The following is a 107,450-nucleotide window of genomic DNA, read 5'->3' as shown; positions in this document are numbered from 1 at the left end:
CGCCCGACTTCGCCAGCGTCATCGTGATCGCCGCCGTCAGCGTCGTCTTCCCATGGTCCACGTGACCAATCGTGCCGATGTTGCAATGCGGCTTCGTGCGTTCGAACTTTTCCTTGGCCATCGGGATCCTGCCGGCTTGGGGTCTCTAGAGGATTGGAGCGGGTAGCGGGAATCGAACCCGCATCCTCAGCTTGGAAGGCTGCTGCACTACCATTGTGCTATACCCGCCGAAGATGCGCGGGGCTCGCGCTGGTCTCCTAAAAAAGTCGTCTCGCTCCGGCGCGTGGTGGGGGAAGCAGGACTCGAACCTGCGAAGGCTGACGCCAGCGGATTTACAGTCCGCCCCCTTTGCCGCTCGGGACATTCCCCCAGCGCGCTCGGAGCCGCATCGGAGCCTGGACGGGCCGATCGCTTTGCGCGAAGAACCCTGCCGGCCCCAATTTGGAGCGCGTCTTATAGTGTCCTCCCCTCGCGAACGCAACGCGCCCTGGAAAGGCGGAAAAAAGGGGGCTCATGGCCACCTCAACCGTAAGGCCCACAAGGGGTCGGACGATTGGCTGTGGGGATGGCACGCAGTCAGCGCGGCCTTGGCGAACCCGGCGCGCGAGGCGCCGCAGCGGCTGCTCGCCACCTCCGAGCGCGCCCAGGAGATCGAGGCGCGATTCGGCCGCCTCCGGGCCCTGGAGATCGCCGAGGCGGGCCTGATCGCGCAGAACCTGCCGGCCGGCGCGGTGCATCAGGGCGTCGCCCTACGCATCCCGCCGCTCCCCGAATGGGGGCTCGACGCCTTCCGTCCCAGACCGGGCGCGGTGCTGCTGATGCTCGACCAGGTCACCGATCCGCAGAACGTCGGGGCGATCCTCCGCTCGGCCGCGGCCTTCGGCGCCGCGGGCGTCGTCCTGCAGGACCGGCATGCGCCGAAGCTGACCGGGGCGCTCGCCAAGGCCGCGGCCGGCGCCGTCGACCAGATCCCCACCGCCCGGGTGGTGAACCTCTCCCGCGCCCTCGAGGAGCTGACCGAAGCCGGATGGCGGGCGGTCGGCCTGGACGGCGGGGCGCAGAGCGACCTTGCCGAAGCGCTGGACGGCGGCCCGACCGTGCTGGTCCTGGGTTCGGAAGGCGAAGGCCTGCGCCGCCTGGTGGCCGAACATTGCGACGAACTGGCGAAGATCCCGATGCCCGGCGGCTTTGAAAGCCTGAACGTCTCCGCGGCGGCGGCGGTCGCGCTCTACGAAGCGGCCCGCCCCCGACTCTCGGCGCTTGGCGCCGGGGAAAAATAGGTTAACGATCCGGCCCGCGGATCGGAGGATCGAGCATGCCCCTGGGCTTCGCGGCGGCCGCCCTGCTGATGTTGGCGGCGATCGGCTTGTTCGCCCTGAAATCTTTGGAAGCGGCGCGCCGACGGGGGGCGACGGCGGCGAAACGCGACGAAGGGCTCGCCTGAGGTCCGCATGGCGGTTGCGGTCGCGCCCGCGGTAGAGCATTCAGGGCGCGATGTTTGAAGATCTTTTCACCGCCGGCGCGCTGGCCGCATTCTTTCAAGTCTTGATGATCGATCTGGTCCTGGCCGGCGACAACGCCGTGGCCGTGGGCCTCGCCGCCGCCGGGCTTCCGGTCGAGCAGCGACGCAAGGCCATTCTTTGGGGGCTGATCGCGGCGGTCACCATGCGGATCGGCTTTGCGCTGATCACCACCCAGCTCCTCGGGATCGTCGGCCTGCTGCTGGCGGGCGGCCTGCTGCTGCTCTGGGTGTGCTGGAAGATGTGGCGCGAGCTGCGCGACCAGGCCGAGCCTGAAGAGGCCGCGGCCGAAGCGGTCATGGACGGGGATCCGACCACCCATCCCCCGCAGGAGATCGCCGCCCGCCAGCCCAAGACGTTCCGCTCGGCCTTCATCCAGATCCTGATCGCCGACCTGTCCATGTCGCTGGACAACGTGCTGGCCGTGGCCGGGGCGGCGCGCGAGCATCCGGCGATCCTGGTCTTCGGCCTCCTGCTCTCCATCGCCCTCATGGGCGTGGCCGCCACCTATATCGCCCGGCTGCTGCACAAGTACCGGTGGATCGGTTATGTCGGCCTGCTGATCGTGCTCTACGTCGCGCTCCACATGATCTGGCAGGGCCACCAGGACGTCGTCCGCGACCTGGGCTGGGCCGCGCAGTACAACGCGATCACGCCCGATTTCCTCGACATGCCCCTGGAGAAGTACGCCCCGGCGCACTGACCGCCATGACCGCTGCTGGCGCAGAGGCCTACGAACGAAACGCCGCCGCCGAGGCCGCAGCCTGGCGGGCCCAGGTTCTGAAGCCCGCGGGCGCGCTGTCGGGCGCGGCCCGCGCCCTGCAGCAGCGTATCAACCGGGCGATCCCGGAACGCGTCCACAAGGTCGTCACCGCCGCGATCGAACAGATGACGCGGGCGATCCTGACCGGATCGGGTCTGATCAATCCCTCTCCGATCGCGGGCGCGAGCCTGCAGGCGCGCGAGGCCCGCGCCCGCGAGCGCATCGCCTTCTACCGAACCGCCGCGGCGGCCGAGGGCGGCGTCACCGGGGCGGGCGGATTCCTGATGGCGGCGGCGGATTTCCCGGCCTTCATGGCCATCAAGGTCAAGATGCTGTTCGAGCTGGCGGCGATCTACGGGCATCCGACCGCGGACTTCGGCGAACGGCTCTACATCCTGCACATCTTCCAGCTCACCTTCTCCAGCCCCGAGCACCGCCGGGACGTCCTGGGAGAGATGACGGATTGGGACGCGCGGCCCCACCCTCAGGGCGTGGCGGAGATCGACTGGCGGAGGTTCCAGCAGGAGTACCGGGACTATATCGACCTGGCCAAGCTTGCTCAGCTGCTGCCCGTGGTCGGGGCGCCGGTCGGCGCGGTGGTCAATTTCCGCCTGACGGATCGGCTGGGAGAGACGGCGATGAACGCCTACCGCCTGCGCTGGTTTGCGGGGCGCGGCTGAGCTTCAGGCGGCCGGCGCCTGGGCGCGCCCGAGAAGTACGAGCACGGCCTCGACGTAGAGCTTGGCGTTGGCCTTGGCGGCCGGAATTCCGGAAATGCCTTCGCGCTCCAGGGCCTCGAAACCGCCCCCGACGGCGAAGAGGGCCCGGAAGGCCTCCTTCTCGATAAGGGCGGTGGGCAGCATCTCCATCCGGTGCTCCCGAAGCTGATCGACCACCAGCTTCAGGGAACGCGTCCGCAAGGCGGCCGGAACGCGGGTCAGCAGCGCCCGATGCAGCGGGGCCTGGCCGCCGTGGCGGCCGAACTGGCCGACGATCTCGCTGGCCTTGATCGCCTGGAGGGCCTCGAGCTGCGAGGCCGCCAGAGGAGTCAGGATCAGATGAGGATGCAGCGAACGGAACACCATCGCGCCGCGGATCGAACCTTCCGTGTCCAGGATCATCCAGTCGGGGTTCTTCCGCGCGGCCTCACGCACCGCATCGCGGATGTCGAACTCCGTCGGCGCGGCATGGACCGAGATGCGGTCGGGCCGCCCAGGCAGGCTCGCCCAATGCACCATCGGCTTGTTGGGATCGGAATCGATGATCGCCACCCGCTGGCCCCGCTCGCATAGTCCGAGCGCGAGCAGAAGCGCGGCGGTGGTCTTCCCCGCCCCGCCCTTCGGGCTGACGAAAGCAACGGTCGGCAAGCCTGGTCCTCGCGTTCCCGGGGCCGGCCGCCCCCTTCTCACGCCGACAGTAGAATAGTTGACGCGCCTTAGGGTAGGCGCCCTGTCAGCCGGCGGACCATCCGCCGCGCATACATTGTCACTTTGCCAATCGGCTATTTCATGCCAAGCCTATGGACATGACCGCCTATCGCTTCGTCACGCTCGACGTGTTCACGCAAACCCGCTTCGGCGGCAACCCCCTTGCTGTCTTCCCGGACGCCCGCGGCCTGACCGACGCGCAGATGCAGGCCCTGGCGGCGGAGTTCAACCTCTCGGAGACGACCTTCGTCCTGCCGCCGCAGGATTCCGCCAACACGGCGCGCGTGCGAATCTTCAACACCACGGCCGAAATGCCCTTTGCGGGGCATCCGACCATCGGCACGGGCTGGGTCCTGGCGCGTGAGGGCTTCGGAAAGGACGGGCTGCTGCGGCTGGAGGTCCCGGCCGGGGTGGTGGAAGTCCGCGCCGATGCGGACGGCGCCATGATCGCCGCGCCGAAGCCGCTGTCCACAGGCCCCGACATCGCCGCCGAAGTCGTCGCCGCTTGTGCAGGCCTGCAGCCGTCCGACGTGCGCACCGATCGCCACGTCCCGACCTTCGCCTCGGTGGGCAACCCCTTCGTGATCGCCGAGGTGAGCGGCGAGGCCCTCGGCCGAGCCTCGCCGGACCTGGCGGCCTTCCGCGCCGCCACCGCCCACGACGAGGACCTGCGCCAGCGCTTCTCCATCTATCTCTACGCGCGGGAGGGCGAGAACGTGCGCGCCCGCATGTTCGCGCCGCTCTCGGGAACCTACGAGGACCCGGCCACCGGCAGCGCCGCCACGCCGCTCGCCGCCCTGCTCCTGTCGCTGACAGACGCCACCGAAGGCCGGTGGGACATCGTCCAGGGGGTCGAGATGGGCCGCCCCAGCCTGTTACGCGCCGGAGCCCGCCGCACGCCGGACGGCATCTTCGCCACCGTGGCGGGGGCCTGCGTGGCGGTTCTGCGGGGCGAGGCCGAGGTCTAGGTCTTTAGAAGAACCGCGCAAGGTTCCGCCGAATCCGCTCCAGCGGCGGCTCGCCCGAGGCCGGGAGTTCGAACTGTTCGCCGGTGATGGTTTCGCTGGCTTGGATGTAGACCGCCGCGGTCTGCAGGATCATCTCGGCGGGAATCTCCGGGATCGGATCGCAATAGGGATCGCAGCGCTCCGCCACCCAGGCGCGGACGAAATCCTTGTCGAAGCTTTCCGGCCGCTGGCCGGCCGCGAACCGCTCCGGATAGCTTTCGGCGAACCAGTAGCGGCTGGAATCGGGGGTATGGATCTCGTCGGCCAGGACGATCCGCCCCTCCGCATCCGTTCCGAACTCGTACTTGGTGTCGGCCAGGATGAGCCCGCGCTCCGCCGCCATCGCCTGCCCGCGCGTGAAAAGGGCGAGCGCGTAGCGCGACAGCGTCTCCCACTGCTGCGCGGTCAGCAGGCCCTGGGAGAGAATCTGGTCGGGGGTCAGCGGCTCGTCATGACCGCCGTCGAAGGCCTTGGATGTGGGGGTGATGATCGGCGCCGGCAGCTTCTCGTTGTCGGCCATACCGTCAGGCAGCCGATGGCCGTACATCTCCCGCTCGCCCCGTTTGTAAAGGGTCAGGATCGAGGTGCCGGTGGTCCCGGCCAGATAGCCGCGGACGACGATCTCCACCGGCAGGATGTCGAGGCGTCGGGCCACCACCACGCTCGGATCGGGGTATTCCAGCACGTGGTTGGGACAGATGTCCGCGGTCCGCTCGAACCAGAACCGCGCGGTCTGGGTCAGCACCTGGCCCTTGAATGGGATCGCCGCCAGGATCCGGTCGAAGGCCGAGATGCGGTCGCTGGCGATGATGATCCGCCGCCCGTCGGGCAGGTCGTAATTGTCCCGCACCTTGCCGTGATAGGGGTTCGGGAGCTCCGGGATCGCGGCGTCGGAGAGGACGTGGGCGGCGTAGGGTCGAAGGGCGGCGAAGTCCATGGGCGCAAGCTTATCGGCCGTGTTCCCGCCTCGGCGCAAGCGCCTAGCCGCCGCCGAACCCGCCATTTGAGAAGGCCTGGCTGAAGCGGAAGATGGCCGGCAGCAGCAGCACCCCGATCAGGCAGGGGAAGATGAACAGGATCAACGGCACGGTCAGCTTCACCGGCAGGGCCAGCGCCTTCTCCTCGGCCCGGAGCATCCGCTTCTGGCGCATGTCGGTGGAGAAGACCGTCAGGGTCTCGCCGAGGCTGGTCCCCATGTCCTCGGCCTGGCGCAGCATGGTGGCCAACGCCCGGGCGTCATCGATGCCGAGGCGGTCGGCGAAGGCGGCCCAGGCCTCCTTGCGCGACTTGCCGGCGCGCAGCTCGAGCGTCAGCAGGCGCAGGTGGATGGTCAGCCGGGGATAGCGCCGGGACAGCTCGTCGCAGACGCGGGCGACGGCGGCGTCGAGGCTCAGGCCGGCCTCCACCGAAGCCACCAGCAGGTCGAGGAGGTCGGGGAAGCCGTCGGCATATTCCCGCTCGCGGTCGTCCTGCCGCATCTTCAGCACGCGGTCGGGGCCCAGCAGGGCGATGATGGCGAGCGTGGCGGCGAGCCCAATTGGCGCCATCCCCCCGCCCTTCAGGGCGAACGGCAGGAGCAGGAGCGTGCCGACCGTGGCGGCCATCAGGGCCGCGGCCCGGGCGCCGAGATAGTAGATCGCCGCATCGCGGTTGAAGTAGCCGGCCCGCATCAGCCGCATGCGCACGTCGGACACCTTGGAGGGATCGCGGACCGCCGCCTGCTGGCCCAGGCGCTTCAGCCCCGCCACCGCCACGCCGAAGATCCGCACCTCGCCTGCGTCGAGGACGGGCGTGGAGGATCCGCCGGGCGCCTGGAACCGCGCGCGCCGCTGCGCCCGGGCGCGCGCTTCGCCCGCCGCCAGCGCCACGCCTCCGAGGGCCGCAGCGCCCAGCAGGGCGAGCGCCAGGATAAAGAACAGGTTTTGGAGGGCGGCGGCGTCCATGGCTCAGATCCGCATGTCCACCATCTTGCGCATCACGATGTTGCCGATCGTGATCCAGACGCCGAAGCCGGCCAGCCCCATCTGGATGAAGGGCTCGTGGATCACTTCGCCGTAGAAGTCCGGCGACAGCAGGGTGATGGCGCCCGCGGCGATGAAGGGCGCGGCGGTCAGGATCATGGCCGACACCCGCCCCTCCGCCGAGGCCGCCTTGATCTTCAGCCGCATCCGGTGGCGCTCGCGCACGGTGTTGGCGTTCAGCTTCAGGAGCCCCGTCAGATTGCCGCCGGCCCGCTCCTGCAAGCGCACGGTGGCGGCGAACAGGTCGACGTCCGGATGCTGGCATCGCAGGGCGATCCGCTCCACCGCCTGCTCGAGCGTAGCGCCGTAGGCGATCTCGTCGGCGGCCATGCCGAATTCCGAGCCGATGGGATCGGCCATCTCGCGGCCCACCAGGGCGACCGCCGTCGGCACCGGATGCCCGGCCTCCAGGCTGCGCACCACGATCTCCAGGGCCTGCGGCAATTGCAGGCTGAGGGCCTTCGAACGGCGCCCGGCCATGATCTTGAGGAACAGGATCGGGCCGCCGATCCCGCCCAGCAGGGCCCCGATCGGGATCGCCAACAGGCTTCGGGCGAGCACGACGCCGAAGGCCGCTCCCACGACGGTGGCGACGGCCACGGCCAGCGCCCAGCGGCGGCCGTCATAGGGCACGCCCGACCGGACGATCAGCTCCGAGAGCCAACGCAGCCCCGCCTTGAGGTCGCCGCTGGCCGACAGGCCGCGCTGCTTGCGCAGCTCCACCACCAGTTCCTGGATGCCGCCCACCCGCTCGGCCACTTTCAGGCGCTGGTTCACCTGGCGTTTGGTGCGCGCCGCGGTCAGCAGGCCGAACGCCGCCTGGGCCGCCGAGAACACCGCGGCGAACACCAGGATCAGGTAGACGGCGGTCGCGTCGAACGCCATCAGCCCAGCACCCGCGACGGATCGAAATTGGCGGTGTCGTAGGCGATGCCGCGCCGGATCATCTCGTCCAGGCAGCGCGGCCGCAGGCCCGTGGCGCGGAACTCGCCGTGCACGATCCCGTCGGCGGTCGTGTGGGTGCGGTGGAAGGCGAAGATTTCCTGCATCTGGACCACCTGGCCTTCCATGCCGGTGATCTCGGTGACGCTCATCACCTTCCGCTTGCCGTCCGACAGGCGCATGACCTGCACGATCATGCCGATGGCCGAGGCGATCTGGCCGCGCATGGATTCCGGGGTCAGCCGCATGCCCGACATGGCCACCATCTGCTCCAGGCGGGTGATGGCGTCGCGCGGGTTGTTGGCGTGGATGGTGGCCATGGAGCCTTCGTGGCCGGTGTTCATGGCCTGCAGCATGTCGAAGGCTTCCTCGCCGCGCACCTCGCCCAGGATCACCCGGTCGGGGCGCATCCGCAGGGCGTTCTTGACCAGTTCGCGCTGGCGGATCTCGCCCTTGCCCTCGATGTTCGGCGGCCGGGTCTCCATGCGCACCACGTGCGGCTGCTGCATCTGCAGCTCGGCGGCGTCCTCGATGGTGATCAGCCGTTCCTTGTGGCTGATCGCCGCCGAAAGCGCGTTGAGCATGGTGGTCTTGCCCGACCCGGTGCCGCCGGAGATCACGGTGGAGACGCGGGAGCGCACCGCCCCATGCAGGAACTCGGCGACGCAGGCCGGCATGGCCCCGACGTCCACCAGCTTCTCCAGGGTGTAGGGCTTCTTGGAGAACTTCCGGATCGAGACACAGGCGCCGTCGATGGCGATGGGGGCGATGGCGGCGTTGACCCGGCTGCCGTCCGGCAGGCGCGCATCCACCATGGGCTGGCTCTCGTCGATCCGGCGGCCGACGCCGGCGACGATGCGGTTGACGATGCGCAGCAGGTGGTCGTTGTCGCGGAACCGGACCGGCGTGGGCTCCAGTTCCCCGCGCCGCTCCACATAGACCTGATAGGGGCCGTTGATCAGGATGTCGTTGACGCTGTCGTCCTTCAGCAGCGGCTCGATGGGGCCGAGCCCCACCATCTCGTCATAGACGGAGGACCCCAACTCCTCGAGCTCGGTGGTGTTCAGCACCAGCCGCTCGGCCCGGGCGAAGTCGCCCACCAGCCCCATCACCTGGCGGCGCAGTTCGTGCTCCTCCAGCTTCTCCAGCTTTGAAAGGTCCAGCTCCTCGATCAGCCGGGCGTGGAGCTTGAGCTTCACGTCGAGCAGGGCGTTCTCCGGCCGGGCCGAAGCGACGGGCGGCGAAGGCGGCGCTGGGGCCTCCGCTTCCGCCTCAGGCGCGGCGGCGACGGCGCGGGAGAGGTTGAAGCGGCTCATCAGGCGGCCTTCCGGCTCCAGGCGCTTCGCCGGGCCTGGGTCTCGACGCCCAGCAGGCGGTCGACGAGGGCTGCGACGTCGCGGACGATCTTCGACTTCGGTCGATGCTGGCGCACCGGGCCGCCGAGGTTCACCGAGGCCGCGGCCGCCTCCCAGTCCGAGGCGATCCCGGCGTCGGCCTGGCGCTCCAGCGCCCGCTCGGCCTCGGCGGTCGACGGCGCGGGGCCGAACATGCGCGAGGCCAGGCGATTCAGCACCACGCGCGCCCGGCGCGCCGGCGGCAGCGCAGCCTCGATCTCCCCGCAGAGCGCCCGGGCGGCCAGCAGCGCCGGTACGGTCAGCTCGCTCACCACCAGCACCTCGTCGGAGCCGGCCAGGGCTTCGAGCGTCCAGGGGCGGCGGTGCCGGGGCATGTCGACCACCACGAAATCATAGGTGTCGCAGGCGATCTCCAGGATGCGTAGCACGGCCTCGCGGGAGATCTGCTCGAAGGCGACCGGATCGCGGGGACAGGCCAGAAGGTCGATCCCCTTCCCCACCGGCGTGGTGAAGGCGGCCAGCAGGGCCGCATCCATCCGCTCAGCCGCCGGCCCGAATTCGGCCAGCGCCATGGCGGGCGCGGCGCCCAGATAGGCCGCCGCCGCGCCGTCGGCCAGGTGCAGGTCCACCAGGCAGACGCTGTTGTCCTTGCCGCTGCGCGCGGCGAGCGCGCTCGCGATTTCAATGGCGATGGTGGTGGCCCCGGAGCCGCCCACGGCACCCACCACCGACCAGCAGCGCGAGGCGTGCTGCGACGGCGCGGGGACCTCCATGCCGTCGCGGTCCAGAAGCGCGTAGACCGCCGCCTGCAGGTCCTGGTCGCTGAACGGGCTCTCCAGCACGTCGGCCGTGCGGATCCGCATGAGCGCCCGCACCACCGAAGCCGGCAGACGCGAGCCCACCACCAGGGTCGGGGGCGAGGAGTCGGCCCCCAGGGCGGCGACCGCATCGGCCAGGACCTGCGGCTCCACCGCGTCGGCGTCGATCAGCAGAAGGTCGACGGTCGCCGATGAGACGTCGGCGAGCCGCTCCACGCCGGCCACCTCCAGCGCCGCGCCGAACAGCGGGCCGCGGGCCAGCGGGCCGAGGGCGGGGCCGATCGCCAGCACCCGGCGGCCGAGCAGACTCCAGTGCGTCATGGTCGTGGCGCCTCCGTACGCGATACCTCGATCATCCCGGGCGGCCCCGGCGACGGACCCGTCCCTCGCCCACCGGCGTCTGCAGGGGCTTGTCGAGAGCCTTGCCGCTCAGGATCAGGTCGATGGCGCTGGGCTCTTCGCCGCCCATCGGATCGGGCTGGTTTTCCGGCGCGAGGTCCGCGGCGGTCGCCAGGCGCGGCGTGACGATGACCACGAGCTCGGTCTCCTGCCGCCGCCAGCGCGAAGACCGGAAGAGCCCGCCCAGCACCGGCACGTCGCCGGCGCCCGGCAGCTGGCGCACCTGGTTCACATAGTCCTGCTGGAACAGGCCCGCCACGGCGAAGGCCTCTCCCTCCCGCAGCTCGACCGTCGTCTCGGTGCGGCGGACCACCAAGCCTGGGATATCCACGCCCAGCACCCGGACATTGTTGCGGTTATCGAGCTGGCTGACCTCAGGCGCCACCCGCAGGCGGATCAGGCCGTTGTCCTGCACCACCGGCTCGAATTCGAGCTTCACGCCGTATTCGCGGAACTCGATGGTCACCCGGTCGCGGTCGCTGGGCACCGGGAACGGGAACTCGCCGCCGGCCAGGAAGGTGGCCTTTTCGCCCGACAGCGCCACGAGGTTGGGCCGCGCGAGCGTGCGGATGACGCCCTTTTCCTCCAGCAGGCGCAGGATGATGTCGATCTCGGCGGTGCCGAGCGAGCCCGTCACCCGCAGGGCACCCTGCGGCGAGATCGAACCGAGCAGGCCCGACCCGGAGACGAACTGGAAGCGCGAGTTGTTGGCGGCGGCGAGGTCGAAGCCCGCCTCCTTCAGGTCGGAGCGCCCGGCTTCCAGCACACGGACCTCGAGGATCACCTGCTGGGAGGCGCGCACGGTCAGTCCCGAGGTCACCGCCTCCGGCGCGAACCGCTCGGCCAAGGAGAGCGCCCTGGTCGCCACGGCGGTGTTCGAGACGTCGCCCAGCAGCAGCAGGCCTTCGCCGAGATTGCGCACCTCGATCGGCTCGCCCGGCAGGGCTGCGGCGAGGTCGGCCTGCAGGGCCTCGGCGTCGTAGCCGACACGCACGTCGACCACTTCCTGCAGGTTTCCTCCGGGGCCGTAGATCAGGAGGTTCGTGGCGCCCAACGCCTTGCCGCGCACATAGAAGCTGCGATCCGTAGTGGCGACGATCTGAGCGGTCTCGGGTTGGGCGACCACGATCTTTGAAGCCGGCCCGTCCAGGCGAAACGAGGCCGACTTGTTCTTGGGAACGGTGATGATGCGGCTGCGCGCATATTCGCTGGAGAAAGGCTCGGCCGCCGGCGCAGCGGCCGGGACGGCGAGCGCGGCGAAGGCGAACGCAGCGGCGAACAGGGACTTCATCTTCAGGGTTTCCGAGCTCATACGCCTTCGCCCTCGACGATGGTGATCAGGCGGCCGGCGGGCGGCGAAGACGGGCCGGCGGCGCGCGGGCGGGCGGGCCCAGCGGCGGCGCGGACGCCGCCGGTGACGACGTCGCCGGCGCCGAGCGGCGCGTGGGCTTCGATCTCCGCCTGGCCCGCGCCGCGCAGGGCGAGCGACAGGCGCCCCAGATCGGCGGCGAGCGCCAGCTTCTGGGCGTCCTTCATCGTCACCTCCAGGGTGGCGGTTGAGGGGGCGGCGGGCTTGCTGGAGGTCGGGTCGGCGTTCAGGTCCATGCCGAGCACCCGCACGTTCTGCAGCACGATCTCGGACTGCAGCACGCGGCGATCCTCGTCGGGCGCGAGGTCGCGCATCAGCACCACGTCCACATGGTCGCCCGGCAGGGCGTGGCCGCCCACGCCGGAAACGTCGGAAACCGCGATGGTGTAGGCGCGCATGCCGGCCGCGATCTCCGCGGCGATGGTCGGGCGCGCGCCGGGGCCGGACAGCTTGGTCGGCAGCAGGGGTTCGCGCGCTGCGATGGGCTGCAGCGCGAGCGGCGGCTGCCCGTTGTCCTGTTTCAGCACCTGGTCCACGGAGGTGAAGGCTCCGGCGGGCACCGCGTCCTTTGGCGCGCGCACCACGATCAGGCGGCGGGCTTCAAGCCGTTCGCCATAGGCGATGTCCTCGCGGGCGACGACCATCGCCGCCAGGTCGGCGGCAGGCGCCGGCGCGGAGGCCTGGGCCACATTGCCCTGCGCCGGCAGCAGCACCTTGGCGACGACCAGCGCGCCCAGGCCCAGAAGCGCCGACGCGCCAAGACTTGCTATGGTGATTGCCCGCATAGCCCCCAACTTCCAGACGCCCCGTAACATCAGGCAGTTAGCAGCCAGGCTGTTGCGATAACCCCAACAAAGGCGGTGAACGCCTGGCAAGCTTACCGAAAGCTTGACGGACGAAAGCGCGGGGCCCCAGGGCCCGAAGACAAGTCGGCGGATCACTCCTATAGTCGGCGCAACCCGGAGATCGCCTCATGCGCCGCATCGCTTTCATCGCCGCCCTCGCCGCCCTGGCGGCCGCCCCCGCCCTGGCCGCGCTGAAGCCGGGCGCCCGGGCGCCCGACTTCACCGCCGACGGCTTCCAGGCCGGAAAGCCGATCACCTTCTCGCTCGCCGAGGCGCGGAGAAAGGGGCCGGTGGTGGTCTATTTCTTCCCGGCGGCCGAGACGGCCGGCTGCAATCTGGAAGCGCGCCTCTTCGCCGAGGCCATCGACGATTTCCAGGCCCAGGGGGCGACGGTGATCGGCGTCACCGCAGGCAATCTCGACAAGCTGGCCTCCTTCTCGGCCGATACCGAGAAGTGCTCGGGCAAGTTCCCGGTGGCCGCCGACCCCAACGCCCGGATCGCCGGGCTCTACGACGCCACCCTGGCCGTGCGGCCGGGCTGGTCCAGCCGCACCTCCTACGTCATCGCCCCCTCAGGCGAGGTGGTGCACGCCTATTCCGACATGAAGGCGAACGAGCACGTCACCGAGACGCTGGGCGCGGTTCGGGCCTGGCGGGCGAAGAATCCGAAGCGGTAGGGTCTAGCGGGTCGAGCGCGGCTTGGCCTTGATCGCGGCGTTGCAGTCAATCTTGGCGCAGGCCCGCTCGCGCAGTTCCTTCTCCAGCAGCGGCCGAAGTTCCATCATGCGAGGCGCCCAGGCCTGTTCGACCTGCGGCTGCTTGGCCAGCATCGCCCGGCCTGCGGCGCTCTCGTAGAAGGCGGCGATGGCCTCCAGTTCCTCGCGTGTGAAGACCGAGGCGTAGACGGGGACCGCCTCTTCCATCATCCGCGGCACGAGCACCTGCTCGACGACCTCCGCGACGGTCTCGGCGATCGCCTCCCGAAGAAGCGGCTCGCTGTCGGGAACGTCGGCCGCCGCGGCCCGGCCGAACATGGGCGCCAGGGGGACGAACATCTTGCGGATCTGCCCTTCAAGGTCCTGCGCGGCGAACAGCCGGCGGACCAGGGCGTCCGTCTCCGCCGGGATGGACTCCTGCGCCGGAGCGATCACTGGATTTGCAGCCAACATCAGAGCCAGGCCCGCCGCCGCCGTCCGTCTCCACATCGCCCGCATGGCGCCCGTCCCCTTCGCCGTCATGAAAGGGGGATCATTCCGGCGTTCGCCCGGCGCAGCAACAGGCTTGCCCTGGCCGGGGTTTTCGCCTACTAGCCCGCCTCTTCACGGAAGGCGGTCTCCAGCCGGAACGCGAAAGGGTCGGGAAAGCCCCGGCCGCCGCGCAGGAGAGCCATCGTTTCCGGCGGTCACCCGCCTCCGGACGCGCCGCCTTCCAAAGGGAAAAGGAACCATGGCGCTCTACGAGCACGTCGTCATTTCGCGGCAGGATATCTCGCCGCAACAGGCCGAAGCCCTCAACGACCAGATCAAGGCTCTGATCGAAGAAGGCGGCGGCGCCGTCGCCAAGATCGAGTACTGGGGTCTTCGCAACCTCACCTACCGCATCAAGAAGAACCGCAAGGGCCACTACTCCCTGCTCGCCATCGACGCTCCGGCGCCGGCGGTGAAGGAGATGGAACGCCAGCTGTCGCTCAACGAAGACGTGCTGCGCTACATGACCGTCCGCGTCGAGGAGCTCGACCTGGAACTGTCGCCCATCCTGGCCCGCCGCGACCGCGAAGCGCGTCGCGACGACTTCCAATCCTAAGAAAGGGAGGGTTCAGATGACCGACGAAACCTCCGCCGCGCCGGCCGCCTCGGCCGCCCCGCGCCGCCCCTTCTTCCGCCGCCGCAAGGTGTGCCCGTTCTCCGGCGCCAACGCCCCGAAGATCGACTACAAGGACGTGAAGCTGCTGCAGCGCTACGTCTCCGAACGCGGCAAGATCGTGCCCTCCCGCATCACCGCGGTGTCGGCCAAGAAGCAGCGTGAGCTGGCCAAGGCCATCAAGCGCGCCCGCTTCCTCGCCCTCCTCCCCTACGTCGTGAAGTAAGGGAGCCGCACAGATGAAAGTCATCCTGCTCGAGCGCGTGGAAGGCCGTGGCGGCCTGGGCGACGAAGTCTCCGTCAAGGACGGCTTCGCCCGGAACTACCTGCTGCCCCGCGGCAAGGCCCTGCGGGCCACCAGCGCCAACAAGAAGATCTTCGACGCTCAGCGTGCGGAGATCGAGGCGCGCAACGCCAAGGCCAAGGAAGCCGCCGCCAAGTCCGGCGAGTCCCTGGACGAAAGCTCCTACGTCATGATCCGCCAGGCGGGCGAGAGCGGCCAGCTCTATGGCTCGGTCTCGGGCCGCGACGTGGCCGAGATCGTCAATGCCGCCGGCGGCAAGATCGACCGCGCCATGGTCGTGCTCGACAAGCCGCTGAAGACGCTGGGCGTCCATCCGGTGAAGGTACGCCTGCACCCGGAAGTGACGATCACCGTCAACATCAACATCGCCCGCAGCGAAGACGAAGCCGAGCGCCAGGCGCGCGGCGAGAACGTCATCGCCGCCCAATTCGAGGAGGAGCGCCTGGCCGACGTGGAAGCCGCCCAGGACCTGCTCGAAGGCGGCGCGGGCCAGCAGGAAGGCGACTACGAAGAGCGCTGAGCCTTCAAGTCGGCTTCGAACCTTGCGAACGGCGCGGAACCCCAGTTCCGCGCCGTTTTCTTTTTGCGCCCCTGACGCCGTGCTTCCACTCCACCCGCCGCTGGCGAAGCGGCGTCATGTCGCGGTTAGTCAAGCCGCCGATAGCTAAGATTGCGCCGTTCTGTGACAGTGCGGACACGGCGCGCACGAGAGAACCGATCTAGCTTTTCGTCCGGGGCCTGAAGGATCCGCGCCGATGACGGCGGCAGGCTCAGGGGAAGAACATGCAATCTCGAAACATTCTGCTCGCCACAGCATCGGCTGCGACGCTCCTCCTCGGCGGCCAGGCGGTCGCCCAGCCGGCGGACCAGACTACAGTGGAAGAATTCGTGGTCACCGGCACCCGGGCAGCCAACCGCACCGCGCTGGACACCGCCGTGCCCGTGGACGTGATCGGCGCCGCCGAACTCGCCAAGCTGGGCGTGACCGAGGTCAACCAGGCGCTCTCTGTCGCCCTGCCCTCCTTCACCTTCCCCCGGCCGGGCCTCGCCGACGGCACGGACACGGTGCGGCCGGCCACCCTGCGCGGCCTGGCCCCGGACCAGACCCTGGTGCTGGTGAACTCCAAGCGCCGGCACTCGGCTTCGCTGGTCAACGTCAACGGCACGGTCGGCCGCGGCTCCTCGGCGGTGGACCTCAACACCATCCCCTCGGCCATGGTGCAGTCGATCGAGGTGCTGCGCGACGGCGCCTCGGCCCAGTACGGCTCCGACGCTATCGCCGGCGTGCTGAACCTGCGCCTGCGCGAAGCCTCCAGCGGCGGCAACGTCACCGCCACCTACGGCGCGCGGGTCACGACGGTGGAGACCCTGGTAGGCGCCCCGCCTGCCGGCGCCAACTGGAGCGTGGCCGACAAGGCCAACTACGACCGCACGGACGGCGAGACGGTCAACCTTTCCGGCTGGATCGGCCTACCGCTGGGCGAGGCGGGCTTCCTGACCCTGGCGGCCGAGTACCTCGACCAGGAAAAGACCGTGCGCACAGCCCCCGACTGGCGCCAGCAGTATCCGCTGGTGAACGGCGCCTTCGATCCGCGCGAAGCCACCATCGACCGCTACAACGCCTGGTACGGCGAGCCGGATATCAAGCAGTACACCCTGTTCGCGAACGCCGGTTATGACCTCTCCGACACCGCCAAGCTCTATGGCTGGGCCAGTTACCAGAACCGCGACTCCACCTCGGCCGGCTTCTTCCGCCGGGCGCTCGACGACCGGAACATCATCTCGATCTATCCGAACGGCTTCCTGCCGCTCATCAATCCCACGGTTGAGGATATCTCCGTCGGCGGCGGCATGGCCTGGCAGATGGGCGCCTGGGACCTCGACGCCTCGCTGGTCTACGGGTCCAACCAGATGGACTTCGTCATCCGCGACACCCTGAACCGGTCCATCGGCCCGTCCAGCAAGACGGTGTTCGACGCCGGCGGCTTCGAATACAACCAGCTGGTCTTCAACCTGTCGGGGGTGCGCACCTACGAGGTGGGCTTGGCCTCGCCGCTCAACGTCGCCACCGGCATGGAAGTGCGTCGAGAGGGCTACCAGATCCACGCGGGCGAGCCGGATTCCTACCGCAACGGCGGGGTCCTGCTGAACGGGGCGCCCACGCCCTCCGGCGCCCAGGTCTTCCCCGGCTTCCGCCCGGCCAACGAGGTCGACGTCGATCGCAGCTCCGTCGGCGTCTATCTCGACCTGGAAGCCAATCTGACGGACCAGCTGCTGGCCTCGGCGGCGGCCCGGTTCGAGCACTATTCGGACTTCGGCGAAACCCTGACCGGCAAGATCGCCCTGCGCTACGACGTCACCGAGAACTTCGCCTTGCGCGGCTCGGTCCAGAACGGGTTCCGCGCGCCCTCGCTGCAGCAGCAGTATTTCACCGCCACCTCGACCAACTTCATCAACGGGGTGCCGTTCGACATCACCACCTTCCCGGCGACCGATCCGGTGGCCGCGGCCCTGGGCGCCAAGCCCCTGGATGCGGAAGAGTCGCTGAACTACGCGATCGGCGCGGTCTTCCGCATGGGCGCGTTCAACCTGACGGTGGACGCCTACCGGATCGAAGTCGACAACCGCATCGTGCTGTCGGAGAACCTGACCCAGGCCAATGTGCGGGCCTATCTGCAGTCGCAGGGCTTCGTCGGCGTCGGCGGCGGGCGGTTCTTCATCAACGGGGTCGACACCGTCACCGAAGGGCTGGACGTGATCGCCAACTTCCGGGTCCCAACCGAGGAGATCGGCGTCTTCGCCTTCACCCTGGGAGCCAACTTCAACTCCACCAAGGTGACGCGGGTGCCGGTGACCGCCCAGCTGTCGGCGCTCAACCCCGCCCCGGTGCTGTTCGACCGGGTGAACGTGCTGACCTTCGAGAAGGGCACGCCGGAGTCGAAGTTCTCCGGCTCGATGGACTGGACCTACGGCCCGGTCGGCGCGACCGTGCGGGCCACCCGCTATGGCGAGGTGCTGAGCCCCGGCACCACGGCGGCGTTGGACCTGGTGCTGGAGCCGCGGACCCTGCTCGACCTGGAAGGCCGCTGGGACGTGACCGAAAAGGTCCGCCTGACCCTCGGCGCCGACAACGTCTTCGACGAGTATCCGACCAAGACCCCGCCGAGCCTCAACACCACCTCCAACACGCCGTTCTCGAACTACTCCCCGTTCGGGCGGTCCGGCCGCTACGTCTATGGCCGGGTGTCGGTGAGCTGGTGATCGACCTGGCTTGACCTTTCGGGGCGGCGCGGAACTCCGGTTCCGCGCCGCTTTCGTTTCTACAGGAAGCGTTCGCCGCGCAGGACCTCGACCTCGGAGACGCAGACCACGCCCGGATAGTCGGCGAAGAAGGCGGCCAGGCGCTCCAGCGCCTTCTGGGCCGTTTCATCGGAAACCACGGCGAAGATCAGCCGCTTCTCCTGGCCCGGCGCGAAGTCGCCGCTGCTCCAGCCGCCGCCGGTTCCGGCGCCCTCCAGGCTCGGCAGCACCGTCCAGCCGCGCACGCCCGCCTCGCCCAGCATCTCCTCGACCCGGCGCAGCACCAGCGCCTCGACCACGATTTCCAGCTTCTTGCGGCGCGCGGTCTGCATGGTCACCTCACGAGCAGGGACGCCGCGGCGGTGTAGAGCGGGATGCCGACGACGAGGTTGAAGGGGAAGGTGACGGCCAGCGACAGGGTCAGATAGACGCCCGGATCGGCGTCCGGCAGGGCGATCCGCATGGCCGCCGGCACGGCGATATAGGAAGCGCTGGCGCCCAGGATCGCCAGCACCGCGGCGTCGCCCGGCGGCAAGCGCAGGAGGAAGCCGAGCAGCAGCGAAATCGCACACGAGATCAGCGGCATGACCAGGGCGAAGCCGACCAGGGCCGGCGTCAGGCTGCGCGCTTCGCGCAGCCGCCGCGAGGCCACCAGGCCCATCTCCAGCAGGAAAAGCACCAGAACCCCCTGGAAGACCGGTCCGACGAAGACATCCAGCTTGGCCATGCCGCCTTCGCCCGTGAGCACGCCGATCAGGAAGGCGCCGATCAGCAGCACGACCGAGCCGTTCAGGGCGACTTCCCGCACCAGTTCGCCGCGAAGGCCCTGCCTGCCGGCGGCGCCGGTGCCGGCCAGCACCAGGGCCGAGAGGATGGCCGGCGTCTCCATCAGGGCGACGACGGCCACCATGTAGCCGCCAAAGGGTATGCCGCTGACCCGCAGGAATTCCGTCCCCGCCACGAATGTGACGATGGAGACCGAGCCATAGTGCGCCGCCGTCGCGGCCGCGGTCGTGCGGTCCAGCCGGCTGACGGCCCGCAGGATCGCAAACGCCAACAGCGGGATGCCGAAACTCAGGGCCACGCCGGCTCCCGCGGCGCTTAGAAAAGCCTGCGAGAGGCCGGCCTTGGAGGCTTCGACCCCGCCCTTGAAGCCGATGGAGAGCATGAGGACGAGGGCCAGCGTCTTGGCCGCGCTCTCCGGAATCGCCAGGTCCGAGCGGAACCAGCCGGCTCCGAACCCTAAAAGGAAGAACAGCACCGCCGGAGCCAGGAGGTTCGCCAGGGCGAGCTGGGCGGATTCGATCACGGTCGGTCCTTGTGCGAGGGGCTTCGCCTCATTAGCCGCGCGCAGGTTCGCTGTCAGCTTTCCGCTGGGTCACCCCCTCAGATCACAAGATCGCCAGCCGACCGCTTTTGCGTCCCGCACCCGGAACATCTCGCGCCCACCGCGCTTGGGGCGAGGGAAAACGGGAGTTCAGCATGACAACCGCCGAGATCGTTTCCGCCCGGCCAAACGGGCGTCTTGCGTCGAAAATGCCTTGGCCGACGCCGCAGAGGCTGCAGCGCCTTGCGCGCGCGCCCAGCGCTACGCTCAAAGGCCCTGGAAAGCCCATGCGCCTCTCCACCGACCGGGTCAGGGCCCCTCCGGCGATCAGCCCCACCCTATCGATGAACATCGGCATGACCGCCATCGGTCTTGGGATCTGGGGCATGATGTTCCCAAAACACGTGGCCAGAACGCTGGGGGTCCGGGCCCCCGCCCCAGTGGTCCAGGCCCTCTTCGGCCTGCGCGAACTCTGGACCGGCTATGCGCTCGCGGGGGATCCCACCAAGAGCGGCATGCTCTGGGCGCGCGTGGCCGGCGACCTGTTCGACATCGCGGTGCTCAAGGGGCTGGACAACCGCCGCAATCCGAAACGCGGCACGGCGCGGGCGGCGCTGGGCGTGGTCCTGGCGGTGACGGCGCTCGACGTGATCACCGCCGTCCGGATGAGCAACGTACAACGCAATTGCGGAGACGACCGATGAAAGCGCTTTGCTGGCAAGGCAAGAAGGATATCCGCTGCGAGGAAGTCCCCGACCCGATCATCGAAGATCCGCGCGACGCCATCATCAAGGTGACCAGCACCTGCATCTGCGGCTCCGACCTGCACCTGATGAACGGCTTCGTACCTTCGATGTGCCTGGGCGATGTCCTGGGTCACGAACCCATGGGCGAGGTCGTGGAGGTAGGCCCTGATGCCAAGGCGCGCGGCCTCTCCGTCGGCGACCGCGTGGTGGTGCCCTTCCAGATGGTCTGCGGCGAGTGCGAGCAGTGCCTGAAGGGCAACTTCTCCGTCTGCCAGCGCACCAATCGCAACGCAGATCTCGCCAAGGCCTTCTTCGGCGACACCACGGCCGGCCTGTTCGGCTACTCCCACATCACCGGCGGCTATGCCGGCGGCCAGGCGGAGTACATGCGCGTACCCTTCGCCGCGACGACGGTGATCAAGGTCCCGCAGGTGGGCCCCGACGAGCGCTATCTCTTCCTGTCCGACATCCTGCCCACCGGCTGGCAGGCGGCGGTCCAGGCCGAGATCGAGCCGGAGGACACGGTGGCGATCTGGGGCTGCGGGCCGGTCGCACAGTTTGCCATCCTCGCGGCCCGCCTGCTGGGCGCGCGGCGGGTGATCGCCATCGACGACGTGCCCGAACGCCTGGAAATGGCCCGCCAGCAGGGTGCGGAAATCCTGGATCGCAGCCAGGTCAATGTGATCCAGGCGTTGAAGGACATGACCGACGGCCACGGCCCGGAGAAATGCATCGACGCCGTCGGCATCGAGGCCCACGGCCCGACCAAGGTGCTGGAACTGATCGACCGCGTGCAGACCGCCCTGAAGCTCGAAACGGAGCGCCCCATCGCCCTGCGCGAGGCTATCGTCGCCTGCAAGGCGGCGGGGACGGTGTCGGTCCCCGGGGTCTATGGCGGCCTGGCGAACTCGATCCCGTTGGGAGCCCTGATGAACAAGGGGCTGACCCTGCGCACCGGCCAGACCCATGTGAAGCGCTATGCGGACGACCTCCTGCGCCGGATCGACGAGGGCGAGATCGACCCCACCTTCGTCATCACCCACACCGCGCCGCTCGGCCGGGGGCCGGAAATGTACCAGCGCTTCCGCGACAAGCAGGACGGCTGCATCAAGGTGGTGCTGAAGCCCTGAGAATGGCGGCCGCTTTCGAAAGCGGAGGCGGCCGCTCCCCGCATCGAATTCAGCGGGACCACGCCCGTTTCTGACGTCGGCGTGGTTTAGGAGGGGCGTACAGACCCCGTGAAAGCACGCGCTCAATGACCTCCGCACCCGGTTACCCACAGCCTCGCGGATTTCCTGTGAATGGGGCGTCCGGTCGCGCTGAAGGGGGCGGAGGCTTCAGCTAATCCTTAACCCATGGCCGTCGTCCCCGCTCTCGATCTCCGCCCCGCCCATAACGACGCGCAGATTCCGCATGCGCCCGCCAACATCGAGGCCGAGCAGGCCCTGCTGGGCTGCCTGCTCTACGACAACGCCGCGTTCGAGCGGCTGGGCGACTATCTGCAGGCGCGGCATTTCTACGAGCCGTTCCACAGCCGGCTCTACGGCGCCATCGAGACCAGCGTCCGCAAGGGCCAGCTGGCCGAGCCGATCCTGCTGGCCGAGCAGTTCAGCCGCGACCCGGCCTTCGAGGAGCTCGGCGGCGTGCGCTATCTGGCCGACCTGGTGGACCGCGCCCCGCCGGCGGCCAACGCCCCCGACTACGCCCGAGCAATCTACGACCTGGCGCTGCGCCGCGACCTGATCCGCATCGGCGGCGACATCGCCACCACCGCCAGCCGGCCCGACGAGGAGCGTTCGGCCCGCGACCAGATCGAATCCGCCGAAGCCCAGCTCTTCCAGCTGGCCGAGAGCGGCGGCACGTCTCAGGGGTTCGTGCCCTTCGCCGACGCCCTGCACGGCGCCGTGGCCATGGCGGCCGAGGCCCACGCCCGCGACGGGGGTCTGGCCGGCATCTCCACCGGCCTGATCGACATGGACCGCAAGATCGGCGGCCTGCACCCCTCCGACCTGATGATCCTGGCTGGCCGGCCCTCAATGGGGAAGTCGGCGCTCGCCTGTAACATCGGCTTCCACGTGGCGCGCCACTACGCCTGGGAGCCGCAGCCTGACGGCTCGCGCAAGACGGTGTCGGGCGGGGTGGTGGCCTTCTTCTCGCTGGAAATGTCGGCCGAGCAACTGGCCATGCGTCTCCTCGCCGAGGTGTCCGGCGTCTCGGGCGACCGGCTGCGCAAGGGCGAGATCGACGCCTCGGAATTCGCCCGGGTGCGCGAGGCGGCCATGGAGATCCAGGACGCGCCGTTCTTCATCGACGCCACCGGCGGCCTGTCCATCGCCAAGCTGGCGGCCCGCTGCCGCCGGCTGAAGCGCCAGCACGGCCTGGACCTGATCATCGTCGACTACCTCCAGCTCATCACTGCAGGCGACACGGGCGGCAAGGACGCCAATCGGGTGCAGGAAGTCTCGATGATCACCCAATCCCTCAAGGCCTTGGCCAAGGAACTTAACGTGCCGGTGCTGGCGCTCTCGCAGCTCTCCCGCCAGGTGGAGAACCGCGAGGACAAGAAGCCTCAGCTCTCGGACCTGCGCGAATCCGGCTCGATCGAGCAGGACGCCGACATGGTCATGTTCGTCTACCGCGAGAGCTACTATCTCGGCCGCGCCGAACCCCGCGAAGGCACGCCCGAGCACCTGACCTGGCAGGAGGAGATGGACAAGGTCCGCGGCATGGCCGAGGTCATCATCGGCAAGCAGCGCCACGGCCCCATCGGCACCGTCAAGCTGTCGTTCAACGAGAACATCACCAAGTTCGGCAATCTGGCCCGCGACGGGTTCTACGAACCGCACTGACCGGCTATGGCGGAGGCTATGCCAGCGCCGTCCGCCGCCCGCCTGTCCATCGATCTCGACGCCCTCGCCCGGAACTATCGAACCCTTGCAACGCTCGCCGGCGGCGCGGAGCCCGCGCCGGTCCTGAAGGCGGACGCCTATGGCCTGGGCGCCGGGCCAGTCGGCCGCCGCCTCTGGGCCGAAGGCGCCCGGCGGTTCTTCGTGGCGCGACTGGAGGAAGGCGAAGCCTTGCGCGGGGCGCTGGGACCGCAACGGCCGGCACGCATCCACGTGCTGGACGGCTTCCTGCCCGGCGCCGGCGCACGGCTGGCCGCGGCCGAGCTGACGCCGGTTCTGCACAGCCTGCCTCAAGTGGAAGCGGCCCGCGCCTTCGCGACGTCGCGTCGCGCGCCGCTGGCCGTCACCCTGCAGATCGACACAGGCATGAACCGCCAGGGGGTCAGCCCCGACGAAGCCCGCGCGCTCGCCCAGGCGCCCGACCGCCTGGCAGGCCTCGATCTGGAGCTGGTGATGAGCCACCTGGGCTCCTCCACCGATCCGGCCGATCCGCGCAACCGGCTGCAACTGCAGCGCTTCAAGGCTGTCCGCCCCCTCTTCCCGGAAGCCAAGGCGAGCTTCGCCGCCTCGGCGGGCGTCTTCCTGGGGGAGGACTACCGCTTCGATGTGGTGCGGCCCGGCGTCAGCCTGTTCGGCGGCGGTCCGGAGGAGCGCCCGGATTCGCGGCTCGAGGCCGTTGCGACCTTCGAGGCGCCGGTCCTGGACATCCGTAACATCGCCCCGGGCGAAATGGTCGGCTACGGTTCCTCTCTGACCGTGGACCGTCCCACCCGCGTGGCGGTCGTCGCCGCAGGCTACGCCGATGGCCTCATCCGCGCCGCCCGCGGAAAGGCCCAGGCTTGGGTCGGCGGACTGATGGCGCCGATGCTGATCGTCACCATGGACCTGATCCTGCTGGAGATCGGTGAGGCCCGGGTGCAGATCGGCGACATGGCCGAACTGCTCGGGCCCCATGCGCTGCTGGACGACCTGGCCGCCGCCGCCGGGACCGTGGCGCACGAATGCCTGGTCCGGTTGGGCGGCCGCGGAGAGCGCATCTACCTCGGCGAGGCCTGATTTACCGGGCCAGGGCTTCCAGCTTGCTGAAGCCCACCGAAGCCGCCGCAGCCTTCAAATCGGCCATGGCGACGCCGTCGCCCTCGGCGCTGACCAGGAAGCGGTTGCCGACCAGCACGCTGTACTCCCCGTGGCGGGCGGCGGCGTCGTAGCGTTCCTGAGTCATGCGGCCGTCGACTCGGCCGACCTTCTCGTAGGCGCCGTCACGTTCGGACGAGGACTGGACGTTGAACGCCTCGGCCAGGCCCGCCAGCGCGCCGGCCGCACCCAGGTCCGCCACAGAAAGGCGCAGGCGGGCGTCGCCCTTTTCGTAGGCCCCTTCGGCCGACGAGCCGGTCATGCCGCCGACGCCGCCGGACGCCGAGGTCACCTCGGTGCGGGAAAAGCCCGCCACCGCATCCGGGAGATAGGTCTTCAGCACCTCCGGATCGGTCGCCGGCGGGCCCTCGCCCCGCTCCATCTGCCGGGCGGCGGCTTCCATCTGCTTGCTCGCCTCCTCCAGCTTGCCCAGGTCGAGAGTTCCACCGGGCGTGCGGACGGTTCCGGAGACCGAACCGCGATCGGCCATCAGGCCCGAACCCACGGCGCCTGCGCCGGCCAGGCCGCCGGCCACCAGACCGATCACCATGCTCAGGACGATCGCCACGACCACGGTGACCGCCGTGTACGGCAGCGCCTTCTCGGCCGGGACCTTCATGAGCTTCGGCAGGCCGAGATAGAGCAGATAAAGCGAATAGAGGCCGCCCAGCAGCGCAAGGAGCGCGATGGCCGGAAAGACTCCGAAGATCCCGGCCACCCAGGCGGCCGTATAAGAGTAGGCGGCGACCTTGAGCGCCTGGATCTGGTTCTTCTGCCCTTCGAAGCTCGAGGCCAGGGCGTCGATCACCAGCGCCAGCACATAGACCATGGCCAGCGCCAGGCCATAGCTCACCAGAGCCTGCACCAGAGCGCCGATCAGGCTCGGGCGATAGACGACCCCGAAGAGGCCGTAACCGAAGACGAGCGACCCGATCAGCGTCGCCACCGCCGGGATGGCGGCCAGCGGGATGATGTACCCCTTGTACAGGCCGCCGACGGTGGCCGGCTCGCCCTCGATGACGTCCCAGGTCTCCGAAGGGCGGACCAGTATCGCCTTCACGCGATCGACAAGCCCCGAGGTCATCGGACCCGGCTCTACTACGCTCATATCAGCCTCCCCAAGCTGCAGTTCGCAAACCCGCGCCGGAGCCTAGCCGACCGCGCGGGTGCGGCAACCCGCTTTCGGACGCGGGCGCGGAGGGGCGCTAAACTGCGAGCCCCAGCGAATCAGGAGCGTGCATGGCCCGCGACGGCGCCGTCTATGTCTGTCAGTCCTGCGGCGCGGCGCAGTCGAAGTGGTCGGGCCAATGCCAGGCCTGCGGCGCGTGGAACACCCTCGTAGAGGAGGTCCAGGCTCGTCCGCCCGGCGCGCTCGCCACCAAGCGCGGCGCGCGGAGCCATGGGCTGGCCTTTCAGGGCCTGGAGGACCCGGTCGCAGCGCCGCCCCGGCTGATCACGGGGGTGGAGGAGTTCGACCGCGTCTGCGGCGGCGGGGTGGTGCCGGGATCGGCCATCCTGCTGGGCGGCGATCCGGGGGTGGGCAAGTCGACCCTGCTGATGCAGGTGGCCGCCAATGCGGCGCGGCGGGGCATCTCCTGCGCCTACATCTCCGGCGAGGAGGCCGTGGAGCAGGTGCGCGGCCGCGCCCAGCGCATGGGCTTGGCCGACGCGCCCGTGCGGCTGGCGGCCGAGACCTCGCTGCGCGACATCCTCGACGGCCTGAAGCGCGAGCCGTTCGACCTGGTGGTGATCGATTCCATCCAGACCATGTGGTCCGACGCCCATGAGGCCGCGCCCGGCTCGGTGACCCAGGTTCGGGCCGCCGCGGGCGAGCTGGTCCGCCTGGCCAAGAAGCGCGGCACGGCGGTGATCCTCGTGGGCCACGTCACCAAGGAGGGAACCATCGCGGGCCCCCGGGTGATCGAACACATGGTCGACGCCGTGCTCGCCTTCGAGGGGGAGCGGGGCTACCCGTTCCGGGTGCTCCGCGGGGCGAAGAACCGTTTCGGCGCCACCGACGAGATCGGCGTCTTCGAAATGGGCGACGCCGGCCTTGCGGAGGTGAAGAACCCCTCGGCCCTGTTCCTAGACACCTCCGGCGAGCGGGCGGCCGGGGCGGCGGTGTTCGCCGGCATAGAGGGCTCGCGGCCGGTGCTGGTGGAGTTCCAGGCCCTGGTCGCGCCGTCGGCCTACGGCACGCCGCGGCGGGCGGTGGTGGGCTGGGACTCCGGGCGCCTCGCCATGGTGCTGGCGGTGCTGGAGACCCGCTGCGGCCTCTCCTTGGGGGGCCGCGACGTCTATCTGAACGTGGCGGGCGGCCTGCGGGTCAATGAGCCGGCGGCGGACCTGGCGGCGGCGGCGGCGCTCGCCTCCTCCGCGCTTGACGAGGCCCTGCCCCAGGATTGTGTGGTGTTCGGCGAGATCAGCCTCTCGGGAGACATTCGGCCGGTCAGCCGCATGGAGTCGCGCATGAAGGAAGCCGCGAAGCTCGGCTTCAAGCGCGCGCTGGCGCCGAAAGATGTGGAGGGCGCCGGCGGTCTGAAGATCGACGGCGTCGCCCGCCTGGCCGAGGCCATCGCCAAGATCGGCGACGGGGACTGGCGCTGATGTCGACGCCCTGGTTCGACATCGCCATCGTCGGCGTCCTGGGCGTCTCGGCGCTGGTGGGCTTCATCCGCGGCGCGGCGCGCGAGATGGTGACGGCTCTGGCCTTCGTCTTCGCCGCCATCGCCGCGCTCTACGGCCTGCGCTTCACCGGGCCGCTGGGCCGGCAACTGATCGATCCCGACTGGGCCGGCACGGTGGCGGCGGTCGTCGTCGTCTTCCTGATCGCCTATGCGACATTACGCATCATCGGCGGCGGGCTTGCGAAGCGGGTGCAGGACGGCCACGTGCTGGGCCTCCTGGACCGCACCGTCGGCCTGGGCTTCGGGCTCGTCCGGGCCTTCGTCGTACTGGGGGCCTTTCACCTGGCCTTCCACGCGGCGACGCCGGCCGAACGCCTGCCGCCCTGGATGACGGACTCGGCGACCTATCCGCTCACCGAGGCGGCGGGCCAGGCCTTGAAGACGTTCGCGCCCAGGGGTCTCGACATGGCCGGAAAGCTTCGCCCCGCGCTGGAAGACGCGGTTCGTGAAGGAACCACGACAGGCGGGGGTGACTCCGTCCGACCCGGAAGCTATGACGCCGCCGAACGCGGCGGACTCGACGATCTGGTGGAGAAATCCCGATGACTCAGGATCAGGATCGATGGCGCCAGCCGCGCCTCATGAACGGCCGCGATCCTGACGACGACACCCCCCGCCTAGAGTGCGGGGTGTTCGGCGTCTACGGCGTCGATGCGGCGGCGGCGATCACCGCGCTGGGCCTGCACGCCCTGCAGCACCGCGGCCAGGAGGCCTGCGGCATCGCCTCCTTCGATGGTCAGCGGTTCCACACCGAACGCCATATGGGCCACGTGGGCGACGCCTTCGCCGGCCCCGACCTTGTAGACCGCCTGCCCGGGCACATGGCCATCGGCCACACCCGCTATTCCACCGCCGGCGGCTCGTTCATCCGCAACGTCCAGCCGATGTTCGCCGACCTCGAGGCCGGCGGCGTGGCCCTGGCCCACAACGGCAACCTCACCAACTTCCTGACCCTGCGCGAGCAACTGGTCTCCGAGGGGGCGATCTTCCAATCGACGTCAGACTCCGAGGTGATCCTCCACCTCCTGGCCCGCTCCCGGAAGGCCAAGTTCGTCGACCGGTTCATCGACGCGCTCGCCAAGATCGAGGGCGGCTACGCCCTGGTGGCCCTGACCAACAAGAAGCTGATCGGGGTGCGCGATCCGCTGGGCATCCGCCCGCTGGTGCTGGGCGACCTGGACGGCAAGGCGGTGCTGGCCTCCGAAACCTGCGCGCTGGACATGATCGGCGCCACCTTCGTGCGCGACATCGAGCACGGCGAGATGGTGGTCATCGACCACAAGGGCATCCGCAGCCTGAAGCCCTTCCCCGCCGCCCGCGCCCGGCCCTGCATCTTCGAATACGTCTATTTCGCCCGGCCGGACTCGGTGGTGAACGGCCGCTCGGTCTACGAGGTGCGCAAGCGCATGGGCCGCCGCCTGGCCCAGGAGAGCGCGGTGCCGGTGGACGTGGTGGTGCCGGTCCCCGATTCCGGCGTGCCCGCCGCCCTCGGCTACGCCCAGGAAACCGGCCAGCCCTTCGAGATGGGCATCATCCGCAACCACTATGTCGGCCGCACCTTCATCCAGCCCACCCAGGGCGCACGCGAACTGGGCGTGCGCATGAAGCTCTCCCCCAATCGCAACGTGCTGGCGGGCAAGCGGGTGATGCTGATCGACGACTCCATCGTCCGCGGCACCAACTCGGTGCGGGTGGTGCGGATGGTGCGCGAGGCCGGCGCCAAGGAGGTGCACCTGCGCTCGGCCTCCCCGCCGATCAAGTGGCCGGACTACTACGGCATCGACATGCCCGACCGCGAGCACCTGCTGGCGGCCAACAAGTCGGTCGAGGAGATCGCCAGGATCCTGGAGGTTGATTCCATGGGGTATCTGTCGGTGGAGGGCCTCTACTGGGCGATGAACGCCGAGCCCCGCGATCCGGCCGACCCGCAGTTCACCGACCACTACTTCACCGGCGACTACCCCACCCGTCTGCTCGACCGCGAGATCGCCGAGGGCCGCAACGAAGCTTCCGACCGGCAGCTGTCCTTCCTGGTCGACGCGTGATCTCCGCAGCCGGCGCGTCCCCTTGTCCTCCCCCGTTCCCGGGGGAGGAAGATCTGCGCCCGTGATCCGCCGCCTCCTCAAGACCCTCGGCCTCGACTGGTACATCGCCGCGATCGTGGGGATGGTGGTGCTGGCCTCGATCCTGCCCGCCCGCGGCGACGCCGCGCCCGTCGTGGCCACGGCGACCAAGATCGGGATCGGCCTCGTCTTCTTCCTGCATGGCGCCAAGCTCAGCCAGAAGGCGGTGATCGAAGGCCTGCTGCACTGGCGCCTGCACGGCGTGGTCTTCGCCATCACCTTCCTGGTGTGGCCGGCGCTGGGCCTCGGCGCGGCGAGCCTGCCGGCCTGGCTGGTTCCAGCCGCCCTCGCGCCGGGGGTGGTCTTCCTCGCCTGCCTGCCTTCCACCATTCAGTCGGCGATCGGCTTCACGGCGATCGCGCGCGGAAATGTGGCCGCCGCCGTCTGCGGCGCCTCGGCCTCCAACCTGCTCGGCATGGGCCTGACGCCCCTGCTCGCGGCCTTCCTTCTGGGCGCCGAAGGCGGCGGCCTCTCGCTCTCGTCCTTCGAGGCGATCCTGCTGCAGTTGCTGGCTCCGTTCGTGGCCGGCCAGGTCCTGCGCCGCTGGATCGGCGACTGGGTCACCCGCCACGGCAAGCGCCTGACGCTCGTGGACCGCGGCTCGATCCTGCTGGTGGTCTACAACGCTTTTTCCGGCGCCGTGGTGGCGGGGATCTGGTCGCAGGTCTCAGGCTTCGACCTCGCCCGCATCGTCGTGCTCTGCCTCGTCCTCCTGGCCCTCACGCTGGGGCTTTCGATTTGGATCGCCCGCGTCCGTGGGTTTTCCAAGGAAGACGAGATCGCCATGGCCTTCGCCGGCTGCAACAAGAGCCTGGCCTCCGGCGTGCCGATGGCCGGGGTTCTGTTCCCGGCCGCCACCGTGGGCTTCATCCTCCTGCCGGTGATGCTCTATCACCAGTTCCAATTGATGGTCTGCGCCGCCCTGGCGCAGCGCTACGCCAGACGAGACGCCTGACCCATGACCGAAGCCCTTCCCCTCGACGGCCGTATCGCCCTCGTCACCGGCGCCACGCGCGGCATCGGCAAGGCCGCGGCCCTGGCCTTGGCCGAGGCGGGGGCGCAGGTGGTCGCGACCGCCCGCACCCAGGGCGCGCTCGAGGCGCTCGACGACGAGATCCGCGCGCTGACCGGCAAACGCGCAAGCCTGATCCCCCTGGACCTCGCCGACGGCGCGAGCGTCGATGGGCTGGGCCTGGCCCTGCATCAGCGGTTCGGCCGGCTCGACATCCTGGTCCACGCCGCGGCCCAGCTCGGCGGCCTGTCGCCCATCTCCCACATCGACCCCAGCCACTGGGACAAGATCATGGCGGTGAACCTGGGGGCCAGCTTCCGGCTGATCCGCACCACCGAACGCCTGCTGAAGGCGTCCGAGGCCGGCCGCGCCATCTTCCTCACCTCCGGGCGCGTTGACCGACCCAAGGCGTTCTGGGGGCTCTACGGCGCCTCCAAGGCGGGACTGGAACACCTGGTCCGCACCTGGGCCGACGAGGTGGAGAACACCAGGATCCGCGCCGCCATCGTCGACCCGGGCGCCATGCGCACCAAGATGCGGGCCGAGGCCATGCCGGGCGAAGATCCCCTCACCCTGCCCGACCCGTCCGAGATCGGGCCGCTGTTCGTGGAGCTGGCGCAGGCCGAGCTCGGCCTGCCCAAGGTCACCGTCCGCTTTTCCGAGTGGAAGGCGTCCGGGACGCTCGCTTCGGCTTGACGCCAGGCCGGGCCAGCTTGGCCGCCCGCCCCTTCGGCGCGCCGGCCTTGGCCTTCTGCGGCTTGGGCTTGGGACCGGCCGAGGCGCCCGCCGCCTTGGCTCGCACGGCCGCGACACCCTTGGGCGCGGCCGGCTTCTTGGCGAGCTTCGGGGCTGCGCGCGGCGCGCCTGAGGAGGGCGCAGGCCCGCTCTTCTCCTCGCCCTCGGCGTAAGGGTTGCGGCTGGATTTCACCGTCAGGCGCATGGGCACGCCCGGCAGGTCGAAGGAATCCCGCAGCGAATGGATCAGATAGCGCCGGTAGTGGTCCGGCAGCTGGTCGGCGCGGGTGGCGAACATCACGAAGGTGGGCGGCCGGGCCTTGGTCTGGGCCATGTATTTCGGCTTCACCCGGCGCCCGTTCACCGCCGGCGGCGGGTGACGCTGGATGGCCATCTGCAGCCAGTCGTTCAGGTCGCGGGTCTTCACCTTGGTGGACCAGTCGGCGTGGGTCTTGAAGACCGCCGGCATCAGCCGGTCCAGGTGCCGCCCAGTCTCCGCCGAAAGCGCGATGACCGGCGCGCCGCGCACCTGCGGCAGGAGGCGGCTCGCCTGTTCGATCACCGCCTTGAGCGTCGCGCCCTGGTCCTCGATCAGGTCCCACTTGGTCAGGCAGAAGACCAGAGCCCGCCCTTCCCGCTCCACCAGGTCGGCGATCTGCAGGTCCTGGATCTCGAAAGGATGGGTGGCGTCCATCACCAGGATCACCACCTCGGCGAAGGTGATGGCGCGAATGGTGTCGGCGGTGGAAAGCTTCTCCAGCTTCTCCTGAACCTTGGCCCGGCGGCGCAGGCCCGCGGTGTCCACCAGGCGGACGGGACGTCCGTCCCAGGTCCAGTCCACGGGGATCGCGTCGCGGGTGATGCCGGCCTCGGGACCGGTCAGCAGCCGATCCTCGCCGATCAGCTTGTTCACCAGGGTCGACTTGCCGGCGTTTGGCCGTCCGACGATGGCGATGCGCACCGGCTTGTCGCCGAGTTCGGCTTCTTCCTCGGCGTCCTCGTCGGGCGAGACGGCCAGCAGGGCGGCGTAGAGATCGGCCAGGCCCTCCCCGTGCTCGGCGGAGATCGGGATCGGTTCGCCCAGGCCCAGGCCGAACGCCTCCATCACCCCGGCGTCGCCGATCTTGCCCTCGGCCTTGTTGGCGGCCAGCACCACCGGCTTGTCGTACTTGCGGACGATCTCGGCGAAAACCTCGTCCAGTTGGGTCACCCCTTCGCGCGCATCGACGACGAACAGCGCGACGTCGGCCTCGGCGATGGCCGCCTCGGTCTGCTGGCGCATCCGCGCCTCGAGGCTCTCGTCGGTCACGTCTTCGAAGCCGGCTGTGTCGATCAGCTCCAGGTCCAGGTCGCCGATCCGGCCGGTCCCATAGCGCCGGTCGCGGGTGACGCCGGGCCGGTCGTCGACGATGGCGAGCTTGCGGCCCGCCAGCCGGTTGAACAGGGTGGACTTGCCGACGTTCGGGCGTCCTACGATCGCAAGCCGCATGGGCATGACGCCATCCCCGCCGCGGCCTAGCGCAGCGCGATCAGTTGCGCCTGATCGGTCACCACATAGACGGTTCCGCCCGCAGCGATCGGGCCGATCAGGGTGGGCGCGCCGAGATTGATCGTGCGCTCCACCGCCCCCGTCTTCGGGTTCAGCACCACGAGTTCGCCGGTCGAGCCGGCCACTAGCAGTCGGTTAGAGACCAGAAGCGGGCTCGACCAGATCGGGCGGACCGAGAAGTGACGCGTCCCCAGGCCGAAGAAGCGGCCGCGACGGCTCTCGCGGCCTTCGCCGAGGTCGCGGATCCAGTAGATCTGGCCGCTCTCGCGCGCGGCGCAGATCACCTCGCCGGACTTGGAAACCACATAGACCACGTCGCCCGCGGGCCAGGGGGTGGTGATGCCCGTCACCGGCAGGCTCCAGCGCGGCTGGCCCGTGCGCAGGTCGGTGGCGGAGAAGACACCCGAGTGGCTGACGGCGAACACGTCGCCCTGATAGATGGCCGGCCGCCCGGGGATGTCGCGGATTTCGGAAAGCGCGTTGCTGCGGCTGGCCTGGGACAGCGCCTCGCTCCACAGGTCGTTGCCGTTGGCGGCCCGCAGGGCCACCAGTTCGCCCGATCCGAACGAAGCCACCACCGTGTCGCCCGACACCGCCGGGCTCGAAGCCTTGAGGATGCGGGCCGGCTCGGTCAGGGCCTGATAGGTCCAGCCGGCCTCGCCGGTGGCGGTGTCGAAGGTCAGAAGCGTATTGTCGATGGCGACCACGAAGGCCCGGCCGCCCGAGACGGTGGGGGCGGCGTGCAGCGGCTGCTCGGTGTTGGTGCGCCAGCCGACCGCGCCGGTGTTGGCGTCGAGCTGGGCCATGAAACGGTAGCCGGAGCTGACATAGAGCTTGCCGCCCGCCACGGCCAGGCCGCCGCCGAAGGCTTCGCGGTCGCGCCGGCCATCGGGCTTCAGATTAACGCTCCAGACCTGCGAACCCGACTGGGCGTCGAAGGCCGAGACGCGGGCCTCGCCGTCCATCACGAAGATCTTGCCGCCGGCGGCGACCGGCGGGGCGGTGACATGATGGCCGCCCTTGGAACCCTGACCGAAATCGCGACGCCAGACGACGGAGAGATTCCCGCCGCCCTCGGCGTGGCCCACCGCCTGCTCCAGATTGCCGCCCGGCACCGGCCACTCGCTCATCGGCGTAGGGGTGGGCAGGAAGAAGTCGGCGCCTTGCAGGGCCTCCGACACCTCCAGCTGCTGGCCGTCGGCGACGATGGCGATGCGCTCGCCCTCCGAGGCCACCTCCTGCGGCTCGTCGTCGCGCGAGAAGGGGTTGAAGCGGTTGACCGTCTGGCACCCGCCGATGGCCACGGCGGCCGTCAGGAGGAGGACGAACAGGCTGTTGCGGCGCATCGGCGTCATTGGGGTCCGGGAGCGGTCGGTTGGGGCTGGGGCTCGGGCGGCGGCAGGGCGGCGGCGGCCTTGGCCGCAGCGGCCACGGCCTTGCCGGAACCGGAGTCGATCAGGTCCTTGGCGGCGTTGGCGCGCTGGCGCTCGCCCTCGCCCGCGTCGGACATCAGGGAGATCACCGAGAACTCGCGCCGGGCGCCGGCCTCGTCGCCGGCGAGCAGCTTGGCGAAGGCCAGAGCCTCGCGGGCTTGGGCGCGATAGGGACGGCCCTCTTCCAGCAGCGGGTTCAAGCGGGACTCCAGATCCTTGTAGGGGGCCGTGTCCAGCAAGGCGAAGGCGGATTTGAGGCGGGCGGCGTCGCCGATCACGCGGGTGGGCGCAGCCTCGGCGGCCTCGTCGAACAGCTTCACGGCGCCGGCGACGTCGTTCTCCGCCAGGCGGACCCCGCCGAGGTGCTGCAGCGAGAGCGACTTGTAGGCGCGCGAGTTGGACTTGCCGACCTCGCCCCAGATCCGAATCGCCTCGTTCCGGTCGCCGGCGTTGAAGGCCTCGATGGCCGCGGCGTACTGTTCGGAGGCCGCCGCGTCGGTGCGGTCGCGATAGGCCTGCCAGCCCCAGACACCCAGGGCGACGATCAACGCCAGGATCAGGGCTCCGGCGACCCAGGGCAGCACCCTCAGCGCCAGGGCCTTATAGCGGGCCGAGCGAATCTGCTCCTCGACCTCTTCGAAAACGTCGGCCACGAACCGGGACTCCGCGAATGGCTTAGAGCGGCGGAACCTATAGCGCCGGGACGGCGCCTGCAACGCTCGCGGTCAGTCCACCCAGTCGTGCTTCAACCGCCGGGCGGCGATCGTGAAGAGCACGGCGCTGACCACATAGAAGGCCAGACCCGAATAGATGGCGTAGCGCAGGGCCTCGGCGCCGAAGCGGGGGGTTAGCAGGTCCGACACCGCCCCGAAGTAGTAGGTGCCCACCCCGAGGCCCAGCAGGTTGTTGACGAACAGGAAGCAGGCCGAGGCCGTCGAGCGCATCTGGGCCGGCACCAGGTGCTGCACGGCGTTGATCACCGGTCCCAGCCAGGCGAGATTGAGCCCCGTCGGGATCAGGAACAGGAAGAAGGCCAGCGTCAGCGAGGTGGTGTTGATGGCGAGCGCGAAGCACGGGAGGGCCAGCATGAATGCGCCGGCCGGCACCAGCAGGTAGGCCGCCTTGTTCTTCGCGCCGAGACGGTCGCCCAGCCACCCGCCCAGCCACACGCCGATCACGCCGCCCACCAGGGTGATGGCGCCCAGGAACAGCGATCGGTCGACCAGGCTCATGCCCAGGCTGCGTTCGAAGAAGGACGGCAGCCAGAAGGCCACGCCATATCCACAGATGGACGACGCGGCGGCCGCCAGCGAGATCAGCCAGAAGCTGGACTTGCGCAGCAGCATCGCGACCCCGCCCTTGGGCGGCGCCGGCGGCGCTTCCGGGATCGGCGCGCCCTCGACCTCGTCGGCCTGGCCGCGCCGGGGTTCGCGCACCACGATCCGGAAGATCGGCGCCAGGATCAGGCCCGCCAGCCCCACGAAGACGAAGGCCGCGCGCCAGTCGACCTTGGCGGCGATCAGCCCGCCGAACAGGATGCCCAGCGCGCTGCCGACGGGAATCCCGAACGAGAAGGCTGCGAGGGCCCGCGCCCTCTGTGCCTTGGGGAAGTAGTCCGAGATCAGGGAATAGGCCGGGGCCACGCCGCCGGCCTCGCCCACGCCCACGCCCATCCGGCAGAGGAAGAGCTGCCAGAACCCGCCCGCAAAGCCGCAGGCGGCGGTGAAGGCGCTCCAGGTGGCCAGCGCCCCGGTCATGATCCAGGTGCGGCTCCAGCGGTCGGCGAGCCAAGCGATGGGGATGCCGAGCCCGGTATAGAACAGGGCGAAGGCGAGGCCCCCCATCAGGCCCAGTTGGGAATCGGTGAGGCCCAGCTCCTGCTTGATGGGCCCGGCCAGGATTCCGAGGATCTGCCGGTCCAGGAAATTGAAGGTGTAGACGAGGATCAGGAGCGCCAGCACCGCATAGCGGTAGCCGCCCCCTGCCCGTCCGCTCTCACGCGCGACCGCTGCAACCATGGCCAAGCCTTACCCGAACCGGAACCAAAAAGCGCGGCCCGAAGGCCGCGCTCGTATTGCAGCTAGAAGCGGGCTTCCAGCGACAGGGTGACCGTCCGCGGCGGGCCGTAGAAGGCGGTGACGGAGTTGCCGAACAGCACGCCGGCCGATTGCGGGAAGTTGTAGCCGCCGACGCGATAGGTCTCGTCGCCCAGATTCTTGCCGTGCAGGCCGACGCGGTAGCGGTCGTCGGCCGAGTGCCAGACGAGGCTCGCATCCACCAGCCAGTAGGCCTCCTGATCCAGACGCGAAGGAACCTCGAACATCGAGAAATCGCCGCGGTAGGACGCGCTGGGAACGAACACCACCCGTCCGTGGTCGCCCATGTCATGGGTGTAGGTGAGGCTGACCGCGCCGGTCCACTCGGGGGTGTTCTGGAACACCCGGGAGTTGGCGAAGTCGCGGACCACCGGCGGCGTGGCGGTCAAGTCGAGCGCACGGTACTCGTCGAACTCGGCCTTGATGTAGCCGAGGGCGAAGTTCGCCGTCAGGCTGGGGGCGAGGAAGGCCGTCCCCTCCAGTTCGAAGCCGGACATGTGCGACTGGCCGACGTTCAGAACCTGGCTGGCGATGGACGCGCCGACAGGCGTCTGCAGGGTGACCTGCTGGTCCTTGTACTTGGCGTAGAAGGCTGCGGTGTTCAGCGACAGCCGACGGTCGAAGAAGAAACCCTTCAGGCCGGCTTCATAGGAGTCCACCGTCTCCGGTTCGTATCCGTCCCGGGAGGCCGGGGTCAGGATTTCGTCGGCCCGCATGTCGAAGCCGCCCGACTTGAAGCCCTGGCTGTAGGAGACATAGCCGGTCAGGTCGTCGGAGAACTCGTAGCGCAGCGAGACCCGCGGCGTGAACTTTTCGAACTCCTTCGAGCTGGTGAAGTTCGACCGCAGCAGGCCGGGGACGGCCAGGGTGTTTCCGAAGAGCGGGCTGCGAAGGCCGGTGAAGTTCTGCCGATAGACGCGGCCGAGCTTGTCGTCCTTCGTATAGCGTCCGCCCACCGAGAGGGTGAGCTGGTCGGTCAGGTCGTAGCTGACGTCGGCGAAGGCCGACCAGCTTTCGGTGTCCACGTGGCCGGCCGTGGCGATGGTGAGATTGGCCTGGGACACCACGGTGTCGAAGGCGCCGGCGGCGGTGGCGTTCAGGTAGTAGAGGCCGGCGACGGCCTGCATCCGCTCGCCGGTGTAGAGCAGCTGCAGTTCCTGGGTGAACTGGTGGTCGTTGTAGTGGGCCGGAATGTCGAGCAGTGCGGCCGGCAGGTTGTCGAAGTCGATGGTGCCGTTGGTCTCACCGGCGCGATAGGCGGTGATCGACTTGAGCGTCAGGGTGTCGGAAACGTCCCACTCGCCCAGCAACGACACGCCGCGCGCCTCGACGCGGTTGTAGTCGCCCGAACCGGCATAGGTGTCGTACACGCCGGCCGGCGGCGCCCCGCCGGCGATCGGATTGCCGAGGAAGTCCAGCGCCTGCACTTCCCGCCGGCCATGCCGGGGATTGGACTTGTCCTGCACCATGTCCCCCGACAGGCGGAAGAACAGGTTCTCGGCCGGCGACCACTCCAACGTGCCGCGGATGGCGCCGACGTCCTTGTTGTAGTGCTCGGCGCCGGTGAAGAGGTTGGAGCCGTAGCCGTCGCGGTCGAACTTCGCCCAGGTCAGGCCCAGTCCCACGGTGTCGGTGACCATGCCCTTGGCGGAGGCCACGAAGTCACGCTGGTTGTAGGAGCCGAAGGCGCCCTTGAAACGGAATTCCGGCTCGCCCTGGATCTTGGCGGTCACGTACTTCACCGCCCCGCCGATCGTGTTGCGGCCATAGAGGGTGCCCTGCGGCCCGCGCAGCACCTCGACCCGCTCGATGTCGAAGATGTCCAGCACCGCCGCCTGCGGCCGGGCGATATAGACGTCGTCCACATAGAGGCCGACGCCGGGCTCGAAGCCCCACAGCGGGTCCTGCTGGCCGACGCCGCGGATGAAGGAGATCAGGGTGGAGTTGGAGCCGCGGGCCACCTGCAGGGTCAGGTTCGGGACCTGCTGCTGCATGACGGTGATGTCGGCCGCGCCGGCCTGCTCCAGGCGCTCGGCCGTGACCGCCGTGACGGCGACCGGCACGTCCTTCAGGTTCTCTTCCCGGCGTCGTGCGGTGACCACCAGCTCTTCGACCGACGGGCCGCCGGCGTCATAGGTCTGGGCGACCGCCATGGTCGATGCGGCCGACCACGCCGCCCCCGCCAGGAGGGCCGCCTTGAACATGGATTGCATCTCGTATCCTCCCACGCGCCCGCCGCTTCGGGGCGAGGCCGCTTGATGAATTCACCATTAGGCGAATTTCGGCGCATGTGAGTCGATTTGCGGCCGCACCGCTAGGCGCCTGGCCGTGCTTTCGCACGGTTTTTAATCAGATGATGAAAAGGCGCCACAGTGGCGTGGCGTCAGGCTGGCTTGCGGATCACCGCTTCGAAGCCGGCGGCGCAATAGTCGAACAGCCGATCGCGCACCGCCTGCAGGTCGGTGGAGCGGCACAGCCCCTCGGAAAGCTGGTCGATGCGGCCCGTCTCCGAAAGGGTGAGCATCATCGAGCCGGTCAGGAACTGGTAGCACCAGTAGAGGTCGACGGCCCTCGACCCGGGCAGCGCCCGCTGCAGGGTGTCGATGAACTGGTGCACCACGGGATCGAAGAACCGGTGCATGGTCTCCCCGCCCCAGGCCGGGGTGTTGTTCACCAGGGCCACCAGCCGGAAATAGGCCTTCCAGCCGGGCTCTCCGCTCAAGGAACGGTCTATCAGCGGGCCGATGAAGGCCTCGACCACGCCGCGGGCGGTCATGGCCCCGGCATGGGCGGCCTCGTAGGCGGCCATGGCCTGAACCCGCTCGACGTTCAGGATCTCCGCGCGGCGGGCGAAGACCGCGTCGAACAGGTCCCGCTTGGCGCCGAAGTAATAGTGGATCAGGGCGGTATCCACGCCGGCCTCCGCCGCCACCTGCCGCGTGGTGACGCCATAGAAGCCGTGGCGGGAGAAGAGATCCTCGGCCGCGTCCAGGATCGCCTGGCGCAGGTCCGGCCCGTCGCCCTTGCGCCGGCGTCCGCGGCCTGCGGCGGGAGACCGCTGTTCGGTGCTGGTCATGACCCCGCCGCCATAGGCGCAGGCGCTTCGTCTGACAACTCGGGCGTCAGGCAGGTCACGGCGACGTCGGCCGTCACATTGCCCACCGTGCGAAAGATGTCGGGGATCACCTCCACCGCAAGGAGGATCGGCAGGAGCTCCAGCGGCACGCCCATGACGAGGCAGATGGGGCCCGTGGTGGTGAAGAAGGTGATCTGCCCCGGCAGGCCCACCGAAGCCAGGCTCACCACCGCCGCCACCATGACGCCGGCGATCAGGGCGGTGGGCTGAAGGGCGACGCCGAACAGGTGGGCGCTGTAGATCGCCACGCCCAGATTGGCCGCCGGGCTGGTGATGCGGAACAGCGACACGGCCATGGGCAGGATGAGCGCTCGGGTGCGTTCCGACACCCCCAGCTGGCGCGTCCCCTCCAGCATGGCCGGCAGGGAGGCTATGGACGACTGGGTGGAAAAGGCCACGGCCTGGGCAGGGATCACCGCGCGCGCGAAGGCCGCCAGCGGAACCCGCGCGACAAGGGCGAGGAGATAGGCGAGCAGCGTGATCGCCACGCACAGGCCGGAGAGCAGCAGGACATAGTGGCCGAGCGCCCCGGCCGCGCCGATCCCGGCCTGGGCGCCGACGGCGAGCGCCAGGGCGAACACCCCGACCGGAGCCGCCCACAGCACCCAGCGGACCAGCACCAGCATGGCCTGCTCCACGGCGCGGAAGAAGGCCAGCAGGCCGTCCCGCAACTCCGGCGCGATCCGTGTGGCCGCGAGGCCGAAGGCGAGCGCAAAGACGACAAGAGGCGCCATCGCCCCCTCCGCCGCCGCCGCGATGGGGTTCACCGGGATGAAGGCCCGGAGCCATGCGCCGAGCGTCGGGAATTCCGGAACGCGCTCCGCCGAAGCGCCGGCGGCGGCGCGCAGGCCGGCGGCGGCCTCGCCAGGCGCGGGCCAGACAGCGAGCACGGCGGGCAGCGCCATGGCGGCGAAGGCGGCCGACGCCAGCAGCAAGACCGCAAAGGTCCCCAGCGCCCGCCCCGCCGCCCCGCCGGCCTGGGCCGCGCCCGCCGCCGAGGCGGTCCCCACGATCAGCAGCGAAACGACCAGCGGCACGATGGTCATGCGCAGGGCGTCCAGCCAGGCCCCGCCGACCGGGCCGGCGAACGCCATGACGGGTTCCAAAGCCCCCTCGCCTCGCCCGGCGAGGAAAGCCCCGGCCCCGAGGCCCAGAATCAGGGCTGCGAGGATCCGCAGGGTCGAGTGGGACGCCGCGGCGCGGAAGGCGGAGCTCGGTGGGGCCATCGCCCCAACCTAGAGCGGCGACGCCTCACAGGGGAACACGCAATCGCTCAAAGGCGGGCGCTGGCGCCTAAGTGTTCGCCGCCTTGGCGAAATAGATCTCCGCGGGACCGGGGAAGCGTCGCGCGCGCACGTCCTCGGCATAGGCGCCCACCGCCGCGTCGATCTGCCGGCGCAGGTCGCCGTAGCGGCGGACGAACTTGGGCGTCCAGTCGAACAGACCCAGCATGTCGTCGGTGACCAGGATTTGGCCGTCGCATCCCGCCGAGGCGCCGATTCCGATGGTGGGCGCCGCGATCGCGTCGGTGATCTCGCGGGCCAGGCCTTCGGCCACGCCCTCCACGACGACGGCGAAGGCCCCGGCGCGCGCCGTGGCCTTGGCCTCTTCCAGGATGCGCACGCGCTCGTCGTTGGCCTTCCCCTTGGCCTTGAAGCCGCCGTCCACCAGCACCGACTGGGGTCGCAGGCCGACGTGGCCCATCACCGGGATGCCGCGCTTGACCAGGTATTCGATGGTGTCGACGACGGTCGGGCCGCTCTCCACCTTCACCGCCTGGGCGCCGGTCTCCTTCATGACGCGCGCGGCGTTGGCGTAGGCCTCTTCCGGCGCGCCCTCGTAGGAGCCGAAGGGCATGTCGATCACCACCATGGCGCGCCGCGCGGTTCGCATGACCGCCTGACCATGCAGGATCATCATATCCAGCGTCACGCCCACAGTGTTGGGCAGGCCGTGCACCACCATGCCGACGGAATCGCCCACCAGCAGCAGGTCGCAGTGGGCGTCCAGGATCTCGGCCATGGGCGCGGTGTAGGCGGTCAGACAGACGATCGGCTCGCCTCCCTTGCGGGCGGCGATGTCGGGGGCGGCGAGCCGCCGAACCGTCTCCTGGCGCTGGGACGACATGGATCAGATCTCCTCAAGAACGCGAGTCAGCACAAAACCCAGGGCCAGGACGGCCATGCCGCCGGCCAGCCACACCACCGAGGATCCGGCCGGCAGGGCCGAGAGCACGTCCAGCCTCGGCGACCATTCGGCCAGGCTGGCGCGCACGAGCTGGGTGGACCCGGCCGAAGCCGCCTCCACCTGCCCCACGAAGTTCGACATCACAAGCTGGCTGGCGCCGACCACGCCGCCGATCAGGCCCGCAGCGCCGATAAGCCAGCGCCGGAGCATCCAGCCCCGGTCCAGCTTACGCTCCACCGCTTCGGCGAAAGCCGCCTCGTCCGGCAGGACGGGCGCTTCGGAGAACAGTCGCTCGAGATGGCGCTCGAAATCGAGGTCAGCCATTGCCGCGCCTTCCTTCCAGAGCAACGCCCGCAGGCGCCGCCAGTCGCGTTCTGAGCTTATCCAGACCACGTTTGACATGGGATTTGACCGTTCCAAGCGGCAGGTTCAAGGCTTCGGCCGCCTCGGCGTGCGATACGCCCGCCCCGTAGCAGAGCGAGACGCAGAGGCGCTCGGCGGGGCTCAGGGTCTTCAGGGCTTCGTCCAGGTCGATCCGGGCCGCCGCGTCAGGCTGCGGGGCCGCCTCGCCCTCGTCGGCCGCCGCTTCCGCCGCCAGGGCTGCGATCCGTCGCTCCCGCTGGAGCCTGCGGAGATAGAGCCGGGCGGCGATCTTCTTGATCCAGGCGGCGAACGTCCCCTCACCCCGGAACTCGGCCACCCGTTCGAAACCGGCCAGGAAGGCGTCCTGCGCCAGGTCGTCCGCCTCGGCCGCCGCGGCGCCCATTCGGCGTAGGAGCGCACGAACCGCCGAGCCGTGCCGGCGGGCGAGCTCGCCGAAGGCTGCGCGGTCGCCGGTGGCCGCAACGGCCGCCAGTTCGACGTCGTGCAAGCCTGCGAGGCGTGTGTTGCGTGAGCCCGTCATCGGGGCTGTCTCCCCCTCCCTGGAGGCTCAGTTCTTGCCGCGGCCGAGGATGTAGAGAACCACCAGCGCCAGGCCGATGAAGCCGGGAAAGGCGGCGATGCCCAGCATCGGCAGCAGGGCGTCGGGCTCTTCGAAGCTGACCGCGAAGCCCAGGGCGGCGAAGCCGACCGCCACGCCGAGCCAGACCACGCCGGCCCGCAGGTCGCGCTGCGGCGAGGGCGGCGCCTTCACATCGCTGGTCAGGGCCTCGATGACCTCGGGCGGCAGCTGGGCGCCCTTCTCGATGGAGGCGCGCAGGGTCTCCTGCAGCTTCATCCGTTCCTGGGCCTTCAGGTACCGCGGCACGATGACGATCGCCGCGATCATCGCGAAGAACGCGAGAGGGATCAGAATTTCCATGATCTTCCTTTTCTCAATCCGACGGGCGTCGTTGCGCCCCGTTCGAAAGGAAAGAGGCGCCGCATCCGGCCTACGGATGCAAGGATTCTCGTGAATTCTTCGTCATGTGCGATCTCCCGCCCCGAAGAAGAGCCGGCCGGTGAGCATCAGGCTGAGGCCCATGGTGAGCGCCAGGGCCGCCGCGGCGGGCGCCAGACCCTCGCCCAGGGCCTCCAGGGCGGGCGCCAAGGCCGGCCAGGCGGTCGCCAGCAGCCATCCGCCCGCAGCCGAAGCCGCAGCGAGCACTCCAAGGTCCCGCCGCAGGCGACGGCGCGCGAGCCGCGCCATCAGTTCGGCCTGGAACGCCGGATCCCGCGCCGGCGGCTCGGCGGCGGCGAAGAACGCGGCGAGCTTGGCGTCATTGTTCATCTTCGGGTCCTCCCAAGGCGCGCAGGAGACGCGCGCGTCCACGGGTCACGTGCGACTTCACCGTGCCGAGCGGCAGGTCGAGCGCTTCGGCCGCCTCGGCATGGCTGAAATCGGCGGCCAAGCATAGGGCGACGGCGGCGCGCTGCTCCAGGGGCAGTTCGGCCATGGCCTGCTCCAGGGCCAGCCGTTCGGCGGCAGGCAAGGGGCCGGAATGCTCGCCGGCGCTCTGATAGGCCGCCTCCCGCGCCGCCGAGCGCCGGCGCGAACGTAACTCCGTCAGGCACTTGTTGTAGCCGACGCCGCACAGCCAGGCCCGAACGTTGGCGCCGGGCCGAAGCCGGTCGAGCCGCTCCCAGGCGAGGAGAAAGGTCTCCTGCGCCAGGTCGTCGGCCAGCGCCCAGTCGCCGCAGGCCCGCCGGAGGAAGGCGCGCAGCGCCTGCTGGTGCCGGTCCACCAGCCGCGCGAAGGCCGCGGCCGAACCAGCCCGGGCGTCCCGGACCAGAGCCTCGTCCACGGCCTGTGGGGTCATCGGTCGCGGAAGCGCGACGAGAGCAGGGCCGCCAGCAAGGTGGCCACCGCGATGCAGGTGAGGATCAGGGCCACCAGCCGGAAGGGCCCCTCGGTGCCCGGCAGCCAGGCATATTCCGCCGCCACCCAGAAGGCGCCCGCCAGGAAGCCGGTGAAGATCGCCGTGCGCAGGTCGTCCCGATAGTAGCGGCGGCGATAGTAACGCCGGCGATAGCGCCGCGACGGTCCCATCCCCGTCCAGTCTTCCTCGTCCTGGTCCTCCTCGATCCGGCGGACCAACTCGGCCGGCGGCTCCTTGCCCTGGGCGGCATAGGACTTGATGAGGTCGAGGGTGTCCCTGGACCGGCGATAGGCCAGCCAGCGGTCCCAGGCGCCGTAGACGAACGCCCCCAGCGGGAACAGCAGCCACCAGTAGCTGCGGAACAGGTCTTCCATGAGCCTCGGCTCCTTCGCGGTCGGCGGGGAGCCCTCTCCCCGTCCCTTCACACGCTATTCGCCGCAGCTTCGCCGCTTGGATGCAGCCTGGCGCGGATTATTTCGCGAAGGCCGCCGCGTACCGTTCGGGCTTGAAGCCGACCAGCAGTTCGCCGCCCGCCTCCAGCACCGGCCGCTTGATCATCGAGGGCTGCTCCAGCATCAGCGCGATCGCCTTCTCGCGGTCGAGCCCGGCCTTGCGGTCCTCCGGCAGCTTGCGGAAGGTGGTGCCCGCGCGGTTGAGCAGGGTCTCCCAGCCGACGCGATCGGCCCAGGCCTCCAGCCGCGCCCGATCCGCGCCCTCGACCTTGTAGTCGTGGAAGTCATAGGCCAGCCCCTGAGCGTCGAGCCAGGCGCGGGCCTTCTTCATCGTGTCGCAGGCCTTGATGCCGTAGATGGCGAGGTCCGCCATGTCCCCTCCTCCGAAGCGGGGAGAATCCCCACGGCTGTTCCGATAGCGCATCTCGACGGGCGTTGTGACCGCCTCGCCGGTTGACCGAGCGCAAGGCTCCCCCGGCCTCGGCCGGCCAGAATGGGCGCCGGAAAGGGAGCGGAACCATGGATAGGCTCAAAGGAAAGGTCGCCGTCGTCACGGGCGCCGGGCTCGGCCTCGGTCGCGCCACGGCCCTGCGCATGGCCGAGGAAGGCGCCGCGGTGGCTGTGCTGGACATGCTGGAGGCCGAAGGCGCCGCCGTCGCCCAGGAGATCGAAGCCGCCGGCGGGCGGGCGCGGTCCTGGCGCTGCGACGTCTCGAACGAGACGCAGGTGGCGAAGGTGATCGGCGAGGCCGCCGCCCATTTCGGCCGCATCGACGTGCTGGTGAACAACGCCGGCGTCTCCGGCGCCAACAAGCCCACCCACGAGATCACCGAGGCGGAATGGGACTTCGTCCAGGCGATCAACGTCAAGGGCGTGTTCTTCTGCACCAAGCACGCCATCCCGCATCTCAAAGCGGCCGGCGGCGGCGCCATCGTCAACCTGTCCTCGATCTATGGCCTGGTCGGGGCGCCGGACGTGCCGCCCTATCACGCCTCCAAGGGCGCGGTGCGGCTGATGACCAAGACCGACGCCCTGCTCTATGCGGCCGACAAGATCCGGGTGAACTCGATCCACCCGGGCTTCATCTGGACGCCGATGGTGGAGCATCACCTGGAGGCGCTGGGAGACCTCGACGAGGGCCGCAAGGCCACCGACGCCCTGCACCCGCTCGGTCACATCGGCGAGCCGGACGACATCGCGTGGGGCGCGGTCTATCTGGCCTCCGACGAGGCGAAGTTCGTCACCGGCGCTGAACTGGTCATCGACGGCGGCTACACCGCACGGTGAAGCCGGGCTGGCGCGGAACCACCGGAAGCCCTAAGCCACCCGCAGAATCGACAGGAGCACGGGATGAGCGCGGGCGGCGACGAGGACTTCGTCTATGACGAGGCGACCGGCGAATGGATCGCCGCCGCCGAAGCCGCCGCCAAGGCGGCCGCGGCCAGCCAGGTCGAGGTGCGCGACGCGCTCGCCAATCTCCTAGCCGATGGCGACAGCGTGACCCTGGTCAAGGACCTGAAGGTCAAGGGCGCCAACCAGACCTTGAAACGCGGCACGGTGATCCGGTCGATCCGCCTGACCGGCGACGAGCAGGAGATCGACTGCCGCTACGAGGGGATCAAGGGGCTCGTCCTGCGCGCCGAGTTCGTCAAGAAGGTCTGAGCGGCGCCGTCAGGTGGAGCCAGTGGAGTCCGGAAGGCCGAGGATCCGCTTGGAGATGATGTTGTTCTGGATCTCGAACGAGCCGCCGTAGATCGACATCGCCTTGCCCGACAGCCAGCCGCGCACCGCCTCCAGCTCCTCGCGGGTGAAGTCCTCGCCGTCCCAGCCCAGGCCCTGATGGCCCATGATCTCCAGCATCAGCTCCGCCCGGGTCTGGGCCACATGGGTGGCCGAGTTCTTGAGCACCGAGGCGGCGTTGCTGGCCCCTTCCTTCGCCTCGGCGGCTGCGCGCGCCAGCGTCAGGCCGTGGACCTTGGCGTCCATCTGCTGGCGGATCACCCGCGTCCGCAGGTCCGGATCGGCGATGCGGCCGGCGGCGTCTGCGCCCGCGTAGCGCTTGGCGAGGTCGGCCAGCGCGACGGCCGAACCGCCGCCGCCCGGACCGCGATCGCCCGTCTGACTGGCCCGTTCGTGCTGCAGCAGGCGCTTGCCCACCGTCCAGCCGCGGTTCAGCTCGCCCAGGATCGCATCCTTCGGCGCCGTCGCGTCGGTGAAGAAGGTCTCGCAGAACGGCGAGGCGCCCGCGATCAGCTTGATCGGCCGGGTCTCGATCGCCGGCTGATGCATGTCGATCAGGATGAAGCTGATGCCGTCGTGCTTCTTGGCCGTAGGGTCGGTGCGCACCAGGGCGCCGCACCAGTCGGAATATTGCGCGCCGGACGTCCAGATCTTGCTGCCGTTGATCTGCCAGTGGTCGCCGGCGTCCTCACAGCGCATCTGCAGGGAGGCCAGGTCCGAACCGGCGTTGGGCTCGGAATAGCCGACGCACCACTGCACCTCGCCCCGGACGATGGGCGGGATGTGCTGCTGCTTCTGCGCCTCGGTCCCGTAGTCGAGGATGGTCGGGCCGATCATGGTCACGCCCATGCCGAACATCAGCGGATTGAAGGCCCCGATCCGCCCCATCTCCTGCTGCAGCACCCGCGCCTGAGCACGCGAGAGCCCGCCGCCGCCGTATTCCTTCGGCCAGGTGGGCGTCGCCCACCCCTTCTCGCCGATGGCCCGGCGCCAGGTCGCGAGGTCGGCGTCCTGGAAGGTGATCTCGGCCATGGCCAGACCGCCCTTGCCTTTCAGGGCCGGGGGGAAATTGGCTTCCAGCCACGCGCGCGCCTCGGCGCGAAACGCCTCGAGTTCCAGATTGCCCGTATCGTCCGCCACCAGGGCCTCCGTTCGCCTCACTTCAGGGGGCCGTTCACCGCCTGAATCTCACTTCGCCCAAACCCAGCACGCCCGACGCTGGGTCAAGCAAGCCTTGGCGCCGGGTAGCTTGCAGATCGCGGGGAGCGCCGTGGGTTGGCATGGGCCGCGGGCCGTTCCCCGCCAGCGCCGTCACGGCGCCAAGTTCTCGGCGCGGACGGCCATCGGCCGTGCGATCTGAACGAGCGTGACGAGGACCTTCCCCGGCTCCTCGGCCATCACCTCGTGGCCTGAGTTCTCGAACCACACGAAGTGCTTTTGCGGCGCCCGCACGGTCTCGAACCATTCATGGGCGACATAGGAGTTCACCGTCCGATCGTGCCGCCCTGCCAGGATGATGAGCGGGCATCGCAGGCTGGTGACATGGCGAAGGTCCATGCTCAGGACGGGGCTGAACAGGAATTCCCGCGAGAAGTTGTTGCCCTCGTAGATCCGCGGCGCTTCGTCGTCGCTGTAGTCCGGGGATAGGCGGGCGGCCACGCCGTCAACCTGCCTCGTCCTGTAGGCCATGACCCCGCCGTAGTAGTCGGACCAACGGCGCTGGATCACCACCTCTTCCAGCGGGATGGGTTCGTCGCCCTCGGCGTAGGGCGCGATAGATTCAAGCTGGGCCACCGCCTCGGCATTGCCCGCCTCCCGCGCGGCGGCCAAGGCGAAAGCGTAGCCGCGACGCTCGCTTTCCCGGATGTCCGTGGCCTGGCCCATCCCGATATAGGCGTGCAGCCACTCCGGCCGGCGGCGGGCGACCTCGAGGCCCACGAAGCTTCCCCAGGAGGTGCCCAGGAGAAACAGCTTCTCCTTGCCCATCTCGGCCCTCAGCCAGGCGACCAGCTCCTCCGCATCGTCGACGAACCGCTCGGGCTTCATCGTCGGAGCCACCGCCTGCGGGTCGTTGATCAGATGGGTCTTTCCGGCCCCCCGCTGATCCCAATGGACGACGGTGAAGTATTCTTCGAGCGCGCGGGTGTTCCACCAGGCGATCGGCGTCATCGGAAAGCCCGGCCCGCCGTGGACGATCAGAAGCACCGGATTTCGGCGGTCGGCGCCGCGGATGCTGACGAACTGTTCGATCCCGCCGATGCGGACGGTCGTGTTCCGCTCGATCCCATTCGGCGTCACGATCCGCCGCAGTTCCTGCACGACAGCGGTCGCCTCGGCGCGGTTCCTGGGCTTCGGCTCTTCCGCGCCCAGGGCGGGCGTGGCCAACAGCAGGGTCGCCATGGCGAACATAACAAGCCTGGCGCGCATGGGCCGCTCCTAAGTGGTTGGGGCCGTCCATCCGACGCAGCTCACAAAGGAGTCGACAGGGACAGCGACGGCCAAAGAATTGCCTGCTCACCACCGCTCGTTGCAAGACCAATTCGGCCGCGCCTGCGGGATCGGGCGGCGGCCAATCGGGCCCTTCGATCACTCGCCCGATCTGGTCCTCGCCTTGCATTCGGAAGGGCTTCATCCGACGCCGTTCGGACACATCAAGCATTCGTCGCGGCCAGAGGCCGATCGTCGTCACAATACTGAGATCTATCCTTCGACAAAACTTCACTAGTCACGCTCCGGGGGCGTGCTTAGGCAAGCCGCCATTCGCCGTGAGGGACGGGCGCGCACCAAGCGGCGCTTCGTCCGAACGGCCCTGGGGGACCGTCGAAATGAGAAGATCCATCTATCTGGCGTTCTGCGCGCTGGCGCCGCTCGCCTACGCCCTTCCCGCCCATGCAGACGATGCAGCTGCGGTCGAAGAACTGGTCGTAACCGCCTCGATCCTCGCCCAGAACCAGCGGGCCCTCGAACAGCAGAAGGCGGCCGACAACATCGTGGACGTGGTGGCCTCCGACGCGATCGGCCGTTTCCCGGACCCGAACGTGGCCGAGGCGCTGCAGCGCCTGCCGGGCGTCGGCGTGGAACGCGACCAGGGCGAAGGCCGCTACGTGAACCTCCGCGGCGCCCCGGCGGCCTTCTCCTCGGTCACCGTCAACGGCGTCTCCCTGCCCTCGCAGGAAGCCGGCTCCCGGGCGGTCAGCCTCGACACCCTTCCGGCCGATCTGGTCAGCAAGATCGAGGTCTCCAAGACCCTGCGCCCCGATCAGGAGGCGGACTCGATCTCCGGCGCGATCAACCTGGTCACCCGCTCGGCCTTCGACGGCAAGGGCCGCTCGATTTCGGGCCTGATCGGCGGGAGCTATAACGACTACGGCGGCCGCGACGAGCGCTACGTCCTCACCGCGTCGGACGTGTTCGGCGAGCGGGACCAGTTCGGCGCCGTGGTCTCGGCCAGCTATTCGCGCACCGACCGCAAGCCGGAGAACGTCGAAACCGGCTGGACCCGCCTGACCCGGCCGGAAGGCGGCGAGATCTTCGGCGTCGCCGAGAATCTGTTCAAGGACTACGACACGATCCGCGACCGCACCTCGATCGCCGGTTCGCTGGAGTGGCGGCCCGACGACGCCACCCAGCTCTATCTGCGCGGCAACGTGGCCAAGTATGAGGACGACGAGATCCGTAACATGCTGCGGATCCTCTACACCGACGGCGGCGTGCTGCAGCCGGGGGCGACGGACAGCCGGGCGACCTTCACCAACACCCGCCTGGAAAAGCAGATCCGCCATCGCGTGCAGCGCAACGAGGTGAAGACCGTCGAGCTGGGCGGCGCCCGCGACTTCGGCGGCTTCAAGGCCGACTTCCAGATCGCCCGCACCACGTCCGACCAGACCTATCCGCATCGGGACGAGCTGCTCTGGCGCTCTTCGCTGCGGCCGACCCTCAGCTACGACTACGCCGACGCCGACCAGCCCTCCCTGTCTCTGTTCAACACCAACGAGCACCTGAACGCGGGCGCCTTCGCGTTCCGCGAGAACACCTTCCGCTCCAACACCACCTCGCAGGAGGAACTGCAGTTCCGCGCCAATGTGGCGTTCGAGAACGAGGTCTTCGGGGCGCCCGCGGCCTGGCGCTTCGGGATCAGCCACCGCAAGCTCGACGTCACGGCCGACGAGGAGCGCTGGCGCGACCGCGCGGCCTCTGCGGCCCCGACGGGCGGCCTGACCGCCTATCTGAGCGGCGAGGAGTCCAGCAACTACGGCTACGTCCTCGGCTACAAGCAGGACGCCGACCTGGCCAAGGCCTATTTCGCCGAGCGCCGCGCCCTGCGATCGGACGCCACGCGGCGCCTGGAGCAGTCGATCACCGCCGACTACGCCGTGGTGGAGAAGATCACCGGCCTCTACGGGATGGCCGACCTCGACTTCGGCGCCACCAACGTGCTGGCCGGCCTGCGCATCGAGACGACGGACTTCTCCGGCTCGGCCAACCGCTTCAACGCCAACACCGGGGTGATCACGCCCACCCAGACCAGCAAGGATGACACCCAGGTCTTCCCGAACCTGACCCTGCGGCACGAATTCTCCGATCGGCTGATCGGCCGCGTCGCCCTGACCCGGGGGATCAACCGCCCGAACCATGTCGACATGGTCCCCCGCATCACCGAGAACCAGGACGGGGCGATCCTCCGCGTCAGCCAGGGCAATCCGGACCTGGACCCGACGCTGTCCAACAACTTCGACGCCGGCCTGCACTACTTCCTGCCCCGGTTCGGCGTCATCGGCGCGAACGTCTTCTACAAGGACCTGCAGGACTATCGGTACGACCTGACGCTCACCGGCTCCTACAACGGCGCGGTCGCCCAGATCACCCGGCCGGAGACCGCGCCGGAGGGGCATATCGTCGGGATCGAGATCGACTGGCGCCAGCAGTTCGACTTCCTGCCGGGGCCGGCGTCGAACCTCGGCATCCTGGCCAACGCGACCTTCACCGACGCCGAGATCAAGCTGGGGCGCACCTATGCCGGGCGCTCGGTGTTCCCCCTGCCGGGGCAGTCGGACACCTCGTACAACATCGCGCTCTTCTATGACGACGGCGCGCTGAACGCCCGCCTGTCCTACACCAAGCGCAGCGACTACCTGAACGAGATCAACGCCGACGACAGCGGGCTGGACCTCTATTGGGAAGGCCGAGGCCAGCTCGACTTCACCGCCGGCTATTCGTTCGCAGGCGGCAAGTACGAGGCGTTCGTGGAGGCCAAGAACCTCTCCAACACGCCCGGCGTTCGCTACTACGGGAGCCGCGAGCGCACCTACGAATACGAGAAGTTCGGCTACTCCGTCTTCATGGGGCTGCGCTTCCGCATGTGATCCTGAGCCGGTCGCCGGCCCAAGGGTCGGCGGCCGAGCCTCACGGGGCTCGTATAGATTCCCCCATTGGACCCCATAGGTTCTTTCATTTTGTCAAGGTCGCGAAAGCCGGCCTAGGCTTTCGGCCAGACAAGAGGAGGAACGCCATGGACGATGCGAGCCCGCTGAGCAATCCCGCCAAGGAACCTGCGGCCCTGCGGACGCTGCTGGGACGGACGAACCGCGACTGGTGGCCAAACCAGCTGTCCCTGGAAATCCTCCACCAGCACGGCTTGCACGGCAATCCGATGGGCGACGACTTCGACTACGCCCAAGCGTTCCAGACGCTCGACTATTTTGCGGTCAAGGAGGACCTGAAGGCCCTGATGACCGACAGCCAGCCCTGGTGGCCGGCGGACTACGGCCACTATGGCCCCTTCTTCATCCGCATGGCCTGGCACAGCGCCGGCACCTATCGCACGGGCGACGGACGGGGCGGCGCCAACTCGGGCAACCAGCGGTTCGCCCCTCTGAACAGCTGGCCGGACAACGCCAACCTCGACAAGGCCCGCCGGCTGCTCTGGCCGATCAAGAAGAAGTACGGCGCCAAGCTCTCCTGGGCCGACCTGATGATCATGGCGGGCAATGTCGCCTTCGAATCCATGGGCGCGCCGGTGTTCGGCTTCGGCGGCGGCCGGGCCGACATCTTCGAGCCGGAGAAGGACATCTACTGGGGCACCGAAGAGCAGTGGGTCGGCCACGAAGGCAACCTGACGCGCCTCGACGAGGATGCCGGCCGGGCGCTGGAAGATCCTCTGGCCGCCATCCAGATGGGCCTGATCTACGTGAACCCGGAAGGCCCGGGCGGCGACCCTGATCCGCTGAAGTCGGCCCGCGACATCCGCATCACCTTCGCCCGCATGGGCATGAACGACGAGGAGACGCTTGCCCTGACCGCCGGCGGCCACACCTTCGGCAAGTGCCATGGCGCCGGAGACGCCTCCAAGGTGGGCGCGGAGCCTGAAGGCGCCGACATCGCCCAGCAGGGCCTGGGCTGGACCAGCAGCCACGAGAGCGGGCTTGGGGACCACACCATCACGTCCGGCCTGGAGGGTCCCTGGACGCCCACGCCCACCAAGTGGTCCATGGCCTATTTCCACATGCTGCTCGACTATGATTACGAGCTGGTGCGGAGCCCGGCCGGGGCCAAGCAATGGCAGCCCAAGAACCAGAAGCCGGAAGACATGGCGCCGGGCGCCCACAGCCCCGATCGCCGCGTGCCGACGATGATGACGACGGCCGACCTGGCCTTCAAGATGGATCCCAAGTACCGCGAGATCGCCGAGCGGTTCCGCGACAATCCGGACCAGTTCGCCGACGCCTTCGCCCGCGCCTGGTTCAAGCTGTGCCACCGCGACATGGGACCCAGGGCCCGCTACCTCGGCCCCGAAGTGCCGAAAGAGGACCTGATCTGGCAGGACCCGGTCCCGCCGGTCGAGCATCCGCTGGTGGACGCTGCGGACATCAAGGCTTTGAAGGCCAAGCTGCTCGACAGCGGCCTGTCGGTGGCCGACCTGGTCCGCACCGCCTGGGCCTCGGCGGCCACCTATCGCGGCTCCGATCACCGCGGCGGGGCCAACGGCGCGCGCATCCGCCTGGCCCCGCAGAAGGACTGGGAGGTCAACGAGCCCGAGAAGCTGGCCCGGGTGCTGGCGACGCTGGAGAAGATCAAGGCCGACTTCGACGCCTCCGCCTCGGGCGGCAAGAAGATCTCGCTGGCCGACCTTATCGTGCTGGGCGGTTCGGCGGGGATCGAGAAGGCGGCCCGTGACGCCGGCCGCGAGATCGAAGTCCCCTTCGTTCCCGGCCGCACCGACGCCAGCGCCGAGCAGACCGATGCCGAGAGCTTCGAGGTGCTCGAACCCAAGGCCGACGGCTTCCGCAACTACCTGCAGGTGCGGTTCAGCGTGCCTACCGAGGAACTGCTGGTCGACCGCTCGCAGCTTCTGGGGCTCAGCGCGCCGCAGATGACGGCGCTGGTCGGGGGTCTGCGCGTGCTCGGCGTCAACCACGGCGGGTCCAAGGACGGGGTCTTCACCGACCGTCCCGGCCAACTCACCAACGACTTCTTCGTCAATCTGCTCGACATGGGCACGGCGTGGAAGCAGGTGGACGATCACGCCGACGATCTCTTCGTCGGCACGTGCCGGAAGACCAGCGAGCAGAAGTGGACGGCGACGCGGACCGACCTCGTCTTCGGCTCCAATTCCCAGCTGCGGGCCATCTCGGAGGTCTACGCCGCCGACGATGCGGGCGAGAAGTTCGTCAAGGACTTCGTCGCCGCCTGGACCAAGGTGATGAACGCCGACCGCTTCGACCTGCCCCGCGCCGCGCGGCTGGGCCGGGCGGCCTGACGGAAGCGCACGCCCCTGCCCGCCGTAGTCCGGCGGCGCAGGGGCGGCCATCCGGCGAAAGGACGGACCGATGCACAGGCATCAGGTCGACGGCCTGGACCCGAAGCAGAGCTACTGGATCCCGGTCGTCGTCTCGCCCGAACGCGACTGGCTCGGCGCGCCCGGCTGCCGCAAGGGCGCCCGCTACATCGTGAACTGCGGAACGCTCTGCGCCAGCCGCGACGAATTCGAGACCTTCGACAGCCGGCTCGCCTGCCTGAGCTGGATCATGAGCCACCGCGTCGAGCTCAACCGCACCATGCCCGGCGCCACGATCCGCGCCGCGCGCCTGGACCGGTGGCTGCTGGGCCTGGAGTAACGGCGGGGAGCTTACGGCCTCCGGGTTGAACCTTTTTGGCCCGACCCCATTTCAGGGGCGCGTCCGCATCACCGCCTCCAGCCCGCTGACCGCCTGATCACCGGACATGGTGGGGGCGCCGCGGAGCCGGCCAGAACGACGGCAGCGGCCTGGAACCGCCTTGTCCCCACCAAGGGATGCCGCCGGTTCTGGCGAGGCGCTTCAGCCCAGGCTCGGCAGGTCCAGGCCCTTTTCGCGGGCGCAGTCGATGGCGATCTCATAGCCGGCGTCGGCGTGGCGCATGACGCCGCTGGCGGGATCGTTCCAGAGCACGCGCTCGATGCGCCGGGCGGCGGCTTCCGTGCCGTCGCAGACGATCACCATGCCGGCGTGCTGGGAATAGCCCATGCCCACCCCGCCGCCGTGATGCAGCGACACCCAGGTCGCGCCTGAGGCGCAGTTCAGCAGGGCGTTCAGCAGCGGCCAGTCGGAGACGGCGTCGGACCCGTCTCGCATGGCTTCGGTCTCGCGGTTGGGCGAGGCCACGGAGCCGGAATCCAGATGGTCGCGGCCGATGACGACTGGGGCCTTCAGCTCGCCGCGCGCCACCATTTCGTTGAAGGCCAGGCCCAGGCGATGGCGGTCGCCCAGCCCCACCCAGCAGATCCGCGCCGGCAGGCCCTGGAACTTGATCCTCCGGGCGGCCATGTCGAGCCAGTTGTGCAGGTGCGGATTGTCGGGGATCAGTTCCTTCACCTTGGCGTCCGTGCGGGCGATGTCCTCCGGATCGCCGGACAGCGCCGCCCAGCGGAACGGCCCGATCCCGCGGCAGAACAGCGGGCGGATATAGGCCGGCACGAAGCCGGGGAAATCGAAGGCGTCAGCGACGCCGGCGTCCTTGGCCACCTGGCGGATGTTGTTGCCGTAGTCGACGGTGGGGACGCCTTGTTTCTGGAAGTCCAGCATGGCTTGGACGTGTTCGGCCATGGAAGCGCGGGCGGCCGCCTCCACCTGGACCGGATCCTGCTCGCGCATGGCGAACCAGCGTTCCAGGGTCCAGCCCTTGGGGAGGTAACCGTTCACCGGATCGTGGGCCGAGGTCTGGTCGGTTAGCAGGTCGGGGCGCACGCCGCGGCGCAGGAGCTCGGGCAGCACCTCGCAGGCGTTGCCAAGGAGGCCGACCGAGATCGGGGCCTTGTTACGGCAGGACTGCGCGATCCAGGCCAGCGCCTCGTCCAAGTCCTCGGTCGAGCGGTCGAGATAGCCGGTGCGCAGGCGCATATCGATGCTGGAGGGCTGGCATTCGATCGCCAGGCACGAGGCTCCCGCCATCACCGCCGCCAGCGGCTGGGCCCCGCCCATGCCGCCGAGGCCTGCGGTCAGCAGCCATTTGCCGGAGAGATCGCCGCCGTGGTGCTGGCGGCCCATTTCGACGAAGGTCTCGTAGGTGCCCTGAACGATGCCTTGAGCGCCGATATAGATCCAGGAGCCGGCGGTCATCTGGCCGTACATGGCCAGGCCCCTGCGGTCGAGCTCGTTGAAATGGTCCCAGGTGGCCCAGCGGGGGACCAAGTTGGAATTGGCGATCAGCACCCGCGGGGCGTCCTCATGGGTGGGGAAGACGCCCACCGGCTTGCCCGACTGGACCAGCAGGGTCTCATCGTCCTTCAGCCGGCGCAGGGTCTCGACGATGCGGTCGAAGCTCGGCCAATCGCGCGCGGCCCGGCCGACGCCGCCATAGACCACCAGTTCCTCCGGACGTTCGGCCACGTCCGGGTCGAGGTTGTTCATCAGCATCCGCAGGGCGGCTTCGGTGAGCCAGGACCGGGCGGTCAGTTCGGGTCCTCGCGGGGCGCGGATCTTGCGGGTCTCGTCCCGGCGCAAGGGAAGCGGCGCGATCATGATCTTGTCTCCGCAAAGGCCAGGCAGGCCGAAAGGACCTCGCCCAGCACCGCCCGGCAGGCGCTGGCCCGAGCTTCGTCGAAGGGCGCGGGCCAGTTGTCAGGGCCAACCTCACTGTCCGGCTCGTCGAGATAGGCGCGGCACGCGAGCTCCATCTGGATCGCGTGCACGCCCTCGTCCGGGCGGCCGTAGCGACGTGTGGCCCAGCCGCCCTTGAACCGGCCGTCGACCACGTGGCGGTAGCCGGGTCGGTCGCAGGCCGCCGCGACGCCGGCGGCGAGCTCGGGCGCACAGGTCGCCCCGCCGTTGGTCCCGATGTTGAAGTGCGGCAGCTCGCCCTCGAACAGGCGGGGAATGCGCGATCGGATCGAGTGGGCGTCGTAGAAGACCACCGCCCCGTAGCGGGTCTTCAAGCGCGCGATCTGGGCCTCGATCTCGGCGTGGTAGGGCGAAAACCAGCGCTCGCGACGCGCGGCGATCTCGGCGGCGTCGGGCTCGGCTCCGCCGCGATAGAGCGGTTCGCCGTCGAAAGTGGTGGTCGGACAGAGCTCCGTCGTCGCCTGGCCCGGATAGAGTGAAGCGCCAGAGGGATCGCGGTTCACGTCGATCACCGTGCGCGAGAGGCGGGTGCGCACAGTGGTGGCGCCGAGTTCGCGGGCGAAGGCGTAGAGCCGGTCGATCCACCAGTCGGCGTCCTTGCGGGCGAGCCAGGGCGAGACGAGTCCGGCCTCGATCTCCGCCGGGATGTCGGTTCCGGTGTGCGGAAAGCCGACGATCAGCGGCGCATCGCCCGCATGGACCTCCAGCCAGTCAGCCGACATCCAGCGCCTCCGGAAGGGCGACGGAGCCGGCCGCCTCGACCAGCTCGCCGCGGGTGACGAGGTCCAGCGCCGCGGCGATGTCGGGATGGAAGTGGCGATCCTCCTCCAGGGCCGGGACGTGGGCGCGGACGAGGCGACGGACGGCCTCTAGGGGCGGGCTCGAAGCCAGCGAGGCGTGGAAGTCGCAGCCCTGGGCGGCGGCGAGCAGCTCGATGGCGACAACGGTCCGGGCGTTGGCGGTCATCTCCAGCAGGCGCCGCGCGGCGTGGGCGGCCATGGAGACGTGGTCCTCCTGGTTCGCCGAGGTGGGAATCGAGTCCACTGAGGCCGGATAGGCCTTCTGCTTGTTCTCCGAGACGAGCGCCGCGGCGGTCACCTGAGGGATCATGAAGCCGGAATTCAGGCCCGGCCGTGGGGTAAGGAAGGCCGGCAGTCCGGAAAGGGCCGGATCGACCAGCATGGCGATCCGCCGTTCGGCCAGGGACCCGATCTCGCAGATCGCGAGCGCGATCATGTCGGCGGCGAACGCCACCGGCTCGGCGTGGAAATTGCCGCCGGACAGCGCCTCGCCCGTCTCGGCGAAGATCAGCGGGTTGTCGGTGACGCCGTTGGCCTCGACGGCCAGGGTCTCGGCCGCCTGGCGCAGAACCTTCAGCGCCGCGCCCATCACCTGCGGCTGGCAGCGCAGGCAGTAGGGATCCTGGACCCGCTCGTCGCCTTCCAGGTGCGAGGCGCGGATCGCCGAGCCCGCCATCAGGGCCCGCAGGGCGTCGGCGGTTTCGATCTGGGTCTGGTGGCGGCGCAGGACGTGGATGCGGTGGTCGAAGGGGGTGTCGGAGCCCTTGGCCGCCTCGGTGGACAGCGCGCCGGTCACCAGGGCCGCCTGGAACAACGCCTCGGCCTCGAACAGGGCGGCGAGCGCGTAGGCCGTGGAGAACTGGGTGCCATTGAGGAGAGCCAGGCCTTCCTTGGGGCCCAGTTCGAGCGGCGCAAGGCCCGCCCGCGCCAGGGCCTCCTCGGCGGGCGAAACGGCGCCGTCGAAGACGATGTGTCCCACCCCGATCATCGCCGCGGCCAGGTGCGCCAGCGGCGCCAGATCGCCCGAGGCGCCTACCGACCCCTGAGCCGGTATGACGGGCGTAAGGCCCTTCTGCAGCATGGCTTGAAGAAGGCCGACCGTGGCCGGCGCGACGCCCGAGGCTCCCTGCCCCAGGCTGGCCAGCTTCAGGGCCATCATCAGCCGAACGACCGCGACAGGCGTTGCGGGGCCGACGCCGGCGGCGTGGCTGAGCACGATGTTGCGCTGCAGGCGGCCGAGATCCGCGGCCTCGATGCGGATGGTTGCAAGCTTCCCGAAGCCGGTGTTGACGCCATAGACCGGCTCGCCCCGGGCCAGGATCGCCTCCACCGCCGCCGCACTCGCCGCAACGGCGCTTTCCGCCGCCGGATCGAGCGCAGCCGGCGCGCCGCGCCAGATCGCCTTCCAGTCGCGCAGCGAGACCTCTCCGGGTTTCAGGACGAGGGTCATTGGCCTTTCCAGATCCGGGCGTGGAGCGGGTTGAACCCGATGCGGTAGACGAGCTCGGCGGGGCGCTCGACGTTCCAGATGGCGAGGTCGCAGCGCTTGCCGGCCTCGAGGGTCCCGATCTCGTCCAGGCGGCCCAGGGCGCGGGCCGCCTCCCGCGTGACGCCGGCCAGACATTCGGGAACCTTCAGGCGGAAGAAGGTGGCGGCCATGTTCATGACCAGCAGGATCGAGGTCAGCGGCGAGGTTCCGGGATTGCAGTCGGTGGCGAGCGCGATAGGCACCCCATGAGCGCGCAGAAGGTCCACCGGCGGCGGCTTGGTCTCGCGGGTGAAGTAGTAGGCGCCGGGCAGCAGGACCGCTGTCGTTCCGGCCGCCGCCATGGCCTGCACGCCGTTCTCGTCCAGGTGCTCCAGGTGATCGGCCGACAGCGCGCCGAACTCGGCGGCCAGCGCCGCGCCGTGCAGATTGGAGAGCTGTTCGGCATGCAGTTTCACCGGAAGGCCGTGGACGCGGGCGGCCTCGAACACCCTTCGGACCTGGGTGGGCGAAAAACCGACGCCTTCGCAGAAGGCGTCCACGGCCTCAGCCAGGCGCTCCGCAGCGACGACGGGGATCATCTGTTCGCAGACTTCGGCGATATAGGCGTCCGGATCCTCGCGGAACTCCGGCGGCAAGGCGTGAGCCCCCAGGAAGGTGGGCGAAACCGCGACGGCCCGGGCCTCGCCCAGGGCGCGGGCGGCGCGCAGCTGCTTCAGCTCGTCCTCAAGGCTCAGGCCATAGCCGGACTTGATCTCGACCGTGGTGACCCCCTCGGCGATCAGGGCGTCCAGGCGCGGCAGGGCGGCGTGCACGAGCTCACCCTCGCTGGCCGCTCGGACGGCGCGCATGGTGGAGACGATGCCGCCGCCGGCGCGGGCGATCTCCTCGTAGGAGGCGCCGGCCAGTCGCTGCTCGAACTCGGCCGCCCGGTCGCCGGCATAGACGAGGTGGGTGTGAGGATCGATCAGGCCCGGCGTGATCCAGCGGCCTTCGCAATCGACGGTCTCGGCGGCCTCGAAGTTCGGCGCATCCGCTCTCGTCCCGGCATAGAGGATGCGCCCGTCGCGGCAGGCGACCAGGCCGTCCTCCACCTCGCCGAGGCCGGGACGGTTCGGCGCAAGGGTGGCCAGGCGCGCATTGCGCCAGACGCGATCGCAAAGCATGCCGCCCTCCTTTCGCGCCGGAGGGTTAGGCCACACGGCGATAATGTCTAGACATAAAAACCACGCCGCCGGATAGTTCGCTCATGACCTCCGGACCGACGACGACCCTGTGGTTTGGCCAGGCCCTGCTGGCGGACGGCTGGGCCGAGCGTGTCCGTATCGGGATCGAAGGCGGGCGGATCGCGCGCATCGAGGTCGGCTGCGATCCCGCGCCCGGCGAGGAGCGCCACGCCGCGGCGGTTCCCGGCCTTTGCAACCTCCACAGTCACGCCTTCCAGCGCGGCATGGCCGGCCTGGCGGAGGTGCGGGGGCCCGCGCACGATGACTTCTGGACCTGGCGCGAGGTGATGTACCGTTTCCTCGACCGGCTGACCCCAGACCAGGTGGAGGCCATCGCCGCCCAGGCCTATGCGGAGATGCTGCAGCAAGGCTTCACCCGGGTCGGGGAATTCCACTACCTGCATCACGACCCGGACGGACGGCCCTATGATCGGGTCTCCGAATTGGCGGAACGGGTTGTGGCGGCCGCGGACGAGACGGGCCTTGGCCTCACCCTGCTGCCCGTCTTCTACGCCCACGGCGGCTTCGGCGGAGCCGAGGCGAATCCAAGGCAACGCCGTTTCCTGAACGATGTCGAGAGCTTCTCGCGGCTTCTTGAAGAGAGCCGGAAGGCCGTAGCCCCCCTTTCCGACCCGGTCGTCGGCGTCGCCCCGCACAGCCTGCGGGCCGTCACCCCCGAGGAGCTCGGCGCTGTGGCTGGGATGGCGGGCGGCGGGCCGGTGCACATCCACGCCGCCGAGCAGGTGAAGGAGGTGGAGGACTGCCTCGCCTGGTCCGGCGCGCGGCCCGTCCAATGGCTGCTCGAACACACCGCAGTGGATGAAGCCTGGTGCCTGATCCACGCCACCCACCTGACGCCGGAGGAGACGCAAGGCCTGGCCGCACGCGGCGCAGTCGCCGGCCTCTGCCCGGTGACGGAAGCCAATCTCGGCGACGGAGTGTTCCCGGCGACCGACTATCTTCGCGCGAACGGCCGCTTCGGCGTGGGCACGGACTCCAACATCCTGATCGACGCCGCCGGCGAATTGCGCGCCCTCGAATACGCTCAGCGCCTGACCCGGCGAGGGCGCAACATCCTGGCCGCGGCCGAGGGCGCCTCGGTCGGGGGAGACCTGTTCCGACGCGCCCTGGCGGGCGGCGCCCAGGCGCTCGGCCTTGCGCAATATGGCATCCAGGCCGGCGCGGCGGCCGACATCGTCTCGTTCGACCTGGATCACCCCTCGATGGTCGCCCGCGCCCGCGACGGCCTCCTGGACGCCTGGATCTTCGCCGGCGGCCGGGTGGATTGCGTCTGGCGCTTCGGTCGCAAGGTGGTGGAAGCCGGGCGCCACAGGCGCGCCGAGGCTATCGCCGCGCGCTACCGGCGGGTGCTGGCCGAGCTTCTCGCCGCATGACCCGCCGGCTCGACCAGCAGATCCGGGCGGACCTGGAGGACCAGATCCGCTCCGGCGCCTGGGCGCCGGGCCACCGCATCCCGACCGAGCGCGAGCTGATGGCGCAATACGGCTGCGCGCGGATGACGGTGAACAAGGCGCTTTCGGCCCTGGCGACGGCCGGCTTGATCGAGCGGCGGCGCAAGGCCGGCTCCTTCGTCGCCCGGCCCCATGTGCAGACCGCCGTGCTGGAGATCCCCGACATCGCCGCGGTCATCGAGAGCCGCGGCGAAGCCTACAGCTTTCGCCTGCTTTCGCGATCCGCCACCGGAGCCGCGGCCCCGCCGGAAGCACCGTTCGAGGCGGGCGGGGAGCGGTTGGCCCTGACCGGCGTGCATGTGGCCTCCGGGGAACCCTTCGCCCACGAGCATCGGCTGATCGCGCTTTCGGCGGCGCCGGGCGCGCGCCAGGCCGACTTCTCCGCCCGCTCGCCGGGCTCCTGGCTGCTGGAGAACGTGCCCTGGACGCTCGCGCGCCACCGGATCAGCGCCCGGGCGGCCGGCGAATTGGCCGCCCCCCTTGGCGTGACGCGCACCGCGCCCTGCCTGCAGGTGGAACGCTGGACCTGGCGCCGGGAAGATCCGGTGACCTATGTCCGCCAGGTCTTCCCCGCCGACCGCTACGATCTGGTCGCCGAGTTTTCGCCTCGAGCCTAGGCGAAAGCCCTACATCACAAGGTCTGCGACATACCGCCGCGCGGCCTGGGCCCCAAGCTCGGCCTTTACGGCTTCCTTAGAACCTTATCCGGAACGCTGAACCCCAGGCGCGACAGAAGGCGTGCGGCGTGAACGGCGACAGTCGAAACGAGGGGCTTCCGTTCGGCCTGGCGGCCGAGCAGCCGGTATTCGACCGGGCGACGGAGCTTGCCCGCGAGATATTCGGAGCCTGCGCGGCGTCCATCGCCCTTGTGAACAAGGGCGAGATATGGCGGACGCACGATCCTGAAGAGCGGCTGCCCAAGGTCACGTCTTTGAGCGAACAGGTGATCGCGACCGGCGAACCGCTCTGGTTGGAAGACCTGAGACTGGACCCGCGCGCGGCCAACCACCCTCTGGTCACCGCGCCGAACGGACTACGTTCCTATATCGGCGCGCCTATTCTCGCCGATGACGGCGTCGCCATCGGCGCCTTGGCGGTGGCGACCCGCGACCCTCGGCCTTTCGACGCCGCCAAACTCGGGATTCTCCAGAAACTCGCCCACTTCGTCGCCGACGAATGTCGCCGGCAACACAACGCGCGCGATCTGAAGGAAACGCAATCAGCCCTCGCCGCCTTCGTTGCGACGGTCCCCGCCTCGGTCATGGTCACCGACAGCGAGATGCGCATCCTGCAAGCCAGCCCCGTTTGGCTAGAGGCTTTCGGCCTGACGTTGGAAGCCGCCCTGGGACGTTCTGTCTACGAGCTGGCGCCCGCCTATTTCGAGACCTACCGGGCGACCTACGAACGCTGCCTGCGGGGCGAGCGGATCCACGAGGCCAAGCTGCCCAGCCGCCATGCGAACGGCGAGCTGCGATACCTCCGCGCCGAGGCCGCGCCGTGGCGCGACGGCGCGGGCGAGATCGCCGGCCTCATCGTCGCCGCCCTCGATGTGACCGAAATGGTCGAGGCTCTGGACCGCTCGGAACGGGCCAGCCAACGCCTGAAGCTCGCCGTCGAACTGGCGGACCTGCACGTGTGGGAAGTGGACTTCAAAACCGGCGAGGTGGAGCGCGACGGCGCCGAGGAGACCTTCTTCGACACGCCGCTCGACACCGATGCCTTCGTCCGGGACACCAGCATCACGATCGACCCGCGCGACCGCGCGCGGATCGGCGAGGAATGGACTCGTGCGGTCATGGAAGACCGCCCCTATCGGCCCGAATACCGGATCGCTCGTCAGGACGGCAAGGAAGTCTGGGCCAGTTGCAACGTCAAGCTGGTCCGCGACGAGGCCGGCGACCCACGCCGCCTGGTCGGCGCCATGCAGAACATCACCGACCGCAAGCGCGCCGAGACGACGATCCTGCAGGCGAAGGAAGAGGCCGAAGCCGCAAACCGCGCCAAGTCCGCCTTCCTGGCGACGATGAGCCACGAGATCCGCACGCCTCTGAACGGCGTGCTCGGCATGGCCCAGGCCATGGCCGCCGACAACGGCTTATCCCCGGTCCAACGCGAGCGGTTGGAGCTGATCCGGCAGTCCGGAGAGGCCCTGCTGGCCATCCTCAATGACGTGCTCGACCTATCAAAGATCGAGGCCGGCAAGCTGGAGCTGGAGATCCTCGACTTCGATATGAGCGACCTCGCGCGCGGGGCGCACGGCGCCTTCACCGCGGTGGCCGAGCGCAAGGGGCTGGACTTCAGCCTGGCGGTGGAGCCGGCGGCGCTCGGACGCTATCGTTCCGATCCCACGCGCATCCGCCAGATCCTCTACAACCTGATCTCCAACGCCTTGAAGTTCACCGAGGCCGGCCAGGTGCGGGTGACCGTCGCCCGGACGGGAGAGGAGGTCCGTTTCGAGGTCGCCGACACCGGGCCCGGCATGTCGCAGGAGACCGTTGCCCGGCTGTTCCGCAAGTTCGAGCAGGCCGACGCCTCCACCACGCGACGCTACGGAGGGACGGGGCTTGGGTTGTCGATCTGCGGCGAGCTCGCCCCGATGCTGGGCGGGCGCCTGGAGGTCGAAAGCCGCGAGGGGGAAGGCTCGGTGTTTCGTCTCGTCCTGCCGCTGGAGCGGATCTCAGGGAACGAGATCGGCCCGCCGGACGGGCGGGCGGCCAACGGCGTCGCCTCCACCGCCGATTTCGAGGGCTTGCGGGTGCTTGCGGCCGAGGACAACGAGGTCAACCAACTGGTGCTGAAGACCCTCTTGTATCAGGTGGGCGTGGAGCCCGAGGTCGTCTCCGACGGAGAGCAGGCCCTCGCCGCTTGGCGGCGCGAGGCCTGGGACCTGGTGCTGATGGACGTCCAGATGCCGCAGATGGACGGCCCGACCGCCGCCCGCGCCATCCGGGCGGAAGAGGCGCAGACCGGCCGCGCACGCACCCCGATCGTGGCTCTGACCGCCAACGCCATGGCCCACCAGATCGCCGAATACCTGGCCTCAGGCATGGACGGCTACGTGACCAAGCCGATCGAGGCCGCGCGGCTGTTCGAGGCCCTTCTGCTGGCGGCCTCGCGAGAAGCCGCCTGACGCCCCTCGGTCAGAAGTTCAGCTCGACGCCAAGGATCGCCGTGCGCGGCTCGCTGACCAGCACCCCACGCGAGCGGTCGACGATATAGGTCTTGTCGGCCAGGTTGCGCACGGCTGCGGTCAGCTTCACCCGGGTGTTCGGCACCCGCCAGGCGGCCGCCAGGTTCCATTGCCAGGCGGAGTCGATCCGTCCCCGCTGGCCGTCGGCGGTCGGCGCGCGGGTGTTCAGGTCGTCGGTGAACATCTCGCCGGTGTAGACCGCCTCGAGTTCGGCCTGCAGCGCCCCAGTGTCGAAACCGAGGGCCGCACGCCCCACCCATTCGGGCGAATAGGGCAGCCGATTCCCTGTCACCGGCACATTGCCGAAGCCGGAGATCGCCGAGAACCGCCGGCCGCGATACTCCGCCGTCTCCACCCAGGTGAAGGTCCCCTCCGCATACCAGTCCACCGTCGTGCCGAAGGCGGCGCGGGAGGAGAAGCTGGCCGCCCCTTCCAGGCCCATATGGCGGGTTTCCCCTGCGCTAGTCGCCGTGGCGCCCACACCGCCAGCCACCGAGGCCGGGACGATCTGGTTGTCGAAATCCATGCGGAAGGCGGCGAGTTCGCCCTTGAGGCCCGGCACGGGTTCGCCACGAACGCCGAACTCCCAGTTGAGGCTGCGCTCAGCGTCGAGCTCGACCGAGCCGCCGGCGGCGGTGATCACGTCCTCCACCCGCGGGGGCGAGAAGCCGCGGTGGACGCCGGCGAAGACGGTCAGGCGCGGATCGGCGCTCCAGGAGAGGCCGAGCCCGGGGATCCACTCGCTGAGGTCGGCCGAGCCGCGCTGGCCGGTCAGCTTGTTGGACCGGCCGAAGTCCATGGTTTCGAACCGCACCCCCGGCGTCACCGCGAAGTCGCCGAAGCGGAAGGTGTTCTGGACGAAGGCGGACACGGCGCGAGCCTCGCGCACGTTCTGCTCGCGCACTCCGGCGTTGGCGGTCACGCCGGGCGAGCGGGAGTTGGGGAAGTCGCCGTTGATCTGGAAGCGTTCCTGGTTCTCGGCGTGGATGCGCGCGCCGGCCAGAAGCTCGCCGCCGGCCCAGTTGAGGGTGACCCGGTTCTCAAGCCCGAACATGTAATACTGGCGCAGCCGTCCTTCGTTGCCGCATGTGGTGTCGACATTGGCCATGCCGCCGCAGAGCGGATCGGACGCATCGGCGGGGCGTTGGGCCGAGTTCGAGGACTGACGCCACCAGTCGCGCTCGAAGCTCGCCGCGTAAAGTACTGTATTAACCTGCAGATTGCCGGACGGGCGCCAGCCGTGGGCGGCGCTGGCGCCGTAACGCCAGAGGGTGAAGCTGTCGTTCTTGAACCGGTTGCCCCGAGGATTGGCCAGGTATTCCGCCTGGGTCAGGCCCGAATAGCTGACGCGGCTGTCCTCATGGTAGGCGGAGAGCTTGAAGGTGAGTTCCTGGGTCTCGGAAAGCGTCGCCACCGCCTTCAGGAAGGCGTCGGCGTAAACGAGGTCCTGATTGGCGCGGACGCCAGCGCTGTGGCCCGCCGCCACGCCGCCGATCAGGCCCAGCCGGCCGAACGTGTCCCCGCCCTGCAGCACGAACTCCTGGGTGTCGTTCTCGCCGACCCGGGCGATCAACCGACCCGAGGCGTTCTCCGGTGGGCGCGGCGTGCGGTAGTTGATCACCCCGCCGACGGTGTGTGGGCCGTAGACGATCTGGCCCGCCCCCTTCAGCACCTCCACAGCCGAAAAGCGCTCCAGCGGCGGGTGGTAGTAGGTGGCGTTGTCGCCGTAGGGCGCATAGGTCAGCGGAACCCCGTCCTCAAGGAACAGCACCTCGGTGGAACGGCTGGGGTTGAGGCCGCGGAAGCCGACATTCGGACGTAAGCCCAGCCCCTCCTCCGAACGCACATAGAGGCCCGGCACGCGGCGAAGCACGTCGTTGATGCTCAGCGGTTGCGAGCGTTCGAATTCCTCGGCCGTCACCAGCGTCGCCGCGCCGGGGATTTCGCCGGGCCCCTCAACCCCCAGCACCACCAGCTCGGACACCGGCGTGGCGTCGTCGGCGGCGAAGGCGGGCGCGGCGCCGAGAGCCGCCAAGGCCGCGGCGGTGGCGAAGAGGTGCGAACGCAATATCTTATCCCCAGCTTTTGCGATTAATTCGCGTTTTCGATCCGCGATAGGCCGGCTGATATTGCAAGTCAATCGCTTCTTTGCGGGACGGCAACACCGGCTGCCGAGACAGGCTTCGCCAGCGGCGCTATAGACCCGACCCGTGGGACGATTCGCCGGCGCATCGACGACAGGCCGCCGCCTCTGGCTGGCGCTGGCGACGCTTGCCCTGGCGCTGAAGATCGCCGTGCCGGCCGGCTTCATGGCCGCGCCGACCAACGACCTGCCCTTCGCCATCGTGCTCTGCACGGCGCAGGGCGCGACGGTGATCGAACCCGGCGCGCCCCTGCCCCACGAGGGCGGCGCGCCGAGCGCGCCGGAGAAGCACGACCCGCCCTGCGCCTTCGCCGGCCACGGCCTGAACGCGCCGCCGGCCGAAGCCGACTTCGCCGGGCGCGCGGAGTTCGCCGCCTATGCGCCGCCGCCGATTCGGGCGCTGACGCACCTGGCGCCGGGCCGGGGTCTCGCCGCCCCGCCCCTGCCCGCCCGCGGACCGCCCAGCCTGCCGATCTGAACACCCGCCTGCGCTGGAGCGCCGGCTCGTTCGGCCGCCCCGCCCCCGGCGCGGCTCCCATCGGCATGCACGCCCCGGTTCCCAAGGGGCGCAAAGGACACGTTCATGAAATCCGTTCTTCTCGCCGGGGGCGCCGTCTGCGCCCTGGCTCTTCCGGTCGCCGCCCAGGCCGCCGACGCCGACACCCTGGTCGATTCCGTCATCGTCACCGCCCGCCCCGACCCCGAAGACCCCGCCGTCGTGGCCCAGGCCCGGCGACGGCTTTCCGAAACCCCCGGCGCGGTCTCCGTCATTTCGGCGGAATCTTATGAGCGCCGGTTCGCTCTGGCGCTGGACGACATGCTGCGCGACGCGCCCGGCGTCTTCGCCCAGCGCAAGTGGGGCGGCGACATTCGGCTCTCCATCCGCGGCTCGGGCCTGGGCAACGCCAACCACAACCGCGGCCTGTTTCTGGCCCAGGACGGCCTGCCGCTGAACGAGGCCGACGGCTATGGCGACAGCCAGATCGCCGATCCCCTGATCGCCCGCTTCACCGAGGTCTATCGCGGTGGCAACGCGCTTCGCTTCGGCGGCGCCCTGCTGGGCGGAGCCGTCAACATGGTCACGCCGACCGGCGCCGACGCCGGTTTCTCGCAGAAGCTCAGGCTCGACGGCGGCGCGTTCGGCCTGCTGCGCCAGCACGCCGAGATCGCGCACGCGGGCGAGAGCTGGGACGCCTTCACCGCCGTCACCAATCAGACCGGCCAGGGCTGGCGGCCCCAGAGCCAGCAGAACATCCAGTTCGCCTCGCTGAACCTCGGCCGGACCTTCGGTGAAGACCGGGAGGTGCGGCTGATCCTGAACGGCGCGAACATCAAGCAGGAAATCCCCGGCGCCCTGACCTGGAGCCAGTTCCAGGCCGACCCGCGGCAGGCTGCGGCAGGCAATTATGCGAACGACTACAGCCGCGACGTGCGGGGCCTCCGCGGCTCGCTCCGCGCCCGCTGGCGGCTCGACGAGGCCACGGTGGTCGAGGGCGGCCTCTACGCCGTCTGGAAGGATCTCGACCATCCGATCTTCCAGGTGATCGACCAGCAGAGCCGCAACTACGGCGCCTTCGCCCGCGCCGATTGGGAGGGCGAGTTGGCCGGACACCGCGCCGACGCCTATGCGGGGCTCTGGCTGCGCCAGGGCGATCTGGACCAGGCCTTCTATGTGAACCGGCAAGGCGCCCGTGGGGCGCTGCGCTCACTCTCGCTTCAGAACGCAAAGGCGGCGGACCTGTTCGCCGAAGGCCGCCTGTTCATAATCGACCAGCTCGCCATCGTGGGCGGCGCGACGCTGGGCTGGACCAGCCGCGACTATCGCAGCTTCGCGGTTCCCGGCGTCGGGGGGGCCTTCGACCTTGCAGCCTCGCGAGAGTTCGACTGGATCGCCCCGCGCATCGGCGTGCTCTGGGAAGCCGAGGACGGGGCGCAGGTCTTCGCCAACCTGACCCGCTCGGTCGAGCCGCCGAACTTCGGCGCGCTCTCGCCCACGGGAACCGGCTTCGCGCCGGTCGAACCTCAGACGGCCTGGACGGCGGAGATCGGCGCCCGCGGCCGGCGCGGCCCCCTCACCTGGGACGTGACGCTCTATCGCGCCGAACTGAGGAAAGAGCTGTTGCAGTACACGGTCTCCCAGGACGTTCCCGCGACCACCTTCAACGCCGACAGGACGGTTCACCAGGGGCTGGAGGCGGCTGTGGACTGGCGGTTCGCCCCCGGCTGGCGGCTGCGCCAGACCTGGACATGGTCGGATTTCCGTTTCGAGGGTGACCGACAATACGGCGACAACCGACTGCCGGTGGTTCCGGAGCATCTCTATCGCGCGGAGCTGAGATACGAGCACTCGGCCGGCTGGTTCGTCGCACCCACTCTCGAGCGCGCGACCCGAGCCTGGGCGGACTTCCGCAACACGGCCGCGGCGCCGGCCTATACGGTCGTCCACCTGAACGCGGGCGTCGCGCTCAACGGGACGACGACGGTGTTCGTCGACGCGCGAAACCTGACCAATGAGGCCTATGTCACCAACGTCCAGCCGGTGATCTCCACCGCTCAGAGCCCTGCCGTCTACTGGCCCGGAGACGGGCGCTCGGTGTTCGCCGGGATCGTTCTGGCCTTCTAGCGAGCCTGGGCGGCGTCAGTGCGAGAGCAGCAGCGGGACCTTGGGGTCGTGCAGCACGTGCTCTGTGGCGCCGCCCAGTATGAACTCCCGCAGGCGCGATCGGCCAAAGGCGCCCATGACCAGGAGGTCGGCGCCCTCGGCTGCGGCGTAGTCGTCCAGCACCCGACCGATGGCGCGGCGCTTGGCGTCCACCTCGACAGGGACGGCTTCGATGCTGTGGGCGCGCAGCCGGCGTACGGCCTCCGCGGCCAGGCCGGCCACCGCGTCGGGCTTCTCGTTCAGGACTGTGAGCACCCTCACCTCCTCGGCGCGCGCGAGCAGCGGCAAGGCGTCGGTGAGCGCCCGGGCCGCAGGCCGACCGCCGTCCCAGGCGACGAGCGCCAGGGCGAACTCCCGCTTCAGGTCGGCGACGCCGGGCCGGAACAGCAAGGTGGGCTGGCCGGAGCCGAACACCACCGCCTCGGCCACCGCACGCTGGCCGTCTTCCCGCGCCCCTATCGGGATCAGGCATAAGTCGTGGAGCCGGGCCTCGCGGGCGACGCGGCTCGCCACCTCGTGCAGATCGGCGCGCTCATACCGAACCTCGCCCAGCACCCCTGCGGCGCGGGCGGCTGAGGCGAAGTGTTCCAGGGAGGCTTTGGCGATCTCGGCGCTCCTGGCCTCCTCCTGCCGCGCCACCTCGGCCAAGCCGGCGACGCGATCCGCCAAACGGTTCTTCGGCAAAGGGATCGCCGTCTCGATCGCCAGCGCGCTCAAACGGGCGCCCCGCCCTGCGGCGAAGGCGACCGCCTGCTCGATCGCCTCTGGCGGCGTGGCCTGCGGATAGGTCTGAATCTGCAGAAGGACGTCGCGCAACGGCATGGAAAGCTCCTCTTGGCGATCTTGTCGGGCTATCAAGTCCGAACTGCGTCGGCCTTGATCCCGATCAAGGGCTGGCCCGCCGGCGGGGGTGGAGCGCCGCGGCGATCCGCTTCTCGACTTCGGTGGCGAACAGCATGGCGAGACCCAGGCCGACCACGACGATTCCTTCCAGCGCGCCGATGGCGGCCGCTCCGAATACCGCCTGAACCGGCGGCGCATAGGTAAAGGCCAGCTGGGCGGCGACCACGCCTGCGATTCCGAGCCACACGGCCGGGGCCCCGAGCACGCCACGCCGGGTGATGGAGGCGCCATAGGCGTAGCGGACGCTGAACAGGTAGAAGATTTCCATGACGACGATGGCGTTGACCACCAGGGTCCGGGCCTCGGCGGTCCCAAGCCCCCGCTCGAGCGCCCAGGCGAAGACGCCGAAGGCGCCGGCCACCATCAGCATCGAGACGAAGATCACCCGCCAGAGCAGGCGGCCGGAGAGCAGCGCGCGGCCGGGCGGACGCGGCGGGCGGAGCATGGTTCCAGGCTCCGTCGGCTCGAAGGCGAGGGTCAGGCCGAGACACACGGCCGTCACCATATTGATCCAGAGGATTTGAATGGGTGCGACTGGCAGGGTCAGCCCGAAGAGCACCGCCAGGATGATCGTAAGCGCCTCGCCTCCGTTGGTGGGCAGCGTCCAGGCGATCACCTTGGTGAGGTTGTCGTAGACCGTGCGGCCTTCGCGCACGGCGGCGACGATGGAGGCGAAATTGTCGTCGGCAAGGACGAGTTCGCTAGCCTCCTTGGCGGCTTCGGTGCCCTTTCGGCCCATGGCGACGCCGATGTCGGCCCGCTTGAGCGCCGGCGCGTCGTTCACCCCGTCGCCGGTCATCGCCACCACGGCGCCGCCGGCCTGGAGCGATTCCACCAGGCGCAGCTTGTGCTCCGGACTCGTCCGGGCGAACACGGCGGCCTCCCGCGCGTGGCGCGCAAAGTCTTCGGGTTCCAGTTGGTCGAGGTCGCCGCCCGTGACCGCCGTCGAACCCTCGTCGATGCCGAGTTGAGCGGCGATCGCGCGGGCGGTGGCGGCGTGGTCGCCAGTGATCATCTTGATGCGGATGCCCGCGGTCCGGCATTCGGCCACCGCGGCGACGGCTTCCTCCCGCGGCGGATCCATGAGGCCGACGAGCCCAAGCAGCCGAAGCCCGCTCTCCACCTGCTCGGGCGCAAGGCCCGTCACATCGGCGGCCAACTCGCGACAAGCCAGGGCGATCACCCGCTGCCCGCCCGCGGCCAGGCCATCCACGAGCTCGCGCCAGTGCTCGCGCTCGGAGTCCGCGACCGCACACATCTCCAGCACCCGCTCGGGCGCACCCTTCACATAGGCGACGGGGCCGGCGAGGCATCGATTGAGCGTCGCCATGTAGCGATGACGTGAATCGAACGGAATCTCGTCCAGGCGCGGGCAAGCGGCCCGGGCCGCATCGGGATCGACTCCCGCTCGGCTGGCCAAGACCACCAGCGCGCCTTCCATGGGGTCGCCATTGACGGTCCAACCGGTCTCGGCGCGGCGCAGATGCGCGTCGTTGCACAGGAGACCGGCGGCCAGCAGCTCCGCCAAGGTGGGATCCTGCATCGGTTCAAGGAATCCGGTCCGGTCGCGAAACACGCCCTCGGGCTCGTAGCCTTGCCCATCGACCTCTACGATCCGCCCCGGAACGACCAGGGTGCGGGCCGCCATCTCGTTTCGGGTGAGGGTTCCTGTCTTGTCGGAACAGATGACGGATACGGCCCCGAGCGTCTCCACCGCCGGCAGCCGCCGGACGATGGCCTTTCGGCGGGCCATGCGCCGAACGCCCACCGCGAGCGCGATCGTCATCACCGCAGGCAGGCCCTCGGGTATCGCCGCCACAGCTAGTCCGACGACGGCCATGAACGCGTCATCCAGGGCGTAACCGCGCACGAGGACGGCGAAGGCGAACAGCAGGATCGAAGCGCCCAGCACCGCCACCGTCACCTGACGGGCGAACTGGTTCATCTGGCGGATCAGCGGCGTGGCCAGCCGCTCGACGGCGCCCAACAGGGCGCTGATCCGCCCGAGCTCCGTGGCCTGACCCGTCGCCACCGCCACGCCCCATCCCTGCCCCGCGGCCACGAAGGAGCCGGAAAAGGCGAGGCAGAGGCGGTCGCCCAGCGGCGCATCGGCCGCGACGATCGCCGTCGCCTTCTCGACCGGCACGGATTCGCCCGTGAGCACGGCCTCGTCGATCTTCAGCCCTCGCGCACGCACGAGCCGCAGGTCGGCCGGCACGCGGTCGCCCGCCTCGATCAACACCATGTCGCCGGGTACGACCTCCTGGGCGGCGACGGTGACGCGCCGCCCCGCGCGGATCACCGAAGCGCTGGGATCGATCATCCCGCGAATGGCCTCTAGCGCCCGCTCAGCCCGCCCCTCCTGCACGTAGCCGATCAGGGCGTTGATCAGGACCACCGCCAGGATGACGGCCGAATCCACCGGATGGCCGATGGCCGCCGACAGGGCTGCCGCAGCCAGAAGTACGTAGATGAGCAGGTTGCGGAACTGGTGGAAGAATCGGGCTGCGGCGCTCCGAGACCGGCCCTGCGGCAGGCGATTGGGGCCGACGACCCGAAGCCGGCGTTCCGCCTCCTCTTCGGTCAGGCCGACCTCCGACGAAGCGAGGGCCGCAAGCGCAGCTTCGGCCGGAATGGCGTGCCACTCGCGATCACCGGCAGCGGCGAATCCCGGATCGGAACGGACGGCCGGCAGGTCGGGCGGCTTGAGCGGCATAAACCAGTTCCCTGGATGAGTTCGGCCCCCTGCCTAGCCTACGGGCGAGACGCCGCCCTTGAGCCGGGTCAAACCGGCGTCGGTTCGTCGTCCAACAAGGCGGCGAAGTCGGGCGAGACCGCCTCGCGCAGACCCGCCCCGTCGCGCAGCATGTAGAGGGCGGCCAGGCCGTAGCGGGCGGCGAAGGCGAGCCCGGCCTCAGACCCCATCACCCAGAGCGCCGTGCAAAGGGCGTCGGCCTGCATGCAGGAGGGGTGCAGGACGGCGACGGCGGCCACTTCGCCCGCGACCGGCGCGCGGGCGGCCGGATCGAGGGTGTGGCTGACGCGCCGCCCGTCGAGATCGAGGCTGCGGCGCCAGTCGCCGGAGGCCGCGACGGCGAGGTCGTGCAGGGCGATCAGGATCGGCGGCGCCTCGCAGGCGAGTCCCGGCGGCCGCTCGATCTCGACGAACCAGGGCGCGCCGCCCGCCTTCACGCCCGCGCCGCGCAACTCCCCGCCAACCTCGATCAGGAAGTCCTGCAAGCCCAGGGTGTTCAGAGCCGCGGCGGCGCGGTCGACGCCATAGCCCTTGGCGATGCCGGAAAGGTCCAGGCGCAAACCGCCGGGCTGGCGGAGCCGGCCGCCGATCGGATCGAAGCCCAGCCTGCGCCAGCCGACTTCGGCCGCGGCCAGCGCGACGGGATTGGGCGCGCGAGCGACAGGACCCGGCGGGCCGAACCCCCAGAGCGCCGTCAGCCGGCCGAGGGTGGGGTCGAAGGCGCCCTCGGTGAGGCGGGCGAGCTCGAGGCCGGCCTGGACGACCTCCATCATTGGGGCCGGAACCTCGAACCAGCCGGGCGGGGCGCGGTTGAACCGGGAAAGGTCGCTTTCCGGGTCCCAATCGCTCATCTGGACGCTCACCTCGTCGAGCGCGGCCTGCACGGCGCCGGCGATCGCCGCATCGGGCAGGTCCGGCGCCGCCAGCGCCTGAAGCGTCCAGCCGACGCCCATGGCCGGGCCCGAGAGCCGGACCGGCCGCCCCCCGCGCGGCCGCACCCGATCTGGCTCCAGACCCAGCGGAACGGCCACCCGCATTAGGGGCGCACGGCGACCGTGATCTCGCCCAGTTCCTCCGCGCCCCTGGCCGACACCGACCCGCCCCGGCCGCCCGCAGGCCAGGCGAAGGGGGTTCGCACCACCTCGCGGCCGCCGACCTCGCGGGCGGCCTCGACGACAAGGTTGTAGGAGCCGGGCGCCAGGTCGCCGATCGCTGCGGCGGCGAAGGTCAGCTGGTGGCGGCCGGGCGCGCGGGTGGGACCGGCGATGCCGTCAGCGAGGCTCTGGCTGCGGCCCGCGCGCCGCCACCACTGCCGAAGGTCCTTCAGCCAGTTGGCGCCCTTGTCGTTCTTCGCCCGCACGTCGTACCAGACCGCCAGCGTCTTCACCGCCGCCTGGTCGGGCGTCTCGATCCAGAGGGCGACATAGGGCCGATGATATTCGGCGACGCTCAGGCGCGGAATCTCCACCCCGACGGCCAGTTCGGCGCCCTGTGCGGCGGCAGGGACGGCGAGCGCGGCGGCGAGGACGGGCAGGCGCGACGGACGCATGGAAAGCTTCACCTTCAATGGATCAGGACGAGGACCAGCAGGAATGGGACGGCGAGACCCAGGGCGACCAGCGGCCAGGTCGAGCGCCTGGCATGGGCGTGCAGCTGCAGGAGGATCAGGCCGGTCACGCAGAACACCACGCAGCCCAGGGCGAAGGCGTCGATGAAGAGTCGCCAGGCGGGACCGATGTTCCGGCCCTTGTGCAGGTCGTTGAGGAAGGCGACGGCGCCGCGGTCGGTGCGTTCGTAGAGCGCCTCGCCAGTTTCCAGATCGATGCTGATCCAGGCGTCGGTGCCCGGCCGCGGCAGGGCGAGATAGGCTTCGCCCGGCGACCATTCGACGGCGAGGCCGGCCGGAATGGAGAGGGTCAGGGCCTCGACCGCCCAGCCACGCACGGAGTCCGGCAGCGGGCCGGGTTGGGCGGCGCGCAGCTCGGACAGGACCGGCGCGGGCAAGGTCCCCTTCTGCTCGCTGACCCGGCTCGAGCCTTCCAGGGTCTCGGCGTGGTTGAGGGTGAAGCCGGTGGCGGCGAACAGCAGCATGCCGGTCAGGCAGATCGCCGCGCTGATCCAGTGCCAACGCAGGGTCTGGCGCAGCAGGGCCGCCCGCAGCTGGGCCTTGCGTTTGGCCCTCGCCCGAACGGCGGTCTGATCCATGACATCCGAACTCGACATACACCCCCGCGCCGGCCGGCGCTGCGCCGGATCGAATTGCGACTTATTCGCATTAGCATATCCTTGGCGCGGGTCAAACCGCGAAGCGGAACAGGAGGCCAGCTCCCGCGGTTTGCCGCCCGGGAGGTCTCCCATGGTAGATTGGACGGACGCGCGCGCGCGCATGGTCGAGCGGCAGGTGGCTCGCCGCGGCCTGAAGGATCCCGAGCTTCTGGAAGCCCTGCGGCAGGTTCCGCGCGAGATATTCGTACCCGAAGGCATGCAGGAGTTCGCCTACGAGGACTCCGCCTTACCCATCGCCGAGGGCCAGACCATCTCCCAGCCCTATATCGTCGCCATGATGATCTCCGCGGCCGACCTTCGGCCCGGCGACCGGGTGCTGGAGGTCGGCGCCGGCTCCGGCTACGCCGCCGCGGTGCTGAGCCGGATGGCCGCCCACGTCTACGCCATCGAGCGGCACGAGAGGCTGACGGACCAGGCGGCGGCCCAGCTGGCCAGGCTGGGCTATGACAACGTCACCCTGCGCACCGGCGACGGCACCCGCGGCTGGCCGGAAGCCGCCCCCTTCGACGCCATATTGGCCGCGGCCGGCGGCCCGGCCATACCCCAGCCCTTGAAGGAGCAGTTGGAGATCGGCGGACGGCTGGTGATGCCGGTAGGCGAGGCGCCACGCGACCAGCGCCTGATCAAGGTGACCCGCATCGACGCCACCCATTTCGAGGAAGAGGACCTGGGCGGGGTGATGTTCGTGCCGCTGATCGGCGAGTTCGGCTGGAACGAGGCGGACGACCGGCGGCCCGCCGAGCCGCGAAGCTTCCGGACGCCGGCCGCCGAACCGACGATTCCGCAGCTCATCCGCCAGGCGGCCGAGCCCCTGCCCTCGCCCGACGCGCCGGACTTCGCCGAACCGTTCGACCGCTTCGCCGGCGCGCGCGTGATCCTGCTGGGCGAGGCGAGCCACGGAACCTCCGAATTCTACCGCGCCCGCTGCGCCATCACCCGGCGGCTGATCGAACGCCACGGCGTGCGCATCGTGGCGGTGGAAGCCGACTGGCCGGACGCCGCCGCGGTGGACCGCTTCGTCCGCGGCCTGCCGCAGCCGTCGGACGCGGCCCCGCCTTTCCACCGCTTCCCCACCTGGATGTGGCGCAACGAAGAGGTCCAGACCTTCCTGCGCTGGCTGCGCGACTGGAACCTCGAGCGGCCGCCGGAGGACCGCGCCGGCTTCCACGGGCTCGACCTCTACAACCTCACGGCCTCAATCCGCGCCGTGCTGGACTATCTCGACCGTGTCGACCCGGAGGCGGGCAAGGTGGCGCGCGAGCGCTACGGCTGCCTCGCTCCTTGGGCCAAGGAGCCTCAGGCCTATGGCCGCATGGCATTGAGCCGCGGCTACGCCGAGTGCGAGGCGGGCGTAGTCGCCACCTTGCACGACCTGCTCCAGCGCAGGCTCGACTACGCCGCGCGCGATGGCGAGAGCTTCCTGGACGCCGCCGCCAACGCCCGCCTGGTGAAGAGCGCCGAAGCCTACTACCGGGCCATGTACTACGCCTCCGGCGAGAGCTGGAACCTGCGCGACACCCACATGTTCGAGACGCTCTGCGCGCTCCTGGAGGCCCGCGGCCCCGACGCCAAGGCGGTGGTCTGGGCGCACAATTCGCACATCGGCGACGCCTCGAAGACGGAAATGGGCGTGGTGCGCGAGGAACTGAACCTCGGCCAGCTCTGCCGCCAGCGGTTCGGCGCGCAGGCCGCCCTGATCGGCTTCGGCTGCCACGGGGGCGAGGTCGCCTGCGCCTCCGACTGGGACGGGCCGATGGAGATCAAGGCGATCAGGCCTTCCCTGCCCGACAGCTGCGAACGGCTGGCCCACGACAGCGGGGTCGAGCGGTTCCTGCTGGACCTGCGCGAGGGCATGCACGCGGACCTGCGCCACCGCCTGCTGGAGCCGCGGCTGGAACGCTTCATCGGCGTCATCTACCGCCCCGAGACCGAGCGATGGAGCCATTACGCCGCCTGCTCCCTGCCCCAGCAGTTCGACGCCTATGTCTGGTTCGACCAGACCACGCCGGTGGCGGCGATCCCGACGAGGGTCGAGGCAGGGCCGGACGAAACCTGGCCGTTCGGACTGTGAACCCCTGACGCGGCCGGCGGGTTTAAGGACGAGGAGGAAACCCCATGAGATCCCTCGTCCCGATCCTCGCCGCGTTCGGCCTCGCGGCCTGCGCCAACGGGTCGGAGACCCAGGAGGCGGCGCAAGCGCCCGCAGCCCAGGCCTCCGGCGAGGACGCCGCCGGCCTGGCGGTGAACCCCGAACCGATTCCGCCGCCCGAAGCGCCCGGGGCGCCGATTCCCAGCACGCCGCCGACCCTGCCGCCGCCGGAGTCCGACACCACCGACCGCGAGATGCCGCCGGGGCCTGTGAATCCGAAATAGGCGCCAGGCCCGCCGATTTTCGCGAACGAACTTGGCCGTGAGGCGTTTCCGAGGACGCCTCGCGATGCGGACCTGCGGGGCGCCCAGACCTTCGAGACGGGAGAGGAGGCGCCGGCGTGCGCGCCCAACGAGATCCGCAGAGCCCGATCGGCTGGCCCATGAGGACGATGGCGTGGCTCGTGCTTGCGCTGGCGCTCGCCCTGCCCGGCTTCCTGACCGCCGCCCAGGGCCAGGAAAGCCAGCCGGGGCCTGTGGTCCTGCTCGACGTGAAGGGCGCCATCGGCCCGGCCACGACCGAGTACCTGCTGGAAGGCTTCGAAACCGCGCGCGAACGGGGCGCGCCGCTGGTGGTGCTGCGGATGGACACGCCGGGGGGGCTGGATTCGGCCACTCGCGACATCATCGCCGCCGTCCTGGCCTCGGACGTGCCCGTGGCGACCTACGTGGCGCCCGCCGGCGCGCGGGCGGCCAGCGCCGGGACCTACATCCTCTTCGCCAGCCACCTGGCCGCTATGGCGCCGGGCACGCACCTGGGCGCGGCGACGCCGGTTCAATTGGGCGGGCCGGGCTCGCCCCTGCCCGGTCCTGCGCCGAAGGAGGGGGAGGAGAAGGGCTCCGACACTCCGCCCGCCGACGCCATGTCGGCCAAGGTGGTGAACGATGCGGCCGCCTACATGGCCTCGCTGGCGGCCCTACATGGCCGCAACGCCGAGTGGGCGGAGCGCGCGGTGCGGGAGGCCGCGACGCTCACCTCCGAGGGCGCCCTGCGCGAGCGGGTGGTGGAGATCGTCGCCGGCGACTTGGAGCAGCTGCTCGCCCAGGCCGACGGCCGCACGGTGCAGGTGGCGGGCCGGCCGCAGGTGCTGAGCCTCGCCGGACGCAGCGTGGTGGAAATCACGCCCAACTGGCGCACCCGGGCTCTAGGCGTCCTGACCAATCCGAACGTGGCCTATCTGCTTCTGCTGGTCGGGGTCTACGGCCTGATCTTCGAGTTCCTGTCGCCGGGCGGAGTCGGCCCGGGCGTGGTGGGCGCCATCGCGCTGGTCATGGCGCTCTTCGCGCTCAACCTCCTCCCCGTCCACTATGCGGGGCTGGGCCTGCTGGTGCTCGGCATCGCTCTGATGACGGTTGAGGCGTTCACCCCGTCGCTGGGGATCATCGGCGTCGGCGGCGCCATCGCCTTCGCCCTGGGCTCGCTCCTGCTCTTCAAGGGGCCGGTTCCGGAGATGCGGGTCGCGCCCGGGGTGGTGATCGCCGTCACCCTGGCGAGCCTCGGCTACTTCGTGCTGGCGCTCGGCGCGGCCATGCGCAGCCGGCGCGTGGCCGTCGTTTCGGGGGCGGACACCTTGCTGGGCGCCGTCGCCGAGGTCGTGAGCTGGTCCGGAGCCCAAGGCCTGGTCGCTCTCCACGGCGAGACTTGGCAAGCCCGGTCTCCCACCCCGCTCGAGGCCGGCGGCCGGGCCCGCGTCACCGGGCGAAGCGGCCTGACCTTGACCGTAGAACCCCACGACAAATCAGCTGTCTAGAGGAGATTCCTGTGCTTGCTCCGATGCTCGACTGGGCGACCTGGATCGCCCTCGCTGTCGTCCTGGCCATGATCCTGGCCCAGGCGATCAAGATCCTGCGGGAGTACGAACGAGCCGTGATCTTCACGCTCGGCCGGTTCTCGGGGGTGAAGGGGCCAGGCTTGATCCTTCTGATCCCGATCATCCAGCAGATGGTTCGGGTCTCCCTGCGGACCGTGGTGCTGGACGTGCCGAGCCAGGACGTCATCTCCCGGGACAACGTCTCGGTGAAGGTGAGCGCGGTGGTCTATTTCCGCGTGGTCGACGCGGACCGGGCGGTGATCGCGGTGGAGGACTATCTGGCCGCCACCAGCCAGCTCGCCCAGACCACGCTGCGCTCGGTGCTGGGCAAGCACGAGCTCGACGAGATGCTGGCCGAGCGGGACAAGCTGAACAAGGACATCCAGGCGATCCTGGACAGCCAGACCGACGCCTGGGGCGTGAAGGTGGCCAATGTGGAGATCAAGCACGTCGACATCGACGAAAGCATGGTCCGCGCCATCGCCCGCCAGGCCGAGGCCGAGCGCAACCGCCGCGCCCGGATCATCAACGCCGAGGGCGAACAGCAGGCCGCGCAGACCTTGGTCGACGCCGCCACGACGCTGGCGCGGGAGCCGGCGGCGATGCAGCTGCGCTATCTCAACACCCTTTACGATGTGGGCGCGGACAAGAACTCCACCATCGTCTTCCCGATGCCCATCGAGCTGGCCGGCCTGTTGACCCGGCTGGCGGAAGGCGCGCGCCCGGGCGACCGCCCGGCCTGACGCCACCCCCATCGTAAGGTCGATCGCCAAGGAGCCGCGATGCCGCGGATAGAGGACTATGCGCTGATCGGAGACGGCCACAGCGCAGCGCTCGTCGGCCGTGACGGCGCGATCGACTGGCTCTGCTGGCCGAGATTCGACGACGAGGCCTGTTTCGCGCGGCTGCTGGGCGACGAGGCGCACGGCTTCTGGCGCATCGGCCCGGCCGGCGCGGCGCCGAGCGCGCGCCGCCGCTACCGGGATGCAAGCCTGGTGCTGGAGACCGAGTTTGAAGACCAGGCCGGCGCGCGGCTGCGCCTCACCGACTTCATGCGGCCACGCAACGAGGATCCGCAGATCGTGCGGCGGGCGGCCTGCCTGTCCGGGACGGCGAAGATCGAGATGATCCTGCGCCCCAGGTTCGACTACGGCCGGATCTCGCCCTGGGTTCACCAGCAGGAAGGTGCGGTGCGGGCCGTCGCCGGGCCGCATTCGGTGATCCTGAAGGCCGATTGCGAGCTTACGATCGAGGGCGCCGAGGTCCGCGCCAGCGTCTCCTTGGAGGCCGGGGAGACCTGCGACTTCGTGCTGACCTACGAGCCGTCGCACGTCTATACGCCGGAGCCCTGCGAACCGGAGGCCGCACTGGCCGAGACGCTGGACTTCTGGCGCGACTGGTCGGGGAAGAGCCGGTATCGCGGGGCCTGGCCGGAGGCGGTGAACCGCTCGCTCATCACCATCAAGGCGCTGGCCTATGCGCCGACCGGCGGGATCGTGGCCGCGCCGACCACCTCCCTGCCCGAGAAGATCGGCGGCGGCCGCAACTGGGACTACCGTTACTGCTGGCTGCGCGACGCCACTTTCACCGTGCTGACCCTGATGAACGCCGGCCACCGCCGGGAGGCGGAGGCCTGGTGCAACTGGCTGCTGCGCGCCGTGGCGGGCGACGTGGCGCAGCTTCAGCCGCTCTACGGCGTGGCCGGCGAGCGGCGCCTTCCGGAACTCGAACTCGACTGGCTTCCCGGCTACGAAGGCTCGCGCCCGGTGCGGATCGGCAACGGCGCCTATGACCAGCTGCAAATCGACGTGTTCGGCAGCGTCATGGACGCCCTGCACCAGGCTCGCGCTCTGGGCCTGACCCTGAAGGAGGAAAGCTGGGGCCTGCAGAAGGCCCTGATGGCTCATCTGGAAGATCTCTGGCGCGAACCGGACGAAGGCATCTGGGAAGTGCGCTGCGAGCCGCGCCACTTCGTCCACTCGAAGGTCATGGCCTGGGCGGCCTTCGACCGCGCGGCGCGGGCGGTGGAGGAATTCGGCTGCGACGGCCCCGCCGCGCGCTGGCGGGCCCTGGCCGCGGAGGTCCACGCCGAAGTCTGCGAGCGCGGCTTCGACCCCGATCTCGGCGCCTTCGTCCAGGCCTACGACACCAAGGCGCTGGACGCCGCCACCCTGTTGATCCCGCTGGTCGGGTTCCTGCCGGCGGACGACCCGAGGATGGTTGGAACCGTCCGCGCCATCGAGCGGGACCTCACCTGCGAAGGCCTGGTGCTGCGCTACGACCCCGAAGCCGCGCCGGACGGCGTCGACGGGAGCGAGGGCGCCTTCCTGGCCTGCAGCTTCTGGCTCGCCGACAACCTGATCCTGCAGGGGCGCCACCAGGAGGCCGAAGCCCTGTTCGCGCGCCTGGTCGGGCTGTGCAACGACGTCGGCTTGCTGGCCGAAGAGTACGATCCCCGCGCCGGCCGGCAACTGGGCAACTTCCCGCAGGCCTTCTCCCACTTCGCCCTGGTGGACACCGCCTTCAACCTGGCCGAAGCCAAGCACGCCGCCGCCCCCGACGAGCCGCACGACTAGCGGCGAGATGCTCCAAACGCGGTTCCGGCGACGAAGAACGCCAAGGCCCCGGCCAGAATCACGGCGACCCGCATCGCTGATCCGTCGAGAAGCGGCGCGGCATCCTTGGCTTCGGCGACGAAGCGGCCCGCGGTGCGATGGAGGCCGGGGACGGGCTCCAAGAGGTTGTTCGGCGCGTCGGGATCGTGCGGGGCTGCGTCGTACTGCCCTTCCCAGGCCATCCTCGCCATCAGCCGGTCCATCAGGTCTGGGAGCGCGGCCTGACCCAGCACCGTCTGGGCCGTGCTGGCGCCCAGCCAGTACTCACGACGGGGCCGCAGGGCCGCCGTCAGGATCGCATCGGCGGCCACGTCCGGGGCGTGGATTTCTCCCACGGGCCTCGGCCGGCAGGGGATGCGGGCGCGCGCCCAGTCGAACTGGGGCGTGTTCACCGCCGGAAGGTGCACTTCCGAAATCCGGATCTTGCTCTTCTCGTGGATCAGCTCCGCACGGAGCGACGAGGTGAATCCCCGGATCGCATGCTTGGCCCCGCAATAGGCGGCCTGCAGGGGGATGCCGCGGAAGGCGAGCGCCGAGCCGACCTCGACGATCACGCCGCGATTTCTACGCCTCATGGCCTCAAGCGCGGCCAGCGTGCCGTACACCGTTCCCAGATAGGCGACCTCCGTCACCCGCACGATCTCGTCAGGGCGCAGGCGCGACGCCGGCGAGAACACCGTCGCCATGGCGTTGTTGATCCAGACGTCGATGGGGCCGAGTTCCGCTTCCGTCCGCTCCGCCGCAACAGCGACCGCTTGGGCGTCGGCCACGTCGAGCGGCAGGGCCAGGGCCCGGCTTCCCGCGGCGGCGATCTCCGAGCGCACGTCTTCCAGGGCCGAGGCGCTCCGGGCGATGAGCGCGACCCGCGCGCCGCGCCGCCCGGCCTCCAGCGCCACGGCGCGCCCAATACCCGCCGAAGCGCCGGTGACGACCACAACCTTCCCGGACAAGCCGCCGCCTCCGGGCCCCGCCCGTCGCATCACACGCATGTCTTGGCTGCCGCGCCCGGCGGCCCTGAAGGTTCCATGGCCTCCCAACGCTTATCGGACGGAGGCGTTCTCGGCCGGATTCCAGGAACCGCTTCGGACCAGGCCCGTTCAACTCCGTATCGGAACAACGGGCGGGCGCGAGGAGGATTGGCTATGAAGGTTGTGACCATCGCTATCGCTTCGGCCGGCGCTCTGACGCTGGCGGCATGCGGAACCACCATGACGGAACGGGCGGCTACGGGCGGTCTGGCCGGGGCCGCGGTCGGCGCGGCCGTGGACGGGTCTGTGACCGGCGCCGTGGTCGGCGGCGCGGCGGGCGCGGCCCTGGGCGCGGCGACGACGCCCCGCTACGACGGCAATCGCCGCCAGTACTATGACGAGCGGGCCCGGCGTTACTACTATTACGACTCCCGGACCGGCCGGTACTTCTGGGAAGACGGCAGCCCCCGCTAAGTTCGGCAGCCGGACGACTTAGTCTGGCGTCCTGCCACCGCCCGCGGTTTCGCCGCGGGCGGTTTCGCGACCCGCACCGGAGATTTCACATGCGCTCATACATTCACTTCGCCGCGCCGCTCGCCTTGGGCGCCCTGCTCGCCGCGTGCGGAGGTCAGGAACGCGAAGCTTCTGCGGAGGCAAACGGCGCGACGGCCGAGGTCTCGACACCGCTCCCCGAAAGCCAGGTGAGCGACACCCAGCTGCAGAACGCCGCCGAAGGCGCGGCCGCCGCCGCCGCGACGCCCCCAGGCCGGAGCCTCGGTGGTGGTCACGGCGCCCGAAGGGGATCCGGCGACCACCGCGACGCCGAACCCCTGACCCCGGTCCGTCAGGCGGCGATCTCTCGGATCTCCGCCAGCACCGCGTCCACCTCGCCCGGCGTATTGCGGATGCTGGGCGTCAGCCGAACGTGGGGGGTGGCGTAGGGCGCGACCGAGCCGATCACGCCGCGATCGCGGAGGCGCGAGACCACCGCCTCGGGCGCGTGTCCATCGACGTCGAAGGAGACGATGCCGGCCGAAAGCGCTTCGGGCCGCGGCGTACGCAGCGACACCCCCCGCAGGGTGGCGAGCCCCGCCTTCAGCTGACCGGCGAGTTCCGCGGTGCGCCGGGCGACCCGCGCCTTGCCGATCTCCTGATGGAACTCGAAGGCCTGGGCGAGCGCCCAGTAGTGCTCGAACGCCTTGAAGCCGCCGGGCGTCATGCGGCTGGCGGTGGTCGCCCCCTGCGGGTCCCGCTGCTCGAGCCAGGCGGAAAAGACTCCGTCGTCGGTGAAGCTGGGGATGATCGGGCGCATAGCCTGCCACCCGCGTCGGCTGGCGGCCAATATTCCCGTGCCGCGGGGACCGAACAGCCATTTGTGGCAGCCGGCCATCAGGATGTCGCAGCCAAGGCCTGGAAAGTCGAAATCCTGATTGCCGAAGCCGTGCACGGCGTCCAGGCCGAAAATCACCTGGTCGTCCTCGTCCCGCCCGGCGTTGATCTCCGAAAGGCCCTGGGCGATCGCCGCGGCCGGCAGCTTCAGCCCGGTGCTGGAGTGCACCCAGGTGAGCGCAAGCACGCGCGTGCGCGGCCCGACGGCGCCGACGACGCGGCGAGCCAGGTCCTCCGGCGTCGCCGCCTCCACCCGATCGAACAGCGGGATCTGCCGCACGCTCGCGCCCGCGCGCCCTGCGGCCGTGCGCACCGCCTCGTGGGTGACGTAGTAGTCCTCGTCCGTCGTCAGGATCTCCTGGCCAGGCCGGAGCCTCAAGGCGTTGTAAGCCAGCCCGATCCCCATGGTGGTGGAGTCGGTCAGGGCGATATCGTCGCCATCCATGCCGAGATAGCGGGCCGCCGCCGCCAAGGTCTCGGCGCGACGAGGGCCGTTGTTGGCCTCCAGGTACCGGACAGGATTGGCGTCGAGCTCGCGGCGATGCCGTTCGATGGCCTCCCGCACGATACGCGGGTGCGAGGAGATGAGCATGGCGCTCATGTGGATGTCGCGATCCGACAGGGCGAACTGGTCGCGCACGCCCCGCCACGCGCCGGCGTCGCGAAATCGCCGCCGTGGCCGCGCCTCGCCGCTCTCACAGGCGCTCAAGGCGGTGCTGGCGGCGACCACTGCGCCGCCGGCTGCGAGCAGACCCCTTCGATCCAGTTCCAAGACGTCCTCCTCGCCGTTGCAAGACGGCAACGCTCCGCCTTCGAAGCGGTTCTGAGGTTCCGCATCGGCGGGAGTTGAGCCGACCATGGGGTTTGTGCTTGCTAAGACCCACTCGCCAGCCGCGCCAAACCTGCTAATGAGGCCGGGCCGAGATTTTTGATGAGGGCATGATGACGACCGGCTCCGTAAAGTTCTTCAACGCTGCAAAGGGGTTTGGCTTCATTACGCCTGACGATGGCGGCCCCGACGTTTTCGTCCATATTTCCGCCGTCGAGCAGGCCGGGCTGCCGGGCCTCAACGACGGCGACCAGGTTTCCTATGAGCTCACCCAGGACCGCCGCTCCGGCAAGCCGGCGGCCAGCGACCTGCAGCTCCTGGCCTCCGCCGGCCCCTCGGCGCGGCGCGCCCCGCCCCGCGCGCCGATGCGCGACGACCGCGGCCCCGGCGGCATGCGCGGTTTCAGCGCCCCGCGACGCTCCGGCGAAGTGCTGGGCGCGGGCGAAGGCGCAGTGAAGTGGTTCAACTCCACCAAGGGCTTCGGCTTCATTCAGCCGGATGACGGCGGCCAGGACGTGTTCGTGCACGTCTCGGCGGTGGAGCGCGCGGGCCTCGGCGCCCTGCACGAAGGTCAGCGGGTGGCCTACGAGCTCGAGCAGGACCGGCGCAGCGGAAAGACCTCCGCCGTCAACCTGCAGCTGCTTTAAGGCCTTTATCCACAATCCGAAGCGGAACAAGCTGCGCTTCTATCGGTTCTAAGCGGCCGAGGGGGGAGCGCAGCATGGCGGGCCGTTCGATCCATAGCCGCCCGGCCGACCGATGAGGCGGCCCGGCGACGGCGTGGGCGCGCTTTCGGCCTGGCTGCCCGTCCGTCCAGGCCCCCTGGCTGCAGCCCTGGCCCTCGCCGCCCTCTACTGGGCCGCCGCGGTGGCGGGGCTGCGGTTCGCCGCCGTGCCGGGCGCCGGCACGCCCTTCTGGCCGGCGGCCGGCGTCGCCCTGGCCTTCCTGGTCCTGGGCGGGGCGCGCCTGTGGCCGGGGATCGTGCTCGGCCGCCTGATGGCCGCCTTCACGGTCCAGTCGTCCCTGCCGCTGTGGGCGGATCTGGTCGTCGCATTCGGCACGGCCCTGGGGGCGGTGGTCCCGGTGCTGCTGCTCGGTCCCCTGCGACTGGAGCCGAGGCTCGACCAGCTCAAGGGCATGCTGTGGCTCGTGCTCGGCGGGGGCGTCGCCGGCGCGACCATCTCCATGGGCTCCGGCGCGCTTGCGCTCGGCGCCAGCGGCGTCTCCGGACCGACCTACGTCGCGGCCCTGCAGAACTGGTGGTTCGGCTTCCTGACCGGCGTCCTGATCCTGGCGCCGCCCATTCTGGCCTGGGCCCGGCGCCGCGCGGCCATGCGCCTGTCGGACGGAATCCATCTGGCGGCGACGGTCCTGGCGAGCACGGCGCTCGCCTATCTGGTCTTCCTTCGGCCGGACCTCGATCCGTCGCGCGCCTGGGCGACGTTTCCGGCCCTCGTCTGGGCGGCGCTGGCGTTCGGCGCGCCCGGCGCCGCCCTCGCCCTCGTGGCGACGGGCGGCACGGCCGTGGCCGCCGCGGTGATGGGCGTGGGGCCCTTCGCCCTGACCGAATCCGCTTCGGCCCGCGTGTTGCTCACCCAGGAATTCATCGCCGTCATGGCCGCGACGGTGCTGATCCTGGCCGCGGTGGGCGACGAGCGGCGCAATCAGGAGCAGCTGCGCCGCAGCGAGCGGCGCCTGCGGGCGGAGACCGAGGCGCTGGAGATCCTGAACGCGACCGGCGCCGCCATCGCCGCGGAGCTGGACCTCGACAAGGCCGTCCAGGTGGTCACCGACGCGGGCGTCTCCCTCAGCGGCGCGCGGTTCGGGGCCTTCTTCTACAACGTACCCGCGGAGTCCGGCGGGTCGTACATGCTCTACGCACTTTCCGGCGCGCCGCGCTCGGCTTTCGAGAAGTTCGGCCACCCCCGAGCCACCGCCGTGTTCGCCCCCACCTTCAAGGGCGAGGGCGTGGTTCGCGTCCACGACATCACCCAAGATCCGAGATACGGGCGCGAAGCGCCGCACTTCGGCATGCCCGCGGGGCACCTTCCCGTGCGGGCCTATCTCGCCATGCCGGTGAGGTCGCGGTCCGGCGAGGTGATCGGCGGCCTCTTCTTCGGGCACCCGGAGCCCGGGGTCTTCACCGAACGGGCGGAACGCCTGATCGCCGGCTTGGCGGCCCAGGCGGCGATCGCCATCGACAATGCGCGCCTCTTCCAGGCGGCGCAGCGCGAGCTCGCCGAGCGCGCCCGCGCCGAACAGCGCCAGCAGCTCCTGATCAATGAGCTGAACCACCGAGTGAAGAACACCCTGGCCACGGTGCAGTCGATCGGCGCCCAGACTCTGCGCGCCTCCCGAGACGTCACCGAGGCGCGGGACGCCTATGAAGCGCGGCTGATGGCCCTTTCGGCCGCCCACAACCTCCTGACCGCCCGGCGCTGGGAGAGCGCCGAACTGCGCGAGATGATCGAAGGCGCCGTCTCGCCCTTCGAAACGGAACCCACGTCCCGGTTCCGGCTGGCCGGCCCGCAGGTGGAGCTGGAGCCCGCCAGCGCGCTCGCCCTGGCCATGGCGCTGCACGAGCTCGGCACCAACGCCGTGAAGTACGGCGCGCTCCGGGAGCCCGACGGTCGTGTCGAGGTCGGATGGCGCCTCTCCGACGGCGTTCTGGAGCTGATCTGGCGCGAGACGGGCGGCCCGCAGGTGGCGCCCCCGGAGCGCCAGGGCTTCGGCTCTCGCCTTCTCGAACGCAGCCTCGCACGGGAGCTCGGCGGGGCGGTCCGGCTCTCGTTCCCGCCGGAAGGCGTAAGGTGCGAGATCCGGTTTCCTCTGCCCGACGCAGGGTCCGGCCCCCTCGGCGCCCAGGCCTGATCGCCCCTTCCCCCTGTGGCGCGTGCGACACGCCCGCCCCGCATTCGGCGAATGCGACTTCGCGCCCATTGCGGCGGCGCGGGCCAAGCATCATCTAGGTTGAAGCGCAGACCCTCCCCGGCCGGCGCGTCCCTGAAAACCGGGTAGCAACGTGGCTCAGCCTTTCGAGGACTCGCCGCGTGGGGTCGTCTGGCGGATCGCCAGCGCCGTGCGCGAAGAATCCGCCGACCACATAACCTTGTCGGGCGTCCTCGAACGTCTGGGCTCGCGCGCGGGCGGCTACGTGCTGCTCCTGCTGGCCCTGCCCGCCTGCATGCCCGGCGTGCCGGGCATGACCTCGATCTTCGGCGTGCCGCTGGCGCTGCTCGGTATCCAGATGATCCGCGGCGGCGGCGCACGCCTGCCCGATTTCATCGCGCGACGCCCCCTGCCCCGCGCCGGCGCCCTGAAGGCGTTGGAGACGGCGGCGGCCCGCCTGCGCCCGCTGGAGCGGCGGCTGCGGCCCCGCTGGAGCCTGATCACCCATCCGGGCGCCGAACGCCTGCTGGGCGCGCTGATCCTTGCGCTCGCCCTCCTGATCGCCGTTCCCCTGCCGATGACCAACATGGCGCCGGCCTTCGGGGCGACCATCATCGGCCTCGGCCTGGCGGCCGGCGACGGCCTCGTCGTCGCCTTGGGCGTGATCCTCGGCCTCGGCTCGGTGGTCTTCGTGGGCGGGCTGACCCTGGCGGCCGTCGCCGTGGCCCTGCCCGCCTGAAGATTGCGGCCTAGTCCTTCGCGCGTTCCAGGTAGCTGTTGTCCTCGGTGAGGATCACCACCTTGGTGCCTACGGTGATGTAGGGCGGCACCATGGTGCGGACGCCGTTGGAGAGCACGGCCGGCTTGTAGGAGGAGGAGGCGGTCTGACCCTTCACCGACGGCTCGGTGTCGACGATCTCAAGCGAGACCGTGCGGGGCAGCTCGAGTGCGATCGGATTGCCCTCGTGGGTGGAGAGCATCACCGTCATGCCCTCCTGCAGATAGGGCGCGGAGTCGCCGACCATGTCCGCGGAAGCGGTGAGCTGGTCGTAGGTCTCCGGGTTCATGAAGTGGAAGCCGTCGCCGTCCTGATAGAGGAAGGTGTGGGGCCGGTCGTCGACCACGGCCTTCTCCACCTGCTCGGTGGTCCGGTAGCGCTCGGAGATCTTCACCCCGTCGGAGATGCGGCGCATGTTCAGCTGGGTGACCGGCGTGCCCTTGCCGGGATGGATGTTCTCGGCGCTCAGGACGACGTAGAGCTTGCCGTCGAGATCGACCACATTGCCCTTCCGGAGCGAGCTGGCGATAACCTTCACGTCTTTGGTTCCTCGTATCGGCGCGCGCGCCTGCGATGAATGGCTTGTTCGGGCGCTGCTATAATGATCCTGGCCGATATCGCTAGTCTCCGCGCGCCCTGCGCGACGGTTTGCGTAGGCGAAGCCGGGTGACCGAGCCGCCCTCCGAAGCCTGGTGGCGGCGCGAAGCGCATCAGGACCGACGTCCGTTTCTCACCGTCCGCAACCGGATCAAGGCGGCCCTGCGCCGACATTTCGAGGGCCAGGGCTTCACGGAGGTGGAGGCGGCCGCCCTGCAGGTTTCTCCGGGGAACGAAGCACATCTGCACGCCTTCGCCACCGAGATCCTCGGGCCCGATGGCCAGGCGCGGGCGCTCTACCTGCACACCTCGCCTGAGTTCGCCTGCAAGAAGCTGCTGGCCGCCGGCGAGACGCAGATCTTCGACTTCGCCAGGGTCTGGCGCAATCGCGAGCGCGGCCCTCTGCACCATCCGGAGTTCACCCTGCTGGAGTGGTACCGGGCCGACACGCCCTACGAAACGCTGATGGACGATTGCGCGGACCTCTTGCGTATCGCCGCCGAAACGGCGGGGACCAGGACCTTCGCCTGGCGCGGCCGGGAGGCCGATCCCTTCGCTGAGCCCGAGCGGATCACCGTCGCCGAAGCCTTCGAACGGTTCGCCGGAATCGACCTGCTGGCTTCGGTGGCGGAAGGCGGCGCGACCGACCGCGCCAGGCTGGCGGCCGAGGCCGCGGCGGCCGGTGTGCGCGTGGCGGCCGACGACACCTGGGCCGACGTCTTCAGCCGGGTGATCGTCGAGCGCGTGGAGCCGCAGCTGGGGATCGGCCGACCTTCGATCCTCTGCGCGTACCCCGTCGCCGAGGCCGCGCTGGCCCGTCCCAAGCCTGGCGACCGCCGCGTGGCCGAGCGCTTCGAGCTCTATGTCTGCGGGGTGGAGCTGGCCAACGCCTTCGGGGAACTGACCGACCCCGCCGAGCAGCGGCGGCGGTTCGAGGCCGAGATGGACGAGAAGGCCCGGGTCTACGGCGAGCGCTATCCCATCGACGAGGATTTCCTGGCGGCGCTGGCGCACATGCCGCCCGCCGCCGGCGCGGCCCTCGGCTTCGACCGCCTGGTCATGCTGGCCGCCGGCGCCCAGCGGATCGAGCAGGTGCTCTGGACGCCGGTTGCGTGAGCCAGTCGGCGACGAAGTCAAAACCCCCTCAGTCAGGCCTTCGGCCAGCTCTCCCAGCGGGGGAGGATTTTGGCGCTGAACAGCCCCCTCTGAGGGAGGTGGCGCGCCGAGCAACAGCGACGCATGACGGAGGGGGAGCGCCTGAAGTCGACGCCGCATTGCGTGCGCCTTGCCCTTCGCCCATATGGGCGCTGCCCATGCCCGCCGCCCAGACCCTTCGCAGCCCGGAAGCCCTCGCCTCGGCGGGGCTTGTTCCGCCCGAGCGGGTCGCCGCCCTGGAGGCGGTGGCCGCGCGCTATGCGGTGGCGGTGACGCCGACGGTCGCCGAACTGATCGACGCCGACAACCCGGCCGACCCAATCGCGCGCCAGTTCCTGCCCGACCCGGCGGAGCTCGAGGTGCTACCGGTCGAAGACCCCGACCCCATCGGGGACGACGCCCATAGCCCGGTGGAAGGGATCGTCCATCGCTATCCCGACCGGGTGCTTCTGAAGATCACCCACACCTGCGCGGTCTATTGCCGGTTCTGCTTCCGGCGCGAGCGGGTGGGGCCGCAAGGCGAGCCGCCGCTCGCCGGGGAGGCGCTCGATCGCGCCCTCAACTACATCGCCGAACGGCCGGAAATCTGGGAGGTGATCGTCACCGGTGGGGACCCCTTCGTGCTGTCGGGGCGACGCCTGGGCACGCTGATGCGGCGGCTTGCGGCCATCGACCACGTGAAGGTCGTGCGCTTCCATACCCGCGTGCCGGTCGTCGATCCCACCGGCGTGGACGAGGATCTGCTGGCGGCCCTGAAAACCCCCGGTCCCACGGTCTATGTCGCGGTGCACGCCAATCACCCGAGGGAGATGACGCCAGAAGCGCGGGCGGCCTGCGCGCGGCTGTTCGAGGCCGGCGTCGCCCTGGTCAGCCAGACCGTGCTGCTGCGCGGCGTGAACGACGACGTCGAGACCCTCGGCGCTCTAATGCGGGCCTTCGTGGAGGCCAGGGTGAAGCCCTACTACCTGCATCACGGCGATCTCGCGCCCGGCACGGCCCACTTGCGCACCAGCCTCGAGGAAGGCCAGGCGCTCATGCGCGCCTTGCGGGGCCGTTACTCCGGTCTCTGCCAGCCGACGTATGTGCTCGACATCCCCGGCGGACACGGCAAGGCGCCGGCAGGCCCCGCCTATATCGCGCCCGCTGACGTCGGCCATCGCGTTGAAGACCCGCAGGGAACCTCGCACGTCTATCCCCGTTGACGGCGCCGGAGTTGCACGGCGTCCCGTGCAACCGTTCACGAGGGTCAAAATGATGCAGGAAAGCACCGCCACGGCCGTCGTCTTCGCCGTGATCATTCTTTCGGGGCTGATCGGCGCCGCCGCGGCCGTCTGGTTCGAAATCCGCCGCTCTTGATCCTTCGGCGAAGGCTTGCCTAGGCGGCCTCTCCCAGGACCTGTTCGAGAACGCCGATGAACTCCTCCGGCTTGAACGGCTTGGAGACGAAGGCGTCCATGCCCGCCTGGAGGCATGCCTCCCGATCGCTCGCCATGGCGTTGGCGGTCATGGCGACGATGGGAACGCACGCGCCTGCGCCTGGTAGGGCGCGGATGCGGCGCGTGGCCTCAAGCCCATCCATCTCTGGCATATGGACGTCCATCAGGATCAGGTCGTAGGCGTGCGCCGTTGCGGCGGCGACGGCTTCCTTCCCATTCTTGGCGCAGGTCACAGCAAAGCCGACCTGCTTGAGTATCTCCGTCGCGAGCAGAATGTTGACATCGTTGTCCTCCACCAGGAGCACCCGAGCCAGCCGCCCGTCCTCCAGCGAGAGCGGAACCGGCGCCTCGACTTGCGGATCGGCCCGCCCGAGCATCAGCGCGCCGATCCGCTCCACCAGTTCAGCGCGCCGAACGGGTTTGGCGAGGAAGAGGTCATAACCCGACCTGTCCTGCGGCGGTCCCCCCATGGAAGAGGCGAGCACCACCTTCGGCTGGGCGTAGTCGGCGGCCCGCAGCCGCGCGATCACATCTTCACCTGAGAGCTCCGGCATCTGATGGTCGATCAGGATGAGGTCGAAGGGGCGGTCGCTCTGCTGGATCCGGTCGAGGCGCTCAAGCGCCTGCGCGCCGCTGGCTGCTTCCTCGACCAGGGCGCCTTCCTGCAGCAGTTGCTCACGGAAGACGGTGCGATTGATCGCCAGATCGTCGACGACCAGGACCCTCAGGCCTTCGAGGCGGCAGTTCCTCCGGCGTTCGCCCATCGCCTCGCCGGCCTCGAACTCGACCTCGAACCAGAAGATGCTGCCGCCCCCCGGACGGTCTTCGACGCCGATCTGGCCGCCCATGAGTTCGATGAGCTGGCGCGAGATCGAGAGGCCGAGGCCCGTGCCGCCGTACCTGCGGGTGGTGGAGCTGTCGGCCTGTTCAAAATTGCGGAACAGGCGACCCTTCTGTTCGGCGCTCAGGCCGATGCCGGTGTCCTGTACCTCCACACGCACGCGCAGCCTGCCGCTCTCTCCCGGATAGGCCCGCGCCTCGACGGCGACATGCCCCTCCTCGGTGAATTTGACGGCGTTCGATGCGAGGTTGAGCAAGACCTGGCGCAGGCGCAGCGGATCGCCCTTGATCGGCGCGGACGCGCTCTCCTCCACAAGACAGGCGATTTCCAGTCGCTTCTCCGAGGCCTTTGGCGACAGGAGCACGACCACATCCTCAATGACCTCGGGAAGCGAGAGGTCGACGGTCTCGAGCTCGACCTTCCCTGCCTCCAGCTTCGAGAGATCGAGGATGTCGTTGATGATGTCCAGGAGTGCGTCGGCGGAGACTTTCACGGCCTCTGCGTAGCGGCGCTGGTCGGCCGACAAATCGGTTCGCAAGAGCAGGTCGTTCATACCGATCACCCCGTTCATCGGGGTGCGGATCTCGTGGCTCATATTGGCAAGGAACTGGCTCTTGACCCGATTGGCCTCCTCGGCGGCGTCCTTCGCCCGCAATAGCATCTGTTCGGCCTGTTTTCGGGCGGTGATGTTCTGGAGCGCCCCGACGACGCGCAGAGGCTTTCCGTCGGCTCCCACGTCCACCTGAAGATTGCACGCGGCCCATATCTCCTGGCCGTCCGGACGCGCCACGCGGTACTCAGGATGGAACGGGGCTCGCCCTTTGAGGTACGCGATCCAGGCGTCCTTCACAGTCTCGCGGTCGCGGGGATCGATTGTGGAGAAGATGTCGGCCTCCAGCTCCTCATAGGTTTTCGGCGTGGCGAAGAAGGTGTCCTCCCCGCCGGACTTGAAGAGCTCCCGCCGCTCATAGTCCATTTCCCAGACATGCATCTGAGCCATCTGCATGGCGAGGTTCAGCCGCCCCTCCGACCGCGCCAGCCAAGCCTGCGCCTCCTGGGCGCTCCGCTCGGCGGCTTCGGATCGCGCGACCGCGGCCTTCAACTCGGCCATCGCCCGTTGCGACTGCTCCGTCGCCTGGACAGCGGCGGCGATGAGGCGACGGGTGGCCAGGGCGATGAGGAGCGCAGTGAAGAGGAAGCCGGCCAGGCTGAACATCAGACCTACGCCCGGCCGCAGAGTCCCCTGCGGCAAGGCGACGGCCAAGGCGCCCAGGATCGCCGGCGAGGCGGTTGCGAACCAAACCCCCATGGACGCCCAACCCGCCGAGGCGGCCGTCGCCGCCAGCGACGCCGCCGTGAGCGCCAGGAAAGCGTAGGAGGCGGGGGAATCGTTGAGGAGGATGGCGCCGATCGGGGCGGCCACCCATCCGCTCGACCGGATGAAACAGCAGACCACAAGCCTACGCACGCCGGCCTTGTTCGGCAGTTCGTTGGCGCTCGGCAGCCAGCGCGCATAGAGGCGGCCAAGCACGAGATCGAGGGCGAAGGACGCGATGAACCACACCGCCGCAAAGCTCGGCGACGCAAGCAGAGCCGCCGCGGCCGCCGTGACGAGATTGAAGGCCAATGACACCTGCCACGGCAGTCGCAGGCCCTGCAGAGTCAGGGCGTAGGATCGTTCCACGCCATCGGCGAATGTGACGGGTGCTGTGGTTTCGGCCGACGCCAAGGCGCCCTCCCGTTTTCCTACCAAGCTTTAGAATTAACCGGCTCCGGTTAACCGCCCCCACCCTGGGGCTCGCCGTGGGTGCGGCGCCTTGCCACGGGTGGGAGCTCGAGTTCAGCCGCGCGGGCCGCGCTTGCCAAGGGCGCAAGGAAGACTACGGTTAAGGAGCAAAATCAGTTCAGGTCGCGTTCAGAATCGACCTGAAAAGCTCAGGCACTGTGGGGTTGGGCGGACGCGCTTATCTGCTTCCCGCCTTCTGTTCTTGTCATTCAGCGTAAGAATCTTGCGGAGATTTTTTCCGCAAGACGGCGATTTCGTTCGCCTTTCCGAAGATTTGATCTTCGCACGCCGACTTGAGGGTGGGACTTGCCATGAGACGCTTCGCACTGGCCGCGCTTGCACTTTTCGCCGTCGCCGGACCCGCCGGCGCCCAGGCCTTGAAGGTTAGCCCGGAGGTCCACGGGACCTATGCGCCGGCGGGCGACTGCACGAAGCTTCCGCGGGTCCTGGTGGACGCCGGAGGCATCCGGGTGGAGACGGCGACCGGCCGAACCGGCCCTCTCGCCCACGACGTCTGCTACTCCTGCGCCGGCGGCGCTCAGTACAGCGGCATCCAGCAGTGGGCCTATTTCAAGTACGGCAAGGATCGCTGGGGCGGCGACTACATGCCGGTCGTCATGATGTTCAACGCCGACGAAATCGCCGGGCGCATGCAGGTCGAGCTGGACAATCCGCAAAACACGCCGCTGGGCGCGGCGATGACCGAGGTGGCGCGCGCCAAGAGCTTCCGGCGCTGCCAGGCCGGCGCCGCGCCCGCCCGCCCGGCGCCGGCGCCCTCTTCGCAGCCGCCGCCCAAGGCCTCCGCCGCCCCGCCCCCCGCTGCCGCGCGCAGCCCGGCCGACGAGTTCGCCGGCCTGCTGACGTCGCTGATGCATCCCGCCTCGGAGCCCGCCAACACCTTTCCGGACTGGCGCGATCTGGAAGCGGCGCGGCCGGTGCGCTGGGCGGCCTTGCCTCCGGAGTCCCTGGACCGGCCCATGGAGGGGCGCTTCTACTTCCGCCGCGCCGGAACCGCCCAGGTCGGGGGACGGCCGGTCAAGATCCTGGCCGGCGGCGCACGAACGATGGTCTTCCTCCTCTATTTCCGCAACGACGGCGCGCCCTTCGGCGAGGAGGCGGTCGTGGCCGCGTTGCGCAAGCAGGGGCTCAGCGTGGTCAAGGCGCGCTGCACCATCAACCGCTCGGCGCCGGCCCCGCAATGGTACCGCTTAAGCGGCGGCGGCAAACACCAGGCCATGCTGTGGATCGCGCCCGCGCGGGGCGGCGCCCAGCCGTGGGAAGGCTTCAACCTGAACCTCGAAGGCCAGCTCGATCCCATGACGCCCGCCGAACGCGCGGTCTACACCGATCGCTGCACCTGACGCCGGCGCACCAGGCTTCTCCGTCACATCATCGAGAACAAGGGGGTTTTTCGACATGGCGCTCAGCACTCTGACCGGGGCCGTCAGCGGCATCCGGCATTCGACGGAGACGCGCGGCACGGTAGGCCGCAATGGCGGCTCGGTGCACACCGGCCAGGTCATCGCCTTCCGGGTCGACGACCGGTCGGCCCAGATCAAGCTGGCCGACGTGCCCGACATTCGCGACGGAGACCAGGTGACCCTGGCCGGCAGCGAGAAGAATGGCGTCTTCAAGGCCCTGGCCCTGCGCAACGACCAGACGCGGGCGGTCTACAGCATTCCGACGACGGCGGGGTACATGATGGGCGCGGCGCTGATCGTGCTCGGCGTCCTCACCCTGTTCATCCTGGTCGGCGTGGTCTTCATCGCCGGCGGGGCCTGGACGCTCTACGAGGCCTCGAACTACAGCCGCGCCGCGAACATGCTGAAGGCCTGAGGCCGATCAGGCCTGACAGGCGGCGAGGTCGTCGTCCGGCTTCTCAAGCGGGACGCAGGCGGCGGCGACCGCGGCGAAGAGGGCGTCGGGGACGATCGGCTTGGCGATATGGCCGTCGAACCCGGCGGCGAGATAGCTCTCGATCTGGTGGGTCATGGCGTTGGCCGATACGGCGTGGATCGGGACGGGCGCATCGCCGCGCACCCGGGCGAGGCGGCGGATTTCCTGCATCGCCTCGACGCCGCTCATCTCCGGCATCTGTATGTCCATGAGGATGAGGTCGAAGGCCTGGGCCTCATAGGCGACGACCGCCGCGCGGCCGTCGTCCGCCATGTGCAGAGCCACCCCCAGCGGCTCCAGCAGGGAGCGCAGGATCAGCTGGTTGACGGCGTTGTCCTCGGCGGCCAGCACGCGCAGCCCGGCGAGCATCAGGGCGCCGTCGGAACGGACGGGAGCGGCGTCCGCCAGGCCCTGCTCATCGCAGACCAGCGGCAGGTGGAAGGTGAAGCAAGCGCCCTCCCCTTCCCGGCTTTCCACCGTCAACTCGCCACCCATCAGGCGCACGAGTTCGCGGGAAATGGCTAGGCCCAGGCCCGTCCCCCCGTGGCGGCGCGTCGTGGACACGTCGCCCTGCTGGAATTTCTCGAACAGGGCCGGCAGCAGCTCGGCGGCGATGCCCGGTCCGGTGTCGCTGACGGAGAAGGCGACCGCGTCGGGGCCGGCGGAGACCGCCACCCGCACGTCCCCGGCGTGGGTGAACTTCACGGCGTTGGAGACGAGGTTGCTCAGCACCTGACGCAGCCGCGACGCGTCGCCGAACCAGCGGCCTTCGGCCTCCGCAGCGATGTCGAGGCCAAGGGTCACGTCCTTCTGGGCGGCGATCGGCACGAAGGGGCGGCAGGCGGCCTCCACCGCCGGCCGCAGATCGAAAGGATGATGGTCGATCTCCAGTCGGCCGGCCTCGATCTTGGAGATGTCGAGCACGTCGTTCAGCACCGCCATGAGGAGTTCGCCGGACTCCTGGATCACCTTGAGGCGCGCCCGCTGGTCCGGATCGAGGTCGCCGCGCGCCATGACGTGGGCCATGCCGAGCACGCCGTTCAGAGGAGTCCGGATCTCGTGGCTCATATTGGCCAGGAAGGCGCTCTTGGCCTGGCTGGCGGCCTCGGCCTGCGCGAAGGCCGCACGCAGCCGCTCGGCGGCCTCCCGCTCGGCGGTGACGTCGTGGATCACCGTCACCAGATGCTTGGGGCCTCTTGGATCGAAGGTGGCGACGGCGGCGGCCTTCACGTGGCGGACGCCGCCGGGTCCGGGAACCGGCGTCTCCGGCCCCGTCTGGACTCTGGGTGAGGCGAGCGCCGCCTGATCGACGTTCAGCACCGCCTCGACGACTGCGGAGCCGAGCACCTCGGCGGGCCTGCGGCCGATGGCGGCCTCGGGATCCACGCCCAGCACCTCCTGGGCCGCCCGATTGACGCGTACGAACCGGCCGTCGGACGCGTTCCGCACGAGCAAGGCCGTGGGCAGCATGTCGATGACCGTATCCAGCAAGGTGCGCTCGCTGGAGGCGGTGGCGAGCGCGCGGCGCAGGTCGCGCGCCACCGAAGCGCCCCGGTTCGTGGCGATCACCGTGTGGACCACGTAGATGAGGCTGCCCACCGTCACGCACATGGCGCCGAGGAGACCTCCATCGGTGGTCGAGACGGAGAGCCAGGGCAAGGCCAGAAGGGTCGCCAGATGCGGCGGCCAGGCGAGGAGCATGGCCCGCGGCCCGCGCTGGGTGTTCATGGCCACATTCAACAGGCAGCCGGCGGGGATCAGATAGGCGGTGAGCTTGGCGAACAGACCGGGGTCGGCCCACATGTAGAAGCTGATCGGACCGAACGCCGCGGCGTTGACGAAGAGATTCAGGCCGTAGACCAGACGCTCGCCTCGGCCGATCTGGTGATCGGCGCGGCCCAGGAAACGGCCGACCAGCGCGATATCCATGAGCTGGGTCGCGGCCACGGCGGTCAGCCAGAAGGCTGGAAAGAGGCCGGGCCGCAACGCCGCGGCGAGGGCGGCCAACAGGACAGCCAGGCCCAGCCGAGTACCCAACTCGCGGCGGCGGATCGCCACGAATTCATCGAAGATGCGGCGTTCGGCCATGGATCCTCCCGGACCCAGGGTGGTCGGGAGGTCTGAACAAGCCGTTGAATTGCCGAATCTTAGTCGGATCTAGCGGCGATGCCGCGGCCAGTTCTCGCGTTGATCGCGGCCCTCGGTGGGGCTCGGGCTGTCGGTGGCGTGGGACTTGGAGCTGCGCATGCCGTCCACATGGCTGTGCTTCTCATCCCGCTCGCCGCCGCCGCCGGAGACCTGGCTCACCGGCGGATTGGTCGGCGTTCCGTCCGGCCGCCGGTCGGCCTTCTCGGGCATGGGCTTGGAGCGGTCCTCATGGCTGGCGCCGGGACCGCCCCAGCGTTGGGTATTGGGATGCTTTTCGGGCATGGCGCGAACCTCAGCGTCCGGTCAGTTTCCGACCGGCCATCAGACCGAGCGCCAGGAACACGATGAAGCCGATGACGAAGAGGCCGAAGAGCACCTGGGCGATGCCGGCCGCGGCGCCGGCGACGCCGGTAAAGCCGAAGACGCCCGCCACGACGGCGACCACGGCGAAGATGAGAGCCCATTTGAGCATGTGGCATTCCTTTCGTGAGACGCTTTGAAAGGGAATGGGCGAAGCTCGCCGAGGTTCGCGCCTCGGCATCAAGAATTCGGGATTGCGCACCTATTCCTGGACATCCCGCGCGGCCTCCCAGCTGGGTTCTTCATAGGGGCGTAGGCCGCCGTCCAGCAATTGCGCCCATAGGGCATCGGCGCTCTCGGCGAAGGTGAAGAGCTTCAGGTCCTCAGGCGCGATCATGCCGGCCTCGGCCAGGCTCTCGAAACTGATCACGCTTCGCCAATAGGCCTCGTCGAAGAGCGCGATCGGAATGGGCGGCGCCTTGGCGGTCTGGCGCAGGGTGAGCAGTTCGAAGAGTTCGTCGAGAGTCCCGAAGCCGCCGGGGAAGATCACCAGCGCATTGGCCCGCATGGCCAGGTGCATCTTGCGCATGGCGAAGTAGTGGAAGCGGAAGGTCAGGTCCGGCGTCGAATAGGGATTGGGCTCCTGCTCGTGCGGCAGGGTGATGTTGAAGCCGACGGAGGGCGCGCCGGCGTCCAGGGCGCCGCGGTTGGCCGCCTCCATGATCCCGGGCCCGCCCCCCGTGGCGATCACATTGTGGCGCTTGCCCTGGTTGGCGATCAGCGCGCCGCCGCGTTCCGAAGCGATCCGGCCGAAGGCCCGCGCCTCGCCGTACCAGCGGGCGTGCCGGGGATCGCCGTTCTCGCCGACCCTGGCGCTGCCGAACACGACGATGGTCGATTCCACGCCCCAGGCGCGCAACGCCTCGTCGGCCTTGGCGAACTCCAGCAGGAAGCGCACGCCGCGCATCGAGTCCCCCAGCATGAAGTCCTGATCCAGCGCGGCCAGGCGATAGGAGGGGGAAGCCAGGTGCGGTTCGTTCGACGGGGGACTCGTCATGACGGCTCCTTGCGGGTGGGAAGCGTCAAGTCCGACATCGGCCGCCCGGACGCAAGGGCTCCCGGCGCCTTCACCCGACGCCGCAGGAGTGCTCTGATGCGGCTCCCAACCCTGCGCCCGGACGCCGGGCGGGAGGACATCAATGGCGATCCCACGCTTCGTCGGCCTTGCGTTTGCAACCCTGCTGGGGGCCTGCACCCAGGGCTCGCCCGACCCCTTCGCCGGCTTCGGGCCAGATCCCGCCTTGCCCGGCCCGCAGACCGGCGGCCTGCCGGTGCTGAACGCTCGCAAGGCCGTGGGTTGGCCGCCGGGCGCAGCGCCGGTCGCGCCGGACGGCTTCGTCGTCACGCGGTACGCCACGCTGGATCATCCACGCTGGCTGCATGTGCTGCCCAACGGGGACGTTCTGGCCGCCCAGTCTTCCTCCGAGCCAAAGCCCCCTAAGGGGATCCAAGGCATCATCGCCAACTGGCTGCAGAAGAAGGCCGGCGCTGCTCAGGAGAGCCCCAACCGCATCACCCTGCTGCGCGACGCCGACGGCGACGGGATCGCCGAGATGCAGGAGGTGTTCGCCCAAGATCTGAAGCGTCCCTTCGGGATGGCGCTGGTGGGAAGCGACCTCTACGTGGCCCTGGACGACGCCGTCGTCCGCCTGCCCTACGCCGAGGGCCGGACCCGCGCGGCCGGGCCGCCGCAGAAGATCTTCGACCTGCCGGGCGAGCCGCTCAACCACCACTGGACCAAGAACATCATCGCAAGCCCGGACGGCGCCCGCCTCTACGCGGCCGTCGGCTCCAACTCGAACATCGGCGAGAACGGCATGGAGATCGAAGCCGGGCGGGCGGCGGTGTGGGAGTTCGCCCTGCCCGCGGGACCCGGCCGCGTCTATGCCTCGGGCCTGCGCAATCCCGTGGGCCTGGATTTCGAGCCGGTCACCGGCGTGCTTTGGACCGCGGTCAACGAGCGGGACATGATCGGCCACGACCTCGTACCCGACTACATGACCGGCCTGAAGGACGGCGGCTTCTATGGCTGGCCCTACAGCTATTTCGGCCAGCACGTGGATGAGCGGGTGAAGCCGCCCCGGCCCGACCTGGTCGCCCAGGCCATCAAGCCCGACTATGGGCTCGGCTCGCACACCGCCTCCTTAGGCTTGGTCTTCTATCGCGCCGAGGCGTTCCCGGAGCGCTATCGCGGCGGCGCCTTCGTCGGCCAGCACGGCTCCTGGAACCGGCGCCCGCCCAGCGGATACCGTGTGGCCTTCATCCCCTTCGAGAACGGCCGGCCGACGGGGCCGCCGGAGGCCTTCCTCGGCGGCTTCCTCAATTCCAAGGACGAGGCGCAGGGGCGGCCCGTCGGGCTTGCGGTCGATTCCCGCGGCGCGCTCCTGGTGGCCGACGATGCGGGCGATGCGATCTGGCGGGTGGCCCCGCGTCCAGCCACACGGCCGGTGCGGGCGCCTTGAAATCCAGGCGCAGCCCTGCTGCTCGCGAGGGTGTTATCCTAAAAAGCTTGAACATGGCGACGTAATCGGCATCCAAGGCGCGGGCGCCCGGAGCGCCGGGCCTATCTGGAGTCTTGGATGATCCTGGCGCTTCTGGCGCTCACGCCCTTTCTCGGAGCCGGCTTGGCCTTTCTGATGGGGGGCGCGGGGCGCATGGCCAGCGCCGGGGCCGCCCTGGCCGCGACCCTGCTCGCCCTGCTGCTGCTGCTCGGCCAGGCGCCGGCGGTGTTCTCGGGCGAAATCGTGCGGGCCGGCGTCGACTGGGTCCCTTCGCTGGGCCTTCGCGCCAGCCTGTTCGTCGATCCCCTGGGCTTCATGTTCGCCAGCCTGATCTTAGGCATCGGCCTGCTGATCGTGATCTATGCGCAGAACTATCTGGGCAAGGGCGATTCCAAGCCGCGGTTCTTCGGCTATCTGCTGCTGTTCCAAGGGGCGATGCTCGGCATCGTCATCTCCGACAACGTGCTGATGCTGCTGGTCTTCTGGGAGCTGACCAGCCTGTCGTCCTTCCTGCTGATCGGGTTTTGGCAGGACCGCCCGGAAAGCCGGCAGGGCGCGCGCCTGGCGCTCGCCATCACTGGCGGCGGCGGCCTGGCCCTGATGGCGGGCCTGCTGATCCTGGGCTCTATCGTAGGGTCGTACGAGCTCTCGACGATCCTGCAGAACCGCGAGCTGATCCAGGCTTCGCCGCTCTATCTGCCGGCCCTGCTGCTGATCCTGCTGGGCTGCTTCGCCAAGTCGGCCCAGTTCCCCTTCCACTTCTGGCTGCCGCACGCCATGGCCGCGCCGACGCCGGTCAGCGCCTATCTGCATTCGGCGACCATGGTGAAGGCGGGCGTCTTCCTGCTGGCGCGGCTGTGGCCGGTGCTCGCCGGCACCGAGGCCTGGTTCTACATCGTCACCCTGACCGGCCTGACCACGCTTCTGATCGGGGCGGCCGTGGCCCTCTTCAAGGACGACCTGAAGGCGCTGCTGGCCTACTCCACCATCAGCCATCTCGGCCTGCTGACCATGCTGCTGGGCTTCGGGACGCCGATGGCGGCGGTGACGGCGGTGTTCCACGTGCTGAACCACGCCGCCTTCAAGGCTGCGCTCTTCATGAACGCCGGGATCGTCGACCACGAGACCCATACGCGCGACATCAAGCAGATGGGGGGCCTAGCCAAGCTGATGCCGATCTCGGCAGGCATCGCCGTCCTAGCCGGCGGCGCCATGGCCGGCCTGCCGCCGCTCAACGGCTTCATCTCCAAGGAAATGATGCTGGAGGAGGCCCTGCACACGCCGGTGGCGGGCCAAGCCTGGCTGCTGCCGGCCCTGACCGGGCTGGGCGCCCTGCTCTCGGCGGCCTATTCGCTGCGCTACATCTGGGGCGTTTATTTCGCACCGGCGGGATCCGCGGCCGCAGGCAAACCGCACGATCCGCCGCCTGGTCTATGGGGGCCTTCGGGCCTTCTGGCGATCGTCGTCGTCGCGGTGGGGCTGGCGCCCGCCCTGATCGCCGGCCCCCTGGTGCTCGCCGCCTCGGGCGCCGTGATCGGAGCGACGCCTCCGGAGTTCACCTTGAAGCTCTGGCACGGGTTTGCGCCGGCCCTGTTCATCAGCCTGGGCGCCCTGGCCGGCGGCGCGCTGTTGCTGCGCGCCTATCCGCGCGTCCTGGCCGTCTGGTCGCGCCTGTTGTTGCCCGACGCCAAGCGGCTGTTCGAGACCGGGCTCGACGCCGCACGCCGGCTTGCGGACCTGGCGACGCGGTTCGTCCATGACGGCTCCCTGCAGCGGCAGCTCGCCTGGATCGTCGGGGCCTCGGTCGTCGTGGCCGCGATCGGCTTCTCTTCCGCCACCTATGGCGAAGGAACGCGCGAGCTCTTGCCGGCCTCGGCCGTGGCGATCCTCGCCTTCCTGCTGCTCGCGACGGCGGCGGGGTTGGTGGTCCTGCGCCATCGCCATCGGCTGGAAGCGCTGATCTTCATGAGCGTGATCGGCCTGATCGTCGGGGTGGCCTTCGTCTACCTGTCGGCGCCCGATCTGGCGCTTACCCAGATCACCGTCGAGGTGGTGACGATCCTCCTCCTGCTGCTCGCGCTCAACCTCCTGCCCAAGGAGACGCCGAAGGAGAGCCACCCGGTTCGGCGCGCGCGCGACGGAGCGATCGCCATCGCCGGCGGCCTTGGCCTGGGCGCCGTCACCTGGGCGGCGCTCACCCGGCCGCTCGAGTCCATTTCGGCCTTCCACTGGGCCAATTCCTATTCGGGCGGGGGCGGGACCAACGTCGTCAACGTGATCCTGGTGGACTTCCGGGGCTTCGACACCTTCGGCGAGATCATCGTGCTTGGCATCGCCGCCCTTGGGATCTTCGCCCTGCTGGAGCCTGCCGACCGCGGGGAGGCCGGCCGCCGACTCGCCGCCTGGCGGCCGGACCAGGCGCGATCGCCGGAACGGCACCCCCTGATGCTGGTGGTCGCCACCCGCCTTCTGCTGCCGCTGGCCCTGGCCGCCGGGCTCTACATCTTCCTGCGCGGCCATAATCAGCCGGGCGGCGGCTTCATCGCCGGCCTGGTGGTCTCCATCGCGCTGATCATGCAGTATCTGGCGTCTGGCTGGTCCTGGGCGGCCCGGCGCATGCGGTTCGACCACCATGTCCTGATCGGGGCCGGCGTGCTGATCGCCGGAGGCACAGGCATGGCGGCCATGGCTTTGGGCGCGCCGTTCCTGACCAGCTGGTTCGATTATTTCCACCCGCCGCTGATCGGCGAGATCGAGCTGGCCAGCGCCATGGCCTTCGACGTGGGCGTGGCCTTCACCGTGATCGGCGCCGTGGTCCTGGCGCTGGCGCAGCTCTCGCGCGTCGGCCAGCGAGCCGAGCGACTGCGCGACACCGAGGCGGCCATGGACATCGATCCGCGCCGCGAGGAGGAACCCCACTCGTGACGATCACGCTGGAACACCTCGTCGCCGCGGGGGTGGCGGTGCTGACCGCCACCGGGATCTACCTGGTGCTGCGCGCCCGCACCTTCTCGGTCATCCTGGGCCTGGCCTTCCTCTCCTATGCGATCAACCTCTTCCTGTTCGCCATGGGGCGGCTGCAGGTCGACCGTCCGCCGATCTACGACAAGGCCGCCGAGGCCTATACCGATCCCCTGCCCCAGGCCCTGGTGCTGACCGCCATCGTCATCTCCTTCGGCATGACGGCGCTCTCGGTGGTGCTGGCGCTGCGCGCCTTCCTGGAGACCGGCACCGACCACGTGGACGGTGAAGCGCCGGAGGAGCGGCCGTGACCAATCCCTGGATCATCGCCCCCATCCTGCTGCCGGCCGTGGCCGCGCCGCTCATCCTGGTGCTGTTCCGCAATCACCAGCCCCAGGCCCGGGCGGTCTCGATCGTCAGCAGCGTCGGCCTGCTCGTCCTCGCCGGCTTCCTGGTCGCCGCCGCCGACACCGGCGCGATCCAGACCTATCGCCTCGGCGACTGGCCGCCGCCCTTCGGGATCGTGCTGGTCCTCGACCGCCTGGCGGCGACCATGCTGCTCTTGACGGCGATCCTGGGGCTGGCGCTCGCCGTCCACGCCTCGGCCTCGGGGCTCGACCGACAAGGCTGGCACTTCCACGCCCTCCTGCAGTTCCAGCTCCTGGGCCTGAACGGCGCGTTCCTGACCGGCGACCTCTTCAACCTGTTCGTCTTCTTCGAGGTGCTGCTGATCGCCTCCTACTGCCTGCTGCTGCATGGCGGCGGCCGCGCGCGGATGAAGGCTGGGATGCAGTACGTGGTCGTCAACCTGGTGGGCTCGACGCTTTTCCTGGTGGCCGCCGGCATCCTCTACGGCGCCACCGGCACCCTGAACCTGGCCGACATGAGCCGGAAGATCGCCGCCGCCCCGCCGGGCGACCACGCCCTGATCCTGGCCGGCGGCATGGTGCTGACCGTCGTCTTCGCCCTGAAGGCGGCGCTGGCGCCGCTGCATCTCTGGCTTCCACGCACCTACGCCAGCGCCAGCCCTGCGGTCGCGGCCCTGTTCGTGATCATGACCAAGGTCGGGGCCTATTCCATCATCCGCACCACGACCGCGATGTTCGGGGAAACCGCCGGGCCGCTGGCCTGGGAAGCCGCGCCCTGGCTGCTGGGCGCGGCCCTGATCACCGGTGTCGTCGGCTTCGTGGGCGTCTTCTCGGCTTCCGGCCTGCGGGCGCTGGCCGCCTTCGCCGTGGTGGGGTCCATGGGTGTGATGTTGAGCGCGGTCTCGATCTTCCAGCCGGGGCCGCTGGGCAGCGCGCTCTACTATCTCGCCTCCTCCACGCTCGCCGGCGCGGCCCTGTTCCTGCTGATCGACATCCTGATCGCCCGCCGCGGCGACTTCGGCGACGCACTGGCGCCGGGGCCGACCTTTCCGCACCGGATGGCGCTGTCGGCCATGTTCCTGCTGGCGGCGATCGGCGTGGTCGGCCTGCCGCCGCTCTCGGGTTTCCTCGGCAAGCTCCTGATCCTCGACCGGATCGCCCCGGGCGGGATCGGCGCATGGGTCTGGGTCATGATCCTCTTCACCACCTTCCTCGCCATGGTGGCCTTCGCCCGGGCCGGCAGCGTGCTCTTCTGGAAGAGCCGCGGCGAGGCCAAGGCGCCCACTGTGAGCGCGCCCTCGCCGGCGACCTGGATCGCGCCCGTCGCCCTGCTGGCGTGCCTGGCCCTGCTCAGCGCCGCAGCCGGGCCGGCCATGACCTATCTGGACGCCGCCAGCCTGCAGCTGTTCGACGCCGCCGGCTACGCTAGCGCCGTGCTCGACGCGCCTTGCGGAGACGCGCCATGCTGAAGCGCTTCCTGCCTCAGCCAGGCCTGAGCGGCATCCTCTTCGTCGTCTGGCTGCTTCTCCTCAACGAGATCACCGTCGGCGGCGCGCTGCTGGCGGCGCTGGTGGCGTTCACCCTGCCACTCTTCACCAGCCGCTTCTGGCCTGATCGGCCGCAGATCCGCTGGGGCTGGCCGGTATTCGAGTATCTCGGTGTCGTCCTGTGGGACATCGTGGTCGCCAACTTCCAGGTGGCCTACATCATCGTCTTCCGCCGAAATCGTGATTTGCGCTCCCAGTGGCTGGTGGTGCCCCTCGATATCCGGTCTCCGGAGGCCATCACCACGCTCGCGGCCACCATCAGCCTGACGCCCGGCACCGTCTCCAGCGACGTCTCGGCCGACGGCCACTCACTCTTGGTCCACGCGCTCGACGTGCCCGACCCCGCCGCGGCGGTGACCCAGATCAAGCAACGCTACGAAGCCCGGCTCCTGAGGATCTTCCAATGATCGGCTACGCCCTCGCCTTCGCCTTCGGATGCGTCAGCCTGGCGCTGGCCCTCAACCTCTGGCGCCTGGTCCGCGGCCCCTCGGCCACCGACCGGATCCTGGCGCTCGACACCATGACCATCAACGCCATCGCCCTGATCATCCTGTTCGGGGTGATGGAGGGCAGCGACACCTATTTCGAGGCCGCGGTGCTGCTAGCCATGGTGGGGTTCATCGGCACCGTGGCGTTCTGCAAGTTCCTCCTGCGCGGCGATATCGTGGAGTAGGCCCATGGAGACCTTCGCCGAAATCCTGGTCGCGAGCCTGCTGGTCCTCGGCGGCGCCTTTGCGCTGGTGGGCTCCTGGGGCCTGGCCAAGCTGCCCTCGCTGATGACCCGTCTGCACGGGCCCACCAAGGCCACCACGCTCGGCGTTGGCGGGGCGCTGATCGCTTCGATGATCTATTTCCCGGTCTTCCAAGGGAAATATTCGGCCCATGAGCTCCTGATCACCATCTTCCTGTTCCTGACCGCCCCGGTCTCGGCCAACATGATCGCCAAGGCGCACCTGCACTTGAGCCTCAAGGGCGCCGGCGCGCCCCTGCCCGAGGGCGCCCCGCCGGAGCCCGCCGGAACCCACCACTGGGCGACCTTCGAAAGCTTGCAGCCGAACGGGATCGTGGAGGAGCCGGAGACGGAGGCTTAAGGCGCCCGTTTGACAAGCCGCACGCGCCGGGCGATCAAGGCCTGGATGTTCGTGCGTCCGGCATTTCGGCGTTTTCGCCACCATGGCGGCAGCCTGCAGGCAGGCTCCTAGCCCCGGCCCTTTCGCGCCTTGAGCTGCGGGGGTTCGGGGAAATCCACCTGTTCGCCAGTCCCCGCGCCGCCCGCGCCCAGCGGCGACGCCCGCACGCCATCGAGGTCCTCCATGCCCATTTCCGCGCCCGAACCCGCGCGCCCCGCCATCATCCTCGCCGAAACCGAGGCCGAGCGCCTGTCGGCCCTGGCCCTTCAGGCCGAATACGCCAATCCGGAAATCGCCCATCTTCTGCTCGAAGAGATCGACCGGGCCGAGATCCGCCCCGATCCCGAGATGCCGGACCACGTGGTGCGGATGCATTCCATCGTGCGTTTCGTCGACGGCGCCCATGGCCGCAGCCGCACGGTCGTGCTGGTCTATCCGTCGGAAGCCGATATCGCGCTCGGCAAGGTCTCGATCCTCACCCATGTGGGCTCGGGCCTCATCGGGCTGGGCGCGAACCAGCAAATCCGCTGGCCCGACCGCGACGGCCGCGACCGGCTGCTCAGCGTGGTGCAGGTCAAGCCGCCCGGCCGACTGGAACTGTAGGGTGGCGCGCGGCCCCGCCGTTTGTCCTAGACAAACCTAGAGCCGACCCCTAGGAAAAGGCAGGAATAACAGCCTGGGCCCGACGGATGCCGTCACCGCAGCTGAACCGCCGCAGTCTCTTGATCATCGGGCTCGCCGCCGGCGCAACGCCCTGGGCCGCGGCGGCGCAGGCGAGCCGGACGCT

At 69.7% G+C, this 107,450-nt stretch carries 99 protein-coding genes, 2 tRNA genes and 2 pseudogenes (1 of these 103 cut by a window edge); 53 read left to right on the top strand and 50 right to left on the bottom strand.

Annotation, left to right across the window (positions count from 1 at the left end; all coding sequences use genetic code 11):
- The 3 genes from ACK41C_RS18515 to ACK41C_RS18505 all read right to left on the bottom strand — a co-directional run.
- Positions 1-121: GTP-binding protein (locus tag ACK41C_RS18515; RefSeq protein WP_236849606.1), on the bottom strand; the 121-nt coding region annotated here is incomplete at its 3' end.
- 33 nt (positions 122-154) lie between these two features.
- Positions 155-228, bottom strand: a tRNA-Gly gene (locus ACK41C_RS18510).
- Positions 229-284: 56 nt separating this feature from the next.
- Positions 285-370, bottom strand: a tRNA-Tyr gene (locus tag ACK41C_RS18505).
- An 88-nt stretch (positions 371-458) separates the two neighbouring features.
- On the opposite strand from ACK41C_RS18505, the gene rlmB reads away from it, so the two are divergent.
- Genes rlmB through ACK41C_RS18485 form a run of 4 tightly spaced genes read left to right on the top strand, consistent with a single transcriptional unit; the run spans position 459 to position 2,963 of the window.
- The gene (gene rlmB, locus ACK41C_RS18500) at positions 459-1,280 is read left to right on the top strand and encodes a 23S rRNA (guanosine(2251)-2'-O)-methyltransferase RlmB (RefSeq protein WP_409657430.1); all 822 of its coding nucleotides are present in this window, start codon (positions 459-461) and stop codon (positions 1,278-1,280) included.
- Between the two features lie 35 nt (positions 1,281-1,315).
- Positions 1,316-1,444 carry a hypothetical protein gene (locus ACK41C_RS18495; protein ID WP_409657427.1) on the top strand — a complete coding sequence of 43 codons (129 nt, stop codon included), beginning with the start codon at positions 1,316-1,318 and terminating at the stop codon, positions 1,442-1,444.
- A 50-nt stretch (positions 1,445-1,494) separates the two neighbouring features.
- Positions 1,495-2,223, top strand: coding sequence for a TerC family protein (locus ACK41C_RS18490; protein ID WP_409657424.1), 729 nt, complete (start codon positions 1,495-1,497; stop codon positions 2,221-2,223).
- Positions 2,224-2,228: 5 nt separating this feature from the next.
- Positions 2,229-2,963: an EcsC family protein gene (locus ACK41C_RS18485; RefSeq protein ID WP_409657421.1), complete on the top strand. Its 735-nt coding sequence runs from the start codon at positions 2,229-2,231 to the stop codon at positions 2,961-2,963.
- A gap of 3 nt (positions 2,964-2,966) precedes the next feature.
- Here ACK41C_RS18485 and ACK41C_RS18480 read toward each other — a convergent pair whose 3' ends face one another.
- The gene (locus tag ACK41C_RS18480) at positions 2,967-3,650 is read right to left on the bottom strand and encodes an AAA family ATPase (RefSeq protein WP_409657418.1); all 684 of its coding nucleotides are present in this window, start codon (positions 3,648-3,650) and stop codon (positions 2,967-2,969) included.
- 158 nt (positions 3,651-3,808) lie between these two features.
- Here ACK41C_RS18480 and ACK41C_RS18475 point away from each other — a divergent pair, with 158 nt between their 5' ends.
- On the top strand, positions 3,809-4,678 hold the full coding sequence (locus tag ACK41C_RS18475; RefSeq protein WP_409657415.1) for a PhzF family phenazine biosynthesis protein: 870 nt from the start codon (positions 3,809-3,811) through the stop codon (positions 4,676-4,678).
- A 4-nt stretch (positions 4,679-4,682) separates the two neighbouring features.
- Here ACK41C_RS18475 and ACK41C_RS18470 read toward each other — a convergent pair whose 3' ends face one another.
- From ACK41C_RS18470 to cpaB, 7 genes are read right to left on the bottom strand one after another with little or no spacing between them, the layout of a single operon-like run.
- On the bottom strand, positions 4,683-5,654 hold the full coding sequence (locus ACK41C_RS18470; protein ID WP_409657412.1) for a phosphoribosylaminoimidazolesuccinocarboxamide synthase: 972 nt from the start codon (positions 5,652-5,654) through the stop codon (positions 4,683-4,685).
- A 43-nt stretch (positions 5,655-5,697) separates the two neighbouring features.
- Complete coding sequence (locus ACK41C_RS18465; RefSeq protein ID WP_409657409.1) at positions 5,698-6,660, bottom strand: type II secretion system F family protein; 963 nt, start codon at positions 6,658-6,660, stop codon at positions 5,698-5,700.
- A 3-nt stretch (positions 6,661-6,663) separates the two neighbouring features.
- Positions 6,664-7,623, bottom strand: coding sequence for a type II secretion system F family protein (locus tag ACK41C_RS18460; protein ID WP_409657406.1), 960 nt, complete (start codon positions 7,621-7,623; stop codon positions 6,664-6,666).
- Positions 7,623-8,996 carry a CpaF family protein gene (locus ACK41C_RS18455; protein ID WP_409657403.1) on the bottom strand — a complete coding sequence of 458 codons (1,374 nt, stop codon included), beginning with the start codon at positions 8,994-8,996 and terminating at the stop codon, positions 7,623-7,625. Before ACK41C_RS18455 ends, ACK41C_RS18460 begins: the two co-directional genes overlap by 1 nt.
- The gene (locus ACK41C_RS18450) at positions 8,996-10,174 is read right to left on the bottom strand and encodes a CpaE family protein (protein WP_409657400.1); all 1,179 of its coding nucleotides are present in this window, start codon (positions 10,172-10,174) and stop codon (positions 8,996-8,998) included. Before ACK41C_RS18450 ends, ACK41C_RS18455 begins: the two co-directional genes overlap by 1 nt.
- Before the next feature lie 31 nt (positions 10,175-10,205).
- Positions 10,206-11,564 (bottom strand): type II and III secretion system protein family protein, encoded by a 1,359-nt coding sequence (locus ACK41C_RS18445; protein WP_409657397.1) that lies wholly within the window; start codon positions 11,562-11,564, stop codon positions 10,206-10,208.
- Entirely contained in the window at positions 11,561-12,406 is an 846-nt protein-coding gene (gene cpaB, locus ACK41C_RS18440) for a Flp pilus assembly protein CpaB (protein WP_409657395.1), read from the bottom strand. Before cpaB ends, ACK41C_RS18445 begins: the two co-directional genes overlap by 4 nt.
- A gap of 188 nt (positions 12,407-12,594) precedes the next feature.
- Between cpaB and ACK41C_RS18435 the strand changes: the two genes are divergently transcribed.
- Complete coding sequence (locus ACK41C_RS18435) at positions 12,595-13,143, top strand: peroxiredoxin (protein WP_409657392.1); 549 nt, start codon at positions 12,595-12,597, stop codon at positions 13,141-13,143.
- Between the two features lie 3 nt (positions 13,144-13,146).
- Here the strand turns inward: ACK41C_RS18435 and ACK41C_RS18430 are convergent, their stop codons facing one another.
- Entirely contained in the window at positions 13,147-13,704 is a 558-nt protein-coding gene (locus ACK41C_RS18430; RefSeq protein WP_409657389.1) for a DUF2059 domain-containing protein, read from the bottom strand.
- A 208-nt stretch (positions 13,705-13,912) separates the two neighbouring features.
- Here ACK41C_RS18430 and rpsF point away from each other — a divergent pair, with 208 nt between their 5' ends.
- The 4 genes from rpsF (at position 13,913) to ACK41C_RS18410 (ending at position 17,891) form a co-directional block, all read left to right on the top strand.
- Positions 13,913-14,269 carry a 30S ribosomal protein S6 gene (gene rpsF, locus ACK41C_RS18425; protein WP_409657386.1) on the top strand — a complete coding sequence of 119 codons (357 nt, stop codon included), beginning with the start codon at positions 13,913-13,915 and terminating at the stop codon, positions 14,267-14,269.
- A 16-nt stretch (positions 14,270-14,285) separates the two neighbouring features.
- Positions 14,286-14,552, top strand: coding sequence for a 30S ribosomal protein S18 (gene rpsR, locus ACK41C_RS18420; protein WP_409657383.1), 267 nt, complete (start codon positions 14,286-14,288; stop codon positions 14,550-14,552).
- Positions 14,553-14,565: 13 nt separating this feature from the next.
- Positions 14,566-15,150 (top strand): 50S ribosomal protein L9, encoded by a 585-nt coding sequence (rplI, locus tag ACK41C_RS18415; RefSeq protein WP_409657380.1) that lies wholly within the window; start codon positions 14,566-14,568, stop codon positions 15,148-15,150.
- A 263-nt stretch (positions 15,151-15,413) separates the two neighbouring features.
- The gene (locus ACK41C_RS18410; protein ID WP_409657377.1) at positions 15,414-17,891 is read left to right on the top strand and encodes a TonB-dependent receptor plug domain-containing protein; all 2,478 of its coding nucleotides are present in this window, start codon (positions 15,414-15,416) and stop codon (positions 17,889-17,891) included.
- A 59-nt stretch (positions 17,892-17,950) separates the two neighbouring features.
- Here the strand turns inward: ACK41C_RS18410 and ACK41C_RS18405 are convergent, their stop codons facing one another.
- Positions 17,951-18,262 carry a P-II family nitrogen regulator gene (locus ACK41C_RS18405; RefSeq protein ID WP_409657374.1) on the bottom strand — a complete coding sequence of 104 codons (312 nt, stop codon included), beginning with the start codon at positions 18,260-18,262 and terminating at the stop codon, positions 17,951-17,953.
- Between the two features lie 2 nt (positions 18,263-18,264).
- Entirely contained in the window at positions 18,265-19,239 is a 975-nt protein-coding gene (locus ACK41C_RS18400; RefSeq protein WP_409657371.1) for a sodium-dependent bicarbonate transport family permease, read from the bottom strand.
- A 305-nt stretch (positions 19,240-19,544) separates the two neighbouring features.
- On the opposite strand from ACK41C_RS18400, the gene ACK41C_RS18395 reads away from it, so the two are divergent.
- The 4 genes from ACK41C_RS18395 to alr all read left to right on the top strand — a co-directional run bounded on the left by ACK41C_RS18395 (position 19,545) and on the right by alr (position 23,965).
- Positions 19,545-19,961, top strand: a complete 417-nt coding sequence (locus ACK41C_RS18395; RefSeq protein ID WP_409657368.1) for a hypothetical protein — start codon at positions 19,545-19,547, stop codon at positions 19,959-19,961.
- Positions 19,958-21,133, top strand: a complete 1,176-nt coding sequence (locus ACK41C_RS18390) for a zinc-dependent alcohol dehydrogenase (protein ID WP_409657365.1) — start codon at positions 19,958-19,960, stop codon at positions 21,131-21,133. Before ACK41C_RS18395 ends, ACK41C_RS18390 begins: the two co-directional genes overlap by 4 nt.
- 225 nt (positions 21,134-21,358) lie before the next feature.
- Entirely contained in the window at positions 21,359-22,852 is a 1,494-nt protein-coding gene (locus tag ACK41C_RS18385; RefSeq protein WP_409657363.1) for a replicative DNA helicase, read from the top strand.
- 18 nt (positions 22,853-22,870) lie between these two features.
- Positions 22,871-23,965, top strand: coding sequence for an alanine racemase (gene alr / locus ACK41C_RS18380; protein WP_409657360.1), 1,095 nt, complete (start codon positions 22,871-22,873; stop codon positions 23,963-23,965).
- A gap of 1 nt (position 23,966) precedes the next feature.
- Here alr and ACK41C_RS18375 read toward each other — a convergent pair whose 3' ends face one another.
- Positions 23,967-25,151, bottom strand: coding sequence for a Yip1 family protein (locus tag ACK41C_RS18375; protein WP_409657358.1), 1,185 nt, complete (start codon positions 25,149-25,151; stop codon positions 23,967-23,969).
- Positions 25,152-25,282: 131 nt separating this feature from the next.
- Between ACK41C_RS18375 and radA the strand changes: the two genes are divergently transcribed.
- The 5 genes from radA (at position 25,283) to ACK41C_RS18350 (ending at position 30,561) form a co-directional block, all read left to right on the top strand.
- Positions 25,283-26,650 (top strand): DNA repair protein RadA, encoded by a 1,368-nt coding sequence (gene radA / locus ACK41C_RS18370; RefSeq protein ID WP_409657355.1) that lies wholly within the window; start codon positions 25,283-25,285, stop codon positions 26,648-26,650.
- Entirely contained in the window at positions 26,650-27,276 is a 627-nt protein-coding gene (locus tag ACK41C_RS18365) for a CvpA family protein (protein WP_409657352.1), read from the top strand. Before radA ends, ACK41C_RS18365 begins: the two co-directional genes overlap by 1 nt.
- Positions 27,273-28,775, top strand: a complete 1,503-nt coding sequence (gene purF / locus ACK41C_RS18360; protein WP_409657349.1) for an amidophosphoribosyltransferase — start codon at positions 27,273-27,275, stop codon at positions 28,773-28,775. The genes ACK41C_RS18365 and purF overlap by 4 nt, the downstream gene beginning before the upstream one ends.
- A 61-nt stretch (positions 28,776-28,836) precedes the next feature.
- Positions 28,837-29,808, top strand: coding sequence for a bile acid:sodium symporter family protein (locus ACK41C_RS18355; protein WP_409657346.1), 972 nt, complete (start codon positions 28,837-28,839; stop codon positions 29,806-29,808).
- A gap of 3 nt (positions 29,809-29,811) precedes the next feature.
- Positions 29,812-30,561, top strand: coding sequence for an SDR family NAD(P)-dependent oxidoreductase (locus tag ACK41C_RS18350; protein ID WP_409657343.1), 750 nt, complete (start codon positions 29,812-29,814; stop codon positions 30,559-30,561).
- Here the strand turns inward: ACK41C_RS18350 and der are convergent.
- The 15 genes from der to ACK41C_RS18275 all read right to left on the bottom strand — a co-directional run bounded on the left by der (position 30,509) and on the right by ACK41C_RS18275 (position 44,126).
- Positions 30,509-32,095, bottom strand: coding sequence for a ribosome biogenesis GTPase Der (gene der / locus ACK41C_RS18345; protein ID WP_409657340.1), 1,587 nt, complete (start codon positions 32,093-32,095; stop codon positions 30,509-30,511). The genes ACK41C_RS18350 and der overlap by 53 nt on opposite strands.
- A 20-nt stretch (positions 32,096-32,115) precedes the next feature.
- Entirely contained in the window at positions 32,116-33,495 is a 1,380-nt protein-coding gene (locus ACK41C_RS18340) for a PQQ-binding-like beta-propeller repeat protein (protein ID WP_409657337.1), read from the bottom strand.
- A 5-nt stretch (positions 33,496-33,500) separates the two neighbouring features.
- Entirely contained in the window at positions 33,501-34,235 is a 735-nt protein-coding gene (locus tag ACK41C_RS18335; RefSeq protein ID WP_409657334.1) for a tetratricopeptide repeat protein, read from the bottom strand.
- Between the two features lie 72 nt (positions 34,236-34,307).
- Positions 34,308-35,600: a spinster family MFS transporter gene (locus ACK41C_RS18330; RefSeq protein WP_409657331.1), complete on the bottom strand. Its 1,293-nt coding sequence runs from the start codon at positions 35,598-35,600 to the stop codon at positions 34,308-34,310.
- Positions 35,601-35,662: 62 nt separating this feature from the next.
- Entirely contained in the window at positions 35,663-37,891 is a 2,229-nt protein-coding gene (locus tag ACK41C_RS18325) for a TonB-dependent receptor (protein WP_409657328.1), read from the bottom strand.
- Positions 37,892-38,061: 170 nt separating this feature from the next.
- A complete protein-coding gene (locus ACK41C_RS18320; protein WP_409657325.1) occupies positions 38,062-38,754 on the bottom strand; it encodes a TetR/AcrR family transcriptional regulator in 693 nt (230 codons plus the stop codon).
- Positions 38,751-40,040, bottom strand: a complete 1,290-nt coding sequence (locus ACK41C_RS18315) for a dicarboxylate/amino acid:cation symporter (RefSeq protein WP_409657322.1) — start codon at positions 40,038-40,040, stop codon at positions 38,751-38,753. Before ACK41C_RS18315 ends, ACK41C_RS18320 begins: the two co-directional genes overlap by 4 nt.
- A gap of 67 nt (positions 40,041-40,107) precedes the next feature.
- Positions 40,108-40,941: a 3-methyl-2-oxobutanoate hydroxymethyltransferase gene (gene panB / locus ACK41C_RS18310; protein ID WP_409657319.1), complete on the bottom strand. Its 834-nt coding sequence runs from the start codon at positions 40,939-40,941 to the stop codon at positions 40,108-40,110.
- 3 nt (positions 40,942-40,944) lie between these two features.
- Positions 40,945-41,325, bottom strand: a complete 381-nt coding sequence (locus tag ACK41C_RS18305; RefSeq protein ID WP_409657316.1) for a hypothetical protein — start codon at positions 41,323-41,325, stop codon at positions 40,945-40,947.
- The gene (locus tag ACK41C_RS18300) at positions 41,318-41,905 is read right to left on the bottom strand and encodes an RNA polymerase sigma factor (RefSeq protein WP_409657313.1); all 588 of its coding nucleotides are present in this window, start codon (positions 41,903-41,905) and stop codon (positions 41,318-41,320) included. The genes ACK41C_RS18305 and ACK41C_RS18300 overlap by 8 nt, the downstream gene beginning before the upstream one ends.
- 27 nt (positions 41,906-41,932) lie before the next feature.
- Positions 41,933-42,304 (bottom strand): DUF6249 domain-containing protein, encoded by a 372-nt coding sequence (locus tag ACK41C_RS18295; protein WP_409657310.1) that lies wholly within the window; start codon positions 42,302-42,304, stop codon positions 41,933-41,935.
- Between the two features lie 102 nt (positions 42,305-42,406).
- Entirely contained in the window at positions 42,407-42,712 is a 306-nt protein-coding gene (locus ACK41C_RS18290) for a hypothetical protein (RefSeq protein WP_409657308.1), read from the bottom strand.
- On the bottom strand, positions 42,702-43,241 hold the full coding sequence (locus tag ACK41C_RS18285; RefSeq protein WP_409657305.1) for an RNA polymerase sigma factor: 540 nt from the start codon (positions 43,239-43,241) through the stop codon (positions 42,702-42,704). The genes ACK41C_RS18290 and ACK41C_RS18285 overlap by 11 nt, the downstream gene beginning before the upstream one ends.
- Entirely contained in the window at positions 43,238-43,675 is a 438-nt protein-coding gene (locus ACK41C_RS18280; RefSeq protein WP_409657302.1) for a hypothetical protein, read from the bottom strand. Before ACK41C_RS18280 ends, ACK41C_RS18285 begins: the two co-directional genes overlap by 4 nt.
- 97 nt (positions 43,676-43,772) lie before the next feature.
- Entirely contained in the window at positions 43,773-44,126 is a 354-nt protein-coding gene (locus ACK41C_RS18275) for an ArsC family reductase (protein ID WP_409657299.1), read from the bottom strand.
- Between the two features lie 146 nt (positions 44,127-44,272).
- Here ACK41C_RS18275 and ACK41C_RS18270 point away from each other — a divergent pair, with 146 nt between their 5' ends.
- Together ACK41C_RS18270 and ACK41C_RS18265 are read left to right on the top strand one after the other, a co-directional pair.
- Complete coding sequence (locus tag ACK41C_RS18270; protein ID WP_409657296.1) at positions 44,273-45,040, top strand: SDR family NAD(P)-dependent oxidoreductase; 768 nt, start codon at positions 44,273-44,275, stop codon at positions 45,038-45,040.
- A gap of 168 nt (positions 45,041-45,208) precedes the next feature.
- The gene (locus tag ACK41C_RS18265; protein ID WP_409657457.1) at positions 45,209-45,415 is read left to right on the top strand and encodes an alkylphosphonate utilization protein; all 207 of its coding nucleotides are present in this window, start codon (positions 45,209-45,211) and stop codon (positions 45,413-45,415) included.
- A gap of 9 nt (positions 45,416-45,424) precedes the next feature.
- On the opposite strand, the gene ACK41C_RS18260 is transcribed toward ACK41C_RS18265, so the two are convergent.
- Both ACK41C_RS18260 and ACK41C_RS18255 read right to left on the bottom strand, forming a co-directional pair.
- Positions 45,425-46,633: an acyl-CoA dehydrogenase family protein gene (locus ACK41C_RS18260; RefSeq protein WP_409657294.1), complete on the bottom strand. Its 1,209-nt coding sequence runs from the start codon at positions 46,631-46,633 to the stop codon at positions 45,425-45,427.
- A 171-nt stretch (positions 46,634-46,804) separates the two neighbouring features.
- On the bottom strand, positions 46,805-47,920 hold the full coding sequence (locus ACK41C_RS18255; protein WP_409657291.1) for an alpha/beta fold hydrolase: 1,116 nt from the start codon (positions 47,918-47,920) through the stop codon (positions 46,805-46,807).
- Between the two features lie 398 nt (positions 47,921-48,318).
- Between ACK41C_RS18255 and ACK41C_RS18250 the strand changes: the two genes are divergently transcribed.
- From ACK41C_RS18250 to ACK41C_RS18240, 3 genes are all read left to right on the top strand, one after another.
- Positions 48,319-50,856, top strand: a complete 2,538-nt coding sequence (locus ACK41C_RS18250) for a TonB-dependent receptor (RefSeq protein ID WP_409657289.1) — start codon at positions 48,319-48,321, stop codon at positions 50,854-50,856.
- 146 nt (positions 50,857-51,002) lie between these two features.
- Entirely contained in the window at positions 51,003-53,249 is a 2,247-nt protein-coding gene (gene katG / locus ACK41C_RS18245; RefSeq protein WP_409657286.1) for a catalase/peroxidase HPI, read from the top strand.
- Positions 53,250-53,319: 70 nt separating this feature from the next.
- On the top strand, positions 53,320-53,607 hold the full coding sequence (locus tag ACK41C_RS18240; protein WP_409657283.1) for a hypothetical protein: 288 nt from the start codon (positions 53,320-53,322) through the stop codon (positions 53,605-53,607).
- Positions 53,608-53,808: 201 nt separating this feature from the next.
- Here the strand turns inward: ACK41C_RS18240 and hutU are convergent, their stop codons facing one another.
- The 4 genes from hutU to hutI are packed head-to-tail and all read right to left on the bottom strand — an operon-like array spanning position 53,809 to position 59,039.
- Positions 53,809-55,488 carry a urocanate hydratase gene (hutU, locus tag ACK41C_RS18235; RefSeq protein ID WP_409657280.1) on the bottom strand — a complete coding sequence of 560 codons (1,680 nt, stop codon included), beginning with the start codon at positions 55,486-55,488 and terminating at the stop codon, positions 53,809-53,811.
- The gene (gene hutG, locus ACK41C_RS18230) at positions 55,485-56,309 is read right to left on the bottom strand and encodes an N-formylglutamate deformylase (protein WP_409657277.1); all 825 of its coding nucleotides are present in this window, start codon (positions 56,307-56,309) and stop codon (positions 55,485-55,487) included. Before hutG ends, hutU begins: the two co-directional genes overlap by 4 nt.
- On the bottom strand, positions 56,299-57,849 hold the full coding sequence (hutH, locus tag ACK41C_RS18225) for a histidine ammonia-lyase (RefSeq protein WP_409657454.1): 1,551 nt from the start codon (positions 57,847-57,849) through the stop codon (positions 56,299-56,301). The genes hutG and hutH overlap by 11 nt, the downstream gene beginning before the upstream one ends.
- Entirely contained in the window at positions 57,834-59,039 is a 1,206-nt protein-coding gene (gene hutI, locus ACK41C_RS18220) for an imidazolonepropionase (protein ID WP_409657274.1), read from the bottom strand. Before hutI ends, hutH begins: the two co-directional genes overlap by 16 nt.
- A gap of 83 nt (positions 59,040-59,122) precedes the next feature.
- Between hutI and ACK41C_RS18215 the strand changes: the two genes are divergently transcribed.
- From ACK41C_RS18215 to ACK41C_RS18205, 3 genes are all read left to right on the top strand, one after another.
- Positions 59,123-60,493 (top strand): formimidoylglutamate deiminase, encoded by a 1,371-nt coding sequence (locus ACK41C_RS18215; RefSeq protein ID WP_409657271.1) that lies wholly within the window; start codon positions 59,123-59,125, stop codon positions 60,491-60,493.
- Positions 60,490-61,188 (top strand): UTRA domain-containing protein, encoded by a 699-nt coding sequence (locus tag ACK41C_RS18210; RefSeq protein WP_409657268.1) that lies wholly within the window; start codon positions 60,490-60,492, stop codon positions 61,186-61,188. The genes ACK41C_RS18215 and ACK41C_RS18210 overlap by 4 nt, the downstream gene beginning before the upstream one ends.
- A 128-nt stretch (positions 61,189-61,316) precedes the next feature.
- Entirely contained in the window at positions 61,317-63,701 is a 2,385-nt protein-coding gene (locus ACK41C_RS18205; protein WP_409657265.1) for an ATP-binding protein, read from the top strand.
- A 10-nt stretch (positions 63,702-63,711) separates the two neighbouring features.
- Here ACK41C_RS18205 and ACK41C_RS18200 read toward each other — a convergent pair whose 3' ends face one another.
- Complete coding sequence (locus ACK41C_RS18200; RefSeq protein WP_409657262.1) at positions 63,712-65,829, bottom strand: TonB-dependent receptor family protein; 2,118 nt, start codon at positions 65,827-65,829, stop codon at positions 63,712-63,714.
- A gap of 142 nt (positions 65,830-65,971) precedes the next feature.
- Between ACK41C_RS18200 and ACK41C_RS18195 the strand changes: the two genes are divergently transcribed.
- Both ACK41C_RS18195 and ACK41C_RS18190 read left to right on the top strand, forming a co-directional pair.
- On the top strand, positions 65,972-66,382 hold the full coding sequence (locus tag ACK41C_RS18195; RefSeq protein WP_409657259.1) for a hypothetical protein: 411 nt from the start codon (positions 65,972-65,974) through the stop codon (positions 66,380-66,382).
- Positions 66,383-66,487: 105 nt separating this feature from the next.
- The gene (locus ACK41C_RS18190; protein ID WP_409657256.1) at positions 66,488-68,527 is read left to right on the top strand and encodes a TonB-dependent receptor family protein; all 2,040 of its coding nucleotides are present in this window, start codon (positions 66,488-66,490) and stop codon (positions 68,525-68,527) included.
- 15 nt (positions 68,528-68,542) lie between these two features.
- Here the strand turns inward: ACK41C_RS18190 and ACK41C_RS18185 are convergent, their stop codons facing one another.
- The 5 genes from ACK41C_RS18185 to ACK41C_RS18165 form a co-directional block, all read right to left on the bottom strand.
- Complete coding sequence (locus tag ACK41C_RS18185; protein ID WP_409657253.1) at positions 68,543-69,388, bottom strand: universal stress protein; 846 nt, start codon at positions 69,386-69,388, stop codon at positions 68,543-68,545.
- 64 nt (positions 69,389-69,452) lie between these two features.
- Complete coding sequence (locus ACK41C_RS18180) at positions 69,453-72,185, bottom strand: HAD-IC family P-type ATPase (RefSeq protein ID WP_409657250.1); 2,733 nt, start codon at positions 72,183-72,185, stop codon at positions 69,453-69,455.
- Positions 72,186-72,253: 68 nt separating this feature from the next.
- A complete protein-coding gene (locus ACK41C_RS18175; RefSeq protein WP_409657247.1) occupies positions 72,254-73,261 on the bottom strand; it encodes an FAD:protein FMN transferase in 1,008 nt (335 codons plus the stop codon).
- Entirely contained in the window at positions 73,261-73,773 is a 513-nt protein-coding gene (locus ACK41C_RS18170; RefSeq protein ID WP_409657244.1) for a DUF2271 domain-containing protein, read from the bottom strand. Before ACK41C_RS18170 ends, ACK41C_RS18175 begins: the two co-directional genes overlap by 1 nt.
- A 14-nt stretch (positions 73,774-73,787) precedes the next feature.
- Complete coding sequence (locus ACK41C_RS18165; RefSeq protein WP_409657241.1) at positions 73,788-74,429, bottom strand: PepSY-associated TM helix domain-containing protein; 642 nt, start codon at positions 74,427-74,429, stop codon at positions 73,788-73,790.
- A gap of 151 nt (positions 74,430-74,580) precedes the next feature.
- Between ACK41C_RS18165 and ACK41C_RS18160 the strand changes: the two genes are divergently transcribed.
- The 6 genes and pseudogenes from ACK41C_RS18160 to ACK41C_RS18135 all read left to right on the top strand — a co-directional run bounded on the left by ACK41C_RS18160 (position 74,581) and on the right by ACK41C_RS18135 (position 81,045).
- Positions 74,581-76,581 (top strand): protein-L-isoaspartate(D-aspartate) O-methyltransferase, encoded by a 2,001-nt coding sequence (locus ACK41C_RS18160; RefSeq protein WP_409657238.1) that lies wholly within the window; start codon positions 74,581-74,583, stop codon positions 76,579-76,581.
- 44 nt (positions 76,582-76,625) lie between these two features.
- Positions 76,626-76,883: a hypothetical protein gene (locus ACK41C_RS18155; protein ID WP_409657235.1), complete on the top strand. Its 258-nt coding sequence runs from the start codon at positions 76,626-76,628 to the stop codon at positions 76,881-76,883.
- A 116-nt stretch (positions 76,884-76,999) separates the two neighbouring features.
- Positions 77,000-78,409, top strand: a complete 1,410-nt coding sequence (locus ACK41C_RS18150; RefSeq protein ID WP_409657232.1) for an NfeD family protein — start codon at positions 77,000-77,002, stop codon at positions 78,407-78,409.
- Between the two features lie 11 nt (positions 78,410-78,420).
- Positions 78,421-79,212, top strand: coding sequence for a slipin family protein (locus tag ACK41C_RS18145; RefSeq protein WP_409657229.1), 792 nt, complete (start codon positions 78,421-78,423; stop codon positions 79,210-79,212).
- Positions 79,213-79,248: 36 nt separating this feature from the next.
- A pseudogene (locus ACK41C_RS18140) lies at positions 79,249-79,713 on the top strand (trehalase-like domain-containing protein); the annotation flags it as partial.
- Positions 79,687-81,045 (top strand): glycoside hydrolase family 15 protein, encoded by a 1,359-nt coding sequence (locus tag ACK41C_RS18135; protein WP_409657451.1) that lies wholly within the window; start codon positions 79,687-79,689, stop codon positions 81,043-81,045. The pseudogene ACK41C_RS18140 and the gene ACK41C_RS18135, both read left to right, overlap by 27 nt.
- On the opposite strand, the gene ACK41C_RS18130 is transcribed toward ACK41C_RS18135, so the two are convergent.
- On the bottom strand, positions 81,042-82,034 hold the full coding sequence (locus tag ACK41C_RS18130; protein ID WP_409657226.1) for an SDR family oxidoreductase: 993 nt from the start codon (positions 82,032-82,034) through the stop codon (positions 81,042-81,044). The genes ACK41C_RS18135 and ACK41C_RS18130 overlap by 4 nt on opposite strands.
- Before the next feature lie 192 nt (positions 82,035-82,226).
- Here ACK41C_RS18130 and ACK41C_RS18125 point away from each other — a divergent pair, with 192 nt between their 5' ends.
- The gene (locus ACK41C_RS18125) at positions 82,227-82,526 is read left to right on the top strand and encodes a hypothetical protein (RefSeq protein ID WP_409657222.1); all 300 of its coding nucleotides are present in this window, start codon (positions 82,227-82,229) and stop codon (positions 82,524-82,526) included.
- A gap of 370 nt (positions 82,527-82,896) precedes the next feature.
- On the opposite strand, the gene ACK41C_RS18120 is transcribed toward ACK41C_RS18125, so the two are convergent.
- Complete coding sequence (locus tag ACK41C_RS18120; RefSeq protein WP_409657218.1) at positions 82,897-84,213, bottom strand: aminotransferase class V-fold PLP-dependent enzyme; 1,317 nt, start codon at positions 84,211-84,213, stop codon at positions 82,897-82,899.
- A gap of 170 nt (positions 84,214-84,383) precedes the next feature.
- Here ACK41C_RS18120 and ACK41C_RS18115 point away from each other — a divergent pair.
- From ACK41C_RS18115 to ACK41C_RS18100, 4 genes and pseudogenes are all read left to right on the top strand, one after another.
- Positions 84,384-84,581, top strand: a pseudogene (locus ACK41C_RS18115) (cold-shock protein); the annotation flags it as partial.
- A 120-nt stretch (positions 84,582-84,701) separates the two neighbouring features.
- Positions 84,702-84,917 carry a cold-shock protein gene (locus ACK41C_RS18110; protein ID WP_409657449.1) on the top strand — a complete coding sequence of 72 codons (216 nt, stop codon included), beginning with the start codon at positions 84,702-84,704 and terminating at the stop codon, positions 84,915-84,917.
- Between the two features lie 112 nt (positions 84,918-85,029).
- Positions 85,030-87,141 (top strand): HWE histidine kinase domain-containing protein, encoded by a 2,112-nt coding sequence (locus tag ACK41C_RS18105; RefSeq protein ID WP_409657215.1) that lies wholly within the window; start codon positions 85,030-85,032, stop codon positions 87,139-87,141.
- A 151-nt stretch (positions 87,142-87,292) separates the two neighbouring features.
- Positions 87,293-87,898 carry an exopolysaccharide biosynthesis protein gene (locus ACK41C_RS18100; protein ID WP_409657212.1) on the top strand — a complete coding sequence of 202 codons (606 nt, stop codon included), beginning with the start codon at positions 87,293-87,295 and terminating at the stop codon, positions 87,896-87,898.
- 10 nt (positions 87,899-87,908) lie between these two features.
- Here ACK41C_RS18100 and efp read toward each other — a convergent pair whose 3' ends face one another.
- On the bottom strand, positions 87,909-88,475 hold the full coding sequence (efp, locus tag ACK41C_RS18095; RefSeq protein WP_409657209.1) for an elongation factor P: 567 nt from the start codon (positions 88,473-88,475) through the stop codon (positions 87,909-87,911).
- A gap of 128 nt (positions 88,476-88,603) precedes the next feature.
- Between efp and epmA the strand changes: the two genes are divergently transcribed.
- Together epmA and ACK41C_RS18085 are read left to right on the top strand one after the other, a co-directional pair.
- Entirely contained in the window at positions 88,604-89,650 is a 1,047-nt protein-coding gene (gene epmA, locus ACK41C_RS18090) for an EF-P lysine aminoacylase EpmA (RefSeq protein ID WP_409657207.1), read from the top strand.
- Positions 89,651-89,847: 197 nt separating this feature from the next.
- The gene (locus tag ACK41C_RS18085) at positions 89,848-90,891 is read left to right on the top strand and encodes a lysine-2,3-aminomutase-like protein (protein ID WP_409657204.1); all 1,044 of its coding nucleotides are present in this window, start codon (positions 89,848-89,850) and stop codon (positions 90,889-90,891) included.
- 173 nt (positions 90,892-91,064) lie between these two features.
- Here the strand turns inward: ACK41C_RS18085 and ACK41C_RS18080 are convergent, their stop codons facing one another.
- Positions 91,065-93,695, bottom strand: coding sequence for a response regulator (locus tag ACK41C_RS18080; RefSeq protein WP_409657201.1), 2,631 nt, complete (start codon positions 93,693-93,695; stop codon positions 91,065-91,067).
- Positions 93,696-94,063: 368 nt separating this feature from the next.
- On the opposite strand from ACK41C_RS18080, the gene ACK41C_RS18075 reads away from it, so the two are divergent.
- Together ACK41C_RS18075 and ACK41C_RS18070 are read left to right on the top strand one after the other, a co-directional pair.
- Positions 94,064-95,113, top strand: a complete 1,050-nt coding sequence (locus ACK41C_RS18075; RefSeq protein WP_409657198.1) for a hypothetical protein — start codon at positions 94,064-94,066, stop codon at positions 95,111-95,113.
- Positions 95,114-95,168: 55 nt separating this feature from the next.
- Positions 95,169-95,588, top strand: coding sequence for a hypothetical protein (locus ACK41C_RS18070; protein WP_409657195.1), 420 nt, complete (start codon positions 95,169-95,171; stop codon positions 95,586-95,588).
- Between the two features lie 6 nt (positions 95,589-95,594).
- Here the strand turns inward: ACK41C_RS18070 and ACK41C_RS18065 are convergent, their stop codons facing one another.
- The 4 genes from ACK41C_RS18065 to ACK41C_RS18050 all read right to left on the bottom strand — a co-directional run bounded on the left by ACK41C_RS18065 (position 95,595) and on the right by ACK41C_RS18050 (position 99,153).
- A complete protein-coding gene (locus ACK41C_RS18065; RefSeq protein WP_409657192.1) occupies positions 95,595-97,736 on the bottom strand; it encodes an ATP-binding protein in 2,142 nt (713 codons plus the stop codon).
- A gap of 69 nt (positions 97,737-97,805) precedes the next feature.
- Complete coding sequence (locus tag ACK41C_RS18060) at positions 97,806-98,078, bottom strand: hypothetical protein (protein ID WP_409657189.1); 273 nt, start codon at positions 98,076-98,078, stop codon at positions 97,806-97,808.
- 10 nt (positions 98,079-98,088) lie between these two features.
- Positions 98,089-98,268: a DUF1328 family protein gene (locus ACK41C_RS18055; RefSeq protein ID WP_409657186.1), complete on the bottom strand. Its 180-nt coding sequence runs from the start codon at positions 98,266-98,268 to the stop codon at positions 98,089-98,091.
- Between the two features lie 90 nt (positions 98,269-98,358).
- Complete coding sequence (locus ACK41C_RS18050; RefSeq protein ID WP_409657183.1) at positions 98,359-99,153, bottom strand: TIGR00730 family Rossman fold protein; 795 nt, start codon at positions 99,151-99,153, stop codon at positions 98,359-98,361.
- A gap of 142 nt (positions 99,154-99,295) precedes the next feature.
- On the opposite strand from ACK41C_RS18050, the gene ACK41C_RS18045 reads away from it, so the two are divergent.
- From ACK41C_RS18045 to ACK41C_RS18005, 9 genes are all read left to right on the top strand, one after another.
- Positions 99,296-100,618, top strand: a complete 1,323-nt coding sequence (locus tag ACK41C_RS18045; RefSeq protein ID WP_409657180.1) for a PQQ-dependent sugar dehydrogenase — start codon at positions 99,296-99,298, stop codon at positions 100,616-100,618.
- A gap of 117 nt (positions 100,619-100,735) precedes the next feature.
- Positions 100,736-103,582, top strand: coding sequence for a monovalent cation/H+ antiporter subunit A (locus ACK41C_RS18040; protein ID WP_409657177.1), 2,847 nt, complete (start codon positions 100,736-100,738; stop codon positions 103,580-103,582).
- 8 nt (positions 103,583-103,590) lie between these two features.
- The gene (locus ACK41C_RS18035; protein ID WP_409657446.1) at positions 103,591-103,929 is read left to right on the top strand and encodes a Na+/H+ antiporter subunit C; all 339 of its coding nucleotides are present in this window, start codon (positions 103,591-103,593) and stop codon (positions 103,927-103,929) included.
- Positions 103,926-105,455, top strand: a complete 1,530-nt coding sequence (locus tag ACK41C_RS18030; protein WP_409657174.1) for a monovalent cation/H+ antiporter subunit D — start codon at positions 103,926-103,928, stop codon at positions 105,453-105,455. The genes ACK41C_RS18035 and ACK41C_RS18030 overlap by 4 nt, the downstream gene beginning before the upstream one ends.
- Positions 105,449-105,940, top strand: coding sequence for a Na+/H+ antiporter subunit E (locus ACK41C_RS18025; protein ID WP_409657171.1), 492 nt, complete (start codon positions 105,449-105,451; stop codon positions 105,938-105,940). The genes ACK41C_RS18030 and ACK41C_RS18025 overlap by 7 nt, the downstream gene beginning before the upstream one ends.
- Positions 105,937-106,206 (top strand): K+/H+ antiporter subunit F, encoded by a 270-nt coding sequence (locus ACK41C_RS18020; RefSeq protein WP_409657168.1) that lies wholly within the window; start codon positions 105,937-105,939, stop codon positions 106,204-106,206. The genes ACK41C_RS18025 and ACK41C_RS18020 overlap by 4 nt, the downstream gene beginning before the upstream one ends.
- A gap of 4 nt (positions 106,207-106,210) precedes the next feature.
- Entirely contained in the window at positions 106,211-106,624 is a 414-nt protein-coding gene (locus ACK41C_RS18015) for a Na+/H+ antiporter subunit G (RefSeq protein WP_409657165.1), read from the top strand.
- 222 nt (positions 106,625-106,846) lie between these two features.
- Positions 106,847-107,266: a nucleoside diphosphate kinase regulator gene (gene rnk / locus ACK41C_RS18010; protein ID WP_409657162.1), complete on the top strand. Its 420-nt coding sequence runs from the start codon at positions 106,847-106,849 to the stop codon at positions 107,264-107,266.
- Between the two features lie 86 nt (positions 107,267-107,352).
- Positions 107,353-107,450 carry the 5' end (the start) of a DUF6134 family protein gene (locus ACK41C_RS18005; RefSeq protein ID WP_409657159.1) on the top strand. The gene runs 514 nt beyond the window's last position, so the window shows 98 of its 612 coding nt (coding positions 1-98); the start codon lies at positions 107,353-107,355; its stop codon lies off the right edge, out of view.

It is taken from the genome of Phenylobacterium sp. (assembly GCF_046290725.1).
In the GTDB taxonomy this organism is placed as follows: domain Bacteria; phylum Pseudomonadota; class Alphaproteobacteria; order Caulobacterales; family Caulobacteraceae; genus Phenylobacterium.
Note: the sequence above shows the minus strand (reverse complement) of the source record. Positions and strands in the feature narration are given on the sequence as shown.

What these genes read in the sequence shown, in the direction of transcription:
- ACK41C_RS18495 (WP_409657427.1), top strand. Translation starts at nt 1,316, where the DNA reads ATGCCCCTGGGCTTCGCGGCGGCCGCCCTGCTGATGTTGGCGGCGATC.
- ACK41C_RS18490 (WP_409657424.1), top strand. Translation starts at nt 1,495, where the DNA reads ATGTTTGAAGATCTTTTCACCGCCGGCGCGCTGGCCGCATTCTTTCAA.
- ACK41C_RS18485 (WP_409657421.1), top strand. Translation starts at nt 2,229, where the DNA reads ATGACCGCTGCTGGCGCAGAGGCCTACGAACGAAACGCCGCCGCCGAG.
- ACK41C_RS18475 (WP_409657415.1), top strand. Translation starts at nt 3,809, where the DNA reads ATGACCGCCTATCGCTTCGTCACGCTCGACGTGTTCACGCAAACCCGC.
- ACK41C_RS18470 (WP_409657412.1), bottom strand. Translation starts at nt 5,654, where the DNA reads ATGGACTTCGCCGCCCTTCGACCCTACGCCGCCCACGTCCTCTCCGAC.
- ACK41C_RS18465 (WP_409657409.1), bottom strand. Translation starts at nt 6,660, where the DNA reads ATGGACGCCGCCGCCCTCCAAAACCTGTTCTTTATCCTGGCGCTCGCC.
- ACK41C_RS18460 (WP_409657406.1), bottom strand. Translation starts at nt 7,623, where the DNA reads ATGGCGTTCGACGCGACCGCCGTCTACCTGATCCTGGTGTTCGCCGCG.
- ACK41C_RS18455 (WP_409657403.1), bottom strand. Translation starts at nt 8,996, where the DNA reads ATGAGCCGCTTCAACCTCTCCCGCGCCGTCGCCGCCGCGCCTGAGGCG.
- ACK41C_RS18450 (WP_409657400.1), bottom strand. Translation starts at nt 10,174, where the DNA reads ATGACGCACTGGAGTCTGCTCGGCCGCCGGGTGCTGGCGATCGGCCCC.
- ACK41C_RS18445 (WP_409657397.1), bottom strand. Translation starts at nt 11,564, where the DNA reads ATGAGCTCGGAAACCCTGAAGATGAAGTCCCTGTTCGCCGCTGCGTTC.
- cpaB (WP_409657395.1), bottom strand. Translation starts at nt 12,406, where the DNA reads ATGCGGGCAATCACCATAGCAAGTCTTGGCGCGTCGGCGCTTCTGGGC.
- ACK41C_RS18435 (WP_409657392.1), top strand. Translation starts at nt 12,595, where the DNA reads ATGCGCCGCATCGCTTTCATCGCCGCCCTCGCCGCCCTGGCGGCCGCC.
- ACK41C_RS18430 (WP_409657389.1), bottom strand. Translation starts at nt 13,704, where the DNA reads ATGACGGCGAAGGGGACGGGCGCCATGCGGGCGATGTGGAGACGGACG.
- rpsF (WP_409657386.1), top strand. Translation starts at nt 13,913, where the DNA reads ATGGCGCTCTACGAGCACGTCGTCATTTCGCGGCAGGATATCTCGCCG.
- rpsR (WP_409657383.1), top strand. Translation starts at nt 14,286, where the DNA reads ATGACCGACGAAACCTCCGCCGCGCCGGCCGCCTCGGCCGCCCCGCGC.
- rplI (WP_409657380.1), top strand. Translation starts at nt 14,566, where the DNA reads ATGAAAGTCATCCTGCTCGAGCGCGTGGAAGGCCGTGGCGGCCTGGGC.
- ACK41C_RS18410 (WP_409657377.1), top strand. Translation starts at nt 15,414, where the DNA reads ATGCAATCTCGAAACATTCTGCTCGCCACAGCATCGGCTGCGACGCTC.
- ACK41C_RS18405 (WP_409657374.1), bottom strand. Translation starts at nt 18,262, where the DNA reads ATGCAGACCGCGCGCCGCAAGAAGCTGGAAATCGTGGTCGAGGCGCTG.
- ACK41C_RS18395 (WP_409657368.1), top strand. Translation starts at nt 19,545, where the DNA reads ATGCGCCTCTCCACCGACCGGGTCAGGGCCCCTCCGGCGATCAGCCCC.
- ACK41C_RS18390 (WP_409657365.1), top strand. Translation starts at nt 19,958, where the DNA reads ATGAAAGCGCTTTGCTGGCAAGGCAAGAAGGATATCCGCTGCGAGGAA.
- ACK41C_RS18385 (WP_409657363.1), top strand. Translation starts at nt 21,359, where the DNA reads ATGGCCGTCGTCCCCGCTCTCGATCTCCGCCCCGCCCATAACGACGCG.
- alr (WP_409657360.1), top strand. Translation starts at nt 22,871, where the DNA reads ATGCCAGCGCCGTCCGCCGCCCGCCTGTCCATCGATCTCGACGCCCTC.
- ACK41C_RS18375 (WP_409657358.1), bottom strand. Translation starts at nt 25,151, where the DNA reads ATGAGCGTAGTAGAGCCGGGTCCGATGACCTCGGGGCTTGTCGATCGC.
- radA (WP_409657355.1), top strand. Translation starts at nt 25,283, where the DNA reads ATGGCCCGCGACGGCGCCGTCTATGTCTGTCAGTCCTGCGGCGCGGCG.
- ACK41C_RS18365 (WP_409657352.1), top strand. Translation starts at nt 26,650, where the DNA reads ATGTCGACGCCCTGGTTCGACATCGCCATCGTCGGCGTCCTGGGCGTC.
- purF (WP_409657349.1), top strand. Translation starts at nt 27,273, where the DNA reads ATGACTCAGGATCAGGATCGATGGCGCCAGCCGCGCCTCATGAACGGC.
- ACK41C_RS18350 (WP_409657343.1), top strand. Translation starts at nt 29,812, where the DNA reads ATGACCGAAGCCCTTCCCCTCGACGGCCGTATCGCCCTCGTCACCGGC.
- der (WP_409657340.1), bottom strand. Translation starts at nt 32,095, where the DNA reads ATGCCCATGCGGCTTGCGATCGTAGGACGCCCGAACGTCGGCAAGTCC.
- ACK41C_RS18340 (WP_409657337.1), bottom strand. Translation starts at nt 33,495, where the DNA reads ATGCGCCGCAACAGCCTGTTCGTCCTCCTCCTGACGGCCGCCGTGGCC.
- ACK41C_RS18330 (WP_409657331.1), bottom strand. Translation starts at nt 35,600, where the DNA reads ATGGTTGCAGCGGTCGCGCGTGAGAGCGGACGGGCAGGGGGCGGCTAC.
- ACK41C_RS18325 (WP_409657328.1), bottom strand. Translation starts at nt 37,891, where the DNA reads ATGCAATCCATGTTCAAGGCGGCCCTCCTGGCGGGGGCGGCGTGGTCG.
- ACK41C_RS18320 (WP_409657325.1), bottom strand. Translation starts at nt 38,754, where the DNA reads ATGACCAGCACCGAACAGCGGTCTCCCGCCGCAGGCCGCGGACGCCGG.
- ACK41C_RS18315 (WP_409657322.1), bottom strand. Translation starts at nt 40,040, where the DNA reads ATGGCCCCACCGAGCTCCGCCTTCCGCGCCGCGGCGTCCCACTCGACC.
- panB (WP_409657319.1), bottom strand. Translation starts at nt 40,941, where the DNA reads ATGTCGTCCCAGCGCCAGGAGACGGTTCGGCGGCTCGCCGCCCCCGAC.
- ACK41C_RS18305 (WP_409657316.1), bottom strand. Translation starts at nt 41,325, where the DNA reads ATGGCTGACCTCGATTTCGAGCGCCATCTCGAGCGACTGTTCTCCGAA.
- ACK41C_RS18300 (WP_409657313.1), bottom strand. Translation starts at nt 41,905, where the DNA reads ATGACGGGCTCACGCAACACACGCCTCGCAGGCTTGCACGACGTCGAA.
- ACK41C_RS18295 (WP_409657310.1), bottom strand. Translation starts at nt 42,304, where the DNA reads ATGGAAATTCTGATCCCTCTCGCGTTCTTCGCGATGATCGCGGCGATC.
- ACK41C_RS18290 (WP_409657308.1), bottom strand. Translation starts at nt 42,712, where the DNA reads ATGAACAATGACGCCAAGCTCGCCGCGTTCTTCGCCGCCGCCGAGCCG.
- ACK41C_RS18285 (WP_409657305.1), bottom strand. Translation starts at nt 43,241, where the DNA reads ATGACCCCACAGGCCGTGGACGAGGCTCTGGTCCGGGACGCCCGGGCT.
- ACK41C_RS18280 (WP_409657302.1), bottom strand. Translation starts at nt 43,675, where the DNA reads ATGGAAGACCTGTTCCGCAGCTACTGGTGGCTGCTGTTCCCGCTGGGG.
- ACK41C_RS18275 (WP_409657299.1), bottom strand. Translation starts at nt 44,126, where the DNA reads ATGGCGGACCTCGCCATCTACGGCATCAAGGCCTGCGACACGATGAAG.
- ACK41C_RS18270 (WP_409657296.1), top strand. Translation starts at nt 44,273, where the DNA reads ATGGATAGGCTCAAAGGAAAGGTCGCCGTCGTCACGGGCGCCGGGCTC.
- ACK41C_RS18255 (WP_409657291.1), bottom strand. Translation starts at nt 47,920, where the DNA reads ATGCGCGCCAGGCTTGTTATGTTCGCCATGGCGACCCTGCTGTTGGCC.
- ACK41C_RS18250 (WP_409657289.1), top strand. Translation starts at nt 48,319, where the DNA reads ATGAGAAGATCCATCTATCTGGCGTTCTGCGCGCTGGCGCCGCTCGCC.
- katG (WP_409657286.1), top strand. Translation starts at nt 51,003, where the DNA reads ATGGACGATGCGAGCCCGCTGAGCAATCCCGCCAAGGAACCTGCGGCC.
- ACK41C_RS18240 (WP_409657283.1), top strand. Translation starts at nt 53,320, where the DNA reads ATGCACAGGCATCAGGTCGACGGCCTGGACCCGAAGCAGAGCTACTGG.
- hutU (WP_409657280.1), bottom strand. Translation starts at nt 55,488, where the DNA reads ATGATCGCGCCGCTTCCCTTGCGCCGGGACGAGACCCGCAAGATCCGC.
- hutG (WP_409657277.1), bottom strand. Translation starts at nt 56,309, where the DNA reads ATGTCGGCTGACTGGCTGGAGGTCCATGCGGGCGATGCGCCGCTGATC.
- hutI (WP_409657274.1), bottom strand. Translation starts at nt 59,039, where the DNA reads ATGCTTTGCGATCGCGTCTGGCGCAATGCGCGCCTGGCCACCCTTGCG.
- ACK41C_RS18215 (WP_409657271.1), top strand. Translation starts at nt 59,123, where the DNA reads ATGACCTCCGGACCGACGACGACCCTGTGGTTTGGCCAGGCCCTGCTG.
- ACK41C_RS18210 (WP_409657268.1), top strand. Translation starts at nt 60,490, where the DNA reads ATGACCCGCCGGCTCGACCAGCAGATCCGGGCGGACCTGGAGGACCAG.
- ACK41C_RS18190 (WP_409657256.1), top strand. Translation starts at nt 66,488, where the DNA reads ATGAAATCCGTTCTTCTCGCCGGGGGCGCCGTCTGCGCCCTGGCTCTT.
- ACK41C_RS18185 (WP_409657253.1), bottom strand. Translation starts at nt 69,388, where the DNA reads ATGCCGTTGCGCGACGTCCTTCTGCAGATTCAGACCTATCCGCAGGCC.
- ACK41C_RS18180 (WP_409657250.1), bottom strand. Translation starts at nt 72,185, where the DNA reads ATGCCGCTCAAGCCGCCCGACCTGCCGGCCGTCCGTTCCGATCCGGGA.
- ACK41C_RS18175 (WP_409657247.1), bottom strand. Translation starts at nt 73,261, where the DNA reads ATGCGGGTGGCCGTTCCGCTGGGTCTGGAGCCAGATCGGGTGCGGCCG.
- ACK41C_RS18170 (WP_409657244.1), bottom strand. Translation starts at nt 73,773, where the DNA reads ATGCGTCCGTCGCGCCTGCCCGTCCTCGCCGCCGCGCTCGCCGTCCCT.
- ACK41C_RS18165 (WP_409657241.1), bottom strand. Translation starts at nt 74,429, where the DNA reads ATGGATCAGACCGCCGTTCGGGCGAGGGCCAAACGCAAGGCCCAGCTG.
- ACK41C_RS18160 (WP_409657238.1), top strand. Translation starts at nt 74,581, where the DNA reads ATGGTAGATTGGACGGACGCGCGCGCGCGCATGGTCGAGCGGCAGGTG.
- ACK41C_RS18155 (WP_409657235.1), top strand. Translation starts at nt 76,626, where the DNA reads ATGAGATCCCTCGTCCCGATCCTCGCCGCGTTCGGCCTCGCGGCCTGC.
- ACK41C_RS18125 (WP_409657222.1), top strand. Translation starts at nt 82,227, where the DNA reads ATGAAGGTTGTGACCATCGCTATCGCTTCGGCCGGCGCTCTGACGCTG.
- ACK41C_RS18105 (WP_409657215.1), top strand. Translation starts at nt 85,030, where the DNA reads ATGAGGCGGCCCGGCGACGGCGTGGGCGCGCTTTCGGCCTGGCTGCCC.
- ACK41C_RS18085 (WP_409657204.1), top strand. Translation starts at nt 89,848, where the DNA reads ATGCCCGCCGCCCAGACCCTTCGCAGCCCGGAAGCCCTCGCCTCGGCG.
- ACK41C_RS18075 (WP_409657198.1), top strand. Translation starts at nt 94,064, where the DNA reads ATGAGACGCTTCGCACTGGCCGCGCTTGCACTTTTCGCCGTCGCCGGA.
- ACK41C_RS18070 (WP_409657195.1), top strand. Translation starts at nt 95,169, where the DNA reads ATGGCGCTCAGCACTCTGACCGGGGCCGTCAGCGGCATCCGGCATTCG.
- ACK41C_RS18065 (WP_409657192.1), bottom strand. Translation starts at nt 97,736, where the DNA reads ATGGCCGAACGCCGCATCTTCGATGAATTCGTGGCGATCCGCCGCCGC.
- ACK41C_RS18060 (WP_409657189.1), bottom strand. Translation starts at nt 98,078, where the DNA reads ATGCCCGAAAAGCATCCCAATACCCAACGCTGGGGCGGTCCCGGCGCC.
- ACK41C_RS18055 (WP_409657186.1), bottom strand. Translation starts at nt 98,268, where the DNA reads ATGCTCAAATGGGCTCTCATCTTCGCCGTGGTCGCCGTCGTGGCGGGC.
- ACK41C_RS18050 (WP_409657183.1), bottom strand. Translation starts at nt 99,153, where the DNA reads ATGACGAGTCCCCCGTCGAACGAACCGCACCTGGCTTCCCCCTCCTAT.
- ACK41C_RS18045 (WP_409657180.1), top strand. Translation starts at nt 99,296, where the DNA reads ATGGCGATCCCACGCTTCGTCGGCCTTGCGTTTGCAACCCTGCTGGGG.
- ACK41C_RS18040 (WP_409657177.1), top strand. Translation starts at nt 100,736, where the DNA reads ATGATCCTGGCGCTTCTGGCGCTCACGCCCTTTCTCGGAGCCGGCTTG.
- ACK41C_RS18025 (WP_409657171.1), top strand. Translation starts at nt 105,449, where the DNA reads ATGCTGAAGCGCTTCCTGCCTCAGCCAGGCCTGAGCGGCATCCTCTTC.
- ACK41C_RS18020 (WP_409657168.1), top strand. Translation starts at nt 105,937, where the DNA reads ATGATCGGCTACGCCCTCGCCTTCGCCTTCGGATGCGTCAGCCTGGCG.
- ACK41C_RS18015 (WP_409657165.1), top strand. Translation starts at nt 106,211, where the DNA reads ATGGAGACCTTCGCCGAAATCCTGGTCGCGAGCCTGCTGGTCCTCGGC.
- rnk (WP_409657162.1), top strand. Translation starts at nt 106,847, where the DNA reads ATGCCCATTTCCGCGCCCGAACCCGCGCGCCCCGCCATCATCCTCGCC.